Consider the following 115343-nt stretch of genomic DNA (forward strand, 5'->3'; position numbering starts at 1 on the left):
TAATCTGCCGGCCACTGGATTTGAAGATACCACCTTATCTGCTACGAAAAACTACTTCCCACTCTCTTTCAGTGAATGGGTCGCTGAATGGGCTTTAGGCTATCAAGATACCTTATGGCGACGCTTTAAAATTGGTGCGAGGTATGTAGATGGCGAAGGTGAACTGTCTACACTCCCTTCTTATCTAGACTTGTCTTACAAACGTTTAGGAGTGTTTACTAACTACCGAATCGACACTCTCGATAATTACAGCCTGCCGCGTAAAGGCTTTTATCTAAATCTAGATTATTTGATCTCCCATGACGAAAGTACAGGTGGAAGCCCACTCACTGAAGCAACGGAAGATGAAGATACGGCTTACGAGTTTGGCGCTAAGATGATCGCGGCGCAGACTTTTTCTCGCCATACTTTGGTCGCAAATATTGATGTAGGGTTCGTAAACAACAAAAACTCATCTATCCCAATTGATCCTAAAGAAATTGGTGGTTTCTTAAATTTGTCGGGAATTCCACGTAACAGCTTGATTGGACAGAACAAACTATTTGGCAGCCTTGTTTATCGCTATCGTTGGTTTGATAATGACTTTGGCTTGTTCACTTCACCATTCTATATCGGTGCTTCAATGGAATATGGCGGTGTTTGGAATGATCCCGAACTAGATATTGATGATGCGCCTTTATACGCTGCAGGCTCTGTGTTTGCTGGCGTTGACTCTCCGATTGGGCCAATAATGTTTGGTTACGGTCGCACTGAACAGAATTTTGATTCTGTTTACCTAATTATTGGCACTACATTTAAGTAACCACTTTCTCATTTAATATCACCATATCCTATTCTCAATGAGTAGGATATGGGCTGAATTGACATGAAAAATCATAGAACTTTAGTCTTAAGTTGCTATGTTGGTCAAAATGATGAGATTTTAATTTAACGTTAAATTTGCTATTCTACCGCCCACAGTTTGGCCTCTCTGGCACTGTTTCTCAGTCAGCATTGAATGATAAATATGGCATGGAGAGCCAAGTTTCCAAGGATGTTCACTCCCTTATTCTTTGAATAAATAGCATAAGAGGGAGGAACCGCAATGAGAGGAAAAAGTCGTGCTTGAAGCCTACCGTAAACACGTCGAAGAGCGTGCTGCTGAAGGAGTTGTTCCTAAACCACTAGATGCTGAGCAAGTTGCCGGCCTAGTTGAACTTCTTAAAACCCCACCTCAAGGTGAAGAAGCATTTATTCTTGACCTACTAGAGAATCGTATCCCACCAGGTGTTGATGAAGCTGCTTATGTAAAAGCAGGTTTCCTTACGGCTGTGACGAAAGGTGAAGTGGACTCGCCGCTAGTCAGCCGTGAAAAAGCAGCTGAACTGCTTGGTACCATGCAGGGTGGTTACAACATCGCTCCATTGGTTGATTTGCTAGACGATGACGCACTCGCGTCAATTGCCGTTAAAGCACTTTCACACACTCTACTGATGTTTGATGCTTTCTATGATGTAGAAGAGAAAGCGAAAGCAGGTAATACATACGCGCAGCAAGTTCTTCAGTCATGGGCTGACGCTGAGTGGTTTACCTCGAAAGAGAAAGTTGCTGAGAAAATCACCGTTAAAGTCTTTAAAGTTACTGGTGAGACGAACACCGATGACTTATCTCCAGCACCAGATGCTTGGTCTCGCCCTGATATTCCAGTTCACGCCAAAGCGATGCTGAAAATGGAACGTGATGGTATCAACCCAGACGAGCCAGGAAGCGTTGGTCCTATCAAACAAATCGAAGAGCTACAAAAAGATGGTATTCCACTAGCGTATGTGGGTGACGTTGTTGGTACGGGTTCTTCACGTAAGTCAGCAACTAACTCTGTACTTTGGTTCATGGGTGAAGATATCCCATTTGTACCAAACAAACGTACTGGTGGTATCTGTTTAGGTGGCAAGATTGCGCCAATCTTCTACAACACGATGGAAGACTCAGGAGCGCTACCAATTGAGCTAAACGTTCAAGACATGAACATGGGTGACGTGATTGATATCTACCCATATGAAGGTGTAGTACGTAAAGGCGGCGCAGAGATCTCGAACTTTGAATTGAGCAAGGTACTACTTGATGAAGTGCGCGCTGGTGGCCGTATTCCATTGATCATTGGTCGTGGCTTAACAAGTCGTGCTCGTACTTCTCTTGGCCTAGAAGAAACCGATCTGTTTGCTAAGCCAATTGATCCTTCTGCATCAGACAAGGGTTACACACTGGCTCAGAAGATGGTTGGTAAAGCATGTGGCGTTGAAGGTGTTCGCGCTGGTCAATACTGCGAACCTAAGATGACCACAGTAGGCTCTCAGGATACAACGGGCCCTATGACGCGTGATGAGCTAAAAGACCTAGCGTGTCTTGGCTTCTCAGCTGATCTAGTGATGCAGTCTTTCTGTCATACATCTGCGTATCCAAAACCAGTAGATGTAAACACCCACCACACGCTACCTGATTTCATCATGAATCGTGGTGGTGTCTCTCTTCGTCCTGGTGACGGCGTTATCCACTCATGGCTAAACCGTATGCTTCTTCCTGATACAGTAGGTACAGGTGGTGACTCGCATACTCGTTTCCCATTAGGTATTTCATTCCCAGCAGGTTCTGGTCTCGTTGCATTTGCAGCAGCAACTGGTGTTATGCCACTTGATATGCCGGAATCAATCCTAGTTCGCTTTAAAGGTGAAATGCAGCCGGGTATCACGCTACGTGATTTAGTTCATGCGATTCCTTACTACGCAATTCAGCAAGGTCTATTGACGGTTGAGAAAGCGGGTAAGATCAATGAATTCTCGGGTCGCGTACTTGAAATTGAAGGTGTTGAGCATCTAACTGTTGAGCAGGCGTTTGAGCTTTCAGATGCATCAGCAGAGCGTTCAGCAGCGGGCTGTACCGTGAAACTGTCTCAAGAGTCTATCGAAGAGTACCTAAACTCGAACATCACCATGCTTAAGTGGATGATCTCGGAAGGTTACGGCGACCGCCGTACTATTGAGCGTCGTATCACAGCGATGGAAGAGTGGCTAGCGAACCCTGAGCTGATGGAAGCGGATGCGGACGCAGAGTACGCACACGTGATTGAAATTGACTTGGCTGACATCGATCAACCGATTCTATGTGCACCAAATGACCCAGATGATGCTCGTCTTCTATCTGAAGTTCAGGGCACAAACATCGACGAAGTGTTTATCGGTTCATGTATGACTAACATTGGTCACTTCCGTGCAGCAGGTAAACTGCTAGAGCAATTTGGTGGTCAGTTAGATACTCGACTATGGGTTGCGCCACCAACCAAGATGGACCGTGATCAGCTAACTGAAGAAGGCTACTACGGCATTTACGGCCGTGCGGGTGTTCGTATCGAAACTCCGGGCTGTTCGCTATGTATGGGTAACCAAGCGCGTGTGGCAGATAAAGCGACAGTAATGTCTACTTCTACACGTAACTTCCCTAACCGTTTAGGTACAGGTGCGAACGTATACCTATCTTCTGCAGAGCTAGCAGCTGTAGGTGCAATTCTAGGTAAGATTCCAACTAAGGAAGAGTATTTAGAGTACGCTAAGCAGATCGATGCAACAGCAGCAGATACCTACCGCTACTTGAGCTTCCATAAGATGGAAGATTACACCAAGAAGGCGGATGAGGTTATCTTTCAAGAACCTGCATAAATAGCTTGGAATATTAATAGCTGATAAAGCGCCCACCTTAAGGTGGGCGCTTTTTTGTGGGAGCGCCCCTAGGATATCTAGAGCGCTTCGCTGCTGGAAAACTGGAACGGGCTTTGTCCTACTGGAGGTGGGTGTTGACAGGAGTTGCTCCTAAAGTGAGATAATAAATCAGCTCTCCAGCTCTCCAGCTCTCCAGCTCTCCAGCTCTCCAGCTCTCCAGCTCTCCAGCTCTCCAGCTCTCCAGCTCTCCAGCATCTCCAGCATCTCGCTTCCCGACTCTCTACCCTGTATACTCCCGCCCATTAAGTTAGACAGAACCACAAGAGGCGCCCTATGGAATTCGAGTTTATTAGAAACACTTTAATGGGCGAATACTATGTGAAGTCCAGTATGGGGCACGAAATTGTTGCACGCTGGCTGCAGGAAGAAATTGGCAAGGATTGGCAGAAAATTGAGCGCGTTGATGATCTAATTCGCAAGGCACGATCTAATCCTCAACAAGAGCATAGCTTAGAAGGCACTGAAATTTTCCTGATGATTCAAGGTGATGAAGTCACGGTTCAAGAGAATGTGCTTGCTCATGGTCAAGAGATGGACGCAGAGAGTGAGTTTGATTTTTATGACAGTGAAAGTACAGCAAGCTGCGGACTGGAAGACTTTGAAGATCTTATTGAACAATGGAAGACCTTCCTTACGACCAAGTAATGCACTTTTGTGGTGAGTCATCTTAGGCTTGCTTTAAATTTGTGAATAGGGCGCACCAAATTGGTGCGTCCTTTTTGTTTATGGAGCAATGTTTAATGCTTGTTTTTATTTAAATCAATAGCTTAACAAGTTGGCACGCACCTTGGATTACTAATAAACAAAAGGATGACAGCTTCAGAGAGGATGCGATGAAACTTATAAATGCGATTATTAAACCGTTCAAATTAGACGATGTTCGTGAGGCCCTAGCCGATGTTGGTATTGAAGGGATGACAGTATCAGAGGTTAAGGGTTTTGGCCGTCAGAAAGGTCACACTGAGCTATACCGTGGTGCAGAATACCAAGTCGACTTTCTACCTAAGGTGAAACTTGAAATAGCGACTCAGGCAGAAAACGTTGACCGAGTGATTGAGGCGGTGTCAAAAGCAGCGCACACGGGAAAAATCGGAGACGGAAAAATTTTCGTTTATGACCTCAGCCAAGCGGTGCGTATTCGTACCGGTGAAATGGACGCTGAAGCGCTTTAAGAATTCAAAGGACTGGAGACAATAAGATGGAATTAACAACTACAGTAACAGAGTTACGTTACGCACTAGACACCTTTTTCTTCCTCATTTCGGGTGCGTTGGTAATGTGGATGGCAGCAGGTTTTGCCATGTTGGAAGCGGGTTTGGTTCGCTCAAAGAACACGACTGAAATTCTAACTAAAAACATCTGTTTATACGCGATAGCTTGTACTATGTACCTCATCGTTGGTTACAACATTATGTATGTTGATAACGGTGAAGGCGGTTGGCTACCTTCATTTGGTGCACTCATCGGTACTCAAGGCGAACGTGCAGATCACTCGCTAGAGTCAGACTTCTTCTTCCAGGTAGTGTTTGTCGCAACAGCCATGTCAGTTGTGTCAGGTGCTGTTGCTGAACGTATGAAGTTATGGTCTTTCCTTATTTTCTCGGCAGTGTTAACAGCATTTATCTACCCAATGGAAGGTTACTGGACTTGGGGTGGTGGTTTCCTATCAGAAGCGGGCTTTAGTGACTTCGCAGGCTCAGGCATCGTTCATATGGCAGGTGCAGCCGCCGCTCTAGCTGGTGTTCTACTTCTAGGTGCGCGTAAAGGCAAGTACGGTAAGAAAGGTGAAATCTACCCAATTCCAGGTTCAAACATGCCTCTAGCAACGCTTGGTACCTTTATCCTATGGTTCGGTTGGTTCGGCTTCAACGGTGGTTCTCAGCTAATGGTATCTGACTTTGAGAATGCAACCGCAGTAGGTCAAATCTTCCTTAACACTAATGCAGCAGCTGCTGCGGGTGCCATTGCAGCGCTACTTGTTTGTAAAACAACTTGGGGTAAGGCTGACCTTACTATGATTCTTAACGGTGCATTAGCAGGTCTTGTTGCTATCACAGCGGATCCTCTATCACCTTCACCACTTTACGCAGTAGCAATTGGTGCAGTATCTGGTGCGCTAGTGGTGTTTAGCATCATCGGCCTTGATAAGCTTAAGATTGATGATCCTGTAGGTGCTATCTCAGTGCACGGTGTATGTGGTTTCTTCGGTCTGATGGTTGTGCCGCTAAGCAATGGTGATGCAACATTTGGTGCACAGCTTCTAGGCGCCGCGGTAATCTTTGCTTGGGTATTTGGTGCAAGTCTAGTGGTATGGGCTGTGCTTAAAGCGACAATTGGTATCCGAGTTTCAGAAGACGAAGAGATGGAAGGTATGGACATGCATGACTGTGGTGTCGGTGCATATCCAGAATTCGTAACAGTGAAGTAATTACACTAGATGTGACGTTACATATAGTTACAAATAAAAGTATCAAAAACCTGCTCTCTAGAGCAGGTTTTTTTGTTTCGTGTCATTGTTTTCTAAACTATGATGAATATAATAACGCAACTGATAAACGTTATCATTACGAAGTTAAAGGACTGAACCAATGAAAAAACTGCTGACTCTTTCTGCATTAGCTTGCGCGACAATCGCACCTACAGCGGCAATCGCTGCAGAAGAAGTGAACGTATACTCTTACCGTCAACCTTTCCTAGTTGAGCCAATGTTCAACGAGTTCACTAAAGAGACAGGTATTAAAGTAAACGTTAAGTTTGCTAAGAAAGGTCTAGCAGAGAAGCTAGCACAAGAAGGTGAATACAGCCCAGCAGACGTGATTCTAACTGTAGACATTAGCCGTCTATCTGAGCTGACTAAGAAAAACCTTGTTCAAGCTGTTGAGAGCGAAGTTTTAGAGAAAAACATTCCTGCGCAGTACCAAGACTCGAACAACGAGTGGTTTGCTCTAACCACGCGTACTCGTAGCGTTTACTCTTCACGTGATCGTGTAGGTCGTCTAGGTGAAGACTTCACTTACGCTGATCTAGCTAAGCCAGAGTTTAAAGGCAAAATCTGTACTCGTAGCGGTAAGCACCCTTACAACGTATCTCTAGTATCTGCAATGATCGCTCACGAAGGCGAAGCAGCAACTAAAGAGTGGTTAGAAGGCGTTAAAGCTAACCTAGCACGTAAGCCACAAGGTAACGACCGTGCTCAAGTTAAAGCAATCAAAGAAGGTCTATGTGACGTTTCTCTTGGTAACAGCTACTACCTAGGCAAGATGGTTAACGATGCTGAGCAAAAAGCTTGGGCTGACGCCGTTTACATCAACTTCCCTAACCAGAAGACGACAGGTACTCACGTAAACATCTCTGGTATGGCAATGGCTAAGCACTCTCCAAACAAAGAGAATGCAGTGAAGCTTATGGAATTCCTTGCGGGCGATAAAGCACAAAGCATGTACGCTGAAGTTAACTTCGAATACCCAGTTAAAGATGGCGTTAAGCGTTCAGAACTGGTTGCGTCTTGGGGTGATTTCAAGCCAGATACTATTTCTCTAGATGATGTTGCTAGCCACCATGAAGCAGCGATCAAACTACTAGACGAAGTTAAGTTCGACCTATAATAGTTTTTGGTGAGTCATAGACTCATTAAATAAGCACAGCCTCAAGTCGCTCTTTTTGTAGGGTTACTTGAGGTTGTTTGTTTATAAGGGTATAAATACCCTAAACTATTAAAGGGATATGAGAGGTATTTGCAAACGCATTTATATTTCATAAATCCTGGTTGTAAGTAGGCGATGAAAGAAAAAAATTATTTATGGAAAACCAGTAGTGGAGCACTTGCTTTGCTACTGGTTTTGCCGATCTTAGCGATATTCATGACCGCTGTTGGTGAAACCAATGAGCTCTTTACTCATTTGATGTCAACGGTGATGCCGACTTACGCATTTAATACCGTGGTATTAGTTGTTGGTACCATGGTGCTGTCTCTTCTTTTTGGTATCCCTTCCGCATGGATAATGGCGATGTGCCGCATTCCTGGTGAACGCGTTTTGCAATGGGCGCTAGTTCTTCCTCTTGCGATGCCTGGTTATATCGTTGGTTATATATTTACTGATTGGTTCGACTTTGCGGGGCCTGTACAGATTTTGTTGCGTGACTTGACAGGGTGGGGGCCTGGTGAATACTGGTTTCCAGATATCCGGACCCTAAGTGGCGCGATTATCGTTCTTTCATTAGTTCTCTATCCTTATGTTTATTTGCTATGCCGCGCGGCTTTTATGGAGCAAAACGTCTCATTGCTTCAATCGGCGCGACTTCTGAAATGTTCTCCATGGGAGAGCTTTCGCCGTATTTCTTTACCTTTAGTCAGGCCATCTATTGCAGTCGGGCTATCGCTGGTGGCGATGGAAACTATTGGTGATTTTGGTACGGTGAGCTACTTCGCGGTTAATACGCTAACGACTGCGGTTTATGACACCTGGCTTGGTTACTCAAGCTTAACTGCAGCAGCGAAAATCTCAGCGATAATGTTGGTTGTCGTCATTCTATTGCTTAGCTCAGAACGTTATAGTCGCCGTAAGCAAAAGCTGTTTCAGAATCAGTTTAGTAGTCGCGAAGATTTTCGCTATGAGTTGGCAGGTTGGAGAAAGTGGCTAGCACTTTCTTGGTGTTGGGGACTTGTCTGTATTGCGTTTATTTTCCCGCTTGGTCAGTTGATTATCTATGCTTACAAATATTTCAGCCAAAGTTGGACGGCAGAGTTTCGTGAGTACGCGCTTAATAGCCTGTATGTTTCCCTTACCGCAGCTGTGATTGGTGTTGTGGTTGCACTGATTGTCAACTTCTGCCAACGCGTTAATCCCGGGCGTAAGAGCCTCGCATTTATGCGCTTATCCTCAATGGGATATGCAGTGCCAGGAACCGTTCTTGCGATAGGCGTGATGGTTCCGGTGCTATTCATGGACCATATGGTTAATGACATTGCTAAATTTATGGATTGGGGTCGACCTGGACTGATTTTCTCTGGTTCTATGTTTGCGCTGATCTTTGCCATGGTGGTGCGTTTCTCAGCAGTTGCTATTGGCAGTATTGAAAGCAGTTTAAGTAAAGTGTCTCCTTCATTGGATATGGCATCAAGAACCATGGGGTGCAGCGCCAATATCATGCTTTGGCGAATTCACTTACCACTGGTGCGCAGAGGAGCTTTAATCGCGGGACTGCTCGTGTTTATCGAGTCAATGAAAGAGCTTAATGCGGCGCTACTGCTACGCCCTTTCAACTTTGAGACCTTAGCCACCTATGTTTATAACTTTGCCTCTGACGAGCATCTAGAGCTTGCGGCAATGCCCGCCGTTCTATTGGTCTTGGTTGGCCTAGTACCTTTAGTTATTGTTAACCGTTCACTGGAGCATTCCCACTAATGAGCTGTGCATTATCAATCAAAGACTTAACGTGTAAATACGATGAGCAAACGACAGTGCTTGAGTCGCTATCGCTAGAAGTAGAGCAAGGTGAAATTGTTTGTCTATTAGGGGCTAGTGGGTGCGGTAAAACAACTTTGCTCAAAGCGATTGCTGGATTGTTGCCTTTAAGCTCGGGCACCATGAGTCTGAATTGCATGACTATTGATGACGGAGCCAATTGGCTTCCTCCAGAACAGCGCAACATCGGCATGATTTTTCAAGATTACGCGCTTTTTCCACACTTAACTGTGGCTGAGAATGTTGCTTTTGGCCTACGTAAATTGTCGCTTAGTGAGCAAAAAACTAAAGTTGAAGAGATGTTAGCGCTAGTCCATTTGGACGGTTATGGCGAACGCTATCCTCACCAACTCTCTGGTGGTCAACAACAACGTGTCGCGATAGCACGCTCTTTGGCTTACAAACCAGACCTCCTATTACTCGATGAGCCGTTCTCAAACATTGATACTCAAGTGCGTCATGAGCTTATTGCTGAGATCCGCAAGATTTTTAAGGCACAAGGGGTGACGGCGATATTTGTTACTCATAGTCGTGAAGAAGCGTTTGCTTTTGCTGACAAGATGGCTGTGATGAATCATGGCGTGATTGAGCAATATGGCACCGCGAGTGAGCTTTATTATCAACCATCAAGCAAGTTTGTGGCAGACTTTTTGGGTGGTGGTAGTTACTTAACGGCTAAACGTTCTTCAGAGTCGGAATTTGAGACTGAACTAGGTTTGGTTGAAGCCACTGCGCAGCAACATATTCAAATTGGTGAGAGCTGCGAACTCCTACTTCGACCTCAGCATGTGCAGATCAGCGCGGCTGAAGAGAGTACAGTCACTGTGCTAGAACAACAGTTTATGGGTGATCACTGCCGCTATGTGATTGATGCGAGTGGCAGTCGATTGTTAGCTAGCTCAGCAGAGCCTCTGACCATAGGCCAGCAGGTGTCGGTTAAGGTTGAGACCCAAGGTGTGCTCGCTTTCTAGCAAAAAAGTGCCCGGCTTAGTCGCCGGGCTAATTGTATTCACCTATAGGGAAGTGAATTCAGTTAATTAGAGTTGTAAGAACGCTTTGACTTGCTGTACGACTTGTTCGGCGGTCTCTTTGTCTGCCATTTCTGCAAAGATACGCAGTAGTGGTTCTGTACCAGAGAAACGCGCAATCACCCAACCACCATTCTTGAAGTAGACCTTAGCGCCATCTTCATAGCTCACCTTATCTATCTCAAACTCAAAATCAGGCAATTGTTTTTCTACATAAATACGATTGTACAGCACCTCTTTTTGGGCTGGCTTAAAGGTACAGTCTCCCTCAGCGGTATAAGCATAGCCATACTTGCCATATATCTCATCCAGTAGCTCTGACAGTTTCTTGCCAGTCACAGAGATCATTTCAACCAATAGGCTAGAGGCGAAAACGCCGTCTTTACCTTTGATGTGTCCACGGATGGTAAGGCCACCAGAACTTTCACCGCCAATCAGCGAATCATCGGCTTCCATTTGTGAACTGATATGTTTAAAGCCTACAGGCACTTCAAATGATTTCTCACCATGATCTGCAGCGATCTTATCGAGAATATGTGTAGTGGCAATATTGCGTACCACGGAACCTTTCCAGCCTTTGTACTCTAGTAGGTAGTAGTAGAGCAGGATCAGCACTTCGTTAGGATGAATAAAGTGGCCTTTTTCATCGATGATACCTAAACGGTCAGCATCACCATCGGTTCCGATACCAATATCGTATCCCTCGGCGGCTACAAGGTGCTTTAGCCTATACAAGGTCGCGGCACTCGGTGAAGGCATCAAACCACCAAAATCTGGGTTCTTGCCATCATTGATAACGTCGACATCACAACGGCCATTAATCAGCACCGTTTGCAATGCGTTTTTCGCCACACCAAACATAGGGTCGATCAATACACGTAAGTTGGCTTTCTTAATTGATTCAATATCGATGAAGTTAATGATCGAATCGACAAACTCGTTCATTGGGTTGATGACATCGATCAGTTTGTCTTCCACCGCTTGGTCAAAATCAACCGATTTAACCTGCTCAGCGCTTAGCTGGCTAATTTGTGTTTCGATTTTTTCGGTGATGATTTCATCAGCGTCACGCCCGCCTTGAATAAAGACTTTAATGCCATTGTAGTCGGCTGGGTTATGTGAAGCGGTGATGCAGGCAGAGTAGGCACAACCCATTTCTTTGGCCTTAAACATCACAATTGGCGTTGGAACGAACTTGTCGATAAAGCTGACGGTAATGCCGTTTGCAGCTAAAACCTCTGTAAACCAGCGGCCTGCTTTATCTGATAAAAAACGGCGGTCGTAACCAATTACGAACCCTTTTTCAGCCACTTGTTCTTGATTGATGATGTTGGCCAGAGCTTGAGCCACTAAGCGAACATTGTCTTTAGTAAACTCTTCGCCAATGAATGCGCGCCAGCCACCTGTTCCAAATTTAATCATAGTGATAATCCTTTAAGTAAAAGAGCCTCTCGAAAGAGGCTCATTGCTGGCGTTAACCAAGAACAACCACAACGTCGTTGACACTGCCTTCCGCTTGAACTGGAACAGCACCTGTCACTGCTTCTCCGTTAACAGTGATCGACTTAATGCCTTTGCTTACTGAGCTTGGGTTTTCGACCTTGATGTTGTAGGTCGCGCCTAACCACTGACGAGTGACCTCAAAACCAGGCCAGTCAGTTGGAATACATGGGTCTATGGTCAAACCATCAAAACCGGTACGTACACCTAAGATGAAGTTGGTTACCGCGAAGTAAGCCCAACCCGAAGTGCCCGTCAACCAAGGGTGGTTGGCACGGCCATGATCTTGGTGGTCACGACCCATAATGAACTGCACGTATGAGTATGGTTCAGCAATACGTTTTTCTATGATGTCGTTTTGGTTGTATGGGTTGAGCGCATCGTAGAATTTCATTGCGCGATCACCACGACCAAGTTTCGCTTCTGCTACCCACGCCCACGGGTTTGGATGCGAGAAGATTGCGCCGTTTTCTTTTACGCCTTGGTATACGCGGGTAACAAAGCCGATATCATCGTTCGGTGTTGCAAATGAAGGGGCGTTAAGGTGTAGACCGTACTCTGAGAATAGATTCTCATCTACGGCATCCATCGCTTTTTCACCGCGCTCTTGCGATACCGCGCCCGATAGAACGGCAAGTGTATTTGACTCTAAGTGGATGCGGCCTTCGGTCTGTTGTGCAGTACCAATCTTATCGCCATTTTTAGTCAAGCCGCGGATGTACCAGCCACCTTCATCATCCCAAAGGTGCGTTTCACACGCTTCACGAACATTGGCCGCCATTTCTGTGTATTTCTCAACATCTGCATCGCGACCCAAGTATTTCGCTAGGTCAATAAACTCTTGCAGAGCCCAGAAGTGGAGGAATGAAACCATAGAGGATTCACCGCCACCTAGGTTTAGACAGTCATTCCAGTCTGCACGTAAACCTTTACAGATACCGGTTTGACCAACGTACTCCGCTGAGAAGTCGAGTGCGGCTTTCATATGCTCGTAAACTGTTGCGTCTCCGCCGTCTGCGTAAGGAATGACTTCCTCGAAGAAACTATGCTCGCCAGTTTCCATCACGTACTTACAGATGGTAGGAACTAGCCATAGATGATCATCTGAACAAGTGTCTTCGATGCCGTGGATCTTATCTTCATCCGATGGCGTTGGAACCACGGTTGGAGATTTTGAAGGCTCAACATCGGCTTTTTCAGGATCAAACCAATCAGGATCAAATAGGTGCAGACCGTAACCAGCTTTAACCTGACCACGTAGAAGATCAACAAGACGTTTACGTGTCATTGCTGCATTTGAATGAGGGACTGAAATCGCATCTTGAGCAGTATCTCGGTAGCCAAGACCAGTACGTCCACCGACTTCAATGAAAGAAGCAAAGCGAGACCAAACCACACAGGTTTCAGCTTGGTATAGAGTCCAAGCGTTGATCATAGTATCTAAGCCTTCATTCGGCGATTTCACTTGGAACTTAGCACAGCGCTCGTCCCAGTGGGCTTTAATACCTGCAAACGCAGCATCGACATTAGCAAGGTCTTGATACTTTTCACGTAGACGTTCACCATTGCCTTTACCGATACCCAGAATGTAGGCAAAACGCACTTCTTCGCCAGGTTGGATAGTGAACTGCTTGTGTAACGAACCACAGTGGTTGTAACAAGTTTGCGCACTATTGGTACATTTACCTTGTTCAACGGCGATTGGATTCGCTTCGTCGCGGTATAGACCCAGGAAGCTATCACGTTGACCATCGTATGAGTCAGGGTCGAATGTAGACGCTAGGTAATAGAAACCTTCAAAGTCGTTGGTGTTGTAATACAAGTCATACTCAATCACGCCATCTTTGTACTCAGTTCCTGCTGAGTAAAGAGACATTTGGTGGTTCTGGTTGTCAGACTGAATGTGGCTGAATGAGAACTCAACAAATGAGAAGGCACTTATAGTGCGCGGCTTATCAGAAGTGTTTTTAATCACAACATCCCACACTTCCGCATCTTCACCTTTTGGTACGAAGAGCGTTTTCGTTGCTTCAATGCCATTGTAATCACACTTAAACTTTGAATATGACAAGCCGTGACGCACTTCATAGCTTGCTTCATCTAAGCTTTTCGCGACTGGCTGCCATGAGATTGACCAGTAGTCGCCAGTTTGATCATCGCGTAGGTAAACATAGTGACCCGGGCGGTCGAAAGTTGCGTTAGGGCGGAATTTGGTAACACGGTTATATTCAGGGGAGTTGTAGAATGAATACCCCCCTGCGTTGTGCGAGATGACAGTACAGAACTTCTCTGTGCCTAAGTAGTTAGTCCATGGCGCAGGTACGTCTGGTCGAGTGATGACGTATTCACGATTGTCGTTATCGAAATAGCCGTATTTCATGTTGATTTCCTTTTTACCAAGCTGCCACTTTGGCAGCCAAAAAATTTAAGCTAGTGAAAACCGCGAATGCTCACCATTCGCTCCAGTGTTATTTCCACGGTTGACGGTAGTTAATGCCTTGTCTGTCGAGTAAGGGCAAATGGCCTTTTAACCGTGCTAAATAGTCTTCCCAATCTCTTTCGGATTTCTCTGTCCAACAAGCTTCTGCCATGGCAGTGAGCCGTGGGAAAACCATGTAATCCATGCGATTTTGTTGTGTGACGATTTCACTCCATAGCGCGCACTGAATACCCAAAATGCGCTTTCTTATTGGATCGTTGTCAGGGACTTGCGCTAGTGGCTCATAGCGATAAGCATTTTCAAGAGGGATAACTGCTGCCCAATCGACCCCAGGTTCCTCTGGGCTGTAGTCTTGGGTCATATCTAAATAAGTCGATTGACCCGGCTGTAAAATGACATCAAAACCTTGTTTAGCGCAGTTAAGAGCCGCCTCTTCACTGAGCCAAGAATAGATAACCGTATCTTTGCTCACCTTATTGCCGTGTTGAGCCTCTTCCCAACCCACCATGCGTTTACCCAGTGACCGAAGCTTTTTCTCCGCATAGCCGAGAAGATGACCTTGGAGCTCTTTAGCGCTCTGATAACCCTTCTCTTGCATTAGTTTCTGGCAGGCAGGGCTTTCTAGCCACACGCCGTCAGGCACTTCATCGGCACCAATATGAACCCAAGGGGAGGGGAATAGCTCAGCGACTTCTTGCAAAACCTTGTCGAGGAACTCGTAAGTGCCATCAAGGGCTGGCGAGAGCACATTGTCGTTGTAGTGCTGAATACTGCGATATTGAGAACGATCATTATGATCTTGTAATAGCTCTGGTAAAGACTTGATCGCCGCACGGCAGTGACCTGGAATATCGATCTCTGGAATTATGTTGATCCCGCGTTCGTCCGCGTAAGCAATCACTTCCTTGACTTCTTGTTGGCTGTAATAACCGCCATAGATGTCAGCTAGGTGACTGTACTGAGGTTCAAGCTCCGTCCCAACTCCGCGGTATCCGCCAGTCTTGGTTAACTCTGGTAGCGCTTTGATTTCCAGACGCCATCCCTCGTCATCGGTTAGGTGCCAGTGGAAGGTATTAAATTTGTAATGGGCGAGTTGGTTGATTAAACGCTTCACCATCTCAACTGAGTGGAAGTGGCGAGCACAATCCAACATCATGCCGCGATACTTAAAACGTGGCGCATCAACGACTTTAATACACGGGAGAGATAAGTTGTGGTCGCCATCTTGCTCAATTAATTGCAACAGGGTTGCGCTGGCATGAACAAAGCCAGAACGAGATCCTGCTTCAAGTCGAACGCCTGTACCACTCACCGTAAGTTGGTACTCACCTTCATCAAGAGTCGGATTATTGCGATAAACAATCTCGCTATGACCTATGGTTTGAGCTTTAAAATCAAACAGCCTTTCTAGCTCTAGCTGCAGCCATGTGGCGGCTTTCTCGGCTAGATTAGCTTGCAAAGTAATTTGACTAGAGCGAGTCAGTTGGAACTTACCATCAAATAGCTCGACCTTATTTGGCTTAGGAATTAGCGCAATTTCAGGCGTATCAACACTAGGTAGCTCGGCGCGTTCACGATATGGCGAGGCAAGGGCAATAGGGGTCAAGACGACCTGATGCTTTTCCTGACCACCATTAGCAATAATGACCGCGTCTTTTAGCCCGTCGGTGTAGAAACGAAACGGAGCAGTATTGATACTAAATTCGCAGTAGTAGTGCTGATTGGCCTCAAGAATTTCGATATCAGGTTTGACCGTGCAGAAACTACCTACTTGTTTGATTTCTCCATGAGTGAAGCTATCAGGCAAGATAAAGCGATCAATGATGAACTGCAGTTGCCAGTTGTCGAGTGATTGATCGGTAAGGTTATGCAAAGTTAAACCAAAACGGCAAAACTGCTTTTGTTCGGATAGGACAGCAAGTTCGACGCGAAAGCTCATAATCTTATCCTTAATAAAGATTGTGCTCAGGTTGACCGGCAAACATGATTGCGCCCTCAATGGCATCAAATTGCGGTTCAACGATCCAAGACTGTACTGGTGGCGAAAGCCAAGCTTTGATGCGTTCGGCGATGCTACCCATTAAACAGATGCGAGTCGCACCTTTACGATTAAGTGCCACTAGGAACATTTCAATATCTGCAGCCGTCTGCTTAAGCATATCGATTGCTAAGCTATCGCCTTGATGAGCGTGTTGAAAAATTGCAGGGGAGAATCGTCCGTAATCTCTTGGTAATGCCGATTTAGACCATTCCACTATTTGGTCAACATCATGGTTGAAATGAGCGAGAACATGCTGAACAAGTGGGGTCTTCTCGCCAATACCATCTTGAGCGAGAAGGACGTTTTGAATAAGGCGTAGGCCCATAACAGCGCCACCGCCTTGATCTGAAATCGGGAATTCGCGCCCCCCGACGACGTGTTGTTGACCATTTTCAAGGTAGATACCACATGAACCTGTGCCTGCTATCATAATTGCACCAGCATCACCATTATGAGCGCCAATACACGCACCGTAAGCGTCGGTGTTTAGCACGATAGAAGCGAATGGGTGTGGTAGATCCATAAAGGCTTGCCATGCTGATTTTTGCTCAGCACCTGCGAGAGCAAGGCCAAGATGCATGCGAGCAAAATCATTGGTGTTCAAACCACCCTGATCGGCGGCTTCGGTAATGGCTTGAACAATCGAAGCCATTGCAACTTCAACACCTAGCAAAATATTGGCGCTACCGCTTTTCGCCTCGCCGATTAAGTTGCCTTGCTCATCACGAACTCTGGCGCGGCAGGAAGTACCGCCACCATCAATACCAACAAATAACTTACTCATTGGTTGTCTCCTCAGTATTGAAGTGAGCGAATTGACTTACTATCGCGAGCAAATACCAAGCACCATGTGGAATCCATTGCTCTCCCCAACGCCAGTTTTGCAGCATGTCGTCTTTTTGTTTCTCTGGGTTAAAGGCGATGTCGTTTTCGTCTTCAAAGCCTGCGGTAATACCGTTACAAATACCGCCTTTTGCATTAAAGAATCCAAGCTGTGGCAGGTAATCAGGGTTGTTGATGCCATGCCCATCCAGCATGCACATATGGTAAGGGTTAAGGCCTAAGATCCAATTAAGACTATTTTGGGCGAATGCGAGGAGCTGTTGCTTCGTCGCATGATCTTCAATATGCGCAAGGGCAAAAAATGCCATGCTACTGAGAGAGCCTAAACGTGCATTCTCTCCTTGCCACCAATAACCGGTTTCATTGTTCTGCGCGACAAAGAATGCATCGCGCTTTTCACCATCAACCGATTTGACGTATTGGCGAGGGTAACCAAACGGGTTTGCTACGCTATTGCTAATTGTCAGTTCAAACTTCACCGCACGATTGAGCACTTCGGTCACTTGTGATTTTCGTTGAGCGTTAGGCTCAACATTGAGGTACTCACATAGAGCGATAACGGGCAGGCCGGCTTCAGCGGCGTGATAGTATGGGCGACTACCATCTTGGTTGGCTGCCCAGTAATGGTTGAAGTTTTGGTCACTTTGCTGACGTGAGATCAGTTGATTGCTCCAGTAGCGGCACTCTTCAAGATACTGTCCATTTTCTGTTGTATGCAGCAGCTCAGTCACTGCTAGCAATGCACAGTACTCATCAATGATGTTCTCTTGGCCGTCATCTAGGTATTGGCGGTTAAACTCTTTAAGGTGCCAATAGCCTTTCTCAGCAGCGGCTAAGTATTCTTGGCGAGTAAACTCACCGGATTCATCTAATCGAGCTGCCTGAGCTAATGCCGCGATAGAGATACCTCCACCTTGTCTAAAGCCTGCTTGATGGTCTTCAGACTTGTGACCTTCTTGAGTGGCGTAGGCACAAATTTCTCGCTGTTTGGTATCTTTCGACCACTTATCAAAGACGGTCATGTAAAAGTAACCGGCTTCATTTTGCATTCGCACTAGAAAATCCGCGCCGAATAGCGCCTCTTCAACTAAGCGAATTTTAGAGAAAGCGGGTAAAGCATCTCCGCTGCCTACAAGTTCTAAACCTTTGAGCATGTTCCAAACTACCATCGGAGTTTGCTGTGGGTTTAGATAATTGGCATATGACAGGTGACTTAGGTATTTGCTGACATCCCCTGAGGCATCATACCAACCTCCTTGAACATCTACGACTTGATCACTGCCAAGAATAGGAACCTGTTTATCTTGTTTGTCAAAGCGGCCGCCACATCGCTGTGATTTGAAGTAGTGGAGCAGGTCGGAAAAGGTCGTTTTGAGCAATAGCCCTTGCTCAATCGCAAATACTTCAGAGCGCAAATTTTCAACTCTTAGGTAGAAGCGTCCTGCTTGCTCAAAATCAGAGAATTCAATACGAAAAAAACTCCCTTGGTGCCAATTAGCGACCTTTGTGCCTTTCTCAATAGCAAAAGTCGCCACAGTTTGATGACTGTCGGCACAAACTAACAACGCAGTGGTAGATGAAAGTCGTGTCTTGCCGGTCATCAAAATAGCCTGCTTTGGCCCAAGGGCTTCATAACCAATATGGTTAGTAAGTAGCAGCATTAAAATCTCCGAAAAATCAATCTTGTTAGTTGAGCCAAGAAAATCTTGGCTCTTTAGGTTTTAGTTTTCGTATAGGTAACAGCGAACAAAGTGGTTATCAGAAAGCTGGGTCACTTCTGGTAGCTGTTCGCGACATTTATCTGAAGCGTGCTGGCATCGACCGGCAAAAGGACAGCCTACAGAGACTGGCGTCCAAAGTGGGATCTCGCCTTTGTTGCCTTTGAGTTTCTCGTGAATCGATTTGCTTGGATCAGGAACCGCAGAAACCAATAGCTGTGTATATGGGTGTTGAGGGTTATGAATGATCTCTTCAGTGTCGCCCCATTCAACCATGTGGCCGACATACATAACCGCGAGATCTTCTGCGATGTAGCGTGCGGTAGCGATATCGTGAGTGATGTAAAGCAGAGACATTTGTTTCTCAAACTTCATCTCTTCCATTAGGTTGAGTACACCAGCACGAATCGAAACATCCAGCATAGAAGTCGGCTCATCGGCCAACACCACTTCCGCACCTACCGCGATGTTGCGTGCTAAGTTGACACGCTGACGCTGACCACCAGATAGCTGATGCGGGAACTTTTGTGCGGTCTCTTTTGGTGGGATAAGACCAACTTGCTCAAGCAGATCGTATACACGCTCTTCCTGCTCTTTCTTGTTGCGAGGATCCACTTTTTTATGGATCAGCAGCGGACGAAGAATGTGGTGGAAGATATTGTGGGTCGGGTTTAGCGAGCCAAACGGGTCTTGCCAAACCATCTGTACGCCTTCGCGGTACGCCATTAGGTCAGAACGCGAGTCGATGGTTTGAATATCACGACCTTTGTACTCAATCACACCATCGGTTGGTGCATACATTTTTGCGATCATCTTGGCGGTTGTTGATTTACCTGAACCAGACTCACCAACCACAGACAGGCCGCGGCTTTTGTACATTTTGAATGATACGTCGTTGATGGCACGCATCATGGGTTGTTGTAATGCATTGCTACTGATCGGGAAATCTTTAACTAGGTTTTTCCCTTCTACCAATAGCTCGCCAAATTCTTTGCTCATAATTGTCTCCAGTAATCTTTATAGTTATTTCTCAATGGCTCGCTAGAGTTTGCTTTGAGCTATCGGGTCACCATAAAGGTGGCAATTTGAGAAACGATTAGGCTCGATTTGTCGTAGTTGAGTTGGTACGCGAGTACATGCCTCGTGAACGCGGTCACAGCGTGCTTGGAAACGACAACCTTGTGGAATTTCCAGCAGGTTGAGAGGGTTTCCCGGAATACCAGTCAGCTTTGTTTTTGGCCCAGTTAATGGAGGGAAAGAACTACCTAACCCCTTGGTATAAGGGTGGTAAGGGCTTTCTAGAATCTGTTTCGAAGGCGCAACTTCAATTAACTCACCTGAGTACATGATGCCGATACGGTCAGAGAACTCGACCATCAAAGAGATATCATGGGTAATGAATAGGATTGAGAAGCCAAACTCTTCTTTCAGCGCATAGATCTTTTGCAGAATCTCACGTTGAACTACTACATCCAGTGCTGTGGTTGGCTCATCCATGATGATCATCTTCGGATTGAGCGCGAGAGCGATCGCAATCACCAAGCGTTGACGCATGCCACCCGAGAACTGGTGCGGGTAGTCAGTGAGTCGGCTAGGGTGAATATCGACAATCTCTAACAGACCTTCAGCGCGTTTACGAGCTTGCTCACGAGTCATGTTGGTGTGACGCATAATGACGTCACAAAACTGTTCTTCCATGGTCAGTACTGGGTTCAAAGCATTCATTGCGCTTTGGAACACCATTGACATCTCGCTCCAACGGAACGACTGCATACGCTCGTCACTGTACTTAAGGATATCTTCACCATTGAAGATAACCTCACCACCGGTAATGAATGCAGGCGGCTTATGCAGGCGCATTAGCGAGAAGGCAACGGTTGATTTACCACAACCAGACTCGCCTGCTAGGCCAAACACTTCACCTGGGGCAATGTCAAAGCTGACATTGTTACAAGCACGGACGTCGCCAGCATCAGTAATATAGTCAACGCAAAGGTTGCGGATAGAAATAAGTGGGCTAGTCATAATTATTTATCTCCGCTCCAAAGTGCATTTTGAGGTGGCATTTCAGGTGTACGTTCTTTCTTGTCTTGAGCTGCAAGCTTCTTCCAACGCTTCATGCCTTTATGTGAACGTAGCTGAGGGTTGGCAATCTCATCGACTGCGAAGTTAAGCAGTGCTAGACCAGTAACCAGTACAGTAAGAGCAATACAAGGTGTTAGAACTTCCCACCATGCGCCGATTAGCATCGCAGATGATTGGTTAACGTTGTAAAGCATGATGCCCCAGCTGATGGTATTCGGGTCACCTAGACCAAGGAACGAAATGATAGATTCCATACCAATTGCGTACATCACTGAGCCAATAAAGCTCGCGCCAACGATTGGAATTAAGTTCGGCAGAATCTCAACAAAGATGATGCGGAAAGAGGACTCACCAAGCACTTCAGCGGCTTTAACAAACTCTTTTTCTCGCAAGGCAAGCGTTTGTGAGCGAATAACCCTCGCGCCCCAAGCCCAGGAGGTACAGCCGATAATGATGGCAATGGTTAGTGGTCCTGCTTCACCAATGAAGGCGGCTAAAACGAATAGCAATGGATATTGAGGGATAACCAGCATGATGTTCATCGCGGCGGTTAACACGTCATCAACACGGCCTCCGAAGTAACCTGCTGAAATACCGATGATGGTTGCAAGTAGACACACTGTGATACCCGCACCAAAGCCGACACCGAGAGAAATACGCGCACCGTGCACAAGCTGAGACCAAATATCGCGGCCCATACGGCTAGTACCAAGAACGTGATCGGCTTTTTTCGACATGATCATTGTGCGGCGATCAGTGGCTAGGTTCTGTGCAATCCAACCATCTGGGTTAGCTTTTGCTGAAGTGACGACAAAGCCTGGGTACTCATGTGGATTACCTGTTCTCTTATCTGGAGCATGCTTAGTCAGTACCGGAGCAAAAATCGCGACAAGTAAGAACACTGAGACAATGGCTAAACCGACACGAGCGTATGCGTTACCTAAGATTAACTTAAATAGTTGTTTCATAATTATTTTCCTCCCTTGCGCAGGCGAGGGTCTAGAACGACATAAGCCATATCTGCAATTAAGTTAAATGACAGCATAAACAGCGTCATAATGATTAATTGACCTTGAAGAACCTGGTAATCACGTGCGTGAATCGCGTTAAGAAGAACCGTACCAAGCCCTGGGTAGTTAAAGATGATTTCTACAATTAGCTGACCACCAATCGCCATACCGAGTGACATTGAAAGGGCAGTCACACTTGGCAGTAGCGCGTTTCGTGCTGCGTAGTTGAAAACAACACGGTTTTCGCTCAAACCCTTACCTTTCGCCATAGTGATGTAATCTTCGGCGAGTAGGTTAATCATGTTGTTACGCATGTTGATCAAGAAGCCACCGATCTGAACCACAGAAGCACAGAACAGCGGTAGGATGGCGTGGTAGGCGACGTCTTTGATGAATTCCCAGCTTGTCCATTCAGGCACTGTACCTGCTGTGTAGGCATATCCTGTTGGGAACCACTTCAAGCCGATTGCGAAAGTAAAGAGCGCTAGCATCGCGATAACAACTTGAGGGACGGCTTGAATAATGAGCATGCCAGGTGTGATGAAAGCATCGTATTTGCTGCCGCGCTTCCATGCGGCGAAGATGCCTAAGATAGAACCTAACGAGAATGAAAGGATTACGGCTGAACCTGCAAGGAACAGTGACCAACCAAATGCACCACCAAGCAGTTTGTTTACAGATAGCGGGTAGAATTGGATTGAAGTACCCAGTTCCCAGCTAAGAATATTTTTCATGTAAGCAACGTATTGAACAAACAGGCCGCCATCGACGAAACCTAGTAGCTCTTTCATTGCTGCGATACGCTCAGGCGTTACCTGAACCGATGCGTTAGCGAACATCATGGTGACCGGATCGCCCGGCATCGCACGAGGAATAATAAAGTTTAATGTCGCCGCAACTAATAGCGCGACCAAATAGAACGACAAACGTCTTAAAAAATAACCCATAACTTATACCTTACTTACCCAGATTTTCCCTGTTTCTGGCTTCAGGTCGCCCTAGCGAAAACGAAATTTAGAGCGAACAATCCCCTGACGACTAGCGCCACATAACAAACTGGTTACAGTGTGGGGGATTTTGCGGCATACGGAATGTATGCCGCATAGTTAGAACAACTACTTATTTAACTGGTTTTAGGTCCAGTACGTGTAGTAGACGCTCTGGGATACCAGCCCAAATGTTTGGACGGCCTTTTGGATTTTCTTCGTTCCACCAACCAGTAAAGCGAGTTGTGTTGTATTGGAACATGTATGCACCAGACAATACTGGAATCGTTACTTGGTCTTTAGCAATGATTTCCTGAATGCCGTGAGCGATTTCTAGCTGCTCGTTCTTATCAGCTGTTTTGTAGAAGCTGTTAAGAAGACCATCTAGTTTGTCGTTCTTGTAGTAGTGCATTGCAAAGCGAGGCATACCGTCACCAGCTTGTAGCTCAGAGTTGTAGCCACTGTTCCAGTATAGATGTGGATCTGCACCGTGGAAGTAGTTGGTGTAAGCAACGTCATACGTAGCTTCTAGCATCGCTTGGTTGTACACAGAGAAGTCTGGAGTACGAGCTTTTGCTTTAATACCTACTTCAGCAAGTTGCTCAACCGCTAGTTGAACCGTGTTGTTGAAGTCAGTCCAACCGTTAGGAGATTGAATCAGAAGTTCGAAAGACTTACCTGATGGAGTGTCTACGAAACCGTCATTGTTAACATCTTTAAAGCCAGCTTTTTCTAGCAGCTTTTTAGCGCCTTCAACGTTGTAAGTGTTGTAACCTTGGTATTTCTTATGAGTGCCTTCGTCAGACCAAGTCTTAAATGCATAACCTAGACCTGAAGCGAAGTCATTCACTGTACCGCCGCCGTAGAATGCAATGTCGATAATCGTTTGACGGTCAAGTGCCATTGAGAATGCGCGGCGGAAATCAACGTTTGTTAACGCTTCATTTTTAGCTGCGTCAGGGTGCTTAAAGTTAACAACAAATGCCTGTGTACCTGCTGGCGGGTACCAGTAGTGGTGCTTAGGACTTGCCGCTGCATAGGTACGATCGATGTCTGGAATGAATGATGAAGTCCAGTCCATTTCGCTGTTTACAACTTTACCAAGGAATTGGTCGTTGTTTGCGATCTGAGGAACTCGTAGACAGTCTACATCTAGGTTATCTGCATCCCAGTAGTTCGGGTTTTCACACTGAATGTAAAGTTGTGGAGTGAAAGTCGCGATTTCAGTAAACGGACCAGAACCTACTGGATTTTCGTTAGTGAACGTTGATGGATCTTTTACTTTACTCCATACGTGCTGAGGTACTACAGGTACTTTAACAATTTCGTAAGGAGCATTTGAGTTCGCTTCTTTGATATTGAATTTAACTTGGTAGTCGTTCAATTTCTCGACACTAGAAACCCAAGAGTTGATACCACTTTGATCAAGTTCAGGCTTCTCTTTCACTAGATTAAATGAGTAGATCACATCATCTGCGTTGAAGGTTTCGCCATCAGACCATTTCACGCCTTTACGTAGGTCAAATACAACGCTAAGTAGATCGTCTGCAATGGTGTAGTTCTCTGCAAGACGGAATACAGGTGTATTACCATGCATCTCGTTGAAAACAACAAGTGGCTCGTATAGGAAATCTGTCGTTGTGTGTAAGTTCGTTGCACCTAGGTATGGGTTAAAGTTACGTACGAAAGTGGTGAACTCTTTAGGGTGGATAGTTAATTCACTGCGTTCAGCTGCAGCGGCTACTGAAGTAAAACCAGTTGCTGCTGTTGCGATAATTGCTGTTGCTAGTGCTGTTTTTTTAATGTTGGCAAGCATAGCTGTTCCTTACTATTTGCTTTCATTTCACTAATGGATGGAATGTCATCAATTGAATAACACTCACTAAGGCCTACCTCTGTAGGTAACTTTTCGCCGGAGGAGGCGAGTTGTCTAGAGTGGCCTGTAGGCCTTAGGCACAGTAAGAAAACACCTTAACGTCAATTTTCGCAATTGCTATTCCCGTCAAAATCGTCAAAACCCCTAATTATGACGTCAATAATGTTAAAAAAGCGTGGTGGGAGCGATTTTGGGGCAAATAATTGAGTTTGAGGTGAGTCGCATTAAGTTACCTATTGAACTTACCTTGTTAGTGCTTACTTACTCTTTGGGTGTTTAAAAGTAAAAGGTATTCTTCTATTTATATATCTTGAGATCTTAGTCACGTGTGCCTTAAAGCGTTAATTTCTTCCACCAAATAAAAACTGCCGTCTTGTTGTGATTGGCTTCGCAATATGAGCTTTATTTGTTCAATAGAGAGAATAATAAGCCTGTTTCGGTAAAATTGAGCAAGTGATAAAGCTTGAAAATAACACCTTGTTAGAGTTGTTTTACGCAGCGTATTAACGTTATCAGAAGGTGCTGAAGTCATTGTAGTTAGGTAATAAAAAAGCCTGCACAAGCAGGCTTTGGTTGGTTTGTCGCTACACGTTAACTAGTGAGTAAATGCTGCAATTTATCGCGTAATCCTTCTATATGGGTTCTCTCTGGGCTTTGTTCATTGCAGTGTTCGAGAATGTAATCGAGAGAGCTTAATACGGTTCTCCAGCGTGGTGTTTTCGGCAGGGTTTCTGGCCGGAGGTATTTGTCCAAGGTACGGGTTTGCAGCGTACTCCGGTCGAGATAAACTCGCCACAAACCACTTTGTTCAGCAAAAGCAAACTTAGTTTGGCCGGTTACCGACTCCCAATAAATAAGCGCGCTGGTCATCGCTTCTACCAATACTTCGCGCATCACGTCTTGTTTTGATTTGTTGTCGCTTGTTGCTCGATCGGCCAAGCGAGTAAATTCTCCGCCTAATTCTTTAAGCTCTTGCAGTTTGGCTTTATCCCCTTCAAAAGCGAAGCTAGATAACGCCTCAATAGCGGTTTCTAGGTTGTTAATACGCGCCGCATTGATACCACCACCCACGTTAAAGATGTACATAGAGCGCAGTCCAGCACCTTCAGGTAGTTTAAGGATATCCGCCGATAGGTGTTGCCTCACATCTTCTACATAGACGTCAATGGTGCCGCAGTAGTGTTCCTGTTCTACGTTGAGGAACTTAGGTGCAATGATTTCGTCGGCGCTTGAACGTTTAAGTTGTTCGGTTGAGCGTTTAAACAGTCTTGATGCTGCCTCGTTGGCGAAGCGAATCTTATTGTCTTCTCGTACACAGACAATGGCTTCAGGAGCAGTCTCAAGTTGCTCAAGTAGTCGGCCTTGTGTTTCAAGCAAACTGGCTTCTACAATCGCCCGATGTTTTAGCTCTTGTTGAAGCTGCTGATTTTCGATTCGACGCTGTTCTGCTTTACTTGCTGTGAGGTGAGCGACGATCCGAGCAGCCAGCTCCTGCTTATTAAATGGCTTGGAAAGATAGTCGTTGGCACCCGCATTAAAGCCGCGTACCCGATCATCAGTTTGGTTTAATGCAGTTAACATGATCACGGGTAGTTGCGCATGATCGTAGGTCTCGCGGAGGGATTCACACACTTGGTAACCACTCATTCCCGGCATCATGATATCCAGTAGCAGCAGCTCAGGCTTTTCCTTAGTGATGGCTTCAAGTGCCTCATGACCATCTTTCGCAGTTCGAACACGATAACCTTCCAAACGTAAGAAACTATCCAATACTCGCAGGTTTACGGGTTCGTCGTCGACAACAAGTAATAGCGGTCCGTCTGGATTTTCGGGTAAGCTTGTCGGTTCTTCTAGTTCAACCTCACCAGAGTTTGGTGCTTTAAAATGAGCTGACTCATAATGGTTTGCTTGCTCAATTTGTTCCGTGTTGGCGATTGGCAAAGTGAAGCTAAAGGTGGTTCCAACCATAGGTTGGCTGCTGACGTAAAGCGTACCTTGCATCAGTTCAATTAGCTGACGGCTAATCGACAAGCCCAACCCAGCTCCTTGACGATAACGACTCGCGTCACTGCCGGCTTGAATAAGAGGCTCAAAGATGTGGTCAAGTTGATCGGCTGGGATACCTTGCCCTGTATCGACCACTTGAACGCGAATGTTGTCATCTACCACACTAGCTGAAATAACGATTTTTCCTTCGCTGGTGTACTTAATCGCATTGCCGACTAAGTTATAGAGAACTTGCTCTAGTCGTTGCGGATCGGCACTGACCCAGACAGGTTCATCTGGAACCTGATTAATAATCCGCAGAGGTTTGGAGCCTATCAAGTGAGAAGAAAGTTCTAATACCAAGCGAGTAGAGCCTGAAAAATCAACGGCACTGGTCTCGATATCTAGATTGCCATAGCGCATTTTGTGATAGTCGAGCAGGTCATCAACCAAGGTTGCTAAACGTTGACCACTATTGATGATGATATCGAGCTGATACTTATGCTCAGAAGTGATCGGGCCATTGGCACCAGAGGCGAGTGCTTCAGCAATACCGACCATGCCATGAAGTGGTGTGCGCAGCTCATGGGAAGTGGTGGCTAAGAACTCATCCTTTAGCTTATTTGCCAATTGCAGTTCTTCGTTTTGTTTTTGGATTAGCTGTAGATTGCTTTCTAGCTCTTCATTTTGCTGTTTGATTAACAGGATCTTCTCTCTAATGGAGCGCTGCATGCGCTCGAAGCTGATCGCCAAGCGCCCGATTTCATCTTTGCGCTGGGTGTTGTTCATGTCCGCATCAAGATCGCCAGCCGATACTTTCTCTGCTGCCCAAGTCAGTTGCAGCAGCGGGGAAGTGATGAAGTTCGACAAATAATGCGAGGCCATGACAACCAAAAGAATGGCACTAAGCATGGCGAAGATAAATAGGGTTTCGAGCTGGTGGACACGGGCGAAGGCGACGCTTTCTGGCACTTCTACCACAATAGCCCAATCAATACCTTTGAACGAAATTGGACTGTAAGCGGCAATAATCGCTTCACTTTCCGTATTAGTATAAGTGCCGACATCGGTTGCGCCTGCAAGGGCTAGGTCGACCACTTGACGACTTTTATCAATATCTTCTTGTTGGTAGGCAAGGGTACGTGATTGATGATCAGAGCCAACCAACAGCGTCTTCATCGACACTAAATTACTTTTGTCGGCGACCAATTTGGTGATGGCATTGTTTGGCAACCTGAACATCGCATAACTGTGTAGGTAGCCTTGCTGGATAATAGGAGCTCCAAGCCAAGCTACGGTTTTTCCTTGTTCATTAGAGAAGTCGGAAATGATCAGAGGGGTAAAATCTTCATTGGTTTTGCGTTTATCGTTGACCAGATTACGCAGCTTAGCAAAGGTTTTACCCAGGTTATCGTCTTTGTATTTACCCGTCAGAAGGTTAGTACCAAAGTTATCATGTTTGTAGATCGAGTAGGTGACGTTGCCTTCTCTATCGACAAGCAAAATATCATCAAAGTCAGAGCGTTTTAGAAGTTCTAGATATGCCCAGTGATATCGTTTGTGGAGCAGGCGGTAGCGCTCTGTGCCGTTATAGACACTTGATTGAGGTAATATCGAGGTTTTGATTTGGTCACCAGAGCCTTGGATATAACGGCGTTGAGCGTACTCACGTGCTTGCTCCATGTCTAAGCCAAGACTGCTAAATGCGTTGACTAAACCGTAGAAACGCCCACCGCTGGCATAGGCTAACTCTGAACGGACAAAGCCCATTACCTCAGACTCCTTAGCGTATAAGTAATCGATCACTTGTTGGCGCTTACTATCTCGAACCGAGGTTAGGTGTGAGGTACTTTGCTCTTGAAGATCTTGAGTGTGGGATTGTAAGAAAAAGATCGCAATAACCGTCAGAGGGGTAATACTCAACACTAAAAATGCCAGCATTAAGGTACTCTGAAGGCGTTTAAACTTCTGTTTTCGATAAAACTTAAACATAGCCTGAGTTTAGTTTCCGTAAGAATACTGCTTATGTGGAAGAGGGCGCCCCAAATAAGCGAGACAAAACGTTATTTTCCTAAGATGACAAAATTAACGAGTTTTTTTACTTTGACAAGTAAGTTGCGATCAAAGCGTGGAGAGTGGCGCAAATTTAATGGCTACAGGTGGGATATTGCCCAATCTAAGTGAGGGATTGGGCGGTTAAATTACTTTTTCGCGTGGTAAACAGCGAATTTGTTGGTCTTATTTAGCGTCTCACAATTACCGTAAGCTTGCTCAATAATCGGTGGATACTTCAAAAAGCTATTGGCAACAATGTACAAGTGACCTTGGTTTGCGCTCTGCTTAGGACCTTCGGCAAGTAAGGTTTCTGTTGCGCTATAGCTAGTATCTAGTCCTGCGTGGAACGGCGGGTTACTAATGATAAAGTCATAATCGTTACTAGTATCAGAATAGATATCAGAGGCAAAAACTTTACCCGTTAATCCGTTGGCTTCTAAAGTTGCTTTGCTCGATGCCACTGCTAAGGCACTGATGTCGCACATTTCTAGCTCAATATCTGAATTCAATAGTGCCATCACACTACCGATAACACCGGCGCCACAACCAAAATCGAGCACCTTACCGTTTAAGTCAGGTAGCGTATCAAGCAGTAGCTTACTACCAATATCAAACTCACCATGACTGAATACCCCCGGTAAGCTCTTAATCGTCAGCGAAGTTTGCTGATATTCGACTTGATAGGTTTTAAACCAAGCTTGCTGCTCAAACGGAGCGGGAGTCTGCGTACACTGTCCCCAGTAGAAGGAGCAGCGACGTGCAGAATCGTATTTGGTAATCAAGCCATACGGCTTAAACATTTTCTCGATGCTTTTCACACCTGAACGGTTTTCCCCGACAACCACGATCTCTGTGTCTTTGCCAAGTTTTGCCATCAGCATAGCGAGCAAGTATTCCGCTTCGGCTTTTGCTTTCGGCCAGTAGAGCAGCACCATATCGGCTTGAGTCTGCTGATTAAATTCAGCACCAAAGACACTTGTTACCTGCGAGTATGCGCTCAACTGTCGATGGTAACCATAGTTAGTGGTGAAGACAGTGACAGAGTGGCAGTGTTTAGTAAGTTCGACGGGAAAAAGATCTTCAGCTTCTCCAGCGACCAAAACGTGCTTACCTTCGAAGTAGGCAAACTGTCTCTCAGCGATTTGACTTGGTGCAATATAAGCAGACATAGCAAACTCAGTATAAAAAAATGAGGGAGGATTTTCGCATAATCCTCCCTCATCTTGAAGTGATAAACTCGCTCAACAGCGCCTAACGTAAACGCTAACTGCGATCTTGTTGATCAAGGAAGCCTTGGAACTCTTCTTCATAGATATTGAACAACACCATGGTGACGGCAAAGATGATTGGGCCGTAGATCAAGCCAATTAAACCAAACAGATGTAGACCACCAAGCAGTGAGAAGAATATCATCAACGTATTCATTCCCGCGCTGCCTTGCATTAGTAGCGGACGCAGTAAGTTATCAATCGAGCCAACGATCGCGACGCTCCAAACGGTTAAGAAAATAGCCCATGTGGTATCACCGATTAAGAACAAGTAAATCGCGGCAGGAATCCAGATTAGTGCTGTTCCCACTACAGGGATAAAGGAAGCAAAGCCCATCATGGTGCCCCAGAATAAGCCAGGGAATCCAGCAAGCCACATACCAATACCACCCGCAAAGCCTTGCGCAATGGCTGTTAAGAATGAGCCCATCACGGCAGATTTAGCTACCTGTTCCACTTCATCCAGTAGCTTGTCTTCTTGGCTCCGTGACAAGGGTAAGATATGTCGAATCGCACTGATGATCTTGTCGTGGTCGCGGAGTAAGAAAAACAACACGAACAACATCAAGAAGAAATCCATTAAGAAGTTGGTCGCATCGCCTAAGATTTTTGCGCTGATACCAACAAGGTTACTGCCGAAAGAAGTTGCAAATTGCGCTACCTTTTGGGCAATTTCTTGAGGGCTGATAGTATCAAACGGTAAGTAAGTATTGACTAACGACAGTCCATTCACCACCCAAGGATGTTCGAAAATCGTTTGAATACCGCCATGGGTTACCCACTGATAGACATTTTGTGAAAAAGCCGAGCCTTGCTGAACAATGGCTGCAAACACAAACAACAGCGGAAAAACGATGATAAAGGTGAGTACTATACATGAGAGTAGGGATGCCAAGTTGGTGTGCTTTGGCATGCGTTTTTCTATCCACTCATGAATAGGAAACATCAGTAGTGAGATGATAAATGCCATGACAATTGAGTTGATGTAAGGCTCAACTAACAAAAAGCACGCAAGCCCAGCAGCAAGTAAGGCAACAATCAATACCCAATGGCTGGAAGTTAATTTGACTTTATCTGACACTTTTCTTATCCAAGATTTCGATACTGTATCAGTATAATGGCGGTAAATGTCTGAGTGTTCAACGCAAAATCAAAATGTTATTCGCGGAGTGGAAAGAGTATGGGCTGTTGTGAGAAAGAGAAATGTTGCGATAGTAAGAGCGAGCCTAAGCGTAAAATACCTTGGTTTGCTCTGATGTTGTTAGGTTTGGCGGTGTTAGTGGTCGTTAACTGGCAATAAAAAAGGCTGCACTTAGCAGCCTTCAATCAGTAATATGAGCTATGGTTATGCTTCTTCAGCAATAATTGCGAAACAACGGTCAGCCGCTTCTAGGGTCGCTTCGATCTCTTTGCTACCGTGAGCAAGTGATGTGAAGCTTGCTTCGAATGCTGATGGAGCAAGGTAAACACCGTGGTCAAGCATTAGGTGGAAGAAGCGTTTGAAGCGTTCGATATCACATTTCGTTACGTCTTCGTAGCGAGTAATGCTATCTTGGTCAGTGAAGAAGAAGCCAAACATACCGCCAACTTGGTTAACCACTAATGGGATGTTGTGGTTGTCAGCCAAAGCTTTAAAGCCTTCTGCAAGTTGCTTAGTTTTTGAAGCTAGGCGTTTTTCATTGCCTTCTTCTTTTAACAGATTCAAACATGCAAAGCCTGCAGCCATTGCTACTGGGTTACCAGAAAGTGTTCCCGCTTGGTAAACAGGACCTGTTGGGGCGATATGTTGCATGACTTCTTTACGGCCACCGAATGCGCCAACTGGCATACCACCACCAATCACTTTACCTAGAGTCGTTAGGTCTGGCTTGATGTTGTAGTAGCCTTGTGCGCCGCCTAGAGCAACGCGGAAGCCTGTCATTACTTCATCAAAGATTAACAGAGCGCCTTCTTCATCACAGATTTGACGCAGACCTTCGTGGAAACCTTCTACTGGCGGAATACAGTTCATATTACCTGCCACTGGCTCGACGATGATACAAGCGATCTCACCTTTGTTTGCTGCAAACAGTTCACGTACTGAATCTAGGTCGTTAAATGTTGCGGTTAGCGTGTGCTTAGCAAAATCAGCAGGAACGCCTGGCGAGCTAGGTTGACCTAAAGTCAGTGCTCCTGAGCCAGCTTTAACCAATAGGCTGTCTGCATGACCGTGGTAGCAGCCTTCAAACTTCATAATCTTGTCACGGCCAGTGTAGCCACGTGCTAGGCGAATCGCACTCATTGTCGCTTCTGTACCTGAACTTACCATGCGCACTTGCTCCATTGATGGAACAAGTTCTGACACAAGCTCAGCCATAGCAATTTCCATTTCAGTCGGAGCGCCAAAGCTTAGACCACGCTGTGCTGCATCAATAACAGCTTCACGGATGACTGCGTGGTTATGACCAAGAATCATTGGCCCCCAAGAGCCTACGTAGTCGATGTAAGCTTTACCATCAGCATCAAAAATCAATGGGCCGTCGGCACGTTCTACGAAGATTGGCGCGCCACCAACGCCGTTAAAAGCACGTACTGGAGAGTTTACGCCGCCAGGAATGGTTTGCTGTGCTTTTTGAAATAGATCAGCTGATTTGGTCATGGGATATCCTCTTTTGATTGCTCGGACCAATTTGGCTCGCATTGTACCCGCCCTGCTTGATTCAATAAAACGCTTTGCGCCACATTCTGAATACTTTGACAGCAAATAAACCTCAAATAGTGTAAAAATTGGCTTGAAAAGTGGTGAATACTTGAACGCTTCACTCAGGTATTAGATAATCACTGCAATATTAAAAGATAAGTTCCAGATGGTGAGTGCAGTCTGGATGCAGAAGACTGAGAGAGGTCATCGTGAGCGAAGTAAATATCCCATTAACATTTTCAGATGCAGCGGCTCAGCGAGTAGGTGCTTTAATTGCTGAAGAAGAGAATCCAAACCTAAAGCTACGTGTTTACATCACGGGCGGCGGTTGTAGCGGCTTCCAATACGGATTTACGTTTGACGAAAGTGTCAATGAAGGTGATACCACGATAGTAAACAGTGGCGTTACCTTGGTGGTTGACCCTATGAGCCTCCAGTACCTAGTGGGTGGACAAGTCGACTACACAGAAGGCCTTGAAGGCTCGCGCTTCTTCGTTAACAACCCGAATGCAACCACGACCTGTGGATGTGGCGCATCTTTTAGTGTTTAACCACTGACTGTTTTTGTCAAAGGCTGCATTGATTGCAGCCTTTGTTTTATCTGCCTCTCAGATTCCAGAAACTGAGACCTACTCTAAAATACTGTCCAACTGTATTTTATTTTTGTTTGGTTAATTTATATCCTGAATAATACTTCTCACGAATGAATCTCGTGAGCCCCTATATCTAAGGCTTACTTAGTCACCGTTACCTAGGTTGTTACGGTTGAATTAGGATGCGATATAGAATTACTAAGGATAGTTATGGCTAGTATCTCTCCGTTGCGTTTTATCGCGACCAGACCTTATCTTGTATCTCTTTTTTTAGTCACCGTACTTACGCTCTGGCTTGGCGTTGGTATGTTGAATGCCGAAGACTCGACACCACAACATAACGAGTTGGAGATCCCTTTAGCTAAAGTCGCTTTCACTTCGTTTGTCGCCAACCCTACCCATAAAAGCATCGATCTCTATGGACGGACCGCTCCCAATAAGCAAGCAAAACTAGGCGCTGAGATTGCAGGTAAAATTACTCAGCTTAAAGTTTCCAAAGGGGACAGTGTTAAACAAGGGCAAGTGATTGCGCTGATCGATAAAGGCGATCTTGAGATTCAGCTTGAGCGCGCACAAGCCATGCTTAAGGTGAAAGAGAAAGAGTTTAAAGCGGCCAAGTCACTGCAAAGTAAAGGCTTACAAGGTGAGGTAGCCTTCACCAATGCTCAGGCGGGATTGGTTGAAGCTAAAGCTATGGTAAGCAATGCCAAAATTGCTTTGCGTAACACCTCGGTGACCGCGCCTTTTGCTGGATTTGTTGATCATCTGTTTATTGAAAAAGGGGATTTTGTCGGTGTTGGCGATCCCGTCGCAAGCTTGCTTGATTTGAGTATGATTGTGATTGAAGCCGATGTCAGCGAGCGACATATTCAGGATCTGGTTTTAGGCCAACAAGCGCAAGTTCGCTTTATTAATGGCCAACAGGCACAAGGCAAAGTTCGCTATATTTCGCGCGTTTCGTCTGACTCGACCAACACCTTTCCGATAGAAATCGAACTGCCCAATCCTAAGCAGAGAATCCCTGCTGGTATCAGTACTGAAGTGACACTGAACTTGCAAGATCAACTTGCTATCAAGGTGACGCCAGCCATGCTAGCTTTAGATGAAGCAGGTAATCTAGGGGTTAAAACTCTAGTCGCAGATCGTATTAAGTTTGTTCCTATCAACCTAGTTAAAGCTGAACAAGATGGAGTGTGGTTAACAGGATTGGGCGAGAGTGTTGATATCGTCACTACCGGGCAGGGCTTCGTTCGCGATGGCGATCAAGTCATCGCTGTAGAACAGCAAGATTAGGAGGCGCGATTATGTTTGCATTGATTGATGCTGCGCTTTCTCGCACACGCACCATGATGGTGTTGTTGGTGTTTATTCTTCTTGCTGGCGCTGCGACTTACGTGACGATTCCCAAAGAATCGAGTCCAGATATTACCATCCCTATTATTTATGTATCGGTTGGGCACCAAGGTATTTCGCCATCAGATGCAGAAAGACTGCTAGTACGTCCAATCGAGCAAGAGCTAAGATCGATTGAAGGGGTCAAAGAGATGACCTCTACTGCATCTGAGGGGCATGCCTCTGTGATGCTGGAATTTAGCGTCGGCGTGGATCTGAATAAAGCGATGGCAGATGTACGTGAAGCCGTTGATCTCGCCAAGCCTAAGCTGCCTAGTGATAGTGATGAACCCACAGTTAATGAAGTGACTTTGGCGTCAGAAGAGCCGGCGTTATCTATCGTGCTTTATGGTACGGTGCCAGAACGCACTATTGTTCAGATTGCGCGCCAACTAAGAGATAAGCTTGAGAGCTATCGTCAGATCCTTGAGGTGGATATTGCTGGTGATCGTGAAGATATTGTCGAGATCGTGGTTGATCCGCTTTTAATGGAAAGCTACGGGCTCGATCAAGCAGACATCTACAATCTGATTGCCTTGAACAACAAAGTGGTTGCGGCAGGCTTTGTTGATACCGGTTATGGGCGTTTCTCGGTGAAAGTGCCATCGGTGTTTGATTCCTTAAAGGATGTACTTGAACTACCTGTCAAGGTCGACGGTAAGCAAGTGATCACTTTTGGTGATGTCGCGACCGTACGTCGAGCTTTCCGAGATCCAGAGAGCTACGCCAGACTCGATGGTAAATCAGCAGTAGTGCTTGATGTGAAAAAGCGTGCGGGTGAGAACATCATCGAAACCGTTGCGTTAATAAAAGCGGTTTTGGAACAGGCGCAAAAACGCCCTGACTGGCCGAATAATCTGTTAGTTAAGTACACTTGGGATCAATCCAAAGACGTTAAGATGATGCTTAACGATCTACAAAATAACATCCTGTCGGCGATCATTTTGGTTGTTATCGTCATCATCGCGATATTAGGTGTTCGAACCGCTTTCTTGGTTGGCGTGTCGATACCTGGCTCTTTCCTGACCGGGCTGTTAGTGCTGTCCGTATTTGGTTTAACGGTCAATATCGTGGTGTTGTTTTCGCTGATCATGGCCGTGGGTATGCTGGTGGACGGCGCCATTGTGGTGACTGAGTTTGCCGACAGGCGCATGCAAGAGGGGACGCCACGTCGTGAGGCGTATCGAGATGCGGCGAAACGTATGGCGTGGCCAATTACTGCGTCAACGGCGACGACTTTAGCGGCGTTTGCCCCACTGCTTTTCTGGCCTGATGTGACTGGTGAGTTTATGAAGTACTTGCCGCTTACATTGATCGCAACTTTAACTGCATCACTGGCAATGGCGTTATTGCTCGTTCCTGTACTAGGGAGCTTAATTGGTCGTCCGCAACACGTAACTAAAGCGCAGCGTGAAAAAATGGTCGCCTTGCATGACGGTGATTTCTCTAAAGCGACCGGTATTACTAAGCTCTATTTTCATACCTTAGATATCGCGATTCGCCATCCGCTTAAGATTTTGTTGAGTGCAATTCTGTTAGCCATTGCGGTGGGATTCACCTACGCCAAAGCGGGCTTGGGCGCTGAGTTCTTCCCTGAAGTCGATCCCCCTTTCTTTACCGTTAAAGTACGCTCTTATGGTGATCTTTCCCTTGATGAGAAAGACGTCATCATGCGTGACATTGAGGCGGTGATGCTTGGGCATGATGAGTTTGAAAGTGTCTACACCAAAACAGGTGGCGACGACGAAATCGGGCAAATCCAAATTACGCCTGTGGATTGGCAATATCGCCGTAAAGTCAAACAGATCATCGAAGAGCTCAAGCAGCAAACGGATCAATATGCAGGGGTGGAAATTGAGTACAAGTTCCCGGATGCAGGCCCACCCGTTGAGCATGATCTAGTGATTGAAATGTCTGCGCGGATTCCTGATCAACTCGATGGCGCAGCAAAACTGGTGAGGCAATGGGCAGATAATTACCCTGCGTTTACTAACCTGAGTGATACCTCAAGCAAAGAGGGCATCGACTGGCAAATCGATATTCGTCGTGATGATGCCTCGCGCTTTGCTGCGGACGCCACGTTAGTTGGTAATACGGTTCAGTTTGTCACTAACGGCTTAAAAATTGGTGACTATCTACCCGATGACGCCACTGAAGAAGTCGATATTTTGGTGCGTTATCCGGAAGAGAAACGCGATATTGGTCGCTTTGATCAATTGCGAGTCAAAACAGCCGCAGGTCTTGTGCCGATTACTAATTTTGCCAATATCGTTCCTGAGCATAAGCAAGATACGATTCGCCGTATCGACGGACATCGCGTGATCAACATTATGGCCGATATGAAAGAGGGCTATAACCTCGCATTGGAGTTGCCAAAGATCAATGAGGCGGTTTCCGGGCTCGATCTTCCTTCGAGTGTTGAGTTTAAGATTCGAGGTCAGAATGAAGAGCAAGAAAACTCTTCTGCTTTCCTACAAAACGCTTTCTTGGTTGCCTTGGTTGTGATGGCGCTGATCTTGATTACTCAGTTCAACAGTTTCTATCAGGCATTTCTGATTCTAAGTGCTGTGCTGTTTTCAACTGTGGGGGTATTTGTCGGCTTACTCGTATTCCAAAAACCGTTTGGCATCATCATGTCAGGTATTGGTGTTATTGCCCTCGCTGGGATCGTGGTTAACAACAATATCGTGTTAATTGATACCTACAATCAGCTGCTTAAGCGCGGCCTCGATAAACGTGAAGCAATATTACGTACGGGTGTGCAGCGTTTAAGACCTGTGTTATTAACCACGGTGACGACCATACTTGGTTTGCTGCCTATGGTGCTTGAAATGAACATCGATCTCATCAATCAGAAGATCGAGTTTGGCGCGCCAAGCACCCAGTGGTGGTCGCAATTGGCGACAGCGGTAGCGGGTGGATTAGCCTTTGCTACTGTGTTGACCTTAGTACTGACACCTTGTCTGCTGATGCTCGGTAGAGTACATAAAGTAGAAGAGCAGGCCAACCAAGTCATCGAAGCAGAGTAGAAACACCAGCAAAAAACAAAGACCCGCATGATGCGGGTCTTTGTTTTGATACCAAGCAGAATAAATATTTGGTCATTATTGCTGGTTAAAATCGCTGATAGCTGTGTTATAGATTTTGTAGGTAGAATAACTAGCTAGCTGCAATCTATGCCTTGCTCTAAGCGATTTTTCCTGCGCAATTATCTGATCATCTATTTATCCCAATTGGTATTACGGAGTCGCGAGCAACTCTCCGTAACGCTCTAACTTCTCTAGCCTTAATTTTGCGTTGGCAATATACGTGGTTTTCGCTTTGCCTGTCAGCGACTTAGATTGCGGTAGCTTAACCGTTCTTGGGTTTTTATGTACCCCGTTTACTAAGAACTCATAGTGTAGATGAGGGCCAGTGACGCGTCCTGTTCCTCCTAGCGTACCTATCGTTTGTCCTTGTTTTACTCGTTGCCCTGTTTTGACTTTACGGCGCTGCAAGTGGAGGTACTTAGTAATATAGGTATTGCTGTGTTTGATAAACACATAGTTACCATTGAACTGGTTATAGCTTGATTTTATAACCGTACCGTCACCAGCAGCCCATATTGGTGTTCCAACTGGCGCAGCATAGTCAGTGCCGCGGTGTGCACGGACTTTTCCAGTTACTGGGTGGCGACGGGTTGGATTAAAGTTTGAGCTAACACGACGAAAATCGAGCGGAGAGCGCAAGAAGGCTTTCTTCATTGCACGACCATTTTCGTCGTAATAATTGCCAGTTTTGTCGTCGAGAATTGCTTTAAAGGTATCACCTTGGTTTTTGAAGGTAGCGGCGATGATCTTGCCTCGGCCGACAACTTCACCTTCAACGACTTTCTCTTGATAAAGAATCTTAAAGTTATCTCCGCCACGAATATCTAAAGCAAAGTCGATATCCCAACCAAAGATGCCCGCAAGCTCCATGATCTGGTTTGGTGTTAGACCAGCATTGACGCCCGCGTTCCAGAAATTTGAGGTGATATCAGCCTCAGCATAGTTGTACTGATAGTGAACCTGCTTCTTATCAATCGTTGAGGTGTATCCACTCTCAGATTTGGTGACGAGAAAGGTCTCGTAAGGGCTAATGACGCGTTTTAGCTGAATCAGTTGGTTGTCAGCATCGAAGCCTAATTGAAATGAATCCCCCGGTCGAACTCGGGTTAACTGCCTTTCAATATCTTTATTGGTTGAAGTCAGTTGATACAGCAGGCGAGAAGAAAGACCTGCACGCTGAAAAAGGAGCGCCATACTGTCACCAGAGCCTATGGTATGTTTTTCCCATCGCAGCACTGCAAGTTTTGGTGCTGACTCTTGTAAAGCGAGCTGCTCAAGATCAATGGCTAGCGGGTAGGCTTTACCTACTTGATAATTGCTCTCCTCTTGACGGAGATCTTTCGGCGCTGGCAGAAACAAAGCAATGACGATAAAAGCGCTAAATAAGGCGATAAGGGCTCGGTGAATCCATGGCAATCGAGCGAAAAGAGACAACATCTTATGTCCGTTCTAAAAAATTCAGTAAAAAAGCTCAGCTGTTTAGTCTAACTGGTTTCAAAAAGCATCGCTATTCAAGTAAGATGACCAACTAACAAATTTTTGCCAAATCTGTGGGAGTGAACAAGAATGGCGAGCATTGAAGCTGCACTAGCCGAGATTAAGCGCGGTGTTGAAGAACTGATTCCAGAAGAAGAACTGATTGCTAAGTTGAAAGAGGGTCGTCCTCTTCGTATTAAGTTAGGTGCCGATCCAACTGCGCCAGATATTCACCTTGGTCATACAGTGATTTTCAACAAGCTGCGTGCATTTCAGGAGCTAGGCCACGACGTTACCTTCCTTATCGGTGATTTTACTGCCATGGTTGGTGACCCTACGGGTAAGAACAACACTCGTCCGCCACTAAGTCGTGAAGATGTACTGCGCAACGCTGAAACCTACAAAGAGCAGGTATTTAAGATTCTAGATCCAGCTAAGACGAAAATTCAGTTTAACTCTGAGTGGTTGTCTGAGCTGGGTGCTGAAGGCATGATTCGCCTTGCTGCTAACCAAACCGTGGCACGTATGCTAGAGCGTGATGACTTTAAAAAGCGTTATGCTGGTGGCCAGCCTATCGCTATTCATGAGTTCATGTACCCACTGTTACAAGGTTATGATTCAGTCGCAATGGAAACTGACGTTGAGTTAGGTGGTACTGACCAGAAGTTCAACCTACTGATGGGACGCGAACTGCAAAAATCGAACGGTCAGAAGCCACAGGTTGTACTAATGATGCCACTTCTTGTTGGTCTAGACGGCGAGAAGAAGATGTCTAAGTCGGCCAACAACTACATTGGTATCAGTGAAGCGCCAAGCGAAATGTTTGGTAAGATCATGTCGATCTCTGATGACCTAATGTGGAACTACTACGACTTGCTTTCATTCCGTCCACTTGACGAAGTTGCTCAACTAAAAGCAGATGTAGAAGCGGGTCAAAACCCACGTGATGTAAAAGTGGCTCTAGCGAAAGAGATCATTGCACGTTTCCACTCTCAGGCAGATGCTGACGCAGCGGAGCAAGAGTTTGTAAACCGTTTTGCTAAGAACCAGATCCCTGATGAAATGCCAGAATTTGCTTTTGATGCAGGCCTACCGGTAAGCAATATTCTTAAAGAAGCGGGTCTATGTGCCTCTACTTCTGAAGCAATGCGTATGGTTAAGCAAGGTGCAGCTAAGATTGATGGCGAGAAAGTAGCAGACTCTAAGTTTGCTCCTGAAGCAGGGACTTACGTATTCCAGGTTGGTAAGCGTAAGTTTGCTCGTATCACGATCAAATAGTTGCAAGCCATTACCAAATATCGATTTGATAACAGCGCCTTTCGAGGCGCTTTTTTTATACCTCTAGGTACAGGTTAAATATCTAACTTTTTTGCAAATTGGGGCTGTTTTAGTGGATAACTTTTGGTATTATCCTCGCGCTGCCAAAACGGCAGTTTTTTCGGAGACTTTTATGAACAATATCGACCATCCTCCTAGTATGAAAGGGGAAAAATAGTCCGCTTCGGTATTGTCGTCTCACGCCTCTGCCATTGCGGTAGAGTGCTTCTCATCTCTTTGTGAATCCTCACGTTTTTCTCCTCTAAATTCTAGAACCCAATACAGCTTTTCTGTGCACTGGTGTACGGATAGACGTGTCTATTTTTGATTCAACATCAGCTGTATTTGATGGTCGTTACCTATTGCCAATCGGGAGATTCGCCATGACGGTAATGAGCAATACTTACATTGAAAACCCCCCGCACTTTTCTCAAGAGGAGATCGGCGCCGCTCGCAATGCGTTTTTGCAATACGAGCAAGCCCAGCAGGTTCATTTACTTACGGTTATGCCAGTAGAAGAAGCTGTCGGGATTTTACACCACTGTTCAGTGGGTTATGTCCAGCAATTGATATCGGCGTTAGAGCTCGAAGGACATGAAAAGTTGGCACGTCATTATGCGCACCAGCTTGGTTTTATTCATTCGGAAGTTGAGCCTTCGAATGGCTACCTAGAGACACCGGTTATTGAGCATGTAAAGCAACGTATCGGTTGGATCATTGCCCTTGCGTTACTAGGCATAGTTTCAGGTCTAATTATTGCCCAATATGAAGATACCTTGAGCCAGTTGGTGCTACTGGCGATCTATATGCCTGTGATAGCAGCGGCTGGTGGTAACACAGGTACTCAAGCGGCGACCTTGGTGATACGAGCTTTGGCGACGGGTGAGTTACGTAAACGCCAGTGGTTAGAAGTGTTTTGGAAAGAGAGTCGAGTGGCAATTTGCTTAGCTTTTGCCATTGCTTTAGTGATTATTGGACGCATCTTACTCTTTAGTGATAGCAGCAGTACTGGTGGCTTTGAGCTAAACACCATCGCCCTTGCAATCGCGGTTGCGCTGTTTATTCAGGTGACGATGTCGACCACGCTAGGTGGTTTGCTACCTATCCTAGCGCGTGCATTTAAACTTGATCCTGCTGTGTTGGTTAGCCCAGTTTTAGCGTCTATTGTCGATATCTCAGGAATGTGGATCTATTTCACTGTGGTGAACTACTTCTTAGGTATTGCCTGACTGAACTGGACAATATCTTTGTAGAACAAGGTTTCAAACTTGGTGATTGGGGCGATGGTAGGTTTATCATCGCCCTTTGTTTTTGCTGGGTGGTAGTCAGTCACAAACTGAACAAACAGTGTACTTGGCTGACCAGATTTATCTAACCCATAGCCCGCCATATTATAGCTGCCATACACTGAACCACTTTTGGCAATCAGCTCACCTTTAACTGGCGCTTTACGCATGCTGCGACGATATTTCAATGTTCCATTGGTGCCTGAGGTTGGCATTAAAGCGATCAAGCCAAGTTCACTGTCGTGCTGCCAAATATAGCGCAGCACTGCAGCCATGTTTTGGCTGGTAAAGCGGTTATTGCGCGATAATCCAGAACCGTCTGCTAATGGGGTGTGCTCGATATCAATGCCAGTTTGGGCAAACAAAATCTGCTTAATTGCCTTGGTACCGTTAGCAAAACTACCTGGCTGAATAAAGAACTTAGCGCCCAAGGTTTTGGTTAGGTTGTCAGCAATAAGGTTATCCGACTTTCTGAGCATGGTTTCAAGCAGCTTAGGCAGTGTTTGTGAGTGATGAGTAGCAATGACTTTACCTTGCTGCTCAGGAGCGCCAAGCCGAATACTACCCACTAGTTCGATATTAAGCTGAGCAAGCAGGGTATTGACAATTCTCTGGGTATACAGCGCCGGGTCTTGCACTGCAAATTTTAGCGGCAGTGGCTTGCTACGACTCTGCAAGCACCCTTGGAGTCGATAGTGGTTGTCTGGGGAAGAAAGTAACTCTAAATCGCACTGTGAGCTCTCTTGTTCGATTTTAGACACTGAACTTGCCACTGTCGTGACATAAATAGGTTGATGTTTAGGCACATAGACGCGAGTTTTACCATCTTCCTGAGTATAAATAGAGGCTTGAACACAGTTACCATCAAGCGAAATGGCGCTGGCTGGCGCGCTATAACAAACGCCGAGAATATCCCACGGCCAACCGACTGCACGGTCATAACCGGTGAATACGCTGTTATCTAACCAGAGGTCGCCGTTGATTTTTTTTGTGCCACTATTACGCAACTGACTCAGAAGCTGCTTTAAATCTTGAGTCGTTAAAGTAGGATCGCCACTAAAACGCAGTACCACATCGCTGCCACTCTTCTCAATGCTAGTTGCAAACTGAAACTCATCGCCGAGCTCTAATTTGGCTGCGAGTGCAGTAACAATTTTTAATGTACTAGCCGGTGGGAAGAACTGACGTTGGTTATCGGTTTGCTGGATTTGATTTTGGCTTTGAAGAGATTCGACTTTAATTGCTGCGCGGCTACCTAAAGGCAGTTCATTGAGTGGCGCATAGGCCGAGGCAGATACGCTGATGAGAGAGAGTAGGCAAGCAGAGGTAAAGCGATCAACAAAGCGCAGCATAAGAATTCACGGTTAGCGGTTTAAGAGGGTCAGTATAGCGGGTAAAAAAAACGCCTGCTATAGAGCAGGCGTCTTAGAATCATGACTTAGTGTCAGGAAATTAGAAGTCGTAACGTAGACCTAGAGCGATTTCATCTTCAGCTTGTGCTTTAGTTGCGTTGCCAAACGTACCATCTTTGTAGAACTTGTCACCTTTATCGATTAGGTTAAAGTTATAAGAGATGTATGTACGGAAGTTAGGCTTAAAGTAGTAAGTTGCATCTACTGCTACGTTATCTGCTGCGTCGTAAGTAGAACCAGAAGCATCCGCTTCAAGTTTGTTGTACGTCATAGTGAATGCAGTTTTTTCTAGTTTGTATGCCGCGGCAAATTCGTAACCAGTTTTATCTGTTTTGCTTGAGCCGTCTTTTACTTTACCGTCAGTAAATGTACCTGCGAAGTAGAAATCGCTGATGCTGTAAGAAGCCGCAAGCATGTACTGGTCTTCTGACATGTTTGCACCAGTATCTTGGTCTGCGTAACCAGCACCTAGCTTAACGCCTGTGTCGCCAATAGCGTAGATTGCAGATAGAGAGTAGCCGTCTGTATCGTTATCAGTGTATACATTGTTAGTGGTGTCTTCGACACGGTCAGCGAAACGGTAGCTAGCTTTTACACCTAAGTCAGCGAATTGACCTTTGTAAGAAACCATGTTGTCTGTGCGGTCTGCAACAGCAATTTTATAAGCAGCAGAGTTACCGTGGTAAGACATGATATCAGTGAAGTCAGTGATAACGCCTAGCGCACCGTCGTTTTTACCGTAAGTTACTTCACCGAAGTTACCGCCGATACCAGCGTATGCGTAACGATTGTCTAGAGAATCAACAGTTACATTGTTACCGTCAACATCTTTTACTGTAGCTGGGTTTGTTAGAAACTCGCCTTCGTAGAAGCCAACACCGTATAGGTCATCGTTGATTTGAGTCTTGCCCTTGAAGTTTAGACGTACGCGAGTTTTGTCTTCAGATTTACCATCTTTTAGAGACATACGAGCTTCAGCACGACCGCCGATCTCTAGAGAGTTGCCGTTTGAGCTGTATACTGAAGTACCTTCGATACCGCCTGCTTGAATACCATCAGCTGATGCGTTTGCGCCTGTAGCTACTGTTGCAGCTGAAACTGCTAGAGCGATCAGAGTCTTGTTCATCTTATTAGTCCTAATTTACTGTCCATAAATAGTTGTATAGCGAGGAGTATCTCCGCATCAATTGGGTGAGTCCTCTAGTCATCAGCGCTATCAATCCAGACTCATATGCAATGCTTTAATAACAAGTTGCTGAGCAATAAGGACTAATCCCGCTGATTAGGTCAGCTAAGTTGTAAACGCAAAGTTCCATGATGGGTTAGTAAAATGATATAAATTGAACTTATGAACAGTGTTTTATTGGATGTAAATTAATATCAAACTGTTGATTTTTAATTGTTTTAGTTCATTGTTGATAGGTTGGTTTATATCTGAATCTTTATTTTTTTTTAGATGAAATATGTTTGGTGGTGCGATTCGATTCAAAAATTAGCTCGATTTTTCATGCCGTTACTCAAATTGTTTTGTGAACACGATCACGCTTGATTAATTTGAGTGATTTAGACGCCAAGTTTGTTTACACTAGAAGAAATTGATTAGTTAATACATCTACCTAGTCCACTGGATTGGGTAGTTTTGTTTTGTCCAAAGATCGCTTTGGAATGAGGTATATAATGGAAAAAGTGCCAATGACACTGCGTGGCGAACAAAAGCTACGTGAAGAACTTGAAAGACTATTGAAGCTTCGCCCACAGATTTCTGAAGCCATTGCAGAAGCGCGTGAGCTTGGTGATTTAAAAGAGAACGCTGAATACCATGCCGCTCGTGAAGAGCAGGGTATCTGTGAAGCGCAAATCCGTGATATCGAATACAAACTGTCTGTTGCGCAGGTTATTGACGTAACCACAATGGACAACACGGGTAAAGTTATCTTCGGCTCAACCGTGACTCTTATCGATTGCGATACTGAAGATGAAAAAACCTACCAAATTGTTGGTGATGATGAAGCTGACATCAAAGCGGGTCGTATCTCGGTAAGCTCACCTATCGCGCGCGGTCTGATCGGCAAGATGGAAGGTGACGAAGTAGTGATCTCTACACCGGGTGGTGATCGCGACTTTGAAATCGACAGCGTCGAGTATATCTAAGCGAGTTTGTTACGCTGAATATCAAAAAAGGTCGCATAGGCGACCTTTTTTCTTGCTCATGAAAGTAAAATTACTTACGTGGCAACTCGATTTTACGCTCTTCCGATTGGCGGAAAAGAACTAAAGTTTTACCGATTACTTGTACTTTCTCTGCACGAGTTTCACGTACAATAGCTTCAATAATCAGGTTCTTAGTGTCGCGATCTTCTGATGCTACTTTGATTTTGATTAGCTCGTGGTGGTTTAGAGCAATTTCAATTTCCGCTAGAACAGCTTCAGTTAGTCCGTTTGCGCCCATAAGCACAACAGGTTTTAGACTGTGCGCTAGGCCTTTTAGATGCTGCTTTTGTTTGGTGCTTAGGTTCATTACGCGGCCAATTTTCTTTAATATAAGGGTTGAAAAATACCATTTTAACGCCATCTAACCCTGAAGACTATAATTTATTGGGTTAGTTGTTCCCTCTATCTATTAGGTAACAAATGAGTAAACAGAAACATTCCGCTAGCTCAGGTCGCTGGTTGAAAGAACATTTTGATGATAAATACGCCAATGAAGCCCGTAAAAAAGGCTATCGTTCGCGTGCTTATTTCAAGATGGAAGAGATCCAAACTAAGGATAAATTGCTAAAACCTGGTATGACTGTAGTCGATTTAGGTGCAGCTCCCGGCGGTTGGTCTCAATATGCTGCTAAGATAGTAGGTGAGGATGGGCAAATTATTGCATGTGATTTGTTGCCGATGGATCCTATTGCGGGAGTCAGCTTCCTACAAGGTGATTTCCGTGAAGAAGCGGTTTTAGACGCTTTGCTTGATCGCATTCAACCGTCGATGGTCGATGTGGTGATGTCGGATATGGCACCAAACATTGCAGGCAACAATTCAGTCGATCAACCTCGCGCAATGTATTTAGTTGAATTGGCTTTAGATATGTGTCGACAAGTTCTAGCACCTAATGGTAGCTTTGTTGTAAAGGTCTTCCAAGGCGAAGGGTTTGACCAATTTGTCAAAGAAGTCCGAGACACGTTTAAAGTCGTAAAAATCAGAAAACCTGACTCATCGCGAGCTCGCTCACGAGAAGTCTTCGTTGTAGCCACTGGTTACAAAGGTTAACTATTTGCCCTTTGATGGGTTAGTTAACACTATAGCTACAGGTTATAAACTGTAGTACCCTACCTTTAATTACAATTAGTTATCGAGAGGCTGACACCTTGAGTGACATGGCAAAAAATTTAATTCTGTGGCTTGTTATCGCTGTCGTATTGATGTCGGTTTTCCAGAGCTTTGGCCCTGGAGAGAGCAATGGCAGAGCGGTGGATTACACCACGTTTGTACAGGAAGTTGGCCAAGGCCAGATTCAGGAAGCAACTTTTAAAGACGGTGAAATTACTTTCACTCGTCGTGGCGGCGGCTCGCGTTATGTTACTTACATGCCGGTCTACGACCAGAAGCTACTTGATGACTTAATTAACCAAAATGTGAAAGTACAGGGCACACCTCCAGAAGAGCAAAGCCTACTAGGTACTATCTTTATTTCTTGGTTCCCTATGATCTTACTGATTGGTGTGTGGATTTTCTTCATGCGTCAAATGCAAGGCGGCGGCGGTAAAGGCGCGATGTCTTTCGGTAAGAGCAAAGCTCGTATGATGAGCGAAGAACAAATCAAAACAACATTTGCTGACGTTGCTGGTTGTGACGAAGCAAAAGAAGACGTAAAAGAACTGGTTGACTACCTACGTGATCCAAGCCGTTTCCAGAAACTGGGCGGTAAGATCCCAACAGGTGTTCTGATGGTCGGTCCTCCAGGTACGGGTAAAACGCTACTAGCAAAAGCAATTGCTGGTGAAGCGAAAGTACCATTCTTTACTATCTCTGGTTCTGACTTCGTTGAAATGTTTGTTGGTGTTGGTGCATCTCGTGTGCGTGACATGTTTGAACAAGCGAAGAAAGCGGCGCCTTGTATCATCTTTATCGATGAGATTGATGCGGTTGGTCGTCAGCGTGGTGCTGGTGTAGGTGGTGGTCACGATGAACGTGAGCAAACGCTTAACCAAATGCTAGTAGAGATGGATGGCTTCGAAGGTAATGAAGGTATTATCGTTATCGCGGCGACTAACCGTCCTGACGTACTAGACCCAGCACTACTTCGTCCTGGTCGTTTTGACCGTCAGGTTGTCGTTGGTCTACCAGATGTACGTGGTCGTGAGCAGATCCTTAAAGTTCACATGCGTAAAGTGCCTCTAGCAGGCGATGTAGAGCCATCACTAATTGCCCGTGGTACACCAGGTTTCTCAGGCGCAGACCTAGCAAACCTTGTTAACGAAGCGGCGCTATTCGCGGCGCGTGGTAACAAGCGCAACGTATCTATGGTTGAGTTTGAGCTGGCGAAAGACAAAATCATGATGGGTGCAGAGCGCCGTTCTATGGTGATGTCTGAAGAGACTAAAGAGTCAACGGCTTATCACGAAGCGGGTCACGCGATTGTTGGTCGTCTAGTTCCTGAACATGATCCAGTGTATAAGGTATCGATCATTCCACGTGGTCGTGCTCTTGGTGTGACAATGTACTTACCAGAGCAAGATCGTGTCAGCATGTCTCGTCAGCATCTTGAATCAATGATTTCAAGCTTATACGGTGGTCGACTTGCTGAAGAGCTAATCTACGGCGCAGACAAAGTATCAACGGGTGCTTCGAACGATATCGAACGTGCTACTGATATTGCGCGTAAGATGGTGACTCAGTGGGGCTTCTCGGAAAAACTTGGCCCTCTTCTTTATGCAGAAGATGAAGGTGAGGTGTTCCTTGGCCGTAGCGTAACTCAGACTAAGCACATGTCTGACGATACAGCGAAGCTTATCGATGACGAAGTTCGTCACTTGATCGACTCAAACTACGCTCGTGCGAAACAGATCCTTGAAGATAACATGGATATCATGCACGCAATGAAAGATGCATTGATGAAGTACGAAACCATTGATGCGGGTCAGATTGATGATCTGATGGAGCGTAAAGCAGATATTCGTGAACCAGCTGGTTGGGGTGATAACCCAAGCAACAAATCAGACGCGAAACCTGAAGATAAGTCAGAAGGTAAAGCGGAAGAGAGTGCACCTGCCACTGAAGCGAAAGCCGATGACGCTGCAACTTCTCAAGAGAGCACTTCAGCGGAAAACACCGAGAAGAAAGACTCAGAATAATTGTTATGATTAAGAGAAACCCCGAGGCAACTCGGGGTTTTTGTGTTTATGATCCTAAAAGCAAATAATAAAACTCTCGACTTATCTCAGCCACAAGTTATGGGGATATTGAATGTCACCCCTGACTCTTTTTCTGATGGTGGTCAGTTTCGTGCCTTAGAAGATGCGCTTGCTCAAGCTCAGCGTATGATTGACTCTGGTGTAACCATTATTGATATTGGTGGTGAGTCAACCCGCCCAGGTGCTCCAGATGTTGAATTAGCTGAAGAGCTTCAACGAACCATTCCCGTTATCAAAGCTATTCGCGAACAATCTGACGTGTGGATTTCTATTGATACCAGCAAAGCAGAAGTGATGCGCCAAGCAGCGGAAGCTGGCGCTGATATCATTAATGACGTGAGGGCTTTGCAAGAGCCTGGAGCGCTTGAGGTGGCGGCATTAACAGGATTACCTATCTGTTTAATGCATATGCAAGGCCAGCCTCGCACTATGCAAGCAAACCCTCACTATGATGATCTGGTAAAAGAAGTCGGCGAGTTCTTGCAGCAGCGTATTGAGGCGTGTGCAGAAGTTGGTATCGAGCGTGAAAAGCTGATACTTGATCCTGGATTTGGCTTTGGTAAAACTCTCGAACACAACTATCAGATGCTGTCTCACCTAGAAGAATTTCATCAATTTGGCCTGCCAGTTCTTGCAGGGATGTCGAGAAAATCTATGATCTTCAAACTCCTCGACAAAGCTCCGGCTGACTGCGTGTCAGCGAGCGTGGCATGCGCTACAATCGCCGCTATGAAAGGTGCGCAAATCATTCGCGTGCACGATTTTGAACAAACGCTTGATGCTATGAAAATTGTCTCAATGACCAAAGCGAATCATTGAGCAGTATAGAAAGATAAAAAGGAACAACCATGTCTGATAAGAGACGTTATTTTGGTACGGATGGTGTACGTGGCAAAGTGGGCCAGTACCCAATTACTCCAGATTTTGTGCTTAAGCTAGGCTGGGCTGCGGGTCGCGTTTTGGCGAAGCAAGGCACAAAGAAGGTGATCATCGGTAAGGACACACGCATTTCAGGTTACATGCTTGAATCTGCTCTTGAAGCAGGTTTGGCCGCAGCAGGGTTAAAAGCGACCTTTACTGGCCCAATGCCAACACCGGCAGTCGCATACCTGACGCAAACTTTCCGTGCTGAAGCGGGAATCGTGATTTCAGCATCGCACAACCCATATTACGATAATGGCATTAAGTTCTTCTCATCAGAAGGCACCAAGTTACCAGATGATATCGAGCTGGCGATTGAAGCAGAGCTTGATAAAGACATTGAGTGTGTGGAGTCGGCATTACTTGGTAAAGCAAGCCGTCTTAATGACGCAGCGGGCCGTTACATTGAATTTTGTAAGAGCACCTTCCCATCAGAGCTAAGTCTAGCGGGTAAAAAAATCGTGGTCGATTGCGCCCATGGTGCGACTTACCATATTGCACCAGCAGTGTTTAGCGAGCTAGGTGCGGAAGTGATCGCCATGGGTGTTGAGCCTAACGGCACCAACATCAACGCAGAAGTCGGCGCTACGGATGTACGTGCACTGCAGAAGCGAGTGGTTGAAGAGGGTGCAGAACTTGGTTTGGCTTTCGATGGTGATGGTGACCGTATCATTATGGTCGATCACCTAGGTAACAAAGTCGATGGTGACCAAATTGCTTACATCATTGCTCGAGATGCGCTACGTCGCGGCGAGCTAAAAGGTGGTGTCGTTGGTACGCTAATGACCAACCTTGGTATGGAGAATGGTTTAAAACAGCTTGGCATTCCATTTGTACGTGCTGCGGTAGGTGACCGCTACGTTATGGAGCAACTGCTAGAAAAAGGTTGGAAAATAGGTGCTGAGAACTCAGGCCACGTTATCCTACTCGACAAAGTGACGACGGGTGATGCCATTGTTGCTGCGCTTCAGGTGCTTGCATCGGTTGTGGGCAGTGATATGTCTCTCCACGAGCTTTCGCAAGGCATGACTCTTTACCCGCAAGTTCTTGAGAATGTTCGTTTCTCTGGTGATTCTAACCCACTAGAGGCGGATGCCGTGAAAGCGTCAGTGGTTGAAGTGGAAGCCGAATTAGGTGACAAAGGACGTGTATTGCTACGCAAGTCAGGTACAGAGCCTCTAATTCGCGTCATGGTTGAAGGTGAAGATGCAGAGCTAGTTCAGTCCTCTGCGCTGAAGATTGCCGAAGCCGTTAAGTCGAGCTTCTAAGTTACAGCTATCACTGAGTTTAGAGCGCTGCCTTCGGGCGGCGCTTTTTATTGTGCGTTACCCAGACAAATGCTTGATTGGAACTGGGGTTGTTATGGTACGATTAGTGCGATTTTAAGGGTGATGATTGATATGCCACAGCAAGAGTATTTACAAGAAATGGGAATCCAGTGCTATCAGTTGGCACACCCTGAAAGGTTATTGGGTTACCAATCACCGCAACTGATATTGCCTGATAACTGTCAATTGCTGCTTGTTTCTCCTCAACTTCCTCAAGGTAAAACGGCAGAGATGTTTGAGCGAGTATTAAAAAGCATTAAGTTGTCACTCGAACAAGCTTTACATGTTACTCCAGAGCAATTAAGCCAACTCGATAACGATAATCATCATCTAGAGTGGATTTGGTTTGCCGGATGCGATCTGCAAGAGCGTCTTGAAGCTAAAGCGCTTGTCTCCCCATTACTAACTCAAGTTGATGGCAACAACGAACAACGCCGAGCCCTATGGCAACAGATTTGTTCCTATCAGTAATCGTGACCCCATTATGAGCCAATCTTCAATTGTAGCGCTCTCATTAGAGCATCTTGATCAAGTGTGGTGTATTGAGCAAAGTGCCCACTCTCACCCTTGGTCTGAAACCATGATTCGTGACCTAAACAGTCGCGGGGCGCGTCACCATGTGTTGGTGGTTGAAAACCAAGTTGTGGGTTATTTCTATGCCCAGAATATCGTTGGTGAAGTCACTTTGCTTAATGTGGCTGTTAGTCCTAGTCAGCAAGGGCAAGGCTATGGCAAGTTGCTAATGGAAGCTTTCCTAGATATTTGCGAGCAAGACAAGGCGGACAGTGCTTGGTTAGAGGTGCGGGAAAGCAATAGCAGTGCTTTTGGTCTCTATGAATCGATCGGCTTTAACGAAGTCGATCGCCGCATCAACTACTACCCGACAGCGTCAGGCAAAGAAGATGCGATCATCATGAGTTATATTTTTTTCTAGGCGGCTACTTTTGCACAGCTTTGACGACCGAAGGTCCTTCTACTGGGTAAAAGTTCTTTTCAAACCGTTCATTCAGTTCTGAGGCTGGTAAAGGTTTATCAAACAGGTAGCCTTGGAATTGACCACAGCCAAGCTGTTTAAGCGCATTGAGCTCATTGGCATCCTCAACACCTTCCGCAATCACTTCTAAATTGAGTCTACGAGCAGTCATAATGATGGTATCAACAATCGCTTGATCGCTCTCATCGAGATGTAACTGGGTAACGAAAGAACGGTCGATTTTTAGAACGTCGACGGACAGGTGTTTCAAATAACGCAATGAAGAGTATCCGGTACCGAAGTCATCAATTGATGTTTTTAGGTTGTGCTCTTTCAACTCAGCCATTTTCTGTATAGCCGCTTCTACATTCTCCAGCAGTAGGTTCTCGGTAATCTCAAGCTCAATATGCTCACCGTCAATACCTGCTTGGGCGAGAGAGTCAACAATGTGCTCCACAAACGACGGCTGAGAAAATTGCAATGGACTGATGTTAATTGCCAGCCTACGGAAAGTACTTGGGAGTACCCCCTCTTTTTTCCAGTGAGAAAATTGATAGCAAGCTTGCTCTATGATCCAGTTACCAATTTGTAAGATTTGACCAGTCTCTTCAGCGATTGGCATAAACACCCCAGGAGGCAGTACTCCTTTTTGTGGGTGGTTCCAACGAATCAAAGCTTCAACGCCAATGATATTGTGATTGTCGTCTACCTGAGGTTGGTAATAAAGTTCAAGTTGCCCTTGGTTGAGAGCTTCGTGCAGACCTTTTTCAATTTCTAGGAAAGATTCGACTTGAGCCTGCATCTCTGGCTCGTAGAACATGTATTTGTTTCGTCCGGCTGTTTTGGCGCGGTAGAGAGCAGTATCGGCTTGACGTAACACATCAATATTGGTGCTACCTACAGACGGGAAGACTGCTATACCGACACTGACCGTACAATAGAGCTGGTGGTCATCTATAGAGTACGGGTTAGAGACAAGAGCGAGCAATTGCTGAGCAAACTCGTGGGCTTTGTCTGCGCTAGTGTTGGGTAGCAAGATTGCAAACTCATCGCCACCGATACGAGCCGCTGTGAAGTCATCTTGCAGCCAAGCTTCTATGCGTTTAGATATCGCCTTAATTAGGTTGTCACCAATCGTATGACCGAGTGAGTCATTAATGGTCTTAAATCTGTCTAAGTCTAAATAGAAAAGCGCACCAGCTTGGTTATTTTGATTCGCTTCATCGATTGAGTCTTTGAGCATTTGTAACAGCAGACTACGATTGGCTAATCCAGTTAAAGAGTCGTAGTAAGCCAATTGATTGAGCTGCACAGCCGCAGCCTCTCTTTCTTTCCACAGGGTGTGGAAAGTTTTTGCTAACTGACCAAGCTCATCATCTCGATATAGAGTTGGCGGTGGTAGATCGCTCTTAGTATTTTGCAGCGAACGCACCCATTCAATCAAAGTCACCAACGGCTTAGATAACTTTTGATAGAAAAACATCAACAATATGGATGTCAAAAGGATATTTCGGAACAGGTCAAACAGCAGAATTTGACTGGTCTTAGCAATAAAGTCTTTGGCAATGTTAGCCCCATTCACCGAGAAGCTTAGCGTACCAACCACGACGTGGGAGTTGGGTTGATGCAAGTCTGTGGTGTAAATCGGAGTTGTTGGTGTCAGATAGCTAGAAAGGGCTTCTGTAAAGTCACCTTGAAGTGACACATTGCGTTCTTTCTCCGTTAGCGTGTCGCCAAAGTCATCGACAATCTGCACCTTATAGACAGCATTGTCCATCATCAGGCTAGAAGCGACTTGTTCCGCCAACAATTGGTTGAGGTGATAGGCAGCTTGACTCGCATTTGAGTAATTCTGCAGGAGCTTGAATTGGTAGTGTTCTTCTATGCGCTTTTGCTCCTGATGGAGATCCACCAAGATATGGTAAAAGCTAAAGCAGATCCCTAGTATTACAGAGACTAAGAATACTGTTTTCGCTTGTCGAAAAGCTAATGAGTTAATTTTCTTGCTTTTAGGCATAGTTCAGATCGGTTCCCTCTACTCCTTTAGTTATAGTCCAATTTCATTGATATTTTAATAGACAGGGAAATTGACGTTGATTTTGAGTCATTTTCGCTGTTGAAGTTGCCCCACAGTCCATTATAAGCGAAAATACCGCGCAAAATTGAATCGACCATTTACGCTAGGGTATTTCTTGCCTTCTCTAGCGCTTAGACAGAAGAAGAACCTTTCATGTCAAATACTCCATTTCTAGGCGAAGTGTCTAAACGTAGAACATTCGCTATTATCTCGCACCCGGATGCGGGTAAAACCACGATTACAGAAAAAGTACTATTGTTCGGACGTGCTATCCAAACAGCAGGTACTGTTAAAGGCCGTGGCTCTGCTCAACACGCAAAGTCTGACTGGATGGAGATGGAGAAAGAGCGTGGTATCTCGGTAACAACTTCCGTTATGCAGTTTCCATTCAACGATTGCTTGGTTAACCTTCTTGATACCCCAGGGCACGAAGACTTCTCGGAAGATACTTATCGCACACTAACGGCTGTTGACTCATGTTTGATGGTAATCGACGCGGCGAAAGGTGTCGAGGACCGTACTCGTAAACTGATGGAAGTAACACGTTTACGCGATACTCCAATCGTCACTTTCATGAACAAGTTAGACCGTGATGTTCGTGATCCAATGGAAGTGTTGGATGAAGTTGAGAGCGAGCTCGGTATGATGTGTGCTCCTATCTCTTGGCCTATCGGTTGTGGTAAAGAGTTTAAAGGCGTTTATCACATTCACCGTGATGAAACGATCCTTTATGAATCTGGTCATGGTCATGAGATTCAAGAAGTACGCACTATTAAAGGGTTAGACAATCCTGAGCTAGATCAAGCAGTGGGCGCAGACCTTGCTGAAAGTGTTCGTGAAGAGCTTGAGTTAGTTATGGGAGCTTGCCCTGAGTTTGATCTTGAGCTGTTCCTACAAGGTGAACTAACACCTGTCTATTTTGGTACTGCACTAGGTAACTTTGGTGTTGACCATATGTTGGAAGGTCTTACTAAGTGGGCGCCAGCACCTCAAACGCGCGAAGCTAACGAGCGTTCTGTGGAAGCTACTGAAGAAAACTTCTCAGGGTTCGTATTTAAGATCCAAGCAAACATGGATCCTAAGCACCGTGACCGCATTGCTTTTATGCGTATTGTATCGGGTACCTACAAGCAAGGTATGAAGATGAATCACGTACGTATCGGGAAGCAAATCAACATCTCTGATGCAGTAACCTTTATGGCCGGTGACCGTTCACGTGCAGAAAACGCTTATGCAGGTGATATTATTGGTCTACACAACCACGGTACAATCCAGATTGGTGATACCTTTACTCAAGGTGAAGCGCTGAAGTTCTCAGGTATTCCTAACTTTGCTCCAGAGCTATTCCGTCGTATTCGCCTAAGAGACCCTCTGAAGCAGAAACAGCTACTAAAAGGTCTAGTACAGCTTTCTGAAGAAGGTGCAGTACAGGTATTCCGTCCACTACAAAACAACGACCTAATCGTAGGTGCAGTAGGTGTGCTTCAGTTTGACGTCGTTGTAGCGCGCCTAAAAGCGGAATACAACGTAGAAGCGATTTACGAGAGCGTAAACGTAGCAACCGCACGCTGGGTAGAATGTGAAGACGGTAAGAAACTGGATGAGTTCCAGCGTAAGAACCAAACTAACCTAGCGCTCGATGGTGGTGACAACCTAACCTACATCGCGCCAACTATGGTGAACCTGAATCTAGCGAAAGAGCGTTTTCCAGAAGTGGAGTTCCGCGCAACTCGCGAACACTGATAGTTTGGCTTAATCGCAAAATTTAAGTATCAATGCCGCCTTAATTAAGGCGGCATTTTTTGTTTAGGGGGTTAGAACGGACTTCGTCCTATAGAACGCTTCGCTTAAGGAAAACGAGATCGGGCTTCGCCCTTCGGGAAAGCGAGAGCTTATTTTTCAATTACAGAGAGGTAACCTCAGTTACCCGTAGGACTTCGTCCGTTCCCACATCCGTAAGCGAAGCGTTCCTAAACAAAAAGGCTTGGTGCAATGCACCAAGCCTTTGTAATTTCTCGCTTCTCGCTATTTCTTCTTCTTAGCGACTTTCTTTTTGCCTTTAGCGACAGACTTTTTCTTGTCGTCTTTTTTCTTCTTCTTGAATGTCGGCTTCTTGTGCTTTGGACGCATTTCTTTAATGAAGCGCTCTTTGATCTCTTCTTTTACGTAGCGAGCAACGCGATCCATCATTGGTTGATCGTGTGCTTCGACTAATGAGATAGCGTTACCTTTCTTACCTGCACGTGCGGTACGGCCGATACGATGCAGATATACGTCAGCGCTGCGCGGCATATCGTAGTTGATCACGTGGCTAACATCTGGAAGGTCGATACCGCGAGCTGCAACATCGGTCGCTAGAAGAACATTAACACTACCATCACGGAAGCGGGCAATCGCATTGTTACGGCGATCTTGAGGCATTTCGCCTTGGATCCACGCACAAGGGATTTGTGCTTTTTCAAGTTCAACACGCAGCTCTGATAAGCGCTCACGAGTTTTTAGGAACACGATTGAACGTTCAGCTTGGTCGTTGATGATCTTCTTCAGCAGCTCAAGCTTATGTGTCATATCGTCAGCACGGTGATACCACTGGGCAATCTTTTTGCGTTCACGACGTGAAGGCTCTGCGTCTATCTCTGCAGGTTCTTTAAGTAGGTCTGCGGTAAAACCTTCAACACCTTTACCTTCTAGCGTCGCTGAGAAGAGTAAAGTTTGCTTACGCCAACGACATTCAGCAGATAGACGGTCAACGGTTGGACCAAAGCCCATATCTAGCATGCGATCAGCTTCATCTAGGATTAGCCATTCAATCGCTCGACAGTCAAAACGTTCTGCGTTGATGTATTCCATCAAACGCCCAGGCGTCGCGACGACGATATCTTGGGTTTTACCTAAGATTTCTGCGTGCTCTTGATACTGAACGCCACCAGTAATGGTGAAGATATTTAGCTTAGTGTGCTTAGCCAGTGCGCGAGCTTGATCGGCAACCTGCATCGCTAGCTCACGAGTTGGTGTTAATATCAGTATGCGCGCAGGCCCAGGCTTACGACGTGGAAAATCTTGCAAATATTGCAGACCAGGCAAGACAAACGCAGCGGTTTTACCTGTCCCGGTAGGCGCGGAGGCTAAGATATCTCGGCCATCTAAAGCTTGTGGAATGGCTTCAGCTTGAATTTGCGTTGGGCGGTCGTAACCCATTTCTTCGATTGCGAGGAGTAGGTTAGGGTCTAACTCTAATTCAGCAAAATTTCTGATCACTATGATGTCTCCACAAGCCAGTTGGTGTGAACAATAAATTTAAGGGGACGTATTATAGAGTTTTCGGTGACAAGGATCACACGTTATTTTTACATCTTAAGATAAAAGTCTTTCGTCAACTCGATAAAGGCATCGCTATAGCCGCCATCACTATGAATAGTCAGGGTTTTTTCAGTCGTAGCCATTGGTGTTTTGGTCAGTTCAATCAACAGCCTAGTGATATCTTTACGTTCGGTAGGCTTAATTTGGCATAGTCGACTGACATGCCAGCCTTGTTCTACCGCTAATTGAATGAACAGATCGCCTTCTACTTTAGGTAGCACAAAGCTTGCTTTACCTTGGTTGGTCAGTAATTGCTGACATCGTGTAAGCAACGCTTGATGAGTTAAAGTATCGGTATGCCTTGCGGTTGCTCGCGAAACATTGCTCGCTTGCTCACCTGTGTTGAAGTAAGGCGGGTTACATATGATGCGATCAAATGGTTCTAGAAACTGATGCGTAAGCACATCACCTTGATGCAGCGTTAATCGTTGCGCCCAAGGTGAGCGCGTGAAATTTATATTTGCCGCTTCGATAGCATTATCATCAATGTCAATCGCCTTGATAGTCAGCGAAAGATTACGTTGGGCGCACATCAAACTTAATAGACCTGTCCCTGTTCCAATATCCAATAAAGACGTCGAACTTTCTAAGCTAGTCCATGCACCTAGTAATACTCCGTCGGTACTGACAGGCATGCCTGAAAGACCGCCATAAATGCTAAATTGTTTGAAATTGAAGTCTTTTGTTTTTTTCATGATTTTTATGTTTGTCGGAGTTCAGGTTGTTTTTGAGTTAATTGATCTGTTGTTAAATGATTGTTTGGTTTTTTGTGCTGTTTGTGTCCAGTGTGTAGTGGTTTTTGGGTAGTGTATTAAACTGGAAATTTAATTCACTTTAGTTATGTATGCTAATTTTTAGGCCGAATTATAAATTTTTATGGTGTTTTTAGCCTTGAGCTTGCGAGGTGATGAGGATTTCGTCATCATGCGCGCCTTAATTTTATAGAGTGAGCGCATGTTCGTATCACTCAGCAAACACAACATCTATTAAATTATAAGTAAAGGGTCGACAGTGAATCAGACTTTAAAACTAACAGATATCATTGCGGTAGGCTTTATGCTTTTCGCATTCTTTTTGGGTGCAGGTAACATTATTTTCCCACCTTTGGCTGGTCAGTTAGCCGGAGAAAACTTAATTCCTGCCATGACAGGTTTCCTATTAACCGCAGTAGGCCTACCCCTTATTACTATCATTGCAATTGCGGTTGCGGGGGGCTCTTGGGAACACTTAACCAAAGACTTGCCAAAGCGCGTGGCAATGACCATTGCGGTTCTGATCTTCATCATTATTGGTCCTGCATTTGCAGCGCCTCGCACAGGACTTGTTGCTTACGAAATGGCGGTTAAGCCATTCTTCGTCGATGCGGCGCAAATGCATTTGACGGTTTTCTCTATCTTATTCTTTGTGGTCGCGATGTTTTTTGCATGGTCTCAAGGCAAGCTGATTGATGTGATCGGTAAAATATTAACCCCGGTACTGTTCATGGGTTTGGTTGTGCTTGCTGCTGCGGTATTTATTGACCCACAAGGCGAGATGATCGCTGCACAGGGAGAATACCTCACACATCCTCTGCAAAAAGGTTTCCTTGAAGGCTACAACACCATGGATACTTTTGCCTCGCTGATGTTTGGTGGGCTTATCGTAGATGCACTTCGCAAAAAAGGCATTGCCGATCAAAAGGCGACAGCAAAGTATCTGATTAGCGCGGCATGCGTTGCGGCTGCAGGCTTAGCATTTGTATATGTATCATTGTTTTACCTAGGAGCAACCAGTGCTGCTGTGGCTTCAGGTGCTGACAATGGTGGCGCGATTCTTAGCCTGTACGTTCAGTCTCTATTCGGTCCATATGGTCAAATTGTGCTGTCTGTGATTGTACTGCTTGCATGTTTGACAACGGCTATCGGTATTATCTCTGCTTGTTCTGATTATTTCAGCTCTATCACGCCAGTTTCTTACAAAGCTTGGGTGGTGATCATTGGTGTTGCTTGTGCAACTGTAGCAAATGTTGGTTTATCACAGCTGATTTCTCTGTCTGTGCCTGTGTTATTTGCTCTATACCCAGTGGCGATTGCGCTAGTTGCGTTAACGTTTGTACGCAACAAACTACCAAACCCACAAACTGCTTACCGTGTGGTTATCTTAGTATCCTTATTGTTTGCACTAATTGATGCGGCAAAAGTTGCAGGTGTCGACGTATCTGCACTGAGCATGCTGCCACTATTTGATGTTGGTATGGGGTGGCTGCTACCAACGGCGGTTGCTATTGTTTGTATGTTCTTTGTTGGTAAATCAGAGCCACAAACATTAGCGGAAGAAGCTGCATAATAAAGCAACTTTTTTGAATCAAAGATCCCCTGTCACGCAAGGCGTGTCAGGGGATTTTTTCTATACAAGCATTTTTATTCGGCAGTAAAAAATTCCTGTATCTTCGTCACATTTTTCAGTAGAATTCTCCGGTTAAATTCTACTCATAAATGTTGAGCAAACATGTTTGAAATCAATCCAATTAAAAACCGCCTAAAGGACGTGTCTGAGCGCACAAATGTCCTGAGGGGGTACCTTTGACTATGACGCCAAGCAAGAGCGTCTAGAAGAAGTCAACGCAGAACTAGAACAACCAGATGTATGGAACGAGCCAGAGCGTGCACAAGCACTAGGCAAAGAACGTTCTTCACTTGAAGCGGTTGTTGAAACGATTGATCAACTTGAGCAAGGTGTTGAAGATGTTGAAGGTCTTTTAGAGCTTGCTGTTGAAGAAGAAGATCAAGAAACCTTCGATGAAGTTGAACCAGAATTGGCTGAGCTTGAAGCTAAACTAGAAAAGCTCGAGTTTCGTCGTATGTTCTCTGGTGATCACGATGCTTCAGACTGTTACATCGATTTACAGTCAGGCTCTGGTGGTACAGAAGCGCAAGACTGGACTTCAATGATGCTACGCATGTACTTGCGCTGGGCTGAAGCGAAAGGCTTCAAGACCGAAGTTATCGAAGTATCAGAAGGTGAGGTTGCGGGTCTGAAAGGTGCAACGGTTAAGATTTCTGGCGAGTACGCTTATGGCTGGTTGCGCACAGAGACTGGTGTTCACCGTCTTGTTCGTAAATCACCATTCGATTCAAGTGGCCGCCGTCATACATCGTTTGCTTCTGCGTTTATTTACCCAGAGATTGATGACAACATTCAGATCGACATTAACCCTTCTGATCTACGTATCGACGTATACCGCGCTTCTGGTGCGGGTGGTCAGCACGTTAACACCACGGAATCAGCGGTTCGTATTACTCACGTTCCTACTAACACTGTGGTTCAATGTCAGAACGATCGCTCTCAACATAAGAACAAAGACCAAGCGATGAAGCAGCTTCGTGCCAAGCTTTTTGAACTAGAGATTCAAAAGCAGAACGCAGAGAAGCAAGCTAACGAAGATGCGAAATCTGACATCGGTTGGGGTAGCCAAATCCGCTCTTACGTACTGGATGACTCGCGCATCAAAGATCTACGTACTGGCGTTGAAAACCGCAACACTCAAGCGGTTCTAGATGGCGACCTAGACAAATTTATTGAAGCTAGCCTGAAATCAGGTCTGTAAGCTTTTCACCGAAAAAACTATCGTTACTAACGAAAACAGGATACATCGAAAATGACTGATGCTGTTCAAAACGAGAACGTACAAGAAGAGAACAAGTTAATTGCTGAGCGCCGCGCTAAACTGGATCATATCCGTAAGAGCTGCAAAGCAAACGGCCACCCAAATGACTTCCGTCGTGAGCACCTAGCTGGCGATCTTCAAGCGGAATTCGGTGAAAAGACGAAGGAAGAGCTAGAAGAGCTTAACCATGTTGTAGCAATCGCTGGTCGTGTTATGGCGAAACGTGGTCCATTCCTAGCGATTCAAGAAACATCTGGCCGTATCCAAGCATACGCTGCAAAAGATGTTCAAAAAGAGCTGAAAGAGAAATACCAAGGCCTAGATATCGGTGACATCATTGGTGTTAAAGGTGCACTTCACAAATCAGGTAAAGGCGACCTTTACGTGAACATGGAGTCTTACGAGCTGCTAACTAAAGCACTTCGTCCGTTGCCAGAGAAGTTCCACGGCTTAACTGACCAAGAGATGCGTTACCGTCAGCGTTACGTTGACCTAATCGTGAACGAAGATTCTCGCAACGCATTTATCGTGCGTTCTAAGCTAGTATCTTCAATCCGTAACTTCATGAGCTCAAAAGGCTACCTAGAAGTTGAAACGCCAATGATGCACGTGATCCCTGGTGGTGCGACTGCACGTCCATTCATCACGCACCACAACGCATTAGACATCGACATGTACCTACGTGTTGCACCTGAGCTTTACCTTAAGCGTCTAGTGGTGGGTGGTTTTGATCGTGTATTCGAGATCAACCGTAACTTCCGTAACGAAGGTCTGTCGCCACGTCATAACCCAGAATTCACAATGATGGAGTTCTACCAAGCGTACTCTGACTACAAAGATCTAATGGATCTAACTGAAGAGATGCTAAGCACAGCGGCTATGGACGTTCTTGGTTCGACTTCTATGCCTTACGGTGACGAAACAGTAGAGTTTGGTGGTAAGTACGCGCGTATGAGCATGTTCGATGCGATCAAGCACTACAACCCTGAGCACGCTGAGATTCAAGCACTTACAGAAGCTGACCTACAAGACCGTGAGAAGATGGTAGCAATCGCGAAATCTGTACACGTTGAAGTAGAAACGTTCTGGACATGTGGTCAGCTTCTTGAAGAGATCTTTGGTGAAACGGCTGAGCCTCAGCTAATTCAACCAACGTTTATCACTGGCTACCCAGCGGATATCTCTCCTCTAGCTCGTCGTAGCGATGACAACCCGTTCTTCACAGACCGTTTTGAGTTCTTTATCGGTGGCCGTGAAGTCGCGAACGGCTTCTCTGAGCTTAACGATGCACAAGACCAAGACGAGCGTTTCAAAGCGCAAGTTAACGCGAAAGACGCTGGTGATGATGAAGCAATGTACTACGATGCAGACTACATCACTGCACTAGAACACGGCCTACCACCAACAGCGGGTCAAGGTATCGGTATCGATCGTCTAGCAATGCTATTTACGAACACGCACACAATCCGTGACGTGATCTTGTTCCCGGCAATGCGTCCTCAAGCATAAGCTATAGACAGCTTTTGATAGTTAAAAGTCACCTTCGGGTGACTTTTTGCGTTTAATTAGCCTACAACGAAAGTTGGTTTTTATTTGGACTATTGGTCGAACCAGTAGCTCTGTTAGCAGTAAACTAAGCAATTGAGTTATTTAGAAAAGAATTTTTTTTACGAGTAGCTTCTCACAACGCATGGAAAAAGTACGATTCCCTCGCTAGTCTTATATTTGAGACAGATTATCTCTGCAAGTCTCTATAATGTAACCACATATATTTTTATGTGTGTTTAAGCGCACAGCATTTACGTTATCAATAAGAAGGAACTCGCTTCATGGGTAGTCAATTCCGGATGGATTCCGTTCCAGGTTCGTTGGTTGTAGTGGGAGGAACCTATGAACCATGGCTGTCAGTTTTAGAGCAAGTAGGTTGGAGATGTACTCAGTGTGGTGACTTACGCAAGGCCGATACATTGTTTACTGAAACGGGCCCTTGTATCGGTATTGTTGATCTTAGCCATGATGAGTTCAGTCTCAATGGTATTGCTAACTTGGTGAGTAAACACAAACAAGTACGTTGGTTAGCCTTTATTCGTGAGTCTCAATTAAGTTCGGATACTATTTGCCAATTTATCGTTAACTTCTGTATCGACTTTTTTACCGCCCCGATTCCAGATGCTCAGTTACTCAGCACCATTGGCCACCAACTAGGTATGCTGAAACTTGAGAAAAAAGTTTGGCCACATTATGGCAATCAAAGTGACATGGGGCTAATCGGTGACTCTATCCCTGTTAAGCGTCTACGTGATCAGATTAAGCGCATTGGCCCTACTGATGTCAGTATCCTAATTTATGGAGAAAACGGTACCGGCAAAGAAACGGTTGCGCGTGCCGTTCATCGTACTTCTGCGCGAGCAAACAAGGAGTTTATCTCAGTTAACTGTCGTGCGATGTCAGAGCGTCGGATAGAGAGTGATTTATTCGGGATTAACCGTGATGATATGAGTGAGCCGTCAATTCTAGAGAGAGCAGATGGCGGTACGATATTACTCAACGATATTCTTACATTACCTCGCTCACAGCAGTTTAATTTACTGCGTTTCCTCCAAGAGGGGATGGTTGATACTCCATCAGGCCGTAAAGAAGTGGATGTGCGTGTTTTAGCGGCGAACTCTGCTGATATTGAAAAGGCGTTGATTGATGGCGATTTCAATGAAGAGCTCTATCACTATATCAATGTGCTGCGTATTAATGTTCCGAGTTTAAAAGAGCGAGCAGGGGATATTTCAATCCTTGCACGTCACTTCTTGCAGGAATATTCGAAAGAGTACAATGCTCAAGCTCGCAGTTTTACTGAAGAGGCCGCTCGTGCAATGACTCGCTATCATTGGCCAGGTAATGTCCGCGAACTGATGAACCAGATCAAACGTATCGTGCTTATGTCAGATACCGTGATGCTTGACGAACCACACCTAGACCTACCTAAGCGCAGTGATAGCCGCCGCAGCTTAAAGAGTATCCGTGAGCGTAGTGAAAGAGATGCCTTGTTGTTGGTGCTAGAGTCTCATTCAGGTCAAGTTTCCATGGCAGCAAAAGAGCTAGGTGTATCGCGTGCAACTATGTATCGATTGTTAAACAAGCATAACCTTATCTCAGACATACCTGCCTAATTGATTGTTTTGTAAATAAAAGCCGCACTTGTGAAAGTGCGGCTTTACTTATATAAGCGATATGATCTATTGCACATACAATATTCCTTGGCTGAATATCTTATAATCAAAAGCTCAAAATGATTATTTCTAGGTTAAAAAATTGTTTTGAACATTTATGCAGTAAGGTGGTTGAAATATCACCTGATATGAATAGAATTTAACCATGAGCTAAGGCTCAAACCCATCAAAATATTTGGATTAATACATTAGCTAGGAGGCGCACAATGAAACATTTCACTGTTCAATCATTTATCTGTGCGTCTGTCGATCAAACCATTCCCGCAATGGATGCTATTACACGCAATACGTTTGTAGCCGATCGAAAACTAGATAAAACCATGTAATTAATCCGTAACCTTTTTTTTAATTGGCTGCGGAAAAGCAGCGAATTAAAACACTCATTGATCTAATGATTCGTTAATCTTTTCCCAGCTTCAAACTCAACTGGAGAAAACTCATGAGTCATTCTGTATACCTAAAACTTGCCACTCTTTTGGTCAAAGCGGATCTACGCCGAGAAGAACGTGATTGGAAACGTAAACTACGCCGCAGCACTTTCGACATCCCATGGAATAACGAACGTTTGCTGCGAGATATCGGTCTGGAACAAGATGGTCGTCCAATAGGATTTACTGAACCAGATAGTGTCAAAGCCGAACGTCGTATCCGTCATCTTCGTCGTGTTCTTAGTGCGCGAATACCAACGTAATCTCAGGGGCAGGCGCTTCACCTGCCCCGCTATTTCTGTAACGACAGATTATGGACAAGGGTTGGAGTAAGTCGTACCAATCTCTTGAATTCCTTGAAGCAACTCATCTGTTAATACGACATCTAAACTATCAATATTTGATTTAAGCTGTTCCAAGTTTGTCGCGCCAATGATGTTGGATGCGACAAACGGCCTTTGGTTAACAAATGCCAACGCCATTTGCGCGGGGTCTAAACCATGTTGCCTTGCGAGATCGACGTAAGCTTGTGTCGCTTGTTCTCCTTGAGGAGTAAAGTAACGAACAAAGCGTTCGAATAGAGAGCATCGAGCCCTTTCAGGACGTGCTCCATTTAGATATTTACCACTTAGGCAGCCAAACGCGAGTGGGGAATATGCGAGTAGCTGAACACCTTCATAGTGGCTTATTTCAGACAAACCCACTTCAAAACTTCGATTGAGTAAGTTGTAAGGGTTTTGAATCGAGACAATTCTTGGTAGCTCGTGCTTTTCCGCTAAACGAAGCAGAGTCATCACCCCCCAAGGCGTTTCATTGGAAACTCCGATATAGCGAACTTTCCCTGCTTTAATTAGCTCAGCGAGCGCTTCGAGCGTTTCAATTAATGTCACCTCTTCCTGAGCATCAGGGTAAGGGTAGTTTAGTTGACCGAAGCAGTTGGTTTGCCTTTGTGGCCAATGCAGTTGGTAAAGATCAACATAATCGGTTTGTAACCGCTTCAGGCTATCATCAATAGCAAGATGGATATTTTTCCGATCTAGACTCATGTTTTCGCGGATATAAGGGACGTTTCTTGGACCCGCAACCTTCGTGGCTAAAACGACCTTTTCACGCTTACCTGATTTAGCAAGCCAGTTTCCAATGTACTGCTCGGTTAATCCCTGAGTATTCGCTTTTGGCGGCACAGGGTACATTTCTGCGGTATCAATAAAGTTCACACCACGCTCAAGTGCGTAATCAAGCTGGCTAAAAGCTTCTTGCTCAGTATTTTGTTCACCAAACGTCATGGTGCCAAGACAGATCTTACTCACTTCCAAAGTGGAATGGGGTAACTTGTTGTATTGCATCGATCTTCCTTGTCGTTACGGGGATGTGATCCCACTATAGGGGATTTGAGTATGAATAGAAAAGAGTGAGTGATAACAAATTCGCAAATTTTGCAAAGTTGGCTAATACTGATTATTGGAGGTGAACTATGCAAAAAAGTCAGTTAGATAAGTGGATTCATGGTCATCATAAAGACAGCTATCAACCGCCAAAGGTGTTTGTTATTGGTTGTTCAGACCTATCCCAATATCTATTAGCCGTCGAGTACAAGCACAAAATAGAGCCAATCAAGATCGACGATGAGCCAGTGCATTTCGACTCGCTAGAGCTAGTGAAAGAGGAATTAACGAGACTAGGTGTGGAACGAGCATACCTACGATTGCATAACGCCTACGATGAATGTGGTGCCAGTGATGGACCTCTCTATCACGATTTGGAGTTATCTCTTACCACGCACTAAACATAGTGGTTTTCAAGAATACGCGCTGTGAATTGAGTTCTTAGATAGAATCCTCTTGGCAGCGTTTTTATTGGTTTGCCGCTTGCTCCATAGGCTTCGGTCAGGACGCGGCTGTTCGCTGCTTTGGGGCGTAGCTGTAAAACCTCGCCATGACGAGCGTTAATTTGCTCCACTCGGCCTAGTACGATGAGTTCCATCAGCTCTTCCCAATCGGCTCTAAGTTGTTGCTCTTCTTCTATGCTCGGGGACCAGATCAAAGGTGAACCTACACAACGCTGCGCTAATGGGATCTCCCTTTCGCCTTCCACTGGAATCCACAATACTCTCGAAAGCTTGTTGCGAACATGGCTTGTTTCCCAGGTCAGGCCATGAACGCCAATAAGCGGCGCGACACAAACAAAAGTCGTTTCCAATGGCTTGCCTGAGTATCCAATCGGAATGGTTTTTAGCTCGATACCCAACTTCTCAAAATCTTGAGTAGGTTTACTACCTGCTGTTGCGCCAAGGTGCCATTCTAATAGTTGGCCGACCCAGCCTTTATCACGGCGAAGATCCGGCGGAACTTCTATGTCGGCTTCCTCTGCCAGATCGGCAAAGCTAACACCTGCGATGCTTTTTGCTCGCTCAAGCAGTTCTTGTTCTGTAGTCGGTTCTGGCTTCATTGGTTTTGCAACAGAGTTGAAAGTTGGCTCATTGTAACCCAGCGGAAGAAAATTACGACTGTAGAGAGAATGATCGTCATGAGTGAAAGATCATCAATTAAAAGGTTATCCACAGCTTGATTGGAGAAACTTGCAAATTGGTACTGATATGTATGAATAAACAGGGGTTTGGCGATGAAAAAACACTTGAAATTTTAGGCGTATAGGTAGAGTTGGCTTAACTGGTGTGGATAAAATCATCTATGGTTGATCTTTGACCGATCTGTATTGAGAGGAAGAAACGATGATATGGAACAAGCATATATAAAACTATTTCCAAATAAGTGTTTGTTTTTATTGATTGTAGTTTGGTTTGGTTTGATCGTTTTTGGCTGGCAAACTACGCCTTGCTTACCTATTGATCACTTTCTCATTGATTCTTCACATAGTTATACACAGAAAAGGTGAATAAATGTGGTCTATGTCTCACTGTGGTGTGAGTAACCTTTGTTTTGGTTAAAAGTTATTCATTGGTGGGTGGGAAAGCAATATTTTCTGCCCTAGTCACATTAGTAAGTTTGCTCCTACTGGGGATATGTGGAAAAATCACTGTAATTAAAGATTTTATTAGAGGTTGGCCAGTGATAGATGGCGATGGTTACCGCTTAAACGTGGGAATTGTAATCTGTAACAGCCATGGTCAGGTCTTCTGGGCTAAACGATACGGACAACACTCTTGGCAATTTCCTCAAGGTGGAATTGATGAAGGTGAGACCCCTGAGCAGGCAATGTATAGGGAGTTGTATGAAGAGGTTGGTCTTACAAAGAACGATGTAAAGATCGTCGCGACAAGTCGTCATTGGTTAAGGTACAAGCTACCAAAACGTCTTGTTCGTTGGGATTCAAAACCTGTTTGTATCGGACAGAAACAGAAATGGTTTCTGCTGCGACTCGATTGTGATGAATCACGAATTGATATGTTGCGTGGCAGTTCCCCTGAATTTGATGGTTGGCGTTGGGTAAGCTATTGGTATCCAGTCAGACAAGTGGTTTCTTTTAAACGCGATGTATATCGTCGTGCGATGAAAGAGTTTGCATCAATGGCAATGCCATTTAAACAGCGTAAAGTAAAAGGCAAACGTAAGCACCGAAGAGGATAGACATGCTTTCTCAACTAAGGGAAATAGTTGAACAAGTATCTAAGGTAGAAGAAGTTCATCAAGCCTTAGATATTTTAGTTAAACAAACGTGCAGTGCGATGAGTACTGAATGTTGCACCGTCTATCTTGCTAATGAAGAAATGCAGCGTCTTGAGTTAATGGCGACTCAGGGCCTGCGTTTTAAAGGCGATAAAATTCATATCCGATTTAGCGAGGGCTTAGTTGGCCTTGTTAAACGCAGTGCTGAGCCGCTTAACTTAGCGGAAGCCTCCAAACACCCCAATTTTAAATACTTCTCCGAACTGGGAGAGGAGGTTTATCAAAGCTTCCTCGGAACCCCAATTATTTACCGTAAACAAGTGCTTGGCGTACTCGTCGTTCAGCAGAAGACCCCGCGTCAGTTTGATGAGATGGAAGAGTCGTTTCTGGTCACTCTTGCCGCGCAGCTCGCCGTAATCATCGCTCATGCGCAAACTCAAGGTCATTGGCGATTAGAGAAAAAACAGCAAGCAATCCGTGGTGTTCCTGCCTCTTCTGGGGTTGCGATTGGGGAGTTTTGGTGGGACGACACCCAACCTGAACTGAGTAATGTTTATCCTGCCTCGACATTAGATATTGATCGCGAGCAGGAGTGGCTGTTACTGGCGATAGAGGAAGCGTTGAATGACTTTCGACGCATGCGTAAAAAGCTCGATAGCGAGATAAACAAAGACGCTTTAGCGATATTCGATCTTTTTACCCACTTACTTAACGATCCTATGCTGCGCAAAGACCTTAAAGCGCAAATCCAAAAAGGGGATCGTGCTGACTGGGCGCTGCGCCAAGTGGTTGAGTCATACTCCAACCGCTTTGCTCGTATGTCTGATGTTTACTTGCGAGAGCGAGCACAAGACATTCGTGAGCTAGGCCAACGGTTACTGTTCTTTTTGCACAATACTGACCAAGAAAAGCAGCCCTTTGATAAACCTGTAATCTTAGTCGTGCGTGAACTCACCGCGACCTTATTGGCATCGATCCCCAAAGAGAAACTGCTAGCGGTTATTTCTTTAGAAGGGGCAGCTAACTCGCATGCGGCGATTTTGTCGCGCGCATTAGGTATCCCCGCGGTCATGGGTGTCACGTTAAACCCTAAAATACTGAATGGTAAGAAAGGCGTTGTTGATGGCTATAGCGGTAAAATACTCGTTTCACCCAATCGACAACTGCTACGTGAATATCGTGCCCTTGCCAACGAAGAGCGCGAGTTGGCTAATATGGTTAATCAGCGCATCGAAGAGCCTGCATTTACCAAAGATGGTCAACGTATCGAAGTGATGTTGAATGCTGGGTTAAGTGCCGATACCAATATTGCCATCAACCAAGGTGTTGATGGGGTAGGCCTGTACCGAACTGAAATCTCGTTTTTGCTTCAGCACCGATTCCCTTCAGAAGAAGAACAGACTCAGCAGTATCAAGCCGTATTAAGCAGCTACCCGAGTAAGCGCGTTGTTATGCGTACGCTAGATGTTGGTGGTGACAAAGCCTTACCTTATCTCCCTATTGAGGAAGATAACCCATTCTTAGGATGGCGTGGTATTCGCTTTACTCTCGATCATCCCGACATCTTCTTAATGCAGATACGCGCGATGATGAAAGCGAGCTCGAAGCATCAGAATCTAAGTATTTTGCTGCCTATGGTATCTGGTGCCCAAGAACTCGATGATGCCATTGAACTGATTACACGCGCCTATGAAGAGGTGGCAGAGCTTGATGATCAGATTGCGATGCCTCAGATCGGTGTGATGATTGAAGTTCCATCGATGATCTATTTACTGCCACTAATTGCCAGCAAAGTAGATTTTGTTTCTATTGGTACTAACGACTTAACCCAGTACCTGCTTGCGGTTGACCGAAACAATGCTCGCGTTGCAGATGTTTATGAGTCAATGCATCCATCGGTTATTATGGCTTTAAGCCATATTCATCGTACCTGCCAGCAGTTAAACCTGCCTGTATGTATCTGTGGTGAACTTGCCGGTGACCCAATCGGCGCGCTTTTAATGGTTGGCTTAGGCTACCGAAGTTTGAGTATGAACACGTCGAACGTGGCAAAAGTAAAGTACCTGTTGCGTCATACTGAAACGGAAGAATTACGTTCGCTTGCTGACAAAGCGCTGATGCAACCTTACGGCCATGACATTTATGCTATGATGCAATCATTTTTTGAAAGTAAAGGCTTTGCCGGCTTTATTCGAGCGGGCAAAAAATAAGGATTATTGTGTCTATAGAACTACTTGTTTCTTTTATGCTGCTTGGCGCTGTCGTTGGCGTGATGGCAGGATTACTCGGTATTGGTGGCGGATTAATCGTTGTACCAGCACTGCTTTTTCTTTTACCTGCTGCAGGCATAGATGCCAGCATTAGTATGCAAATTGCGTTAGCAACATCGCTTGCGACCATTATTGCAACCTCAGGTTCATCGGCTCTAAACCATTTCAAACTCGGTAATGTCGATATGTTTGTCGTTAAGTGGCTTATGCCCGGTGTGGTGGTCGGTGGCTTCTTAGGCGCGAATGTTGCTGAGTGGATCCCTGCTCAATACCTACCTAAAGTGTTTGGTATCATTGTGCTGCTGTTGGCTATTCAAATGCTGTTTTCTATCCGCGGTAAGTCACAAAAAACCATGCCAGGCAGTGCGACTACTATGGCTTATGGCACTGGGATTGGCGTTGTTTCGAGCTTAGCGGGTATTGGTGGCGGCTCGTTGTCTGTCCCGTTTCTCAACAGCCATGGCATCGAAATGCGTAAAGCGGTGGGTTCTTCTTCAGTTTGTGGCTGTATGATTGCTATCTCTGGCATGGCGGGTTTTATTTTACATGGCTATAAAGTTGATGCGCTGCCTGATTACAGCATCGGTTATGTCTATCTGCCCGCTTTGGTTGCGATTGCGTCGACCTCGATGCTGACGACGCGCATAGGGGCAAAACTTGCAACGTCGTTACCTACACCAACTTTGAAAAAAATATTTGCAGTTTTTTTAATGTTTGTTGCTGGAACTATGTTGCTCTAAAGCACTCTCATCTATACAAATAAAATCGTCAGAACTTCAAAAAGAGTAATCCTCCTATGTCTCAGGGATATCTAACTTTTCCAAATATCGATCCTGTACTTGTGTCCATTGGGCCGCTTTCTATCCGCTGGTATGGATTAATGTATCTAGTCGGCTTTGCTTTTGCGTTATGGTTGGCAAATCGCCGTGCAGACAAAGCAGATAGTGGTTGGACGCGTGAGCAAGTCTCGGATCTTCTGTTCGCTGGATTCTTGGGTGTGGTTATTGGTGGCCGAGTCGGCTACGTTATCTTCTACAACTTTGATCTTTTCATTCAAGACCCGCTTTACCTATTTAAGGTTTGGACAGGTGGTATGTCATTCCATGGCGGCCTATTGGGTGTCATCACTGCCATGTTCTGGTATGCGAAAAAGAATGGCCGTACCTTCTTTGGCGTGGCGGACTTCATTGCTCCACTAGTGCCGTTTGGTTTAGGTATGGGCCGACTAGGTAACTTTATGAACAGTGAGCTATGGGGACGCGTAACGGATGTGCCTTGGGCATTTGTCTTCCCTAATGGTGGTCCACTGCCTCGTCACCCATCTCAGCTGTATGAAATGTTCCTCGAAGGGATCGTGCTGTTCTTTATCTTGAACTGGTTTATCAAGAAACCACGTCCTCTTGGCGCAGTATCAGGGCTATTTTTGGCGGGATATGGTACATTCCGTTTCCTAGTCGAATACGTACGTGAACCGGATGCACATCTAGGTCTGTTTGGTGGATTTATCTCTATGGGACAAATCTTATCCCTACCTATGGTGCTGATTGGTATCCTGATGATGGTTTGGGCGTATAAGCGTGGCCATTACAAAGATGAACTACCACAACAAACTAAGTAAGGAATTGGTGTGAAACAGTATTTAGATCTCTGTCAGCGTATCGTTGACCAAGGTGAGTGGATTGAAAATGAGCGCACCGGCAAGCGTTGCCTAACGGTGATCAATGCGGATCTAACTTACGATGTCGCGAACAACCAGTTCCCTTTAGTGACGACACGTAAAAGTTTCTGGAAAGCTGCGGTTGCTGAGCTACTTGGTTACATTCGTGGTTACGACAATGCTGAAGATTTTCGTAAGCTAGGTACCAAAACTTGGGATGCCAACGCAAACCTCAATGAGGCGTGGCTCAATAATCCTTACCGTAAGGGTGAAGATGATATGGGGCGCGTTTACGGTGTGCAAGGTCGCGCCTGGGCTAAGCCAGATGGCGGTCATATCGACCAGCTACGTAAAATCGTTGATGATTTAACGCGTGGCGTCGATGACCGTGGTGAAATCCTAAACTTCTACAACCCAGGTGAGTTCCACATGGGCTGTCTGCGCCCGTGTATGTACAGTCATCACTTCTCCTTGTTAGGTGATACCTTGTACTTGAACAGCACTCAGCGCTCTTGTGATGTGCCTCTAGGGCTTAACTTCAATATGGTTCAAGTATATGTGTTCCTCGCGATTATAGCTCAGATTACTGGCAAGAAAGCGGGGCAGGCGTATCACAAGATTGTTAACGCTCATATCTATGAAGATCAACTTGAGTTGATGCGTGATGTACAGCTAAAGCGTGAGCCACTAAAAGCACCAACGTTTCATATTAATCCTGAGATTAAGTCACTAGAAGATTTGGAAACTTGGGTAACACTCGATGATTTCTGGGTTGAAGGTTACGAGCACCACGACCCGATTCAGTATCCGTTTTCCGTCTAGCAAGACGTTATAAATTACTAAGCCGCCCAAGATAGGGCGGCTTTTTTGTAAGAGAAGGAAAGCGGGAACGGGCTGCTCCCTGTGGAACGCTTCGCTTTTGGAAAGCGGGAACGGACTTCGTCCTATGGAGCGCTTCGCTCTTGGAAAGCGGGAACGGACTTCGTCCTATGGATCGCTTCGCTTTTGGAAAGCGGGAACGGGCTGCGTCCTATGGAGCGCTTCGCTTTTGGATAGCGGGAACAGACTTTGTCCTATGGAGTGCTTCGCATTTGGAAAGCGGGAACGGACTGCGCCCTATGGAACGCTTCGCTTTTGGATAGCGGGAGCGGACTTCGTCCCATGGAGTGCTGCGCTACTGGATAACTAGATCGGGCTTCGCCCTCATGGATTACTTAACCACAGTGTAGGAAATTAAGCTCTCCAGCTCTCCAGCTCTCCGTAGGGCGAAGCCCGTTCCCTTATCGCTCTTTCCCTTATCCCTCTTCCTTAGCGTAGCGCTTCCTAAACGCAAAAAGCCCGCAACCTAAGTTGCGGGCTTTGTAATAAGCGATGGTCTTGGTATTAAGCTGTCAACGCTAGGATTGTGCCTGGCAGTGCAACGAACACTGCTAATAGGTAACCAGCTACAACCGCTTTGTTTTTCACAGCCATGTCAGAGATTAAGTCTGCACCTTTTACAGGTAGTTCACGTAGGAACGGAATACCGTAGATGAATACTGTCGCCAAGATGTTGAACACTAGGTGTACTAGAGCAATCTGTAGTGCGAATACTGCAAACTCACCTGATACTGCAGTCGCTGCTAATAGAGCGGTGATACAAGTACCGATGTTTGCACCTAGAGTGAATGGGTAAACGTCACGCACTTTAAGTACACCAGAACCTACTAGTGGAACCATTAGACTTGTTGTCGTAGAAGAAGACTGTACAAGTACTGTTACGATAGAGCCAGAGAAGATACCGTGGATTGGACCACGACCAATTGCGTTCTTTAGAATCTCACGAGCACGGCCAACCATAAGGCTCTTCATTAGCTTACCCATTACGGTGATTGCAACGAAGATAGTCGCGATACCTAATACGATAAGCAAGATACCGCCCATTTGGTCACCGAATGTTGCTAGTGGCTCCTTAACTGCGCTTACTACTGGCTTGGTTAGAGGCTTAATGAAGTTCAAACCTTTAATGCTCATATCGCCAGTTGCTAGGAATGGAGATACTAACCAGTGTGAGATCTTATCAAGAATACCAAACATCATTTCGATAGGTAGGAAGATCGCAACCGCTAATAGGTTGAAGAAATCGTGGATAGTCGCACTTGCAAATGCGCGCTTAAACTCTTCTTTGCAACGAACGTGACCTAGAGAAACTAGAGTGTTGGTTACTGTTGTACCGATGTTCGCACCCATCACCATAGGGATAGCTGTTTCTACCGGAAGACCGCCGGCCACTAGGCCCACGATAATTGAAGTTACTGTACTTGAAGATTGGATAAGTGCTGTTGCGACTAGACCGATCATCAAACCTGCTACTGGGTGAGATGCAAATTCAAATAGAACTTTAGCTTGATCGCCTGTTGCCCATTTGAAACCACTGCCTACCATAGATACCGCTAGAAGTAGCAGATACAACATGAATGCCAAGTTAGCCCAGCGCAACCAGCGAGTAGTGCTCGAAATTGGCGCCGCTGTAGTAGTAGCTTGGTTCATAATCATTTTCTCCGTGGACCGTTAATGTCTTAGTTTTGGCCTGTTGTTGAAACTGAGGGCGATGTTAGAGGGGAAATATTTCAGTAATATTACAGTTGTGTGTAATAGGTTTTTTTTTATTTGAGTAGAGAGTGTGTTGCCGTAATTTGAAATTTACGCTTGGTTTAAGTTGTTGTTTTAATTGTAATAATAATTATTTTTGAGGATGCCCTTAGGATGTGATTAGAATCGAAAAAATCGCAGAAAACTTTCGATTGTGAGCCAGTTCATGACACTTCATTGTCATATTCATAATTCTAGTTTCGGTAAAAGTTACGGTAAATGAATATAAGGTAGGTTTTGTCGAATTATTGTTGTCACGCGCCGCATTTGCTATAACCTACACACTAAAATAAGAAGAGTATTTCTCTATGTCACACTTAAACTACAACCACCTTTATTACTTCTGGATGGTATGTAAGCAAGGCTCTGTTACCAAGGCAGCCGATGCTCTGTTTCTCACTCCGCAAACTGTTACTGGACAGATTAAAGCACTAGAAGAACGTATGGATGGTAAGTTAACTAAGCGCAATGGCCGTAGTGTTGAGCCTACTGAGCTTGGGCAGCTAGTGTTTAAGTATGCCGACCGAATGTTTGGCCTGAGCTATGAGATGCTAGATATTGTTAACTACAGTCAGCGTTCTAACATTCTATTTGATGTCGGTGTGGCAGATGCCTTATCAAAGCGATTAGTGAGTAAAATACTACTAACCACCGTTCCTGAAGATAACAGTATTCATCTACGCTGTTTCGAATCAACTCACGAGATGCTACTAGAGCAACTCGCACAGCATAAGTTGGACATGATTTTGTCTGATTGCCCAGTCGACTCTAGTCAGAGCCCTGGTCTGTACAGCAAAAAGCTCGGTGAATCCAATATGAGCTTCTTCTGTTCAGGTAACGTCGATAATGTTAGCTTTCCTGCAGTATTAGAGCAGCGCAAACTGCTTATTCCCGGTAGCCGTACAGCGATGGGACGTAAAGTGTTGCAGTGGTTTGACCGTCAGGGGTTGCAGCCTAATATCTTAGGTGAATTTGACGACGTCGCTTTAATGAAAGCCTTTGCTCGTTACCACCATGATGTGATTTTCTTAGCCCCTTCTATCTATATGTCTGAAGTCGAAAGCGACCTTCCTCTACAACTTATCGGCCATATTGATGAGTTAAAAGAAGAGTACTATGTCATATTTGCGGAGCGTATGATTCAGCACCCAGCGGTGAAGAATGTTTGTGATGCAGACTTCACAACCCTATTTAATTAGACTCCGATCTATTTGAACAAATAGATTAGTTGTTACAATTCGATTAATATTTGAAATAATTCACTCTAATATAATTAAATACACAGTGAATCTGGTGACTGATCGACAGCGTTACTTATTGTGTAAGGCTGATGTTTGTAGAAGTATTGTTGTAGGAAGAGGTAGTGGCCGATGAATCTACAAGAGATGGAAAAGAACTCTGCTCAGGCTGTAGTACTGCTTAAGGCGATGGCCAATGAGAGGCGTCTTCAGATCTTGTGCTTATTACACAATCAAGAGCTGTCAGTAGGGGAATTGTGCAGTAAGTTGGAGTTAAGCCAATCTGCTTTATCTCAGCACCTAGCGTGGTTGCGAAGAGATGGTTTGGTCAATACTCGAAAAGAGGCACAGACAGTTTATTACACTTTGAGTAGTGAAGAAGTGAAAGCAATGATCCAATTGCTGCACGACCTTTACTGTTCAGAGAAATAGTAGATTTATCGAGGTTTGTTGTTTAGCCTCGAAATTTAGACATAAAAAAACCGGCAATTGCCGGTTTTTTCTTTCACTGGGAAATCAGAGTTCTATTAAAGAGCTTTGATTGCAGCAGCGAAACGAGACTTATGACGTGCAGCTTTATTCTTGTGAATAAGGCCTTTAGTCGCCATGCGGTCTAGGATTGGTGTAACTGCAGCAAATGCTTCAGTTGCAGCAGCTTTGTCGCCTGCTTCGATAGCAGCAACAGTTTTCTTCATGTAAGTACGCATCATTGAGCGACGGCTAGCGTTGTGCTGACGACGTTTCTCAGCCTGGATAGCGCGCTTCTTAGCAGATTTACTATTTGCCAAGGGTCTAACTCCCAAAAACTTAGTTCAGTGACAATTTAAGGGCGAGGAATATCCCTCATTTGCGCTTAAATGTCAAATAATTTGTGCAAAAACCAATCGAGCCAAACTAATTTTGGTTTGAAAGGTCTTCACGGTTAAGATGGCGGGGATTCTAACAGTATTTTTTTTTCAATGCTAATACTAATCTGCTCTGGTTATGACATTCCTGTTGTAAAGTAGAGCAAAAATTTTGATTCCCGAGGTAAATGTGAGTAAACGCCTACTCAAGTCAGGCATGATAGTTAGTGCTATGACCTTGATCTCTCGAGTTTTAGGCTTGGTTCGAGATGTTGTTGTTGCCAATCTTATGGGGGCCGGTGCCAGTGCCGATGTGTTCTTTTTTGCCAACAAAATCCCTAATTTTTTAAGGCGCCTATTTGCTGAAGGTGCATTTTCACAAGCCTTTGTTCCTGTATTGACGGAATATCATGCCGCTGGAGAGATGGATAAAACTCGTCAGCTCATCGCGAGAGCAGCGGGTACATTAGGCGTTATTGTCTCTATTGTTACCGTGCTCGGCGTTTTAGGTTCTGGTATGGTGACCGCGCTGTTTGGATTCGGCTGGTTTTTAGACTGGCTTAACGGAGGACCTTCGGCAGAAAAATTTGAGCTCGCAAGCTTAATGCTCAAAATTACTTTCCCGTACTTATGGTTTATCACCTTTGTCGCTTTGTCGGGAGCGATTCTTAATACGCTAGGTAAATTTGCAGTCTCTTCTTTTACGCCGGTTTTTCTCAATGTGATGATCATTTTATCGGCGTGGTTTATTGCGCCTCAATTATCACAACCTGAAATAGGTCTAGCGATAGGTGTGTTCCTTGGCGGTTTAGTTCAGTTTTTATTCCAGATCCCGTTTCTGATTAAGGCGGGAGTTATGGTTAAGCCTAAGTGGGGCTGGCGTGATCCGGGTGTAGTTAAGATTCGCACCTTAATGATTCCAGCACTGTTTGGTGTTTCTGTTAGCCAAATTAACCTATTGTTCGATACCTTTATCGCCAGTTTCCTTCAGACCGGTTCTATCAGTTGGCTTTATTACTCGGATCGACTGTTAGAGTTTCCGCTTGGCTTATTTGGTATTGCTATCGCAACAGTCATTCTGCCTGCCTTGTCTCGAAAACATGTCGATGATCATAATGACGGTTTTGCGCAAACCATGGATTGGGGCGTACGTATGGTCACCTTACTCGGCATTCCGGCCATGCTTGGTTTGATGGTATTGGCCAAACCTATGCTAATGGTGCTGTTTATGCGTGGAGAGTTTACTCCCCAAGACGTGAGCTATGCCTCGATGTCTCTGGTTGCTTACGCGTCAGGCTTACTCAACTTTATGTTGATTAAAGTACTGGCTCCAGGTTACTACTCGCGCCAAGACACCAAAACGCCAGTGAAATATGGCATCATCGCGATGGTAACCAATATGGTTTTCAACGCTATCTTCGCTTGGTTCTATGGTTATGTTGGTCTTGCCATTGCAACCGCATTGTCTGCCTTTGTAAATATGTCTCTTCTATATAGAGGCTTGCACATTGCGGGTGTCTATCACCTGACCAAAAGAACGTTACTGTTTATAGCCAAGCTTGTTATTGCTGGTGGCTTAATGGTTGGTGCGATTTTGTGGCAGTTAGAAGATATGAGTGTGTGGCTAACTTGGACATTGCTAGAGCGAGTGATGTGGTTAACGGCATTGATTGGATTAGGCGCGGGTGTTTATCTGTTGTCACTGCTTATTATGGGTGTTCGTTTAAAAGATCTAAAAGCGGCGACAGAATAAGGGTGATTAGTATATAATCCGTCAGTTTCACGCAACGTTAATTCTTTTTTTGAGAATTTGTAGTCAATAAATTAGTTTTTAGTAGTCTCCAATGGAATTGATTCGAGGTATTCACAACATCAAACCACACCATCAAGGGTGTGTATTGACGATCGGAAATTTCGATGGTGTTCACCTCGGACATCAAGAAGTTTTGCGCCAAGTGTCTGAGCAAGCTAAACAATTAAGTTTACCTTCAATTGTAATGACATTTGACCCTCAACCATTGGAGCTGTTTGCTAAAGATAAAGCACCTGCGCGCTTAACGCGTCTTAGAGATAAGTTTGTTCAGTTGAGCAAATTGAATATCGAAAGGCTGCTTTGCGTGAACTTTAATCATCAATTCGCTAATCAAAGTGCTGACGAGTTTATTAGTGACTTGTTGGTGAAGCGTTTGGGTGTTAAGTTTCTCGTCGTAGGTGATGATTTCTGCTTTGGTCGTGGCCGAAAAGGCAATTTTGCCATGCTGCAAGAAGCAGGCAAAAAGTACGGTTTTGAAGTGGTAAGCACTCAAAGCTTCTGTTTACAACAGTTACGTGTAAGCAGTACTGCGATTAGAGAAGCCTTAGCGCAAGATAAGCTTGAGCAAGCCGCTGAAATGCTTGGGCGTGATTACAGTATTAGTGGGCGAGTTTCTCACGGGAGAAAACTCGGCAGAACGATCGGTTTTCCGACGGCGAACATTCCACTAAAACGTTGCGTATCGCCAGTCTCTGGCGTGTATACCGTGCAAGCTTTGGGCTTGGGCGAAGAACCTGTCGGCGGTGTTGCCAATATCGGTAATAGACCGACAGTTAATGGCGTACGCCAACAACTCGAAGTACATTTATTCGACTTTAAAGCCAACTTATATGGCAAACAGCTAGAAATCGTACTTTTAGATAAGATTCGCGACGAACATAAATTTGAATCGTTCGAAGCTTTGAAACAACAAATTGAATTGGATGCTGAAGCAGCAAGGGTGTGGCTGCGTCAGTATAAAGCCCAAGCGGTTTAGTTCGCTGCTTGGCATAATGTCTAACTGTCACCCAACACAACGGAATTAAGAATCGATGAGTGAGTATAAAGATACCCTGAACCTTCCTGAAACAGGGTTTCCGATGCGTGGCAATCTGGCAAATCGTGAGCCAGAAATGCTTAAGCGTTGGTATAAAGAAGACCTTTACGGTGAGATCCGTAAAGCGAAGAAAGGCAAAAAATCTTTCGTTCTACACGATGGCCCTCCATACGCGAATGGTGACATTCACATTGGTCACGCACTAAACAAGATTCTTAAAGACATTATTATTAAATCCAAAACACTTTCTGGTTTTGATGCACCGTACATTCCTGGTTGGGACTGTCACGGTCTACCAATTGAACTAATGGTAGAAAAGAAAAAAGGCAAACCAGGCCAAAAAATCTCTGCGGCTGAGTTCCGTGAAGAGTGTCGTAAGTACGCGGCAGGTCAGGTAGAAGGTCAAAAAGAGAGCTTCAAACGCCTAGGTATCATGGGGGAGTGGGACAAGCCTTACCGCACTATGGATTTTGCTACTGAAGCAAACATCATCCGTGCACTGGGTAAAATTGCTGATAACGGCCACCTACTAAAAGGTTTCAAACCAGTTCACTGGTGTACAGACTGTGGCTCTGCGCTTGCCGAAGCAGAAGTAGAGTACAAAGATAAAGTTTCTCCATCTATCGACGTACGCTTTAAAGCGGCAGATGAAGCAGCGCTTTTATCTAAGTTCTCATTGAACGAAGGTCATGAAGGCGAAGGCGATATCTCTATCGTTATCTGGACAACCACACCTTGGACACTGCCAGCAAACCGCGCAGTATGTCTACGTGATGATCTAGAGTACGTGTTGATCCAAGTAGAAGGTGAGTCGAAGGAGCGCATCATCGTTGCTTCTGAGCTAGCGAAAGACGTGATGGATCGTGCGGGTATCGAGCACTTCCATAATCTTGGTTTTGCAAAAGGTAGCGACCTTGAGCTATCTCAGTTCAATCACCCATTCTACGACTTCACGGTTCCTGCGATCCTTGGCGATCACGTAACCACGGATTCTGGTACTGGTGTGGTTCACACAGCACCTGGCCACGGTCAAGAAGACTTTGCAGTCGGTAACAAATACAACCTAGAAGTGGCTAACCCAGTAGGTTCAAACGGTGTTTACCTGCCGGATACTGAGCTATTTGCTGGCCAACACGTATTCAAAGCGAATGATGCAGTTGTTGAAACGCTAAAAGAGAAAGGCGCGCTGCTACATCACCACGCTTACGAGCATAGCTACCCGCACTGTTGGAGACACAAAACGCCAATCATCTTCCGAGCAACACCACAATGGTTCGTATCTATGGACCAAGCGGGCCTACGTGCAAAAGCACTAGAGTCAATCAAAGGTGTTGAGTGGATGCCAGAGTGGGGTCAAAGCCGCATCGAAGGTATGATTGAAGGTCGCCCAGAGTGGTGTATCTCTCGTCAACGTACTTGGGGTGTGCCAATCGCTCTATTCGTTCATAAAGAAACGGCAGAGCTTCATCCAAACACTTTAGATCTGATTGAGAAAGTGGCTCAGCTAGTTGAAGAGAAAGGCATTCAAGCTTGGTGGGATCTAGAAATCTCTGACCTACTAGGTGAAGACGCGGATAAGTACGAGAAAGTACTCGATACGCTAGACGTATGGTTCGATTCAGGTGTGACTCACTACTCAGTAGTTGACGCTCGTGAAGAGTACAACGGCGCGTCGGCAGACCTATACCTAGAAGGCTCTGACCAACACCGCGGTTGGTTCCAATCTTCACTCATTTCATCTATCGCGATGAAAGATGAAGCGCCATACAAGCAAGTACTTACTCATGGTTTCGTGGTTGACGGTCAAGGCCGTAAGATGTCGAAATCTATCGGTAACGTAGTTGCGCCAAAAGATGTAACTAACAAGCTAGGTGCAGATATCCTGCGTCTATGGGTTGCTTCAACTGACTACACAGGTGAAGTTGCGGTTTCTGATGAAATCCTAAAACGCTCTGCAGATGCGTACCGTCGTATCCGTAACACAGCGCGTTTCTTCCTTGCTAACCTAAGCGGCTTTAACCCAGCAACGGATCTCGTTCCTGCTGAAGAAATGGTTGCTCTAGATCGTTGGGCTGTAGGTCGTGCACTAGCGGCACAAGAAGAGATCGTTAAAGCTTACGGTGAGTACAACACTCACGCAGTAACACAGCGCTTAATGCAGTTCTGTTCTATCGAAATGGGCTCATTCTACCTAGACGTGATTAAAGACCGTCAGTACACAGCGAAACTAGGCGGTCACGCTCAACGTAGCTGTCAGACAGCGCTTTACTACATCGTAGAAGCGCTTGTTCGTTGGATGGCGCCAATCATGTCGTTCACTGCAGACGAGATCTGGAACGAGATGCCAGGCGAGCGCGATAAGTTTGTCTTCACAGGCGAGTGGTATGAAGGTCTGTTCGGTCTAGCGGAAGGCGAAGAGCTGAACAACGAATTCTGGGCTGAAATCCAAGCGGTTCGTGGTGGTGTAAACAAACTGCTAGAAGACGCTCGTAAAGAGAAGACAATTGGTGGTTCTCTGCAAGCTGAAGTGACGCTTTACGCTGATGATGCACTAGCGGCGAAACTAAGCAAGCTGGAAGATGAGCTACGCTTTGCACTACTAACTTCAGCAGCGGTTGTTAAGCCTCTAAGCGAGAAGTCAGAAGCGGCGCAAGCAACAGATGTCGAAGGTCTATTCGTTGAAGTGAAAGCAACTGAAAACGAGAAGTGTGACCGCTGCTGGCACCACACTCCAGATGTTGGCACAATCGCAGGTCACGAGAAGATCTGTGGTCGTTGTGTGTCTAACGTTGATGGTGAAGGTGAAGTTCGCAAGTTTGCATAATTTAGAGCAATCAGAAGTTGAACTTTATTGAAAATTCATAGCCCCAGTATCTACTGGGGTTATTTTTAGGAACTTTATGAGCGAACAAACATTTACTCTAAAGCAATCAGGCGTACGTTGGCTGTGGCTAGCCTTGGTTATCTTCTTTGCAGATATTGGCATCAAGCTATTCGTAATGGATAACATGGGTTATGGCTGGGCGAATCGAATTGAGGTATTGCCTTTCTTTAATCTATTGTATGTCCATAACTATGGTGCTGCGTTTAGCTTTTTGAGCGACCAAGCGGGTTGGCAACGTTGGCTATTTACCGGTATTGCGTTTGCGGTAACAGGTATGCTGACTTACTGGATGAGCAAACTACCGGCACAAGAGAAATGGAACAACATTGCTTACGCCATGATTATTGGTGGTGCTGTGGGCAATGTGTTTGACCGTGTTGTCCATGGCTTTGTGGTCGACTACTTAGACTTCTTCTGGGGTAATTATCACTGGCCAGCATTCAACTTAGCCGATACGACTATCTGTATTGGTGCAGCAATGATTATTCTTGATGGCTTTCGCAAGAAAGAAGATGCCAAAGCCTAATTCGTGATAAATTGAATAACCCTAGGCGCTGTCGGTTGATTCCGGTAGCGCTTTTTAGTATACCCGTCATATTTGAAGCCGCAGCGTTGTTGACTGCGATAATTCCCCCTAATCACATAGCGCACTATGCTCAAGGGTTGAATCATCTGGTCGTCTAGCTGCAACTCCAACTATTTAGGGTATACACCTATAAAAATAACGACCTCAAGGAAGCAGTAACGTGACTACCATTGCCCAAGATTCTGCAGTAACTCTGCACTTTACCATTAAGATGAATGACGGCTCTGTTGCCGACAGTACCCACAATATGGGAAAACCAGCCAAGCTAGTGATTGGTGATGGCAGCTTGAGTGATAACTTTGAACAGTGTCTTCTCGGGCTAAGTAGTGGCGAGAAAAAGGCCATTGAGCTTAAAGCGCAAGACGCGTTTGGTATGCCTAACCCAGACAATATCCACCATATGGACAGAACTAAGTTTGTTGGTGACGCAGAAGTTGAAGTAGGAACGATTATGGCGTTTTCAGGCCCTGATGGGATGGAAATTCCTGGAATCATTAAAGAAATTGCTGGGGATTCAGTGACCGTTGACTTTAACCACCCCCTAGCAGGACAAGATGTGACTTTTGAAGTTGAAATTTTGTCAGTAGAATAGCGAGCCAAAGCGAAAATATAATCATCATGAGCAATGAAATGAAAATTAAGTTAGCTAACCCACGTGGCTTTTGTGCCGGTGTTGATCGCGCGATCAGCATTGTTGAGCGAGCACTCGAAATGTACCAACCGCCAATCTACGTACGCCATGAAGTGGTACACAACCGATTTGTGGTGGAAGGGCTAAAACAACGTGGCGCTATCTTTGTTGAAGAGTTACATGAAGTACCTGATGACAACATCGTAATCTTCTCGGCTCATGGTGTTTCTCAAGCGGTACGCAAAGAAGCCAAAGAGCGCGATTTAACCGTATTTGACGCCACTTGCCCGTTGGTGACTAAAGTTCATATGGAAGTGGCGCGTGCAAGCCGTAAACATATGGAAGTTGTACTGATAGGACACGCAGGCCACCCTGAAGTAGAAGGAACTATGGGGCAATATGCTAGTGAGCAAGGCGGCATGTACCTAGTTGAAACACCGGCAGACGTGGTTAGCTTAAAAGATAAAGTGAAAGATCCAAGTCACTTACACTACGTTAGCCAAACAACACTGTCTGTGGATGAAACTGCGGATGTGATTGAAGAGCTGCGACGCGTATTCCCTGATATTCAAGGCCCTCGTAAAGATGATATCTGCTACGCAACGCAAAACCGTCAAGATGCCGTGCGTGAAATGGCAACTGATGTGGATGTTGTGATTGTGGTTGGCTCTAAAAATTCATCTAACTCGACTCGTCTAAAAGAGCTTGCAGAGAAACTAGGTACACCGGGTTACCTGACCGATTGCCCTGAAGACATCGAGCCTCAGTGGTTTGAAGGTAAAGTGAGAGTCGGCGTAACTGCTGGAGCTTCTGCGCCAGAGGAACTGGTTAACAAGATCCTAGATCGTATTAAAGATCTGGTAGGTACTCGCTCTGTCGAAGAGATCCAAGGCCGTGAAGAAAACATGTTCTTTGAAGTGCCTAAAGAGCTACAAATAAAGCAAGTTGATTAAGCTTTCGTTATGACTTAAAGCCAGCATCTACTGCTGGCTTTTGTTTTATCTGTGACAAAGAAAAGGCTCCCGAAGGAGCCTTTTTCGCAAGCAAAGATATTGTTGGTTTACGCAGTTTCAGTGACTGTTTTTGGTTTCTCTTCGTCTGCTAGCTCTGTTTCACCTTTACCTTTCGACGTTTTAATCACGTAACCAGTAACGGCTAGAGCAAACAAGATACCTGAGATGGTTGAAACTTGAATTGGCAGACCAAAGCCTAGTGTGCTGTTGTTCAAAATGAAGGTCGCACACACAGTTGTCATGAAGATAGCAGGAACAGTTGTAATCCAGTGCATCTTATTGTGACGAAGTAGGTAAGCTGAAGCGGTCCATAGCATCATGACAGCGGTTGACTGGTTAGCAAAACCGAAGTAGCGCCAGATAACACCGAAGTCTACTTGAGTTAGGATGCCACCAATAATGAATAGTGGAACTGCCATCATTAAGCGGTTACGCAGTGCTTTTTGGTCAACGTTAAAGTATTCAGCTAGGATCAAACGACTAGAGCGGAAAGCGGTATCACCAGAGGTAATTGGTAGAATCACTACACCTAGGAAAGCAATTACACCACCAAACACACCCAGTAGGCCAAATGACGCGCTGTAAACAACATTGCCTGGGCCACCATTGCTTACTGCCTCAGACAGTGCATCTAGGTTACCAAAGAACGATAAAGCAATCGCACACCAGATAAGAGCAATAACACCTTCACCAATCATTGCACCATAGAATACAAAGCGGCCGTTCTTCTCATTTTCCATACAACGAGCCATCAATGGCGATTGCGTAGCGTGGAAGCCAGAGATTGCACCACAGGCGATGGTAATAAATAGCGCAGGCCATAGCGGCATATCGTTAGGGTTTAGGTTAGTGAACATGTCGCTCACTTGGAAATCACCCATTACAGTATGTTCGCTTGAGAAGGCAACTGCAGTCATCAAGCCAACAGACATGAAGATCAGTAGCGCGCCGAACAGTGGGTAGAAGCGGCCAATGATTTTATCAACAGGAACAATTGTTGCGATGATGTAGTAAGCGAAAATTGCGATGACCATAGTCGTCATGCTAACCGATAGGCTAGTTTGGTCATTGATTAGGTTAGTAATCATGCCTGCAGGCGCTGATACGAATACCACACCAACCAATAGCAATAGAACAATGGCAAAGATATTCATAAAGTGTTTTGCGCCATTGCCTAAGTAGCGGCCAGTAATGGTAGGAACAGAGGCACCGCCGTTACGAACAGACAGCATACCTGAGAAGTAATCGTGTACTGCGCCAGCGAAAATACAGCCGATAACAATCCACAGCATAGCCGCAGGGCCGTATAGGGCACCCATGATTGGGCCGAAGATTGGACCAACACCAGCGATGTTAAGTAGCTGAACGAGATAAACTTTCTTGGTAGACATTGGCACGTAGTCAACACCATCGGCTTTGGTATGCGCAGGAGTTTGACGTTTTTCGTTAATGCCAAAGACTTTTTCTACAAAAGCCCCATAAATAAAGTATCCGCCGATTAGGGCTGCAACACAGGTTAGAAACCACAACATAGCACTTGTTCCTTAGTGAAATTGATTAAGCTCACCATGCATATTATGGGGTTACTTGGCTATCATCATCTGGTTATGGAGTGAGTGGTCGTATAACGAAGTGAGTGGTTTGCTGAGAAAATAAGTGGTTTTTACGTTTGGTGAGTAGCAATTATTAGGATTTAGTGGTTTGATTAATAGAAGTCTGCAAAAACAAGGAAAAACAATGAGAAACATCGTTATCGCAGCGTTAGTGTCAGTATTGGCGGCTTGTAGCAGTAGCCCTGAGCAGTTAGCTGAGCAAGGGGATTGGTACCAAATCGGTTATCAAGATGGCATCACTGGTCACACCCAACGCTCTTACACTGAATTGGCGAGTTTAGGCAGTGTTAAACACTCGGATTATGAAGAGGGTTATTTAGAAGGGGTAGGCGAGTATTGTAACCCTGATTTTGCTTATCAAATTGGGTTATCTGGTCAGTATTATGAGGGTGTATGTGAAGGTACCGAAACAGCACAAAGATTCCGCATGGAGTGGCAGCGTGGTTGGAATGAACACCAAAATTAACGCTTTATAGAGTTGAGGGAGAAGAGTGAACTTCTCCCTTTTTCATTTTTTCTATTCGCCTTGGTGGTGTTGTACTGCTTTGCGTAAGAAACCATCTTGTTTTTCTAGCTGATTTTTAGCTTGAGATAATTCCATACCAGTCAGTAGCATCAAAATCGCCAGTTTCACATCATAATCGGTTTTCTCTAGCGTTTCGGTGGCTAGGCTATTATCACAATCTGTCGCTTGCATAACGATTCTGGCTGCGCGTGCGACGAGCTTCTTATTCGTCGCTTTCACATCGACCATAAGGTTCTGGTAGCTCTTACCTAAGCGAATCATACTGGCTGTGGTAAGCATGTTGAGCACGAGCTTTTGCGCGGTCCCTGACTTTAAACGCGTCGAGCCAGTCAAGGCTTCTGGGCCTACAACTGGGCTAATGGCTATTTGGGCAATATCGGCAATCGTTGAATCTGGGTTACAAGACAGAGCAACTGTTGTCGCACCAATGTCATTGGCGAATTCCAAAGCACCGATGACGTAAGGGGTTCGGCCGCTAGCCGCAATACCGACCACCACATCTTTAGCGCTAAAGTTAATCGATTTGAGGTCTTCAACACCAAACTCAGGGGAGTCTTCCGCTCCTTCCTTTGCTTTTAAAATCGCTTCTGGGCCGCCAGCAATCAGGCCAATCACCATTTGGTCTGAAACGCCAAACGTTGGAGGACACTCCGAGGCATCTAACACACCTAAGCGTCCGCTAGTGCCAGCACCCATATAAACAAGTCTGCCACCCACTTTAAATGCGGCAGTGATTTTGTCGACCGCTTGGGCTATCTCAGGTAGGACTTTTTCTACCGCTAATGGGACTTGTTGATCTTGCTGATTGATTCGCTTAACAATTTCCAGAGAAGGCAATAAGTCGATATCCATCGTCTCTGGGTTACGTCCTTCAGAAACGAGATGAGAAAGAGCAGCGATTAACGCATCGTTAGTCATAGTGGTCCTTATTTATCAGCAAAGTACATCACACCAAGGGAGACCGCTTTACTGGCTCCGGTGACTTCAGGCAGATTGCTTGGCAAATTGTGAATACGGCGATAGGCGAGCCAAGCAAAGGCCATCGCTTCCATATTGTTGCTGTCTACACCCTTGTCATCGGTCAACATGACCTGCCAATTAGGTAGCTGCTGGATGAGACAACGCTTGAGAAGAGGATTGTGTGCTCCTCCTCCGCATACCAATAGTTCTGGTGAGCTACCCACGGCGAACTTACTTACCTCGTTAGCAATTGTCATCGCGGTATACTCACACAAAGTCCGTTGTACATCTGCAGGCTTAATAGAGAACTTAACGAGGATAGCTTCTAACCAAGGTAAGTTAAACAGCTCGCGGCCCGTGCTTTTCGGAGCGCTGAGCGCAAGATAAGGCTCACTGAGTAATTCACTTAGCAATTCTTGATTGAGCTTTCCTTGTAGTGCGAATTGAGCATTGTAGTCATAGGCATTGCCAGTGTTTTTAGCACACCATGCGTCCATCAACATATTACCTGGGCCAGTATCATACCCAACAACGGCTTGCTCAGGTCGCAAAACGGAAATATTGGCGATTCCTCCGATATTAAGTACCACCACACTAGACTCTGTAGAACCAAAAATCGATTGGTGAAATGCAGGAACCAGTGGCGCCCCTTGACCTCCAAGAGCCATGTCCTTGCGTCTGAAGTCCGCAATGGTGTCTATTCCTGTTAGAGCGGCAATAATATTGGCGTCACCTAGCTGAGTGGTAAATGGAGTATCTCCGCTCGGTTGATGATAAACGGTCTGACCGTGATTGCCGATAGCTGTGATCTTCTCGGCAACATAACCCGTTTTGTTTAACAGAGCTTGAACGGCTTGCGCGTAGAGTTGCCCGAGCAATTGATCAAGTTGACCAATTTCAACTAAGCTCGTTGCCTGACCTAGGCAAACATTTAATAGGCACTGCTTAAGTGATTGCGGAATGGGATAGTCGAGGCTATCTAGCAAGCGAACTTGATTGTGTTCGATCTCAACCAAAACAGTATCGATACCATCAAGGCTGGTACCAGACATAATGCCAATATACAGCTCTTTACTCATTATTATTTTCCACTTGTTGTTTTGCTAGCCAAATCGCCCCGTCTAAGGCGTCTCCTTTGGGCTGAATCACTCTAGGCTGCCATGGGTCACCAAGCCGTGAATGATAGTATGCGCCTAAACTCCCTAGAAAAGCGATATCTAAGTCATTATTTTCACAGCACTTTGCTATAAGCCTATCAATATGCCGACAGCCTTCGCTCAAGATGGCTAAGCTATCAGAGCAAGACTGCTCAGCCAGTCGAATGACATCGGGAGCGAGTTGGGCAAATTCGGTTGCTGTTGCTCGCTTTAGCCAAGTTATGACCTCAGCGCGAGAGTAGCCAATATTGTGTTTAAGATGATGAGTTAACGGCGAAGGAGAAGCTCCTTCGAGAGTATTGATTAACGCCCTAATGCTTTGCTGACCAAGCCAAGCACCACCACCTTGATCGCCGATAGGAAAGCCCCATCCACCAAAGATTTTCACCTCTCCATCATGGCTAAGCTGACTCGCCACCGAGCCTGTGCCAATCGCAATGACGTTAGTAGGTTGACCTTGATTAGCGCCTAACAGCGAAATATAAGCGTCAGTCGTGACTTGGCAATACGGGTAATTTGTTAAAGCTAATTGTAGTTGTTGTTTTAGCTCCAGATTCCCAGCCCCAGCAACACCGACAACGATTGAGACTTGCTCTGCTCGCAGTCTGTGTCGCTCAAGGCAAGCAGCAATGGCATGTTGAATAAGTTCTATTGCTTGTTTGCCTTGTTGTGTAAGGGATGACGGACCAAACGTTAAAGTGAAAAACGGGTCCGCCGTTAGGGGTTCCAGAGGCGTTAAACGAAGAGCGGTTTTGGTTCCGCCCCCGTCGACAGCAAGAAGGTGTGTAATCATATTAAGCCGTTTGTAGATGATCTTGCTCTTGTTTGCTTGTTTTCCCACACAAACAAACACAAAGCGAAACCAAAGTACCAATGCAAAGCTGATATGGGAACGCAAGCTGAACACCAACCCACTCTGGGTTAATAACACCCATGATGCTGTCCCATACATAAGCTTGCAGCAGCAATGTCGTTAAGAAGCCAGTGATAAGCGCCATGGCAACCGATGCTTCACTGCCACGTTTAGTAAAAATAGCGGTGAAGTAAACCCCCAGTAAGCCTGTGTAAGCAAAAACCATCACGCTGAGAGCAAAAGAGAGTAGCGGCATATCCGTGTACTGTTGCCAGTAGAAACAAAGAATCCCCATGCTACCCAATGCGGTTGCGGCCACGGCCATGCCGAAACGGCCTGCTTTGACATAGTGGAAGTCATCTTGTTGGCCATCACGAGCTTCTTTCCATGGACGGTAGAGGTCTTGCACCGCCACTGAAGACATAGAGTTCAAACCAGAATTGAGTGTAGATAATGCGGCAGCAACGACGCCAACAGTCACCAGACCACGCAACCCAGCAGGCATCTCGTTGAGGACGTAGTACATAAAGATGGTGACATTTTCGCCATTGAAGTTTTGTACTACTTCTTTACCCTCAACACCCATAAGCTCTGGTCGCTGATAAAAAACATACAGCAGCAAGCCGATGGTCATAAACACCAGTACGACAGGAATAGAGAAGATAATGGAATTGATCATCGCCTGTGAACCCTGCTTGGCGTTTTTACAGGTCAGGACTCGTTGAGTCATATCCTGATCAAGACCAAATGCACCGATGTTGAGTAACACAAAACCTGTAATACAAGCCCAGAAACTAAAGGTGCCGGCTGGTGAAAAATCGAGGCTAAAATCAAATAGTGTCAGTTTAGAGATTTGATCATTGCCCGGGTTTTGTAAGGCATGAACAATTTGCCCCATATCCGCTGGAATCTGTCCGAGAAGATAGACTATGACAGCAAGGGCTGCGCCCACATAAACAATCAACTGAATAAGATCACTCCAGATGACGGAGCGAATCCCGCCCATATAGGTGTAGGCAAGACCGACGATAACCAGAATCACGACCGAGGTAATGACGCTAGAGGGTTCAATGTTCGTAAACAGGATCATCGACACGGCGATAGCAGCCATATAAAGGCGAGAACCAGAAGCAAACACACGTCCCACGAGGTACATTAGGCCTGCGCGCTGTTTGGTTTTTTCACCAAAACGAACCTTAAGCAGCTCGTAAACGGTCGAGACTTTGTTGTGGTAGAACTTCGGTATCAGTACCCAAGCAACAAACAAAGCACCTAATATCCCGCCGATATTGGTGGCTAAGTAAGTTAGGTTACCGCGGTAGCTTGATTCTGGTCCGCCAAGGAAGGTAGCTGCAGACTGAGATGTCGCCAGTACCGATACCGCAACCACCCACACTGGCATACTGTTGCCACCGAGAAAGTAATCCTTGGTTGAAGTGATTTTGACGCGGCTGAAGTGCCAACCTGTGTAGGCAATTAGCGCAAAGTAAAGCGCGAATACTGCCCAATCTAATGAGGTAAATAGAGAATTCATAGCAGCTCCATAGCATGAATTGTGTAGGGTATATCTTTGTTATTTTCATCAGTATGCTGTGAAGAATAAGTGATTCAAAAAGCTATTCCTTGGTGGAATAGTGACCAGTTGTTTTCTATGACCATGATCCCATTTAATCGTCGAAGCTATTCTTCCGTGAATTGTTTTTTGGAATAGCTATTCCAGATGCAGACTTAGCTGAGTACACTGGCATCAATTGATAGGAGGCTTGATGATGAAAGGGTTAGCGCGAATAAAAACGCTTCTGCCAAAGTTATCACCATCCGATACGCAGATTGCTCAGTTCCTTCTAGAGTACCCTGAGCAAGTCAAGGTAATGTCATCTCCAGAGTTGGCTAAAGCGGTGGGAGTGAGTCAATCAACCATCGTTAAGTTCAGCCAGAAAATTGGTTACAGCGGGTTTTCTGAATTAAAGGTCAAGCTGTACGAAAGCGAGATAAGCTACCAGCCGACCTCGCGTAAGGCGATTCATGGCACTATCTCGCGTAGTGATGATATTCCGTTGGTGATGGCTAAGTTACTCGCGAGTAAACAGCAATCATTGGAGAGAACGATTGCGCTCAATGAAGGCGATAAGATAGAGCAGGCCACACGTTTGCTTCATTTAGCGGGCAAGATTCAGATAGCTGGTGTTGGGGCTTCTTCGCTAGTGGCCAAAGACTTAAGTTACAAGCTAATGAAAATTGGTCATGCGGTGCATTGTGAGCACGATGCCCATATCCAAATTGCCAATGCTTCGGCTTTAAATGAGAACGATGTGCTGATCGCTTTGTCTTATTCGGGGCGAAGTCGTGAAATTCTTCGCGTCGCCCAAATAGCTAAAGGGCGCAAAGCAAAGGCGATTACCATCAGCCAATTAGCGCCAACGCCATTAGACAAGTACTCCGATATAAAGCTAATGACTGCCGCCGACGAAGAGCATATTCGTAGCTCATCGATTACTGCGCGTGACAGTCAGTTATTGATTACTGATTTACTCTTTATTGCTTTAACTCAGCAAGAAGAGAGTGCTGATCAACTGATAGAACAAAGTAAATCCGCAGTAGCGGCATTGAAACAATAAGGATTCGTTATGGGACCGTTATGGTTAGACGTAGCAGGCTGTGAATTGACTGCGGAAGATAAAGAGATTCTTGAGCACCCAACGGTGGGGGGCGTGATCTTATTTGCCCGCAACTACCATGACAGTGAGCAGCTACTGGCTTTGAACAAATCGATTCGTCAAGCGGCTAAGCGCCCAATTCTGATTGGTGTTGACCAAGAAGGAGGCCGTGTTCAGCGCTTTAAAGAAGGATTCTCACTGATTCCGGCTGCTCAAAAATATGCTCAGTTTGATAATGGCGAGCAGCTTGCAGAGCAAGGTGGCTGGTTGATGGCAGCAGAGTTGGTTGCCCATGATATTGATTTGAGCTTTGCACCTGTTCTTGATAAAGGTTTTGATTGTAAAGCGATTGGTAGCCGTGCGTTTGGTGATGATGTTGATACCATAATCCGCCACAGCCTGGCTTATATGAAAGGGATGAAAGCGGTTGGAATGTCGACGACGGGTAAGCATTTCCCTGGACATGGCGGCGTTGTTGCGGACTCCCACTTAGAAACGCCATTCGATAGTCGAGACACTATCTTTGAACAAGATATGGCGATTTTTAAAGCCCAGATTGAATCGGGAATTTTAGACGCAATGATGCCGGCGCATGTTGTTTTCCCACACTATGATGATCAGCCTGCAAGTGGATCTGACTATTGGCTTAAACAGATACTGCGTGAAAAGCTAGGCTTTAAAGGCATTATTTTCTCCGATGATCTGACAATGGAAGGTGCATCGATCATGGGCGGCCCTGCAGAGCGTTCACATCAGGCATTGGTGGCGGGGTGCGATATGATTTTAGTGTGTAACAAGCGTGATGCTCAGGTGGAAGTGCTAGACAATCTGCCTGTGATGGAAACCCCTCAAGCAAACGGCTTATTGAAAACACAGAGTTTTAGCTTGTCTGAGTTACATAGCAGTGAGCAATGGAAACAGGCTTCCGAGGCCATGAAGCGTATTGTTGACGCTTAATCTCGTCGATTCACTCAACGAGCCGCACATCAAGTGCGGCTTTTTTGTTATTAGTGAAAACCTAACATCTCTTTTAAGGTCTTCAAGTAACGTCGACTCACCGGAAGTGGATGGTCACTGACGGTGATAATTTCTGCTAGGCCATTTTCGAGCAGTTTTATCTCTTTGATTGCTTTGATGTTAACCAAAAACTGGCGGTGACAGCGAACCAAAGGCGTTTTCTCTTCAAGTACTTTTAACGTTAGCTGAGATGTGGCTTTCTGTTCGTGGGTTTGAACATGGACGCCACTGATATCACTGTAGGCAAACTCAACGTCTTGGGTCGGAATAATGACGATGCGGTTTAAGCCAATACATGGCACCTGATCTAAGCTTTGAGGGGTAATGGCGGCAAATTGATGGGTCTCGGCTTGTTTTGATTTGAGTAACCGCTTGACGGTTTTCTCCAAGCGACAGGTATCAACAGGTTTTAGCAAGTAATCAAAGGCATTATCTTCAAATGCTTGGACAGCAAACTCATCATAAGCGGTGACAAACACCACGTTCGGCATGGTTTCAGGGTCGAGCATCGCTAACAGCTCAATCCCAGTAATCTGCGGCATTTGGATATCAAGAAACACCACGTCAGGCTTGAGTTGATTGATTTTTTTCAACCCTTCAATCGCATTGCTGGCTTGATCTATCACTTCAATGTGACCCGTTTCTTCGAGTAGCTCGGTCAGTTCTTCACGAGCAAAAAGTTCGTCATCTATGACTAATGCCGAAAGCATGTTGATACCTTAGTACATGTTCTTATTTGGGATGATAAAGCTCATCCGAGTAAAATGGTTAGGCTCGACTTCAATATTGAGAGCTGAAGCGCGGCCAAATTTATTGCTCAGGCGCTTGTCGACAATCTGCATCCCCAGACCCGCATGGTCATCGGCTGGTGGCGTGTAACTGCCTGCATTATCTTCCACCACGATTTGGAATCCTGACTCACTTATTTGACTGTAGATGTGAATCTTACCGCCTTCCAGAAGATTAGAGATACCGTGTTTAATGGCGTTCTCAACTAACGGCTGAAGGGTAAAGGTCGGTACTTTTCGAGTTAACAGCGCTTCATCAATATCAATTGTCACTTCTAAGCGGTCGGTAAAGCGCGCCTTCTCTATCGTGAGGTAGGCATTAACGTGGGCGAGCTCTTCTTTCAGCGTGACCGTTTCAATATCTTGCTTCAAGTTGCTACGAAAGAACTGAGAAAGGTGCTGAATAAGCTCCCGAGCTTTAGGTGGATCGCGCCTGATAACGGCACTGATAGTATTGAGAGCATTGAATAGGAAATGTGGATTGACCTGAGCGTGCAGCAGTTTGATTTCGGCTTGAGATAACAGCGTTTGTTTTTGCTGGTAATCGCCAAACAAGATTTGGCTTGAAAGTAGTTGGGCTATCCCTTCCGCCATCGACATATTGATGGTGGAAAATAACTTACGCTTGGGCTCGTAGAGCTTGATGGTGCCAATGACCTTGTCGCCTGCGCGAAGAGGAATGATCAGTGCTGAACCAAGCTTACAATCTGCAGAGATAGAACATTGATACGGCTTTTCTGCACCGTCTAGGTAGATGATGTCGTCTTGTTGAATAGCATCCAAGGTGCTTTGTGAAGAGATAGGAGTATTGGGTTTGTGGTGATCATCGCCGATACCAACAAAGGCAAGAATCTTTTCATCATCGGTAATCGATACCGCACCGACATTGGTCTCTTCATAGACAATACGGGCAATTTTCTCAGCGTTCTGCACATTGAAGCCAGAGGCCAGAATACCAACAGAACGCTCTGCAATATTTAGCGCGCGGCGAGAAAAGGTTGCTGAGTATTCTTCGAAGATGGTTTTTCTGTCCTGCAAAATACTCATAAATAGCGCTGCGCCTACCGAGTTAGCGATGATCATTGGCGCTGCAATAGCAGAAACCAAAGAATAAGCTTGATCAAACGGTTTAGCGACGATCAATATGATCAGCATCTGGACAATTTCAGCAACGAGAGTAATGGCGAACACAACGCTTGGGTTGAACAGTTGGTCAGATTTGTTCTTACGCACGAAGTAGACATGAAACAAGCCGCCAATGAGCCCTTCTGCTGTGGTCGAGATTGCGCAGGCGAGGTCGGTAAATCCACCTAGAGTATAGCGGTGTAGACCTCCGGTTAGCCCGACAAAGAAACCAACGACCGGTCCACCAAACAGTCCTCCCATCACTGCGCCAATCGCACGCGTATTGGCAATCGCATCATTAATCTGCAAACCGAAGTAGGTTCCCATGATACAAAATAGCGAAAACAGCACATAGACGCTCAGTTTGTGACTAAGACGGTTAGAGATATTTAGCAGAGGCAAAAAGATAGGCGTCTTGCTTAGCATATAAGCTAAAACCAAATAGACACACATTTGCTGAAGAAGAGAGAGGATCAGATCCATAACGAGTCAATTAGCGGGATTTAGGCTTATTTTAGTTAAGAATCCTTCTAGAAAACATGCTTATCTCATACTTTGACAAGAAAGAGAGTTAAAACATAGGGTGTAAACTAATTTTTACGAGTGTGTTTTTTTATATTTACACCTTGAAATCTATATTCAGCCTGTTATTTTATGCTTGTTCCAACCTAGTAAACACGGATATAGCTAGGTGTAAAAAATAATATACGGGTTAGAGTTATGCAAAAAAGTGAATTGAGCAATATTAACATTAGCGATGAACAAGTTCTTATTACACCTGAAGAGCTAAAAGCGAAACTACCTTTGAGCGACAACGCTCGACGTTTTATCCAAGAGTCTCGCCAAACCATTGCTGATATCATCCATAAGAAAGATCACCGTTTACTTGTCGTATGTGGTCCATGTTCAATTCACGATGTTGATGCAGCAAAGGAATATGCTAAGCGTCTAAAAGTACTCTCAGAACAACTGAGTGATCAACTGTATATTGTTATGCGTGTTTACTTCGAAAAACCTCGTACTACTGTCGGCTGGAAAGGACTGATTAATGACCCGCATCTAGATGGTTCATTCGATATCGAGCATGGCCTACATGTTGGTCGTGAACTCTTGGTTGAACTCGCTGAAATGGAAATTCCACTCGCGACGGAAGCGCTTGACCCAATTAGCCCACAATACCTAGCCGATACCTTTAGCTGGGCTGCAATTGGCGCCCGTACCACGGAATCACAGACACATCGTGAAATGGCGAGTGGCCTTTCAATGCCAATCGGCTTTAAAAATGGTACAGATGGCAGCTTAGCAACGGCAATCAATGCGATGCAGGCTGCTTCTTCAAGCCACCGTTTCATGGGTATCAACCGTGAAGGGCAAGTCGCACTACTAACGACCCAAGGTAACCCAAACGGTCATGTTATCCTTCGTGGTGGTAAGCAGACGAACTACGATTCCGTTTCTGTCACTGAGTGTGAACAAGATATGGCTAAGCACGGCTTAGAAGCGTCACTGATGGTTGACTGTAGCCATGCAAACTCGCGTAAAGATTTCCGTCGTCAGCCGCTTGTAGCAGAAGATGTGATCCATCAGATTCGCGAAGGCAATAAGTCTATCATCGGCTTGATGATTGAAAGCCATATCAATGAAGGTAATCAATCTTCAGATATTCCTCTCAATGAAATGCAATATGGCGTATCTATCACCGATGCGTGTATCAATTGGGATACAACTGAGGCACTATTACGTCATGCACATGAAGAGCTAGTCCCTTTCCTAGAAGACCGCTTGAAAGGTAAGTAGAGAGCACAAGGAATATCAATGGCAGTTGAATTGAATGAATTGCGTGATCAGATAGACGCAGTCGATAAACAAATTCTTGATTTATTATCCCAGCGACTTTCTTTAGTTGAGAAGGTTGGTGAAGTAAAAAGTGAGCATGGTTTGCCAATCTATGCTCCGGATCGTGAAGCTGCAATGCTGGCTTCGCGTCGTGAAGAAGCCGAGAAAAAGGGTGTACCACCGCAGCTCATTGAAGACATTTTGCGCCGCACTATGCGCGAGTCATATGCGAGCGAGAAGGATTCTGGCTTTAAGTGCCTCAACCCTGAAATGCGCTCTGTTGTAATCGTTGGTGGTAATGGTCAACTGGGTGGACTGTTTGGTCGCATGTTCACACTGTCTGGCTACGATGTAAAAGTACTTGGCAGCAAAGATTGGCACCGCGCTGATGAACTGCTAGAGAATGCTGGCATGGTTGTGGTGACCGTGCCAATTCACCTGACTGAAGGTGTGATTGAGAAGTTGGGTAAGCTGCCTGAAGATTGCATTCTGTGTGATTTAACCTCGATAAAATCAAGACCGTTACAAGCGATGCTGAACGTCCATAAAGGGCCTGTTGTAGGTTTGCACCCTATGTTCGGTCCAGATGTGCCAAGTTTAGCTAAGCAGGTGATTGTCTACTGTGATGGGCGTGGTGAAGAGCAATATCAATGGCTGTTAAAACAATTCTCTATCTGGGGCGCGAGCTTATGCCAGATTGATGCAAGTGAACATGACCACGGTATGACGTTGATTCAGGCACTAAGACACTTTACGTCGTTCGCTTACGGTCTACACCTAAGCCGAGAAAACCCAAATATCGATAAGCTACTGCAGCTTAGCTCACCTATCTATCGTTTGGAGTTAGCAATGGTTGGTCGTCTGTTTGGCCAAGATCCTAACCTATACGGGGATATCATTCTCTCTTCTCAGGAAAACATCGACATGATCAAGCGTTTCCACCGATGTTTCGGTGAGGCGTTGGAAATTTTGGATGGTAATGACAAACAAGCATTTGTCGAGAGCTTTGATAGAGTGAGTGACTGGTTTGGCGATTACTCAAAGCAGTTCCTTGATGAGAGCCAGAACTTGTTAAAACAAGCTAATGACTCCATTCATCGCGGCTAATAAGTCGAGAATGAATAGAGAAAGAGCGACCAAACGGTCGCTCTTTTTGTTTTCTCAGGAAGACTATTGCACTGTAAGATTATCAACCTGTGGCTCTTGGTCGTTTTTTACCGTGCTGACAGAGCTGTCTTGATAAGGGTTGTTGGTCAAGTTAACTTGCAGTCTGACTGTATCATCAATCAGCTTAACCAGTGGCGCCCATTTTACCTTTTTCTCTTTCTCGAACAGATAGTTAAAGTTCTCTGGCGTCCAGTCCATGGTGTATTGAGGATTCAGAGCACGCCCGAGGAAGCGCACTTCATAATGCAAATGAGGGCCAGTGGAGTTACCTGAGTTACCACAAGTGGCAATCAGATCACCTTTACTGACAAACTGTCCGCTACGCACTTTAAACTGATGCAAGTGGGCGTAGGAGCTCATAAAACCAAACGAGTGGCGAACGGTTAAGAAGTTGCCAAAGCCTTTTTTGCTTGGACGGATGGTTTCAATCACGCCATCAGCCGGTGCATAAATCTCTTCACCACGCTTACAGGTAAGATCGATCCCGGTATGGGTATGTCTTTTGCCTGTGATTGGGTTAGTACGACGACCAAAGGAAGACGAAATACGCTCGTAGTTCATTGGTGTGTCGTTTGGAATTAAGCGAAACATGGTGGCACGTACAGCAGAGTCGACCGCTGCCGCATCAATGCGGTTTTCTAGGCTGACATCATCCGTTAATGATTCATCTGCAAGACCAAGAACGGATTCCACATCGTAGACGCGTTTGCCCAAGACGTGTATTTGATTGCGCTTATCTTCAAGCTCTTGGGAAAGAGAGTGAGTGGTATCAACCTGTTCTTCATAAAGCACTTCAAGCTCGCTGAGCTTATCGACGAGCGCATGGTACTTTTGTTGAGTGGTTTGTTCTTGATGCCACTGGTAGTAGCCATAACCGACACCTGAAAAAAGGGTGCCAGCGATGACCGCTATAGAAGTAAACAGAGTCTTTCTTGAAACATCAAAAGTTTGTACCCCCGATGAATCGGGGATAGAAATGGTAATTTTCTTCGACATAAACTAGTTAGTTTAGGTGTATTCACCTAAATCAGAGAGGTGTTCGATATCCCTATGTAACAGGTCATCATCACCTACATTTAATTCAACTAATCGCTTCAAATGTCCGATACTCTCAATATCAATATGATCAATGCTGACACGAATCACATTGTTATTAAGCCCAACGATATTTCCTACAAGTTGGATCGTGACATCACTTCCTGCAAGCGAAAATTCAACATCTACTTGTTTATCTGTGTCGAGCTGGTCTGATTGTTCGCTAGTAAGGAGTAGGCCATGTAGCGACAAGTCACACACTAAGGCGTTAACCACAGTGGATTCTTGAGTCAGTGTAGCTTGAGTTTGATAAACAATGCGCGAAAAACGACGACGTTCGATCATAATCTTCTCTCTATATTTCAACTCGTAAGAGTAACAAAACTAAAGTGGCTACTATGCGCGGTTGTTCGCATTCTTCGCTTTAATCAATACCGAAAGTTATCCGTATTGTGAGCTATATAATAAAGGCCGCTAATATTAGCGGCCTTTGCACAAATTTCAAGCGTATTTACTTAGCAATACGTTTGTACTTGATGCGATGCGGTTCCGCTGCTTCAGGACCAAGGGTCTTCTTCAGCCACTCCATGTATTCAGTATAGTTACCTTCGTAGAAGTTAACCTGACCTTCATCGCGGTAGTCGATGATGTGCGTAGCGATACGGTCTAGGAACCAACGGTCGTGCGAGATAACCATGGCACAGCCAGGGAACTCAAGTAGTGCTTCTTCTAGTGCACGTAGCGTTTCAACATCAAGGTCGTTGGTTGGTTCGTCGAGTAGTAGTACGTTACCGCCAGCTTTGAGAAGCTTAGCAAGGTGTACACGGTTACGCTCACCACCAGAAAGCTCACCAATGATCTTCTGCTGATCTGAACCTTTGAAGTTAAAGCGTGAGCAGTAGGCACGAGCAGGAATTTCGAAGTTGTTGATCTTGATGATGTCAGCGCCTTCAGAAATCTCTTGGTAAACGGTTTTCGAATCATCCATAGAGTCACGGAACTGGTCGACAGATGCTAGTTTAACCGTGTCACCCATCTCAATTGTACCTGTGTCAGGTTGCTCAGTACCGCTTAGCATCTTAAACAGAGTTGATTTACCTGCACCGTTAGCACCGATGATACCCACGATTGCACCTTTAGGCATGCTAAATGATAGATCATCAATCAGAACGCGGCCGTCAAAAGACTTAGTTAGGTTATTTACTTCGATAACCTTATCACCTAGACGCTCACCGGGCGGGATGAAGAGTTCGTTGGTTTCGTTACGCTTCTGACGATCACCGCTTTGCAGTTCTTCAAAGCGAGCCATACGTGCTTTAGATTTAGACTGACGACCTTTAGGGTTTTGACGAACCCACTCAAGTTCTTTCTCAATCGTTTTCTGACGCGCTTTCTCTTGAGAGGCTTCTTGTTGAAGACGAGCATCTTTCTGCTCTAGCCAAGAAGTGTAGTTACCTTGCCATGGAATACCTTCACCACGGTCAAGTTCAAGAATCCAGCCAGCCGCATTATCTAGGAAGTAACGGTCGTGGGTGATTGCCACAACAGTACCTGTGTAGTCCACAAGGAAACGCTCTAGCCATGCAACCGATTCTGCGTCCAAGTGGTTGGTTGGTTCGTCGAGAAGCAGCATGTCTGGCTTTGAAAGAAGTAGACGACAGATTGCAACACGGCGACGCTCACCACCAGATAGGTGCTCAATTTTCTGATCCCATTCAGGAAGGCGAAGTGCATCAGCGGCACGCTCTAGAGCATTCTCTAAGTTGTGACCTTCTTTCGCTTGGATTAGCGCTTCAAGCTCACCTTGCTCTTTTGCTAGCGCATCGAAGTCAGCATCTGGTTCTGCGTAAGCTGCGTATACTTCGTCAAGACGCTTCATTGCACCTGCCACATCGGATACGGCTTCTTCAACGATTTCACGTACCGTTTTCGATTCGTCCAGTACCGGTTCCTGTGGTAGGTAACCCACATTAAGACCTGGTTGTGGACGCGCTTCACCATCAATATCGGTATCAATGCCAGCCATGATGCGTAGTAGGGTGGATTTACCTGCACCGTTTAGACCCAAAACACCGATTTTTGCGCCAGGGAAGAAGCTTAGAGAGATGTCTTTAAGAATTTGTCGCTTTGGTGGCACAATTTTGCTCACTCGCGACATGGTATATACGTATTCAGCCATTGCCGATCGTTCCTAAATAGTCAATTCACGTAAAAGGTTATTTTATACTAACCGAGCTCAGTTTGTTACCAGAGAAAGTGAGTCTCTTAAATAGAGATACTTTGCTGATTAATTACTAATCAACAGTTTGCCCAAAGCAAGCTGAATGTCACAGTTGTGTGAATTTATTATTATTTACATCTACGCCCTTTACAGCGCTGATTACAATAAGCATAAATAAGGAACACCAAAGATTTCTAATCTCAGGATGAGACTCTTATGACGCTGACTTTTCTCAAGTCGCTGCATCGTCTTCCTTCATCGATTTTATTTGTATCTTCGATGGTTTGCAGCGCAAGCTTTGCTACTTCAGCAGTGGCTTCTGATCTTCAACAACAGCGAGACTTATACGATCAAGCCCAGTCATTGCTTGATGACAAACAGGTTTCTCAGTACAAAAAACTGCGCCCCCAGATAGCGAATTATCCTCTCACGCCTTACGTCGACTATCGTAGTTTCTTAGTTGATATTGGCGATAAAACGCCTAGTGAAGTGGATCAGTTTATTGCCACTCATCAATCTTTCCCTTTTTCCAATCGAATGCGGGCTCCCTACATAGACGCTTTGGCAAGGAAAGGAAAATGGCGCACGCTGCTGGAGTTTCAAACTGAAGAGCCAAGAGGCGAAACATATCAATGTTACTTCTACAACGCTCATGCGCAGGCTGGGGATAAGCAAGTGGCTTTTGCCGGGGCTGAAAAACTCTGGCTATCAGGACATAGCATCGCAGATGCTTGTGACCCGCTTTTTGACGCTTGGAATAAGGCTGGCCTCAAAACCGATCAGTTAGTTCTTGAGCGTATGCTGCTAGCTTTTGAAGCTCGTAATGGTAGCTTGATGAACTATCTGAAAAAGCAGCTCAATTCGTCGAGTGCAAAACGACAAGCCGATGAAATGAAAGCGCTGTTTAGTAAGCCAGAATCGGTTCAGGCGTTTGCCAAGAAACATAAAGTCACTGAGTTTTACCAAACCCAAACCAAGCTCGCATTTAAGAAGTTGGCACGCAAAGATGTCGAAATGGCGCAGAAACAGTTCGATGGGGTGGTTAAGGGCCAGCACTTCGACAAAGCCACAGCGCAGCATCTTGCTGATTATGTTTCGTTTCGTTTGATTAATACAGATTCAGAGTCGTTGGCTAAGTGGCGAGACAGGAAAATTACGACCTCTTCAAGTGTGCCTCTGATTGAACGTCGTGTGCGTCTCGCGATTCAGTTTGCTGACTGGCAAGGCGTTGAAGGTTGGATCGAGCAGTTACCACAAGATAAACAGCAGAGTCTACGTTGGCAATACTGGCTTGCGCGCAGTGAAATGGCGCAAGGTGAGAAGCAGAATGGTCAGCAACGCTTAGAGGCTTTGGTTGGTCAGCGTAATTTTTATAGCGTTGCAGCGGCGAAAGAGCTTAAGCGTTCGATTGAATACCCTACGTCAGTGATTGCGCTCGACCAAGAGCAGATAAAGCCTTACCGCAGTGAACTGATTCGAATTGAAGAGTTGATTGATCGCGATAAGATTGCTGCAGCTAAAAGTGAGTGGCGCTGGTTACTGACGCGAGCCGACAAATCTCAAAAAGAGATGCTAGCGGCATTCGCTTCATTCAAAGGTTGGCACCATCTGACGGTGACTGCGAGCATCCAAGCAAAGATGTGGGATAACCTGGAGATTCGTTTCCCGGTTGCGCATCGTTGGTGGTTTAACTTCTATGGTGATAAGCACAGCATTGACCCAATAACTCTGATGTCTCTGGCAAGACAAGAGAGTGCGTTAGACATCGAAGCGAGGTCGCCGGTTGGTGCGCGCGGCATCATGCAAATTATGCCTTCCACCGCTAAGTATACTGCCAAGAAATACAAGATTGATTATCAGGGCTACAAAGACCTTTACCAAGTGGGTAAGAACATAGAGATAGGTAGCCACTACTTGGATGGCTTACTCAAACGCTACGATAACAATCGAATTTTCGCGTTAGCTGCGTATAATGCAGGGCCTCATCGAGTGAAAACTTGGCGTGAAAGAACGCAAGGAAAACTAGATGCTTATGCGTTTATTGAAGCGATTCCATTTAAAGAAACTCGTGGATATGTACAAAATATCCTGATGTTTGAAACCTACTACCGTGAGGTGTTAGGTGTTGATGGCGCTTTCTTAAACCCGCATGAGCTGAACGCGAAATATTAGCGAGCACCAGTAGATGTCTTTAGAACCTGAATATAAAGAGTGGCAACAGATACTAGATCTGATTGAACATAGCACAGAGTCACAGCAACATCAGATGTTGTTGACCATGTTATTGACACCAGATGAGCGTGAAGCTCTTGTTGCGCGCGTCAATATTTTTCGGGAGTTGCTCAAAGGAGAAATGTCGCAGCGGCAGATTAGCCAGATGCTCGGGGTGGGCATTGCAACGATTACCCGTGGTTCTAACGAGCTAAAATCAAAGAGTGAAGACGAAAAGCAGCAAATCGCCGCTTTACTCGAAAACAAATAAGGATGCCTCGGCATCCTTATTTTTTTAAAGACATATTACAAATTGGCAGGGAAATGCTCGGGGTTCGCAAATGGAATCAAGGCCAATATTAACGCTTGGTGATAGACCGAACTGCGGGTGAGCAAGTCGTGCGTGAGCAAGCTTATTGCGCCACCTTTCTGTTTGATATTCTCTGTACCGAAGACTTCATCCATGACATCACCAAGTTCATTGGCGTGTTGAAGCTTCTCAATAACAACCGGTGGCAACATTAAACTGGCTGAGCGGGACTCACCGCGCTGGGTTTGCGATTCAACCACCATCCAAGCAAAAGTAACAGATCCTTCGATGCCTGCCTCTAAGCCAACATAATAGTCAGCTTCCGCACATTCAGCTTTTGCATTGACTACACGGTTAAGTGCACCAGTATGTGTTTCTTGATTGGACATTGGCTGATCTGCGACGCCGCTATCAACACTTACGCCAGAAAAATTGAATGCTTGCTTAGGGAATGTAGCTTCAAATGCACTCTTTACCGCATTGATTTTGGCGGGATTAAGCGAAGCTACAATAACCGTCTTCACCAACATTGAGATTTCCTTTCGGGTCTATATGGACAAAACTTAACTGCGAAAGTGACAGTGGTGGCGATAGATGATAACCCTGCATGTAATCACACTTGTTATCCGCTAACCAGCGATGCATCTCTTCCGACTCGATCCCTTCCGCGGTCACCATCATAGATTGCGAGTGACAAAGGTCAACCAAAGGTTTTACCACCTGATGATTATTGGTTTTTATCAGAGTTTCTAAAAACTCGCGATCAAACTTAATCTTCTGTACCGGGTATTCGACCAACTGAGTGATCGAGGTATAACCTGAACCAAAATCATCAATGGTTAACTTAAAGCCCATCTGTGCTAACTCATGAAGGAGTAGGTAGCTTTGTGAATCTGAAGCAAAAGTTTCCGTGATCTCGAAATCGATTAAGTGCGGTTGAACGGGATATAGCTCCATCAAACTCTGAATATCAGCCGCTAGTTGTAAAGAATCCAGTTCTGCCGATGACAAGTTAATTGACAGTTGAATAGGACTATCAAAGCAACTCTGTAGCTGCTGGAAGTCGATAAAAGCTTGCTTAATGACCCAGCGGTCAATGGTGCCAAATAGGCCAATTTGCTCTGAAATAGGGATAAACTCGCTTGGAGTGACTTTGCCTAATTTTGGTGAGTCCCAACGCAACAAAGCCTCGACGCCCTTGATGACCTTGCCGTCGCGGTCGTAATAAGGTTGATAGAGCAGTGTGAACTCATTCTCTAGATCGCCTTTACGTAATGCGCGCTCTACTTGAGTTCGTCGACGTACAATTTCATCGAGCTCTTTTGAGTAATGAGCAATTTGGTTTTTACCCGCACGCTTAGCTTGATACATGGCAGTATCTGCATGAGAGAGCAACTTAGCTAAATCCATTCCATCATCAGGATAAGAGGCAATACCTATACTGGCGGTAATTGGGAAACTCCCAATGGATGCGTTGGTATGATTTTGAATAGGATCTAGCACCGCCTGGGCTAATGTGTCAGCAAAGGTGCCTGCTTTGTTGGCGGCAATAAAAATTGCGAACTCATCACCAGACAATCGTGATGCCAGTGACTTAACGCCATATTTTGTTTCGCTTTCTACACTGAGTTTCTTGATGTGTTCAGCGAAGTTGACCAGTAAGGAGTCACCGACATGATGACCATACTTATCATTGACATACTTAAAGTTGTCTAGGTCGATGTAAAGAATCCAAGCGTGGCTGTAGTTAAATTTGTTGGCCAAGATTCGTTCCACATAGACTTGAAACTGATATCGGTTTGCCAGTTGTGTGAGATGATCATTTTCTGCCATCGCTTTGGTTTTTTGATAGCTGGAGTTGAGCTCTTTGTACATATCGTAGAAACGTGCAGACAAGCGTCCTATTTCATTGTCACTCTCTAAGCGTTCAATATTCGATCGCTTACGTTGCTCGACTTCTCTTAACTGACGATCAAGGTGGGTTATGGGTTGGATGACATGGCGATAAAGCAATACCAAAAGAATTAATACCGTAATCAATGACGAAACGCCAAACGAGAGCATCAAGCGCTGTTCAATCTTGGCAAGTTTCTCCGTAGTAAGATATTGCGCAGGGTCTAACACGGCATAAAGGCCCGACTTTAGTTCGACCGATTGGGTAAGCCCTGATTTGATGATCGGCTCTTCAGAGAAAAAGATGCTGCTGTCGTTGTCAAACTCAAGGATATGCTTGAGTTGATCGAACTTCTCTAGTGACAGCGATACAACGATGAAGAACACTTGATCCTTGTTGTAGCTAAGTGGCGATACGAGCGTGTTGTTGTCCAACACGTCATAGCGGATCAAGATACTTTGCCCTTGATAGCTTTTCGCAAACCCCGTATGGCTTGTTTGTCCGGTTGTTTCATAGGTTTGTTGCACGTATTGACGTACATTCTCATCTAACGCGGAAAAAGGGTCGTTTTGGTTATCGGCGTAAAAGCGAACTCTGTGTTGGCTATCGACAATTGCAACGGCGATATCATCCTGTTTATTCGGTTGCAGGTTTTCGATGGTGGTTTGCAGGTTTTCAATCAGTTTCATCTCTCGATAAGGATTCTCTGGTTGCCCAAAATAGTGATGAATAATGTCACTTTTGGTTAAGGTCAGAGAGTAGCTGTTGATAAACGCCATAGATTGACGAAAGTGACCTGCTAGCTTTTCCATTGAGAGTTGAAGATAACTTTGCTCGCGCTTTATTAATGCGTCTTTTTGATTGAAGTAGATGCTATAGCTAGAGACAGCAGCACTCAACAAAATGACAGGCGCAACGAGTAATAAAACTCTAGTGTTTAGCTTCATGACGTTTAAGTATTTGGTTAATTATTTTTGCCCGTAGGCTTATATTTTCTGCAGAGAGCTCGCTATCTATACGTGCGTTTTTTAGTCTTTCTGCTGGTGGAAATAATGATGCATCATTTAAGTACCATTCGGGCAGTAGTTTCGTAGCACTTAAATTCGGAGTAGCGGCTTTGATATCCATTGCATTTGTTGCAGCCACTTTGGGAGACATGAGGTATTCAAGAAAGGCGATAGCCTGTTGTTTTTGTTCTGAATGACTGGTTACTGCTAAACAATCTACCCAAAGGAATAGTTCTCCGTCAGGAATGACATAATCCCATTTATCTTGCTTAAAAGAGCGGTTTAAAGAGTACTGGTCACCGCTATAGGCGAGAGTCATTAGCATTTGATTGATATTTTCTTGGCTACGAACGTAGCTCAAAATGTACTCGTACGTGAGAACTTTTTCGCTAAATGTCATCATGGCAGGGTATGCCGCTTGTAGCTGCTGAGTGTCTTCCGTCGTAGGCGAAATTCCTAAGCTGTACAAGACAGGCAAAAAACTTTCTACACTGTCATTAATCATTCCAATCTTGCCGAACAGCTCTGCGGGTGGATTAACAAATTCTTGCCATGTTGTGGGCGGCTGTACGATTTTATCTTTGCGGTAAGCGACACCGACTGTTCCCCAAAAATAAGGGACCGCATAAGGACCGCACGCCTGGTTCCATTTAGGGTCGTTATTGGAGCGGTTCTTTAGGTTTGATAAGTCTTCAAACGATCCTAGGCGACCGTATATTTGCGCTGAAACATTATCTAAAACAACGACATCAAAAGGCAGCTGGACGCTTCTCATCATCAGTAAGCTGCGCTCATCATCATTATCAAAGTGAGACAAGGTGAGCGGTACACCAGACTTTTGCTCCCAGTCTGAATGGATATTTGGTGAGAGTGTGTCTTCCCACATGTAGACATTCAGAGCGGGTTCTTTTGCAAAAACAGAGGAGTTTAAAAGGGCGAGTAAAGATAAGAACGAAGCTCTCATACTGACTAGGTGGTACCTTATTAGATAAATCAGAAATGTACTGCTTATCAGAGTCAGTTGGTAAGGGCTGACACAACACTAATATGCAACTAAATATCTGTGATATTAAGAATATTAATAAATTGTGTCAGCTACTAAGTGGTATTTATTTGAGCTATGTAGATATATTTATTGTAGTTTTACTTGTGTAGGTTTCACATTTTCGCTTGGGTAACATCCAAGAACTTTCAGATGTTTTGTGATCTTAGTTAGCTCGTTAAGTGCTTGTTGCATAGCTTGAGAGTCTAGGTGAGCTTCAAGATCGACATAAAACATCTCTTCCCACGGGTTACCCATAATAGGACGCGACTCCAGTTTGGTCATGTTGATGCCGTAGCGCTGCAGAACCAATAGTGTTTCGACCAGTGAGCCTGCCTCTTGTGACGTCGACATGATCAAGGTTGTTTTTGCTGGAATTTGAGCTGATACCTCGACAGGCTTACGTGCGACGATAATAAAGCGCGTATGGTTTTCTGTTTGATTGGCGATGTTGCCTTGAATCGGCTGCAAGCCATACAGTTTTCCACTTGACGCATTACCGATCGCAGCGATATCTGAGCGATTCATCTCTTTAACTTTACGCATCGCATCTGCGGTACTCGCGCAAGACTCCAGCTTAACGCCGTCTAGCTTGCTTAAGAACTCACTGCATTGAGCGTGGGGTTGTGGGTGTGAGTAAAGTGTTTTTATCTCTTCTAAACGTAGCTCTGATGTGGCAACCAAGCAGTGCTCAATTGGCAAAGTTAGTTCACCGACGATATAAAGCGTGGTGTGTTGAAGAAGGTCATACACCTCATTGATTGAGCCTGAGCTGGTATTTTCAATCGGTAGCACACCATAGTCCGCATGGCCTGACTCTACAGTGTGTGTGACTTCTCTGAAGTGTTCGCAGTTCAGTTCAATTAGTTCAGTGTTCTTGCGGCTGAAGTACTCTCGGCTTGCAAGGTGCGAGTATGAGCCTTTTGAGCCGAGGAAAGCGACGCGAGCGAGTGGCTTGCGGCTCAACTCAGGATTCGCCAGATTTTGTAGGTATGACTGTTGAAGGAGGACTGAGTCTTCAATAATGGTATGGAAAAGCTTGGTGATGTACTGGGCATCAAGCTGGTATTTTTGGTGACCATTATTGATTAGCTTAACCAAAAGTTGCTGTTCTCGATCGGCATCGCGGACAGGTTTTGAGGTTTGTACTTTGCTTTTTGCTACTTCAATACTCATTTGGCGACGCTCAGACAGGAGCTGGAGTAGTTGGTCATCCAGTTCGTTTAAACGCAGTCGTATTTCATCAAGTGAGTATTTTTGGTCAGTCATCCTGGTATTCCTTATAAAAAAAGCCTCCCTTTGGGAGGCTTTCTGTTCGTTTTTGACTTATCTTTCGAAAACGCGAGAGCCTCCAAGCTTAGTGGAGAAAAAAGAAGTCAAAAAAGAACAGAGTGGTTTGGTGCATAATCATCAACTAAGTAGTGAACCCTTGAACACAATAAGCAACACGCTATAGGGCGTCAAGCAAAAAAATAGCGCCCATCGGCGCTATTTTTACAATCCTCTAAATTTAGCTTTATTCAACTTCTTCCTCAAGCTCTGGCTTCTCGGTACGGCGTGCTTCTGGCTTGTGGCGTAGTTTGTTTAGCTGACGTTCTAGTTTCTGTTCTACCTCGTTAACGGCAGCGTATAAATCTTCGTGAGTGGCGGACGCAATAAGTTGCCCTTTAGGTACGGTGATTACAGCTTCAAATTTCTTCTGTTTGTTCGGCTCCTCGCTGAAGCTTGCCTGACAACCGATAATGTCTACTTGCCACTTTTCTAACTTTTTAAATTTGCTCTCAATGTGATTGCGGATTGCAGAGGTGATGTCGATATTTTTACCAGTGATGTTTACTTTCATAGATGTTTTCCTCTGTGTCATCCCTCATGGGTTAACTCCAGATTACTTATCCAAGGGTAAAAAGATGTGATCCAAATCACTTTTTAGTGGGTGGTTTTAGGCGTTGAAATTAAACGTGATCTATCTCAAATACTAGGTTGATTATGAGTCGAAAAAGCTTGTATCACTGGAGAATCTCATTAGATTGGGAAGGGTAACACGCTAAAATTCAACTGTTTTTTAGGGACTTTCTGCGACCTAATAAAAACACTTGATTGCGAATTAACCGCCTGCAAAATGTGAATTAAATTCCATTTTCTTCCCAACTCTCATTTCTGTCTCTTTGCTGTTAGCTTGCTATCTTGTTAAGGCTCTTCTGCAACTCCGTTTAGTGCGGCCTGATTTTCTCTTATTAGTCTCAGTGAGTTGAGTTGCTTGTAGATGATGAAATAGCGGTTGATATTGGAGACATAATGGACGGGTTCTCGTCCAATGTTTCTTCGAGCCATGATTTCAACATTGCGAAACCACTTATTGGGGTCATAGCCATTCTTTTCAGCCAGTCTGCGCATCTTACGAATATTTGCGGGGCCTGCGTTATAAGCAGCCAGCGCGAAGTAGACTTGGTCTTCGGGTAAGATGTTTTGTTCGCTAAAATAGCGGTCTTTAACAAATCGCATGTATTTCACACCAGCATGGATATTGTTGTCGACTTGGTAAATATCTGGGATGTTGACGTTAGGGTCTTTCGCCGTACTCGGTAAAACTTGCATCACACCGACAGCCCCTTTGTGCGATACCTTACTTTGGTCTAGCCCTGACTCTTGAAAGCCTTGAGCAGAAATCATCAGAGAATCGAAGTTATATTGATCCGAATAGAGCTCGAAGATCGGAGTCAGGGATTCTAGTTTATTAATGTGGTTCGGATTTAAGATTCGTTTAAGCCATTGAGTATTAACCAGATACTTACCATAAATAACATTACCGAGCAGGGTGCCTGAGCGATAATCCTTGAGATATTTATTCACAAAGGCTTCGAGTTTAGGGCTGTTTTTGCGCATAGCCCAACCTATTTGCCCTTCTTCACGCAGAGGAACATTTGAATGAACTTGGATGTTCTCCATCACTTTTAGCCACAATTCGGCCTTGTGGCTATCAAGTATGGTTGCGGGAATGTGTCCCTGATTGATCATTTCAACCAGCTCGTAATCTTGCAATGTTTCTTCAACGAATCGAATAGTGATGGGCTGTAAAGATTGGCTATCGAGTTGTTGGTTAAGCTTTTGCAGGCTTTCGAAATAACTGGAACTTGCGCGAACCCAAATTTCTTGTCCACTAAGTTGCTCTAATGACACGATTGGCTCAATGGCGTTATGGGTTACCAGTAGCTCCTGAACACCTTTTAGAACTGGTGCACTAAAATCGATGTTTTCTAGCCTAGATTGGGTAATGGTTAAGTTGGCGACCACTAAGTCTCCATAGCCCTGTTCAAGGGAAGGGATTAACTCATCGCGGTGTACGGGAATAACTTGCAAGTTAAAGTAAGAAGATCGCTGACGTAATTCTTTTTCGAAGTGATAGAGAAGTTCTGCAAGTATTCCTTTGGGTTTGCCCCCCTCAACATAGTAAAACCCCAAATCAGCAGCGACGAGAACTCTGATAACCCCTTTTTTTTCAAGCGCAGGAAGGTCGCCAAAATAAGGCTGTTTCTTTAACGGCGACAAAGAAAGAGCTTGTGCGTACTGGATTGACAGGGATATTAGTAGTATTGAAACAACTGCTCGCAGCATGACGGACCTCTAAACAACATTGATTAAAATGTAGTTGTAAAGTGGTACGGGCGCAAAAATTAGGTGTAAAAAAAGCGCCAGACTATTAAGGCGCTTCTTCTATTAAATTAGCAAGTTACTGAGGGTTTAGCTCAATGAGTTCCTCAGTTCGCTTAACAGCATCTTCTAAGCCTAGCTGCTGATAGGCTTCAAGCTGAATCTCTAAAGATTTACGTGCTGCTTCTGTATCAGGATAAGTTTTTTGTAGCTCTTGAGTACGATTAATCGCGGCAATCCATGCTTCACGGCGTAGGTAAAAGTCAGCTGTGGCCAAGTCGTAATTCGCTAGTCGGTTTTTAAGTGCATACATACGTTTTTGTGCATCTTCCGCATAAGGGCTAGCAGGGTAACGTTCTAGCAGCTTCTTAAAGTCAGCAAATGCTTTTTTCACTGGCTCTGGGTCGCGATCGCTACGATCCATGTTAAACACGTCATGCATAAAGTTACGATCTTGCGCCATATGAGTAAGGCCGCGCATATAAAGTACCCAATCTAGCTTTTCATGAGTTGGATTAAGGCGCATAAAGCGTTCTATTGTTGCCAAGCCCAGCGCTAAATCGTCGTTTTTATAGTAGGCGTAGATAAGGTCAAGTTGCACCTGCTCTGAGTAAGCACCAAATGGGTAGCGAGAATCTAGCGCTTCCAGTTTGCTAATTGCAGTCAGCCAGTTACCACTTTGAAGCGAAACCTGTGCTTCTGAGTAAAGCTCAGATGGTGGCACATCTGGCACAACTTCTTCGCTGCTAGAGCAGCCTACCAGTACGGATAATGCCAACAAACCAGATAAAGTATGCTTTTTCATGTCAGGATTCGATTCCTTGAGATAAATATTTCTGTTGCTTCCGTTACTTTCTTCGGCGTAACGGATACAATGTCCAAATAGTATATTTTTCCACAGTAGTGACAATTAGTCTCACAGTTTTTAAAAAAGTTCGATATGGCTCAGCAGATTGAATTAACAAATACAGTAAAAGATAGCCAATTAGGTCAGCGTTTAGACCAAGCTATCGCCGAATTATTCGCCGACTTCTCACGTTCTCGCCTCAAAGAATGGCTTCTGAATGGTAAAGTTCAAGTGAACGGAGAGGTAATCACCAAGCCACGTACCAAAGTGATGGGCGGCGAAGAGATTACTCTGCAAGCGGAACTTGAAGATGAAGAGCGTTGGGAAGCGCAAGATATTCCATTAGATATCGTTTATGAAGATGACGACATCATGGTGATCAATAAGCCACGTGGCTTTGTGGTTCACCCGGGTGCCGGCACGCCAGATGGTACAGTGCTTAACGCATTGCTCCATCATTACCCTGATATTGCGGAAGTACCGCGTGCGGGTATCGTGCACCGTCTTGATAAAGACACCACAGGTTTAATGGTGGTTGCTAAGACGGTTCCTGCTCAAACACGTTTGGTTCGTGCTCTTCAGAAAAAGCGTAACTTCGTTCGTGAATATGAAGCGATTGCTATCGGTCGTATGACCGCGGGAGGTCGTGTCGAACAACCAATTGGTCGACATTCGACGAAGCGTACCCTGATGGCCGTAAGCCCAATGGGTAAACCGGCGATCACGCATTATCGAGTAGCGGAACATTTCCGCGAGCATACTCGTATTCGTCTTCGCCTAGAAACCGGACGTACTCACCAGATCCGTGTTCACATGTCTTACCTGCAGCATCCGCTTCTAGGTGACACTGCATACGGTGGCCGTGCTCGTATACCAAGTGATGCTTCACAAGAGTTGGCGGAACACATCCGCTCTTTTGATCGCCAAGCTTTGCATGCGGTTATGCTTAAGTTCGAACATCCAATCACGGGTGAAGAGGTTGAGTTCCACGCACCAGTGCCAGATGACATGGTAGAAATGGCAGAAGCACTTCGCCAAGATACCCGTGAGCATGGCTTAGAAGACGAGTACTAAACCTATGGATCTGATCGTTCCTAACTGGCCAGCTGCAAAACAAATTAAAGCCTTTGCTTCGACGCGATGTGACGGCTTTTCGACTGGCGTGTATCAAGGTTTAAACTTAGGTACTCATGTTGGGGACGAACTGGCAAAGGTTGAACAGAATCGTCAATGCCTCACCGAACAGGCAAACATGCCAAGTGTACCTGTTTGGCTCAATCAAACTCATTCGACAGTCGTTGAAGAGGTGAATGCTCCAACTAGTCAGGTTCTAAACGCTGATGGAGTTTTCACTTCCACTACTAATGTTGTTTGCTCGGCAATGACGGCAGATTGTTTGCCTGTGCTGCTAACCAATGTTCAGGGAACGCAAGTTGCCGCGGTCCATGCTGGATGGCGCGGGCTTGCCAGCGGCATTGTTGAAAATGCGGTTGAAAAGTTTGATGGTGAAGTCATGGCTTGGATTGGACCTGCTATCGGTGCTCAAGTATTCGAGGTAGGTAAAGACGTTGTTGACGCCTTCGTTTCTATCGAAGCAAATGCGATGGCGGCATTTACTCCACGCAAGCAAGAAGGGAAGTGGCTAGCTGATATGAATCAACTGGTTACGCAAAGATTGCAACGAGCAGGAGTGAATCAAGTTTATTACAGCGAACTGTGTACTTTTGAAGATGCAGAGCGCTTTTACTCCTATCGCCGCGATGGAGTAACTGGGCGCCAAGCGACATTTATCTGGATCGAAAATTAATCGTCTGTTTTCATAGCGGAAACAGACTCTCTCCCCTTGAAATTCCCGCCTAGCGTATCCATCTTTCATACTGATTAGTTAATTTTTTCTCAGTTGAGGTAGGAAGGTAGGTATGCGTCTTGACAGATTTACTAGCAAATTCCAAATCGCTATATCTGACGCTCAATCATTGGCTTTAGGCCGAGATCATCAATACATCGAACCTGTGCACCTAATGGTGGCACTGATGGATCAAAATGGCAGCCCAATTCGCCCACTTTTGACCATGCTTAATGTTGATGTTACCCATTTACGCTCTAAGTTAAGCGAAATTCTCGATCGACTTCCTAAAGTGAGTGGAATCGGTGGGGATGTGCAACTATCGAGTGCGATGGGCACCATGTTTAACCTGTGCGATAAAGTTGCACAGAAACGTCAAGATGCTTATATCTCATCTGAAGTATTCCTGCTTGCTGCATTAGAAGATAAAGGGGCTTTAGGCGCTCTACTTAAAGAGCTGGGTCTAACAGAAGCGAATGTTGCTGAGGCAATAGATAAAGTTCGTGGCGGACAAAAAATCAATGACCCAAATGCCGAAGAGTTACGCCAAGCTTTAGAGAAGTTCACCATCGACCTCACTGAGCGTGCTGAACAAGGCAAGCTTGACCCCGTTATTGGCCGTGATGACGAGATTCGTCGTACTATCCAAGTGTTGCAGCGCCGAACCAAAAACAACCCTGTAATCATTGGTGAACC

Annotated in this window: 92 protein-coding genes and 1 other annotated feature (2 of these 93 only partly in view); of the genes, 50 read left to right on the forward strand and 42 right to left on the reverse strand. The window is 45.3% G+C overall.

Going from position 1 to position 115343, the window contains the following annotated elements:
* The 8 genes from AC6R00_RS02725 to AC6R00_RS02760 all read left to right on the forward strand — a co-directional run.
* A protein-coding gene (locus AC6R00_RS02725) for a patatin-like phospholipase family protein (protein WP_500639244.1) crosses the window boundary here: on the forward strand, positions 1–802 show its end. It extends 1487 nt beyond the left edge of the window; the window shows 802 of its 2289 coding nt (coding positions 1488–2289); its start codon lies beyond the left edge, outside the window; it ends in the stop codon at positions 800–802.
* Positions 803–1100: 298 nt separating this feature from the next.
* Positions 1101–3689 (forward strand): bifunctional aconitate hydratase 2/2-methylisocitrate dehydratase, encoded by a 2589-nt coding sequence (gene acnB / locus AC6R00_RS02730; RefSeq protein ID WP_500639245.1) that lies wholly within the window; start codon positions 1101–1103, stop codon positions 3687–3689.
* Between the two features lie 333 nt (positions 3690–4022).
* Positions 4023–4394, forward strand: coding sequence for a YacL family protein (locus tag AC6R00_RS02735; protein WP_500639246.1), 372 nt, complete (start codon positions 4023–4025; stop codon positions 4392–4394).
* A 188-nt stretch (positions 4395–4582) separates the two neighbouring features.
* Positions 4583–4921, forward strand: coding sequence for a P-II family nitrogen regulator (gene glnK / locus AC6R00_RS02740; RefSeq protein WP_004742633.1), 339 nt, complete (start codon positions 4583–4585; stop codon positions 4919–4921).
* A gap of 26 nt (positions 4922–4947) precedes the next feature.
* Entirely contained in the window at positions 4948–6177 is a 1230-nt protein-coding gene (locus AC6R00_RS02745) for an ammonium transporter (RefSeq protein ID WP_500639247.1), read from the forward strand.
* Between the two features lie 160 nt (positions 6178–6337).
* Positions 6338–7354, forward strand: coding sequence for a Fe(3+) ABC transporter substrate-binding protein (locus AC6R00_RS02750; RefSeq protein WP_500639248.1), 1017 nt, complete (start codon positions 6338–6340; stop codon positions 7352–7354).
* A gap of 174 nt (positions 7355–7528) precedes the next feature.
* Positions 7529–9154: an ABC transporter permease gene (locus AC6R00_RS02755; RefSeq protein ID WP_500639249.1), complete on the forward strand. Its 1626-nt coding sequence runs from the start codon at positions 7529–7531 to the stop codon at positions 9152–9154.
* The gene (locus AC6R00_RS02760) at positions 9154–10185 is read left to right on the forward strand and encodes an ABC transporter ATP-binding protein (RefSeq protein ID WP_425666364.1); all 1032 of its coding nucleotides are present in this window, start codon (positions 9154–9156) and stop codon (positions 10183–10185) included. Before AC6R00_RS02755 ends, AC6R00_RS02760 begins: the two co-directional genes overlap by 1 nt.
* A 66-nt stretch (positions 10186–10251) precedes the next feature.
* Here the strand turns inward: AC6R00_RS02760 and AC6R00_RS02765 are convergent, their stop codons facing one another.
* The 14 genes from AC6R00_RS02765 to hemL form a co-directional block, all read right to left on the reverse strand.
* Entirely contained in the window at positions 10252–11664 is a 1413-nt protein-coding gene (locus AC6R00_RS02765) for a phosphoglucomutase/phosphomannomutase family protein (protein ID WP_004742638.1), read from the reverse strand.
* 52 nt (positions 11665–11716) lie between these two features.
* Positions 11717–14122, reverse strand: a complete 2406-nt coding sequence (locus AC6R00_RS02770; protein WP_500639250.1) for a glycoside hydrolase family 94 protein — start codon at positions 14120–14122, stop codon at positions 11717–11719.
* A gap of 88 nt (positions 14123–14210) precedes the next feature.
* On the reverse strand, positions 14211–16121 hold the full coding sequence (locus AC6R00_RS02775) for a beta-N-acetylhexosaminidase (RefSeq protein WP_500639251.1): 1911 nt from the start codon (positions 16119–16121) through the stop codon (positions 14211–14213).
* A 10-nt stretch (positions 16122–16131) separates the two neighbouring features.
* Positions 16132–17007: a glucosamine kinase nucleotide-binding domain-containing protein gene (locus tag AC6R00_RS02780; RefSeq protein WP_500639252.1), complete on the reverse strand. Its 876-nt coding sequence runs from the start codon at positions 17005–17007 to the stop codon at positions 16132–16134.
* Positions 17000–18727, reverse strand: a complete 1728-nt coding sequence (locus tag AC6R00_RS02785) for a glycoside hydrolase family 9 protein (RefSeq protein ID WP_500639253.1) — start codon at positions 18725–18727, stop codon at positions 17000–17002. The genes AC6R00_RS02780 and AC6R00_RS02785 overlap by 8 nt, the downstream gene beginning before the upstream one ends.
* Before the next feature lie 60 nt (positions 18728–18787).
* Complete coding sequence (locus tag AC6R00_RS02790; protein ID WP_004742643.1) at positions 18788–19783, reverse strand: ABC transporter ATP-binding protein; 996 nt, start codon at positions 19781–19783, stop codon at positions 18788–18790.
* A gap of 42 nt (positions 19784–19825) precedes the next feature.
* Positions 19826–20809: an ABC transporter ATP-binding protein gene (locus AC6R00_RS02795; protein ID WP_500639254.1), complete on the reverse strand. Its 984-nt coding sequence runs from the start codon at positions 20807–20809 to the stop codon at positions 19826–19828.
* Positions 20810–20811: 2 nt separating this feature from the next.
* Positions 20812–21837 (reverse strand): ABC transporter permease, encoded by a 1026-nt coding sequence (locus AC6R00_RS02800; protein WP_004742645.1) that lies wholly within the window; start codon positions 21835–21837, stop codon positions 20812–20814.
* Positions 21838–21839: 2 nt separating this feature from the next.
* Complete coding sequence (locus tag AC6R00_RS02805) at positions 21840–22826, reverse strand: ABC transporter permease (protein ID WP_500639255.1); 987 nt, start codon at positions 22824–22826, stop codon at positions 21840–21842.
* 172 nt (positions 22827–22998) lie between these two features.
* Entirely contained in the window at positions 22999–24681 is a 1683-nt protein-coding gene (locus AC6R00_RS02810) for an ABC transporter substrate-binding protein (protein ID WP_500639256.1), read from the reverse strand.
* 651 nt (positions 24682–25332) lie between these two features.
* Positions 25333–28719, reverse strand: coding sequence for a response regulator (locus tag AC6R00_RS02815; protein ID WP_500639257.1), 3387 nt, complete (start codon positions 28717–28719; stop codon positions 25333–25335).
* 209 nt (positions 28720–28928) lie between these two features.
* Positions 28929–29951: a 16S rRNA (guanine(1207)-N(2))-methyltransferase RsmC gene (rsmC, locus tag AC6R00_RS02820; RefSeq protein ID WP_500639258.1), complete on the reverse strand. Its 1023-nt coding sequence runs from the start codon at positions 29949–29951 to the stop codon at positions 28929–28931.
* Positions 29952–30045: 94 nt separating this feature from the next.
* On the reverse strand, positions 30046–31131 hold the full coding sequence (locus tag AC6R00_RS02825) for an AI-2E family transporter (RefSeq protein ID WP_500639259.1): 1086 nt from the start codon (positions 31129–31131) through the stop codon (positions 30046–30048).
* Positions 31132–31395: 264 nt separating this feature from the next.
* A complete protein-coding gene (gene hemL, locus AC6R00_RS02830; protein ID WP_239850694.1) occupies positions 31396–32688 on the reverse strand; it encodes a glutamate-1-semialdehyde 2,1-aminomutase in 1293 nt (430 codons plus the stop codon).
* Between the two features lie 251 nt (positions 32689–32939).
* On the opposite strand from hemL, the gene erpA reads away from it, so the two are divergent.
* The 3 genes from erpA to AC6R00_RS02845 all read left to right on the forward strand — a co-directional run bounded on the left by erpA (position 32940) and on the right by AC6R00_RS02845 (position 37744).
* On the forward strand, positions 32940–33281 hold the full coding sequence (gene erpA, locus AC6R00_RS02835; RefSeq protein ID WP_004742653.1) for an iron-sulfur cluster insertion protein ErpA: 342 nt from the start codon (positions 32940–32942) through the stop codon (positions 33279–33281).
* A 252-nt stretch (positions 33282–33533) separates the two neighbouring features.
* Entirely contained in the window at positions 33534–34616 is a 1083-nt protein-coding gene (locus AC6R00_RS02840) for an efflux RND transporter periplasmic adaptor subunit (protein ID WP_494505546.1), read from the forward strand.
* A gap of 11 nt (positions 34617–34627) precedes the next feature.
* Positions 34628–37744 carry an efflux RND transporter permease subunit gene (locus tag AC6R00_RS02845; RefSeq protein WP_500639260.1) on the forward strand — a complete coding sequence of 1039 codons (3117 nt, stop codon included), beginning with the start codon at positions 34628–34630 and terminating at the stop codon, positions 37742–37744.
* A gap of 210 nt (positions 37745–37954) precedes the next feature.
* On the opposite strand, the gene shyC is transcribed toward AC6R00_RS02845, so the two are convergent.
* The gene (gene shyC, locus AC6R00_RS02850; RefSeq protein ID WP_500639261.1) at positions 37955–39241 is read right to left on the reverse strand and encodes a peptidoglycan DD-endopeptidase ShyC; all 1287 of its coding nucleotides are present in this window, start codon (positions 39239–39241) and stop codon (positions 37955–37957) included.
* Positions 39242–39370: 129 nt separating this feature from the next.
* Here shyC and tyrS point away from each other — a divergent pair, with 129 nt between their 5' ends.
* Positions 39371–40558, forward strand: a complete 1188-nt coding sequence (tyrS, locus tag AC6R00_RS02855; RefSeq protein ID WP_171801107.1) for a tyrosine--tRNA ligase — start codon at positions 39371–39373, stop codon at positions 40556–40558.
* Positions 40559–40980: 422 nt separating this feature from the next.
* The gene (locus AC6R00_RS02860; protein WP_500639306.1) at positions 40981–41826 is read left to right on the forward strand and encodes a magnesium transporter; all 846 of its coding nucleotides are present in this window, start codon (positions 40981–40983) and stop codon (positions 41824–41826) included.
* Here the strand turns inward: AC6R00_RS02860 and dacB are convergent.
* Together dacB and AC6R00_RS02870 are read right to left on the reverse strand one after the other, a co-directional pair.
* On the reverse strand, positions 41805–43235 hold the full coding sequence (gene dacB / locus AC6R00_RS02865; RefSeq protein ID WP_500639262.1) for a serine-type D-Ala-D-Ala carboxypeptidase: 1431 nt from the start codon (positions 43233–43235) through the stop codon (positions 41805–41807). The genes AC6R00_RS02860 and dacB overlap by 22 nt on opposite strands.
* Before the next feature lie 100 nt (positions 43236–43335).
* Positions 43336–44421, reverse strand: coding sequence for a porin (locus AC6R00_RS02870; RefSeq protein ID WP_500639263.1), 1086 nt, complete (start codon positions 44419–44421; stop codon positions 43336–43338).
* Between the two features lie 551 nt (positions 44422–44972).
* On the opposite strand from AC6R00_RS02870, the gene greA reads away from it, so the two are divergent.
* Entirely contained in the window at positions 44973–45446 is a 474-nt protein-coding gene (greA, locus tag AC6R00_RS02875) for a transcription elongation factor GreA (RefSeq protein WP_239850682.1), read from the forward strand.
* A 70-nt stretch (positions 45447–45516) separates the two neighbouring features.
* Here the strand turns inward: greA and yhbY are convergent, their stop codons facing one another.
* The gene (gene yhbY, locus AC6R00_RS02880; RefSeq protein WP_004742662.1) at positions 45517–45813 is read right to left on the reverse strand and encodes a ribosome assembly RNA-binding protein YhbY; all 297 of its coding nucleotides are present in this window, start codon (positions 45811–45813) and stop codon (positions 45517–45519) included.
* 113 nt (positions 45814–45926) lie between these two features.
* Here yhbY and rlmE point away from each other — a divergent pair, with 113 nt between their 5' ends.
* The 6 genes from rlmE (at position 45927) to rimI (ending at position 51883) form a co-directional block, all read left to right on the forward strand.
* Positions 45927–46556 carry a 23S rRNA (uridine(2552)-2'-O)-methyltransferase RlmE gene (rlmE, locus tag AC6R00_RS02885; protein ID WP_004742663.1) on the forward strand — a complete coding sequence of 210 codons (630 nt, stop codon included), beginning with the start codon at positions 45927–45929 and terminating at the stop codon, positions 46554–46556.
* Positions 46557–46663: 107 nt separating this feature from the next.
* Entirely contained in the window at positions 46664–48640 is a 1977-nt protein-coding gene (gene ftsH / locus AC6R00_RS02890) for an ATP-dependent zinc metalloprotease FtsH (protein ID WP_500639264.1), read from the forward strand.
* A gap of 48 nt (positions 48641–48688) precedes the next feature.
* A complete protein-coding gene (folP, locus tag AC6R00_RS02895) occupies positions 48689–49519 on the forward strand; it encodes a dihydropteroate synthase (protein WP_500639307.1) in 831 nt (276 codons plus the stop codon).
* A 29-nt stretch (positions 49520–49548) separates the two neighbouring features.
* Positions 49549–50889, forward strand: coding sequence for a phosphoglucosamine mutase (gene glmM, locus AC6R00_RS02900; protein ID WP_500639265.1), 1341 nt, complete (start codon positions 49549–49551; stop codon positions 50887–50889).
* A 126-nt stretch (positions 50890–51015) separates the two neighbouring features.
* Entirely contained in the window at positions 51016–51420 is a 405-nt protein-coding gene (locus AC6R00_RS02905) for a DNA polymerase III subunit psi (protein WP_500639308.1), read from the forward strand.
* Positions 51421–51433: 13 nt separating this feature from the next.
* The gene (rimI, locus tag AC6R00_RS02910) at positions 51434–51883 is read left to right on the forward strand and encodes a ribosomal protein S18-alanine N-acetyltransferase (RefSeq protein WP_500639266.1); all 450 of its coding nucleotides are present in this window, start codon (positions 51434–51436) and stop codon (positions 51881–51883) included.
* A 4-nt stretch (positions 51884–51887) separates the two neighbouring features.
* On the opposite strand, the gene AC6R00_RS02915 is transcribed toward rimI, so the two are convergent.
* Positions 51888–53939 (reverse strand): putative bifunctional diguanylate cyclase/phosphodiesterase, encoded by a 2052-nt coding sequence (locus AC6R00_RS02915; protein ID WP_500639267.1) that lies wholly within the window; start codon positions 53937–53939, stop codon positions 51888–51890.
* 213 nt (positions 53940–54152) lie between these two features.
* On the opposite strand from AC6R00_RS02915, the gene prfC reads away from it, so the two are divergent.
* Positions 54153–55742, forward strand: coding sequence for a peptide chain release factor 3 (gene prfC / locus AC6R00_RS02920; RefSeq protein ID WP_500639268.1), 1590 nt, complete (start codon positions 54153–54155; stop codon positions 55740–55742).
* Positions 55743–56024: 282 nt separating this feature from the next.
* Here prfC and srmB read toward each other — a convergent pair whose 3' ends face one another.
* Both srmB and AC6R00_RS02930 read right to left on the reverse strand, forming a co-directional pair.
* Positions 56025–57257, reverse strand: coding sequence for an ATP-dependent RNA helicase SrmB (gene srmB / locus AC6R00_RS02925; RefSeq protein ID WP_500639269.1), 1233 nt, complete (start codon positions 57255–57257; stop codon positions 56025–56027).
* 89 nt (positions 57258–57346) lie between these two features.
* Complete coding sequence (locus tag AC6R00_RS02930) at positions 57347–58054, reverse strand: tRNA1(Val) (adenine(37)-N6)-methyltransferase (RefSeq protein WP_500639270.1); 708 nt, start codon at positions 58052–58054, stop codon at positions 57347–57349.
* 316 nt (positions 58055–58370) lie between these two features.
* Here AC6R00_RS02930 and brnQ point away from each other — a divergent pair, with 316 nt between their 5' ends.
* The 5 genes from brnQ to AC6R00_RS02955 all read left to right on the forward strand — a co-directional run bounded on the left by brnQ (position 58371) and on the right by AC6R00_RS02955 (position 64920).
* A complete protein-coding gene (brnQ, locus tag AC6R00_RS02935) occupies positions 58371–59684 on the forward strand; it encodes a branched-chain amino acid transport system II carrier protein (protein ID WP_500639271.1) in 1314 nt (437 codons plus the stop codon).
* A gap of 162 nt (positions 59685–59846) precedes the next feature.
* Positions 59847–60945, forward strand: a protein-coding gene (prfB, locus tag AC6R00_RS02940) for a peptide chain release factor 2 (protein ID WP_100225195.1) whose coding sequence is annotated in 2 segments (ribosomal slippage) — positions 59847–59921 and positions 59923–60945 — 1098 coding nt in all. Because the reading frame shifts where the segments join, the coding sequence is not laid out codon by codon here.
* Between the two features lie 51 nt (positions 60946–60996).
* Positions 60997–62514 carry a lysine--tRNA ligase gene (gene lysS, locus AC6R00_RS02945; RefSeq protein ID WP_069667534.1) on the forward strand — a complete coding sequence of 506 codons (1518 nt, stop codon included), beginning with the start codon at positions 60997–60999 and terminating at the stop codon, positions 62512–62514.
* 320 nt (positions 62515–62834) lie between these two features.
* On the forward strand, positions 62835–64169 hold the full coding sequence (gene vpsR, locus AC6R00_RS02950) for a cyclic-di-GMP-binding transcriptional regulator VpsR (RefSeq protein ID WP_500639272.1): 1335 nt from the start codon (positions 62835–62837) through the stop codon (positions 64167–64169).
* A 499-nt stretch (positions 64170–64668) separates the two neighbouring features.
* The gene (locus AC6R00_RS02955) at positions 64669–64920 is read left to right on the forward strand and encodes a DUF1127 domain-containing protein (protein WP_500639273.1); all 252 of its coding nucleotides are present in this window, start codon (positions 64669–64671) and stop codon (positions 64918–64920) included.
* A 48-nt stretch (positions 64921–64968) separates the two neighbouring features.
* Here AC6R00_RS02955 and AC6R00_RS02960 read toward each other — a convergent pair whose 3' ends face one another.
* Complete coding sequence (locus AC6R00_RS02960; protein WP_500639274.1) at positions 64969–66003, reverse strand: NADP(H)-dependent aldo-keto reductase; 1035 nt, start codon at positions 66001–66003, stop codon at positions 64969–64971.
* Between the two features lie 128 nt (positions 66004–66131).
* On the opposite strand from AC6R00_RS02960, the gene AC6R00_RS02965 reads away from it, so the two are divergent.
* Positions 66132–66443 carry a DUF6482 family protein gene (locus AC6R00_RS02965; protein WP_500639275.1) on the forward strand — a complete coding sequence of 104 codons (312 nt, stop codon included), beginning with the start codon at positions 66132–66134 and terminating at the stop codon, positions 66441–66443.
* Here AC6R00_RS02965 and mutH read toward each other — a convergent pair.
* Entirely contained in the window at positions 66440–67105 is a 666-nt protein-coding gene (gene mutH, locus AC6R00_RS02970; RefSeq protein WP_500639276.1) for a DNA mismatch repair endonuclease MutH, read from the reverse strand. The genes AC6R00_RS02965 and mutH overlap by 4 nt on opposite strands.
* Before the next feature lie 620 nt (positions 67106–67725).
* Here mutH and rppH point away from each other — a divergent pair.
* The 5 genes from rppH to AC6R00_RS02995 are packed head-to-tail and all read left to right on the forward strand — an operon-like array spanning position 67726 to position 73032.
* Positions 67726–68244 carry an RNA pyrophosphohydrolase gene (rppH, locus tag AC6R00_RS02975; RefSeq protein WP_500639277.1) on the forward strand — a complete coding sequence of 173 codons (519 nt, stop codon included), beginning with the start codon at positions 67726–67728 and terminating at the stop codon, positions 68242–68244.
* A 2-nt stretch (positions 68245–68246) separates the two neighbouring features.
* Complete coding sequence (gene ptsP, locus AC6R00_RS02980) at positions 68247–70493, forward strand: phosphoenolpyruvate--protein phosphotransferase (RefSeq protein ID WP_500639278.1); 2247 nt, start codon at positions 68247–68249, stop codon at positions 70491–70493.
* A 35-nt stretch (positions 70494–70528) separates the two neighbouring features.
* Positions 70529–71293, forward strand: a complete 765-nt coding sequence (locus AC6R00_RS02985) for a sulfite exporter TauE/SafE family protein (RefSeq protein WP_500639309.1) — start codon at positions 70529–70531, stop codon at positions 71291–71293.
* A 56-nt stretch (positions 71294–71349) separates the two neighbouring features.
* The gene (gene lgt, locus AC6R00_RS02990) at positions 71350–72171 is read left to right on the forward strand and encodes a prolipoprotein diacylglyceryl transferase (protein WP_069667527.1); all 822 of its coding nucleotides are present in this window, start codon (positions 71350–71352) and stop codon (positions 72169–72171) included.
* Between the two features lie 9 nt (positions 72172–72180).
* Complete coding sequence (locus AC6R00_RS02995; RefSeq protein WP_500639279.1) at positions 72181–73032, forward strand: thymidylate synthase; 852 nt, start codon at positions 72181–72183, stop codon at positions 73030–73032.
* 561 nt (positions 73033–73593) lie between these two features.
* Here the strand turns inward: AC6R00_RS02995 and AC6R00_RS03000 are convergent.
* A complete protein-coding gene (locus AC6R00_RS03000; protein WP_500639280.1) occupies positions 73594–74739 on the reverse strand; it encodes a Na/Pi symporter in 1146 nt (381 codons plus the stop codon).
* Positions 74740–75149: 410 nt separating this feature from the next.
* Between AC6R00_RS03000 and nhaR the strand changes: the two genes are divergently transcribed.
* On the forward strand, positions 75150–76040 hold the full coding sequence (gene nhaR / locus AC6R00_RS03005; RefSeq protein ID WP_004744857.1) for a transcriptional activator NhaR: 891 nt from the start codon (positions 75150–75152) through the stop codon (positions 76038–76040).
* Between the two features lie 171 nt (positions 76041–76211).
* Positions 76212–76511 (forward strand): ArsR/SmtB family transcription factor, encoded by a 300-nt coding sequence (locus tag AC6R00_RS03010; protein ID WP_004744856.1) that lies wholly within the window; start codon positions 76212–76214, stop codon positions 76509–76511.
* 95 nt (positions 76512–76606) lie between these two features.
* Here AC6R00_RS03010 and rpsT read toward each other — a convergent pair whose 3' ends face one another.
* Entirely contained in the window at positions 76607–76867 is a 261-nt protein-coding gene (gene rpsT / locus AC6R00_RS03015; RefSeq protein WP_004744855.1) for a 30S ribosomal protein S20, read from the reverse strand.
* A 247-nt stretch (positions 76868–77114) separates the two neighbouring features.
* Here rpsT and murJ point away from each other — a divergent pair, with 247 nt between their 5' ends.
* The 6 genes from murJ to ispH all read left to right on the forward strand — a co-directional run bounded on the left by murJ (position 77115) and on the right by ispH (position 84827).
* Positions 77115–78677 carry a murein biosynthesis integral membrane protein MurJ gene (murJ, locus tag AC6R00_RS03020; protein WP_500639281.1) on the forward strand — a complete coding sequence of 521 codons (1563 nt, stop codon included), beginning with the start codon at positions 77115–77117 and terminating at the stop codon, positions 78675–78677.
* A gap of 91 nt (positions 78678–78768) precedes the next feature.
* Positions 78769–79713 (forward strand): bifunctional riboflavin kinase/FAD synthetase, encoded by a 945-nt coding sequence (gene ribF, locus AC6R00_RS03025; RefSeq protein WP_004744853.1) that lies wholly within the window; start codon positions 78769–78771, stop codon positions 79711–79713.
* A gap of 55 nt (positions 79714–79768) precedes the next feature.
* Positions 79769–82597, forward strand: coding sequence for an isoleucine--tRNA ligase (ileS, locus tag AC6R00_RS03030; RefSeq protein ID WP_500639282.1), 2829 nt, complete (start codon positions 79769–79771; stop codon positions 82595–82597).
* Positions 82598–82673: 76 nt separating this feature from the next.
* Positions 82674–83183, forward strand: coding sequence for a signal peptidase II (lspA, locus tag AC6R00_RS03035; protein WP_500639283.1), 510 nt, complete (start codon positions 82674–82676; stop codon positions 83181–83183).
* A gap of 220 nt (positions 83184–83403) precedes the next feature.
* Complete coding sequence (fkpB, locus tag AC6R00_RS03040; RefSeq protein WP_004744850.1) at positions 83404–83835, forward strand: FKBP-type peptidyl-prolyl cis-trans isomerase; 432 nt, start codon at positions 83404–83406, stop codon at positions 83833–83835.
* A gap of 26 nt (positions 83836–83861) precedes the next feature.
* A complete protein-coding gene (gene ispH, locus AC6R00_RS03045; RefSeq protein ID WP_500639284.1) occupies positions 83862–84827 on the forward strand; it encodes a 4-hydroxy-3-methylbut-2-enyl diphosphate reductase in 966 nt (321 codons plus the stop codon).
* Between the two features lie 107 nt (positions 84828–84934).
* Here the strand turns inward: ispH and AC6R00_RS03050 are convergent, their stop codons facing one another.
* Positions 84935–86419 carry a carbon starvation CstA family protein gene (locus AC6R00_RS03050; RefSeq protein ID WP_500639285.1) on the reverse strand — a complete coding sequence of 495 codons (1485 nt, stop codon included), beginning with the start codon at positions 86417–86419 and terminating at the stop codon, positions 84935–84937.
* A 205-nt stretch (positions 86420–86624) separates the two neighbouring features.
* On the opposite strand from AC6R00_RS03050, the gene AC6R00_RS03055 reads away from it, so the two are divergent.
* Positions 86625–86966: a DUF2799 domain-containing protein gene (locus AC6R00_RS03055; RefSeq protein WP_054962728.1), complete on the forward strand. Its 342-nt coding sequence runs from the start codon at positions 86625–86627 to the stop codon at positions 86964–86966.
* Positions 86967–87017: 51 nt separating this feature from the next.
* Here the strand turns inward: AC6R00_RS03055 and murQ are convergent, their stop codons facing one another.
* From murQ to AC6R00_RS03075, 4 genes are read right to left on the reverse strand one after another with little or no spacing between them, the layout of a single operon-like run.
* Positions 87018–87944, reverse strand: a complete 927-nt coding sequence (gene murQ, locus AC6R00_RS03060; protein WP_500639286.1) for an N-acetylmuramic acid 6-phosphate etherase — start codon at positions 87942–87944, stop codon at positions 87018–87020.
* An 8-nt stretch (positions 87945–87952) separates the two neighbouring features.
* On the reverse strand, positions 87953–89065 hold the full coding sequence (locus AC6R00_RS03065; protein WP_500639287.1) for an anhydro-N-acetylmuramic acid kinase: 1113 nt from the start codon (positions 89063–89065) through the stop codon (positions 87953–87955).
* The gene (locus AC6R00_RS03070) at positions 89058–89936 is read right to left on the reverse strand and encodes a glucosamine kinase nucleotide-binding domain-containing protein (RefSeq protein WP_500639288.1); all 879 of its coding nucleotides are present in this window, start codon (positions 89934–89936) and stop codon (positions 89058–89060) included. Before AC6R00_RS03070 ends, AC6R00_RS03065 begins: the two co-directional genes overlap by 8 nt.
* Position 89937: 1 nt before the next feature.
* Positions 89938–91530: a sodium:solute symporter gene (locus AC6R00_RS03075; protein WP_500639289.1), complete on the reverse strand. Its 1593-nt coding sequence runs from the start codon at positions 91528–91530 to the stop codon at positions 89938–89940.
* 235 nt (positions 91531–91765) lie between these two features.
* On the opposite strand from AC6R00_RS03075, the gene AC6R00_RS03080 reads away from it, so the two are divergent.
* Together AC6R00_RS03080 and nagZ are read left to right on the forward strand one after the other, a co-directional pair.
* Complete coding sequence (locus AC6R00_RS03080; protein ID WP_500639310.1) at positions 91766–92614, forward strand: MurR/RpiR family transcriptional regulator; 849 nt, start codon at positions 91766–91768, stop codon at positions 92612–92614.
* Positions 92615–92623: 9 nt separating this feature from the next.
* Positions 92624–93610, forward strand: coding sequence for a beta-N-acetylhexosaminidase (gene nagZ, locus AC6R00_RS03085; protein WP_500639290.1), 987 nt, complete (start codon positions 92624–92626; stop codon positions 93608–93610).
* A gap of 50 nt (positions 93611–93660) precedes the next feature.
* Here nagZ and btsR read toward each other — a convergent pair whose 3' ends face one another.
* The gene (gene btsR, locus AC6R00_RS03090) at positions 93661–94380 is read right to left on the reverse strand and encodes a two-component system response regulator BtsR (RefSeq protein ID WP_500639291.1); all 720 of its coding nucleotides are present in this window, start codon (positions 94378–94380) and stop codon (positions 93661–93663) included.
* A gap of 9 nt (positions 94381–94389) precedes the next feature.
* Positions 94390–96066 (reverse strand): LytS/YhcK type 5TM receptor domain-containing protein, encoded by a 1677-nt coding sequence (locus AC6R00_RS03095; protein ID WP_500639292.1) that lies wholly within the window; start codon positions 96064–96066, stop codon positions 94390–94392.
* A gap of 237 nt (positions 96067–96303) precedes the next feature.
* On the opposite strand from AC6R00_RS03095, the gene AC6R00_RS03100 reads away from it, so the two are divergent.
* Positions 96304–97380: a 3-deoxy-7-phosphoheptulonate synthase gene (locus AC6R00_RS03100; RefSeq protein WP_500639293.1), complete on the forward strand. Its 1077-nt coding sequence runs from the start codon at positions 96304–96306 to the stop codon at positions 97378–97380.
* An 18-nt stretch (positions 97381–97398) separates the two neighbouring features.
* Positions 97399–98526 carry a bifunctional chorismate mutase/prephenate dehydrogenase gene (gene tyrA, locus AC6R00_RS03105; RefSeq protein WP_500639294.1) on the forward strand — a complete coding sequence of 376 codons (1128 nt, stop codon included), beginning with the start codon at positions 97399–97401 and terminating at the stop codon, positions 98524–98526.
* 63 nt (positions 98527–98589) lie between these two features.
* On the opposite strand, the gene AC6R00_RS03110 is transcribed toward tyrA, so the two are convergent.
* From AC6R00_RS03110 to ettA, 3 genes are all read right to left on the reverse strand, one after another.
* Positions 98590–99582 carry a M23 family metallopeptidase gene (locus AC6R00_RS03110; protein ID WP_500639295.1) on the reverse strand — a complete coding sequence of 331 codons (993 nt, stop codon included), beginning with the start codon at positions 99580–99582 and terminating at the stop codon, positions 98590–98592.
* Positions 99583–99594: 12 nt separating this feature from the next.
* Positions 99595–99966 (reverse strand): PilZ domain-containing protein, encoded by a 372-nt coding sequence (locus AC6R00_RS03115; RefSeq protein ID WP_494505577.1) that lies wholly within the window; start codon positions 99964–99966, stop codon positions 99595–99597.
* Between the two features lie 166 nt (positions 99967–100132).
* Complete coding sequence (ettA, locus tag AC6R00_RS03120; RefSeq protein WP_239850603.1) at positions 100133–101800, reverse strand: energy-dependent translational throttle protein EttA; 1668 nt, start codon at positions 101798–101800, stop codon at positions 100133–100135.
* A 258-nt stretch (positions 101801–102058) separates the two neighbouring features.
* On the opposite strand from ettA, the gene sltY reads away from it, so the two are divergent.
* Both sltY and trpR read left to right on the forward strand, forming a co-directional pair.
* Positions 102059–104014: a murein transglycosylase gene (gene sltY, locus AC6R00_RS03125; RefSeq protein WP_500639296.1), complete on the forward strand. Its 1956-nt coding sequence runs from the start codon at positions 102059–102061 to the stop codon at positions 104012–104014.
* 13 nt (positions 104015–104027) lie between these two features.
* Positions 104028–104324, forward strand: coding sequence for a trp operon repressor (trpR, locus tag AC6R00_RS03130; protein ID WP_004749076.1), 297 nt, complete (start codon positions 104028–104030; stop codon positions 104322–104324).
* Positions 104325–104359: 35 nt separating this feature from the next.
* Here trpR and yjjX read toward each other — a convergent pair whose 3' ends face one another.
* The 7 genes from yjjX to AC6R00_RS03165 all read right to left on the reverse strand — a co-directional run bounded on the left by yjjX (position 104360) and on the right by AC6R00_RS03165 (position 112759).
* Positions 104360–104893: an inosine/xanthosine triphosphatase gene (gene yjjX / locus AC6R00_RS03135; protein ID WP_500639297.1), complete on the reverse strand. Its 534-nt coding sequence runs from the start codon at positions 104891–104893 to the stop codon at positions 104360–104362.
* Positions 104859–107204 (reverse strand): putative bifunctional diguanylate cyclase/phosphodiesterase, encoded by a 2346-nt coding sequence (locus tag AC6R00_RS03140; protein WP_500639298.1) that lies wholly within the window; start codon positions 107202–107204, stop codon positions 104859–104861. Before AC6R00_RS03140 ends, yjjX begins: the two co-directional genes overlap by 35 nt.
* Entirely contained in the window at positions 107188–108228 is a 1041-nt protein-coding gene (locus tag AC6R00_RS03145) for a polyamine ABC transporter substrate-binding protein (RefSeq protein ID WP_500639299.1), read from the reverse strand. The genes AC6R00_RS03140 and AC6R00_RS03145 overlap by 17 nt, the downstream gene beginning before the upstream one ends.
* A 168-nt stretch (positions 108229–108396) precedes the next feature.
* Positions 108397–109575, reverse strand: coding sequence for a prephenate dehydratase (gene pheA / locus AC6R00_RS03150; protein ID WP_500639300.1), 1179 nt, complete (start codon positions 109573–109575; stop codon positions 108397–108399).
* Between the two features lie 13 nt (positions 109576–109588).
* Positions 109589–109709 (reverse strand) — a sequence feature (Phe leader region).
* Positions 109710–109822: 113 nt separating this feature from the next.
* Positions 109823–110149 (reverse strand): ribosome hibernation-promoting factor, HPF/YfiA family, encoded by a 327-nt coding sequence (gene hpf / locus AC6R00_RS03155; protein WP_069667500.1) that lies wholly within the window; start codon positions 110147–110149, stop codon positions 109823–109825.
* Positions 110150–110493: 344 nt separating this feature from the next.
* Complete coding sequence (locus tag AC6R00_RS03160) at positions 110494–111918, reverse strand: MltF family protein (RefSeq protein WP_500639301.1); 1425 nt, start codon at positions 111916–111918, stop codon at positions 110494–110496.
* Positions 111919–112033: 115 nt separating this feature from the next.
* Positions 112034–112759, reverse strand: coding sequence for an outer membrane protein assembly factor BamD (locus tag AC6R00_RS03165; protein WP_004742793.1), 726 nt, complete (start codon positions 112757–112759; stop codon positions 112034–112036).
* A 135-nt stretch (positions 112760–112894) separates the two neighbouring features.
* Here AC6R00_RS03165 and rluD point away from each other — a divergent pair, with 135 nt between their 5' ends.
* The 3 genes from rluD to clpB form a co-directional block, all read left to right on the forward strand.
* Entirely contained in the window at positions 112895–113875 is a 981-nt protein-coding gene (gene rluD, locus AC6R00_RS03170; protein WP_500639302.1) for a 23S rRNA pseudouridine(1911/1915/1917) synthase RluD, read from the forward strand.
* A 4-nt stretch (positions 113876–113879) separates the two neighbouring features.
* Positions 113880–114608 (forward strand): peptidoglycan editing factor PgeF, encoded by a 729-nt coding sequence (gene pgeF, locus AC6R00_RS03175; protein ID WP_500639303.1) that lies wholly within the window; start codon positions 113880–113882, stop codon positions 114606–114608.
* Between the two features lie 112 nt (positions 114609–114720).
* A protein-coding gene (gene clpB, locus AC6R00_RS03180) for an ATP-dependent chaperone ClpB (protein WP_500639304.1) crosses the window boundary here: on the forward strand, positions 114721–115343 show its 5' portion. 1951 nt of this gene lie beyond the right edge of the window; 623 of the gene's 2574 nt are visible here — the first part of the coding sequence; its start codon is at positions 114721–114723; its stop codon lies beyond the right edge, outside the window.

Source organism: Vibrio sp. R10-SF1-ISO8, from assembly GCF_059833805.1.

What these genes read in the sequence shown, in the direction of transcription:
- AC6R00_RS02760 (WP_425666364.1), top strand. Translation starts at nt 9,154, where the DNA reads ATGAGCTGTGCATTATCAATCAAAGACTTAACGTGTAAATACGATGAG.
- vpsR (WP_500639272.1), top strand. Translation starts at nt 62,835, where the DNA reads ATGGGTAGTCAATTCCGGATGGATTCCGTTCCAGGTTCGTTGGTTGTA.
- AC6R00_RS02845 (WP_500639260.1), top strand. Translation starts at nt 34,628, where the DNA reads ATGTTTGCATTGATTGATGCTGCGCTTTCTCGCACACGCACCATGATG.
- pgeF (WP_500639303.1), top strand. Translation starts at nt 113,880, where the DNA reads ATGGATCTGATCGTTCCTAACTGGCCAGCTGCAAAACAAATTAAAGCC.
- mutH (WP_500639276.1), bottom strand. Translation starts at nt 67,105, where the DNA reads ATGAAGCCAGAACCGACTACAGAACAAGAACTGCTTGAGCGAGCAAAA.
- rlmE (WP_004742663.1), top strand. Translation starts at nt 45,927, where the DNA reads ATGAGTAAACAGAAACATTCCGCTAGCTCAGGTCGCTGGTTGAAAGAA.
- ettA (WP_239850603.1), bottom strand. Translation starts at nt 101,800, where the DNA reads ATGGCTGAATACGTATATACCATGTCGCGAGTGAGCAAAATTGTGCCA.
- btsR (WP_500639291.1), bottom strand. Translation starts at nt 94,380, where the DNA reads ATGCTTTCGGCATTAGTCATAGATGACGAACTTTTTGCTCGTGAAGAA.
- AC6R00_RS03055 (WP_054962728.1), top strand. Translation starts at nt 86,625, where the DNA reads ATGAGAAACATCGTTATCGCAGCGTTAGTGTCAGTATTGGCGGCTTGT.
- rsmC (WP_500639258.1), bottom strand. Translation starts at nt 29,951, where the DNA reads ATGTCTGCTTATATTGCACCAAGTCAAATCGCTGAGAGACAGTTTGCC.
- AC6R00_RS02745 (WP_500639247.1), top strand. Translation starts at nt 4,948, where the DNA reads ATGGAATTAACAACTACAGTAACAGAGTTACGTTACGCACTAGACACC.
- AC6R00_RS02775 (WP_500639251.1), bottom strand. Translation starts at nt 16,121, where the DNA reads ATGAGCTTTCGCGTCGAACTTGCTGTCCTATCCGAACAAAAGCAGTTT.
- ftsH (WP_500639264.1), top strand. Translation starts at nt 46,664, where the DNA reads ATGGCAAAAAATTTAATTCTGTGGCTTGTTATCGCTGTCGTATTGATG.
- ispH (WP_500639284.1), top strand. Translation starts at nt 83,862, where the DNA reads ATGAGCAATGAAATGAAAATTAAGTTAGCTAACCCACGTGGCTTTTGT.
- AC6R00_RS03070 (WP_500639288.1), bottom strand. Translation starts at nt 89,936, where the DNA reads ATGATTACACACCTTCTTGCTGTCGACGGGGGCGGAACCAAAACCGCT.
- AC6R00_RS03000 (WP_500639280.1), bottom strand. Translation starts at nt 74,739, where the DNA reads ATGAACCAAGCTACTACTACAGCGGCGCCAATTTCGAGCACTACTCGC.
- AC6R00_RS02860 (WP_500639306.1), top strand. Translation starts at nt 40,981, where the DNA reads ATGACGGTAATGAGCAATACTTACATTGAAAACCCCCCGCACTTTTCT.
- yhbY (WP_004742662.1), bottom strand. Translation starts at nt 45,813, where the DNA reads ATGAACCTAAGCACCAAACAAAAGCAGCATCTAAAAGGCCTAGCGCAC.
- AC6R00_RS02800 (WP_004742645.1), bottom strand. Translation starts at nt 21,837, where the DNA reads ATGAAACAACTATTTAAGTTAATCTTAGGTAACGCATACGCTCGTGTC.
- AC6R00_RS03065 (WP_500639287.1), bottom strand. Translation starts at nt 89,065, where the DNA reads ATGAGTAAAGAGCTGTATATTGGCATTATGTCTGGTACCAGCCTTGAT.
- AC6R00_RS03165 (WP_004742793.1), bottom strand. Translation starts at nt 112,759, where the DNA reads ATGAAAAAGCATACTTTATCTGGTTTGTTGGCATTATCCGTACTGGTA.
- AC6R00_RS02755 (WP_500639249.1), top strand. Translation starts at nt 7,529, where the DNA reads ATGAAAGAAAAAAATTATTTATGGAAAACCAGTAGTGGAGCACTTGCT.
- yjjX (WP_500639297.1), bottom strand. Translation starts at nt 104,893, where the DNA reads ATGTTGGTGAAGACGGTTATTGTAGCTTCGCTTAATCCCGCCAAAATC.
- AC6R00_RS02960 (WP_500639274.1), bottom strand. Translation starts at nt 66,003, where the DNA reads ATGCAATACAACAAGTTACCCCATTCCACTTTGGAAGTGAGTAAGATC.
- AC6R00_RS02840 (WP_494505546.1), top strand. Translation starts at nt 33,534, where the DNA reads ATGGCTAGTATCTCTCCGTTGCGTTTTATCGCGACCAGACCTTATCTT.
- nagZ (WP_500639290.1), top strand. Translation starts at nt 92,624, where the DNA reads ATGGGACCGTTATGGTTAGACGTAGCAGGCTGTGAATTGACTGCGGAA.
- AC6R00_RS03160 (WP_500639301.1), bottom strand. Translation starts at nt 111,918, where the DNA reads ATGCTGCGAGCAGTTGTTTCAATACTACTAATATCCCTGTCAATCCAG.
- lspA (WP_500639283.1), top strand. Translation starts at nt 82,674, where the DNA reads ATGAGCGAACAAACATTTACTCTAAAGCAATCAGGCGTACGTTGGCTG.
- AC6R00_RS03100 (WP_500639293.1), top strand. Translation starts at nt 96,304, where the DNA reads ATGCAAAAAAGTGAATTGAGCAATATTAACATTAGCGATGAACAAGTT.
- AC6R00_RS02765 (WP_004742638.1), bottom strand. Translation starts at nt 11,664, where the DNA reads ATGATTAAATTTGGAACAGGTGGCTGGCGCGCATTCATTGGCGAAGAG.
- ileS (WP_500639282.1), top strand. Translation starts at nt 79,769, where the DNA reads ATGAGTGAGTATAAAGATACCCTGAACCTTCCTGAAACAGGGTTTCCG.
- AC6R00_RS02965 (WP_500639275.1), top strand. Translation starts at nt 66,132, where the DNA reads ATGCAAAAAAGTCAGTTAGATAAGTGGATTCATGGTCATCATAAAGAC.
- pheA (WP_500639300.1), bottom strand. Translation starts at nt 109,575, where the DNA reads ATGACTGACCAAAAATACTCACTTGATGAAATACGACTGCGTTTAAAC.
- AC6R00_RS02955 (WP_500639273.1), top strand. Translation starts at nt 64,669, where the DNA reads ATGAGTCATTCTGTATACCTAAAACTTGCCACTCTTTTGGTCAAAGCG.
- prfC (WP_500639268.1), top strand. Translation starts at nt 54,153, where the DNA reads ATGTCAAATACTCCATTTCTAGGCGAAGTGTCTAAACGTAGAACATTC.
- AC6R00_RS03115 (WP_494505577.1), bottom strand. Translation starts at nt 99,966, where the DNA reads ATGATCGAACGTCGTCGTTTTTCGCGCATTGTTTATCAAACTCAAGCT.
- AC6R00_RS03145 (WP_500639299.1), bottom strand. Translation starts at nt 108,228, where the DNA reads ATGAGAGCTTCGTTCTTATCTTTACTCGCCCTTTTAAACTCCTCTGTT.
- AC6R00_RS03010 (WP_004744856.1), top strand. Translation starts at nt 76,212, where the DNA reads ATGAATCTACAAGAGATGGAAAAGAACTCTGCTCAGGCTGTAGTACTG.
- AC6R00_RS02780 (WP_500639252.1), bottom strand. Translation starts at nt 17,007, where the DNA reads ATGAGTAAGTTATTTGTTGGTATTGATGGTGGCGGTACTTCCTGCCGC.
- AC6R00_RS02985 (WP_500639309.1), top strand. Translation starts at nt 70,529, where the DNA reads ATGCTGCTTGGCGCTGTCGTTGGCGTGATGGCAGGATTACTCGGTATT.
- ribF (WP_004744853.1), top strand. Translation starts at nt 78,769, where the DNA reads ATGGAATTGATTCGAGGTATTCACAACATCAAACCACACCATCAAGGG.
- AC6R00_RS02790 (WP_004742643.1), bottom strand. Translation starts at nt 19,783, where the DNA reads ATGAGCAAAGAATTTGGCGAGCTATTGGTAGAAGGGAAAAACCTAGTT.
- AC6R00_RS02805 (WP_500639255.1), bottom strand. Translation starts at nt 22,826, where the DNA reads ATGGGTTATTTTTTAAGACGTTTGTCGTTCTATTTGGTCGCGCTATTA.
- greA (WP_239850682.1), top strand. Translation starts at nt 44,973, where the DNA reads ATGGAAAAAGTGCCAATGACACTGCGTGGCGAACAAAAGCTACGTGAA.
- AC6R00_RS03080 (WP_500639310.1), top strand. Translation starts at nt 91,766, where the DNA reads ATGAAAGGGTTAGCGCGAATAAAAACGCTTCTGCCAAAGTTATCACCA.
- AC6R00_RS03050 (WP_500639285.1), bottom strand. Translation starts at nt 86,419, where the DNA reads ATGTTGTGGTTTCTAACCTGTGTTGCAGCCCTAATCGGCGGATACTTT.
- rimI (WP_500639266.1), top strand. Translation starts at nt 51,434, where the DNA reads ATGAGCCAATCTTCAATTGTAGCGCTCTCATTAGAGCATCTTGATCAA.
- sltY (WP_500639296.1), top strand. Translation starts at nt 102,059, where the DNA reads ATGACGCTGACTTTTCTCAAGTCGCTGCATCGTCTTCCTTCATCGATT.
- lgt (WP_069667527.1), top strand. Translation starts at nt 71,350, where the DNA reads ATGTCTCAGGGATATCTAACTTTTCCAAATATCGATCCTGTACTTGTG.
- folP (WP_500639307.1), top strand. Translation starts at nt 48,689, where the DNA reads ATGATCCTAAAAGCAAATAATAAAACTCTCGACTTATCTCAGCCACAA.
- AC6R00_RS02810 (WP_500639256.1), bottom strand. Translation starts at nt 24,681, where the DNA reads ATGCTTGCCAACATTAAAAAAACAGCACTAGCAACAGCAATTATCGCA.
- tyrS (WP_171801107.1), top strand. Translation starts at nt 39,371, where the DNA reads ATGGCGAGCATTGAAGCTGCACTAGCCGAGATTAAGCGCGGTGTTGAA.
- glmM (WP_500639265.1), top strand. Translation starts at nt 49,549, where the DNA reads ATGTCTGATAAGAGACGTTATTTTGGTACGGATGGTGTACGTGGCAAA.
- AC6R00_RS02915 (WP_500639267.1), bottom strand. Translation starts at nt 53,939, where the DNA reads ATGCCTAAAAGCAAGAAAATTAACTCATTAGCTTTTCGACAAGCGAAA.
- dacB (WP_500639262.1), bottom strand. Translation starts at nt 43,235, where the DNA reads ATGCTGCGCTTTGTTGATCGCTTTACCTCTGCTTGCCTACTCTCTCTC.
- glnK (WP_004742633.1), top strand. Translation starts at nt 4,583, where the DNA reads ATGAAACTTATAAATGCGATTATTAAACCGTTCAAATTAGACGATGTT.
- AC6R00_RS03140 (WP_500639298.1), bottom strand. Translation starts at nt 107,204, where the DNA reads ATGAAGCTAAACACTAGAGTTTTATTACTCGTTGCGCCTGTCATTTTG.
- AC6R00_RS03075 (WP_500639289.1), bottom strand. Translation starts at nt 91,530, where the DNA reads ATGAATTCTCTATTTACCTCATTAGATTGGGCAGTATTCGCGCTTTAC.
- AC6R00_RS02870 (WP_500639263.1), bottom strand. Translation starts at nt 44,421, where the DNA reads ATGAACAAGACTCTGATCGCTCTAGCAGTTTCAGCTGCAACAGTAGCT.
- hpf (WP_069667500.1), bottom strand. Translation starts at nt 110,149, where the DNA reads ATGAAAGTAAACATCACTGGTAAAAATATCGACATCACCTCTGCAATC.
- murQ (WP_500639286.1), bottom strand. Translation starts at nt 87,944, where the DNA reads ATGACTAACGATGCGTTAATCGCTGCTCTTTCTCATCTCGTTTCTGAA.
- AC6R00_RS02770 (WP_500639250.1), bottom strand. Translation starts at nt 14,122, where the DNA reads ATGAAATACGGCTATTTCGATAACGACAATCGTGAATACGTCATCACT.
- hemL (WP_239850694.1), bottom strand. Translation starts at nt 32,688, where the DNA reads ATGACCAAATCAGCTGATCTATTTCAAAAAGCACAGCAAACCATTCCT.
- AC6R00_RS02930 (WP_500639270.1), bottom strand. Translation starts at nt 58,054, where the DNA reads ATGAAAAAAACAAAAGACTTCAATTTCAAACAATTTAGCATTTATGGC.
- lysS (WP_069667534.1), top strand. Translation starts at nt 60,997, where the DNA reads ATGACTGATGCTGTTCAAAACGAGAACGTACAAGAAGAGAACAAGTTA.
- AC6R00_RS03095 (WP_500639292.1), bottom strand. Translation starts at nt 96,066, where the DNA reads ATGGATCTGATCCTCTCTCTTCTTCAGCAAATGTGTGTCTATTTGGTT.
- AC6R00_RS02750 (WP_500639248.1), top strand. Translation starts at nt 6,338, where the DNA reads ATGAAAAAACTGCTGACTCTTTCTGCATTAGCTTGCGCGACAATCGCA.
- trpR (WP_004749076.1), top strand. Translation starts at nt 104,028, where the DNA reads ATGTCTTTAGAACCTGAATATAAAGAGTGGCAACAGATACTAGATCTG.
- rluD (WP_500639302.1), top strand. Translation starts at nt 112,895, where the DNA reads ATGGCTCAGCAGATTGAATTAACAAATACAGTAAAAGATAGCCAATTA.
- shyC (WP_500639261.1), bottom strand. Translation starts at nt 39,241, where the DNA reads ATGTTGTCTCTTTTCGCTCGATTGCCATGGATTCACCGAGCCCTTATC.
- nhaR (WP_004744857.1), top strand. Translation starts at nt 75,150, where the DNA reads ATGTCACACTTAAACTACAACCACCTTTATTACTTCTGGATGGTATGT.
- AC6R00_RS02795 (WP_500639254.1), bottom strand. Translation starts at nt 20,809, where the DNA reads ATGACTAGCCCACTTATTTCTATCCGCAACCTTTGCGTTGACTATATT.
- AC6R00_RS02735 (WP_500639246.1), top strand. Translation starts at nt 4,023, where the DNA reads ATGGAATTCGAGTTTATTAGAAACACTTTAATGGGCGAATACTATGTG.
- AC6R00_RS02815 (WP_500639257.1), bottom strand. Translation starts at nt 28,719, where the DNA reads ATGTTTAAGTTTTATCGAAAACAGAAGTTTAAACGCCTTCAGAGTACC.
- tyrA (WP_500639294.1), top strand. Translation starts at nt 97,399, where the DNA reads ATGGCAGTTGAATTGAATGAATTGCGTGATCAGATAGACGCAGTCGAT.
- AC6R00_RS02785 (WP_500639253.1), bottom strand. Translation starts at nt 18,727, where the DNA reads ATGCTGCTACTTACTAACCATATTGGTTATGAAGCCCTTGGGCCAAAG.
- ptsP (WP_500639278.1), top strand. Translation starts at nt 68,247, where the DNA reads ATGCTTTCTCAACTAAGGGAAATAGTTGAACAAGTATCTAAGGTAGAA.
- AC6R00_RS03110 (WP_500639295.1), bottom strand. Translation starts at nt 99,582, where the DNA reads ATGTCGAAGAAAATTACCATTTCTATCCCCGATTCATCGGGGGTACAA.